The following is a 113,489-nucleotide window of genomic DNA, read 5'->3' on the forward strand; positions in this document are numbered from 1 at the left end:
CGCCGGTGGGCACGACGTAGTCCGTCATGCGCGGGAACTTGTCGATCGAGGTGACCTGGAGGTGCAGGCCCTCGGCGCGGGCGTTGAGGCGCACCTTCTCGATGTCGTCGACGGCGACCGGGCCGAGCGAGGTCCAGGCGACGTTGGCGAGGAGGCCGAAGACGCCGTCCAGGCTCTGGCCGTGCGGCTTGACGAGGCGGTGGCTCAGCAGGTGGAGGCGGAGGTACGCGTCGTGGGCGTCGAGCGGCTTCTCGTCGAGCGAGGCGATGACGGTGCGGACGGCGACGACCTCGACGCCGCGGCGGGCGTCCACGCCGAGGGCCTTGGCCGCGCCCTCGCCGAGGGCGTTCACCGCCTCCTCTGCGGAGAGCCGCTCGGTGCCGGCGGGGCCCGGGGCGTCGGTCAGCTCGGGGGCGGGGAACCAGGTGTCGAGGACGGTGCCGTCGCCGGCGAGGGTGGCGAGGCCGGCGGCGACGGCGCCGGTGGTGCGAGAAGCAGTGGTCATGACGGAAAACCTAACCGGCGGGCCCCCGCCCGGGCCAACCGGTCTCAGGTGTCGGTCGAGCGGCCCGGAGGTTCCGACGAGCCCCGGTCCGGGCGGTTCGGCGGTTCCGTCAGGAGCCGGGCGAGCATCTCGCGCGCGTGCTCCTCGTCGTACGAGCCGCCCGTGACGAGGACCCGGAGGCAGAGGCCGTCCACGAGGGCGACGAGCGCGCGGGCGGTGGCGGGGTCGGTGCGGACGCCGAGCGCGGCGACGAGGGCGCCGGTCCACTCGGCGGCGACGGGCCGCAGGGCGGGGCGGCGCAGGGCGGCCAGGTGGAGCTCGTACGCCGGCGCGATCCCGGTCCGGGAACCGTCGAGCCACTCCCCCATGAGCCGGGCGAGCGCGGCGGCGGGGTCGGCCGGCGCGGGAGTGGCGCGCAGCCGCCCGCGGAACTCCTCGCAGACCGTGCGGAAGGCGGCGGCGAGCAGGTCGTCGAGGGAGGCGAAGTGGTACGTGGTGGAGCCGAGCGGCACGTCCGCCTCGGCGGCGACGGTGCGGTGGCTGACCCCGCCGACGCCGGCGCGCCGGACGACCCGCACGGCGGCGTCGACGATCCGCTCGCGCCGCTCGGGGTCGTGGCGGCGGGCGCGGGCCATCAGTGGGCGCCGCCGAGGTTGAGGACGGCGACCCCGGCGATGATGAGGACGATCCCGGCGATCTTGGCGAGGCCGAGGGTCTCGCCGAGGAAGAGGACGCCGATGGCGGCGACGGCGGCGGTGCCGACCCCGGACCAGATGGCGTAGGCGGTGCCGACCTGGAGGGTCTTGAGCGCCTGCGCGAGGAGGGCGAAGGCGACGAGGTAGCCGACGGCGGTGACGAGGGAGGGCCAGAGCCGGGAGAAGCCGTCGCTGTACTTCATCGAGGTCGTGGCGAGGATCTCCGCCGCGATGGCGCCCGCCAGCAGTCCGTAACCCATGTGTACGACCGTACACAACGGTGCGCGCTACGGTGTCCGGCATGACGTTTCCCCCGGGGCCCCACGGCTATGCCTACGCTCCCCCGCCCCCGCCGCCGAAGCCCGGCGTGATACCCCTGGCACCGCTGGGTCTCGGCCAGATCCTCGGCGGTGCCTTCACCACCATCGGCAGGTACTGGAAACCGCTGCTCGGCGTGGCCGCCGTCGCCTTCGGCGCGGCCCTGCTGGCGCTCGCCGCGGCCGTCGGCGTCGCGTACGCCCTGGTGGCCGACCAGGTGTCCGCGGTCTTCGACCCGACGGACGGGCGGGCCCCCGGCTGGGAGGAGAGCCGGGCGCTGCTGATCGCCTTCGCCGGTGTGTGGCTGATCGCCACGGTCGGCATGGTGGCCGCGAGCGCGCTCGTGTACGCGGCCTGTCCTGCCGTGCTCCAGGACGCGGTCGTCGGCCGGCGCACGACCTTCGGGGTGGTCTGGCGCCGCGCCTTGTCGCGGACGCCCGCGGTGTTCGCGACCGTGTTCCTGACGCTGCTGCTGACCGTGCCGCTCCCGCTCCTCGTCTTCACGGGCACGTTCGTCGGTCTGCTGGTGGCGCTCTCGGGGTCGGGCCCCGTCGCGCTGGTGGTCCTGTCGTTCGGGGGAGCCGTGCTGGCCACCCTGCTGACGGCCCCGTTCTCCGCCTGGCTCTGGGTCAAGTTCAGCCTGGCGCCCTCGGCCGCCGTCATGGAGGGACAGGGCCCGCTGGCCGCGATGCGCCGCTCGTCCCGGCTGGTGAGCGGCTCGTGGTGGCGGATCTTCGGGTGCACGCTGGTGGCCGGTCTCATCGCCGCGGTCGCCAACTGGGTGCTCCAGCAGGTCCTGAACATGGTGGTGTCCACTCCGTTGTCCGTCGCGGACGGCCCGTCGGCCGACTCTCCCGGGGACGTCCTGCTCCTCCTCGCCCCGGTCCTGGTGATCGCGACCGTCGGCTCCCTGGTGGGCCAGTTCGTCACCTCGGTCCTGCCCCCGCTGGTGACCGGCCTGCTCTACGTCGACCAGCGCATCCGCAAGGAGAACCTGGCCCCGGAGCTGGCCCGGGCGGCGGGCCTGGGCTGACGCCCGCCCCGCTGACGCCCGGGGTCCGCGGTCTCCGGGGCCCCGGTCGTCCTCAGTCCGTGAGCGACCGCATCGGCCGCAGCACGCAGAACTCGTTGCCCTCGGGATCGGCGAGGGTCACCCAGGTCGCGCCCGGACCCTGCCCCAGGTCGATGCGCCGGGCGCCGAGCGCGAGGATCCTGGCGACCTCGGCCTCCTGGTCGTCCGGCGTGAGGTCGAGGTGGAGCCGGTTCTTGACGGTCTTGGACTCCGGGACGGGCACGAAGCACAGACCCGGCAGGGCGTGCTCGTGGGCTCCGACGACGATCTCGTCGTCCGCCTCGTAGAGGATCTTCCAGTCCAGGACCTCCGCCCAGAAGCGGGCCTGGGAGGGAAGGTCGTGACAATCGACGGTGACGTGGTACATGCGAACGGCCATGCCCCCCAGTGTGACGGGTGAGCATGGCCGTACTCAGGCGAAACGAGGTCGCCGATCGTTCGGGGAGCGTCAGACGTTGAAGCCGAGCGCGCGGAGCTGCTCCCGGCCGTCGTCCGTGATCTTGTCCGGGCCCCACGGCGGCATCCAGACCCAGTTGATCTTCAGCTCGTTGACGATGCCGTCGGTGGCGGCCTTCGCCTGGTCCTCGATCACGTCGGTCAGCGGACAGGCCGCCGACGTCAGCGTCATGTCCAGCGTCGCGATGTTCGCGTCGTCGATGTGGATGCCGTAGATCAGGCCCAGGTTGACGACGTCGATGCCCAGCTCGGGGTCGACGACGTCGTACAGCGCCTCGCGGACTTCTTCCTCGGAGGCCGGCTTCATCGTGGCCTCGGCGTTCTCGGTCATGCCGTCTTCCTCTCAGCGCCGTCGCCCAGGGCCTGGGCCGTCGCGTCCTTCCACGCCATCCAGCTGAGCAGCGCGCACTTCACCCGGGCCGGGTACTTGGAGACCCCGGCGAACGCGACGGCGTCCTCCAGGATCTCCTCCATCGCGTCGTCCGGCTCGATCTGGCCCTTGGACTGCATCAGCTCCAGGAAGGTGCCCTGGATCTTCTGCGCCTCGGCCAGGTCCTTGCCGACGAGCAGCTCGTTGAGCACGGACGCCGAGGCCTGGCTGATGGAGCAGCCCTGCCCCTCGTACGAGACGTCCGCGATCCGCTCGCCGTCGTACTTCACGCGGAGCGTGATCTCGTCGCCGCACGTCGGGTTGACGTGGTGCACCTCGGCGTCGCCGTCCCGAAGACCGCGCCCGTGCGGGTGCTTGTAGTGGTCCAGGATGACGTCCTGGTACATCGAATCCAGCTTCACGAGCCGTCTCCTAGCCGAAGAAGTTCCGTACGTGCTCCAGTCCCTCGACCAGGGCGTCGACCTCGGCCGGGGTGGAGTACAGATAGAACGACGCTCGCGTGGTCGCGGGAATTCCGTACCGCAGGCAGACCGGCCGCGCGCAGTGGTGGCCGACCCGGACCGCGATGCCCTGCTCGTCGAGCACCTGCCCCACGTCGTGGGGGTGGATGTCGCCGAGCGTGAAGGAGATCGCCGCGCCGCGGTCCTCGGCCGTGGTGGGGCCGATGATCCGCAGGTCCGGGACCTCCTGGAGGCGCCGGACGGCGTACTCGGTGATCGCGTGCTCGTGGCGCGCGATGTTCTCCATGCCGATCGCGGAGAGGTAGTCCACGGCCGCGCCGAGACCGACGGCCTGGGCGATCGGGGGCGTACCCGCCTCGAACTTGTGCGGGGCGGGGGCGTAGGTCGAGGAGTGCATCGAGACGGTCTCGATCATCTCGCCGCCGCCGAGGAAGGGCGGCAGGTCCTCCAGGAGCTCCTGCCGTCCCCACAGCACGCCGATGCCGGTCGGGCCGCACATCTTGTGGCCGGTGAAGGCCACGAAGTCGGCCTGGAGCGCCTGCACGTCCAGGACCATGTGCGGGGCCGCCTGCGAGGCGTCGATGCAGACGAGCGCACCGACCTCCTGGGCGCGGCGGATGATCGTCTCGACCGGGTTGACCGTGCCCAGCAGGTTCGAGACCAGCGTGAAGGAGACGATCTTGGTCTTCTCGGTGATGACCTCTTCGATGTTCGAGAGGTCGAGACGGCCGTCGTCGGTGAGGCCGAACCACTTCAGCTTCGCGCCGGTGCGCTGCGAGAGCAGCTGCCACGGGACGATGTTGGAGTGGTGCTCCATCTCCGTGATGGCGATCTCGGTCTCGTGGTCCACGCGGTAGGGCTCGTCGGCCCAGCCCAGCATGTTCGCGACGAGGTTGAGCGACTCCGAGGCGTTCTTGGTGAAGATCACCTCGTCGCGGCTCGGCGCGTTGACGAAGGCGGCGACCTTGTCGCGGGCGCCCTCGTACAGCGCGGTAGCCTCCTCGGCGACCGTGTAGACGCCACGGTGGACATTGGCGTTGTGCCGCTCGTAGTACGCGTTGAGCGCGTCGAGGACCTGGCGCGGCTTCTGCGAGGTCGCCGCGGAGTCCAGGTACACGATCTTCTTGCCGTCGTGGACCACGCGATCCAGGAGCGGGAAGTCCTTGCGGATCGCCTCGGTGTCGAGGAGGCCGGTCAGCCCCTGATGGGCGGAAGTCACGCGGATGCGCCACCCTTCACGTACTTGTCGTAGCCCTCGTTCTCCAGCTGGTCGGCGAGCTCGGCGCCGCCGGACTCGACGATGCGGCCGTTCGCGAAGACGTGCACGAAGTCGGGCTTGATGTAGCGCAGGATGCGCGTGTAGTGCGTGATCAGCAGGGTGCCGACCTCGCCGGTCTCGCGGACGCGGTTGACGCCCTCGGAGACGATGCGAAGGGCGTCGACGTCGAGGCCGGAGTCGGTCTCGTCGAGGATGGCGATCTTCGGCTTGAGCAGTTCGAGCTGGAGGATCTCGTGGCGCTTCTTCTCGCCGCCGGAGAAGCCCTCGTTGACGTTGCGCTCGGCGAAGGCGGGGTCCATGGAGAGCTTCTCCATGGCCTCCTTGACCTCCTTGACCCAGGTGCGCAGCTTGGGGGCCTCGCCGCGGACGGCGGTGGCGGAGGTGCGCAGGAAGTTGGAGACCGAGACGCCGGGGACCTCGACCGGGTACTGCATGGCGAGGAAGACGCCGGCGCGGGCGCGCTCGTCGACCGACATCTCCAGGACGTCCTCACCGTCGAGGGTGACGGTGCCGCCGGTGATCGTGTACTTCGGGTGTCCGGCCAGGGAGTACGCCAGGGTCGACTTGCCCGAGCCGTTGGGGCCCATGACCGCGTGGGTCTCGCCCTGCTTGATGGTCAGGTCGACGCCCTTGAGGATCTCGCGGGGGCCGTTCTCCGCCTCGACGGAGACGTGCAGGTCGTGGATTTCGAGCGTTGCCATGGGTGACTCAGGACTCCTGGGTGACGGAGACGAGCACATCGTCCCCTTCGATCTGTACGGGGTATACGGGGACGGGGCGCGTCGCGGGAAGGCCGGACGGCTTGCCGGTGCGGAGGTCGAAGCTGGAGCCGTGCAGCCAGCACTCGATGGCGCAGTCCTCGACCTCGCCCTCCGAGAGGGAGACGTTGGCGTGCGAGCAGATGTCGTTGATCGCGAACACCTCGCCCTCGGTGCGCACGACGGACACCGGGGTGCCGTCGATCTCGACCCGCTTCGGGGTGTCGTTCTCCAGCTCGCTCAGCGCGCAGACACGGACGAAGGCCATCAGACCGAGGCCTCCAGCTCCGCCTCGATCTTCGCGATGAGGCGCTCCTCGACGTCCGGCAGACCGATCTGCTGGACCAGCTCGGCGAAGAAGCCCCGTACGACGAGGCGGCGGGCCTCGGTCTCCGGGATGCCGCGGGACATCAGGTAGAAGAGCTGCTCGTCGTCGAAGCGGCCGGTGGCGGAGGCGTGGCCGGCGCCGGCGATCTCGCCGGTCTCGATCTCCAGGTTGGGGACGGAGTCGACCCGGGCGCCGTCGGTGAGGACCAGGTTCCGGTTGAGCTCGTAGGTGTCGGTGCCCTCGGCCGCGGCCTCGATGAGGACGTCGCCGATCCACACGGCGTGCGCGTCCTGGCCCTGCAGCGCGCCCTTGTAGGCCACGTTGGACGTGCAGTGCGGGACGTTGTGGGTGACCAGGAGGCGGTGCTCCTGGTGCTGCCCGGCGTCGGTGAAGTAGAGGCCGAAGAGCTCGGCCTCGCCGCCGGGGGCGGCGTAGGTGACGCGCGGGTGGATGCGGACGACGTCGCCGCCGAAGGTGACGACGACCGACTTGAAGGAGGCGTCGCGGCCGATCAGCGCGTTGTGCTGGGCGACGTGGACGGCCTTCTCGTCCCAGTCCTGGACGGAGACGACCGTGAGCTTGGCGCCGTCGCCGAGCACGTAGTCGACGTTGGCGGCGAGGACCGCGTCGCCGGTGTGGTCGATGACGACGACGGCCTCGGCGAAGGCGCCGAGTTCGATGACCTGGTGGCCGAAGGCGACCCCGCCCTCGCCGTGGACGGCGATGCGGATCGGCTCGGCGAGCACGGTCTCCTTGGCGACGGTGACGACCGAGGCCTTCTCGAAGGAGGAGTACGCCTGGGCGGCGACGCGGTCGACCGGCGTGCCGGCCCTGCCGAGGCGCGCGTCGTCCCGGCCGACCGTCTCCACGGTGACGCCCTCGGGGGCCTCGACCTCGAGGCGGACGCCCTCGCCGGTGGCGACGGCGGTGCCGTCGTGCAGGCCGCGGAGGCGCTCCAGCGGGGTGAACCGCCACTCCTCCTCACGGCCGTGCGGGACGGGGAAGTCCGCGACGTCGAAGGACGGGGGCGCGCTCATGCGCGTGGCGACGGTGGACTCGGCGGCCACCGCGATCGAGCCGGCGGTGGTGGAGCCCGCCGGTGGGGGTCCCCCCTGGACCTTTGCGGAGCGAAGGTCCTCGGGGGAGTTCTGAGCCTCAGCCATGGCTGTCGTCTTGCTCTCTTCCTGCGTACGTAGAAGTCGGTCGCTGCGGGTGCGGGGGCTCTTAGCCGACCGCGCCTTCCATCTGCAGCTCGATCAGCCGGTTGAGCTCCAGGGCGTACTCCATCGGGAGCTCCTTGGCGATGGGCTCGACGAAGCCTCGAACGATCATCGCCATGGCCTCGAACTCGGTGAGGCCGCGGCTCATCAGGTAGAAGAGCTGGTCCTCGGAGACCTTGGAGACGGTGGCCTCGTGGCCCATGGAGACGTCGTCCTCGCGCACGTCCACGTAGGGGTACGTGTCGGAGCGGGAGATCGTGTCGACGAGCAGCGCGTCGCACAGGACGTTGGACTTGGAGCCCGGGGCGCCCTCGCCGATCTCGATGAGACCGCGGTAGGAGGTGCGGCCGCCGCCTCGCGCCACCGACTTGGAGACGATGTTGGAGGAGGTGTTCGGGGCCAGGTGGACCATCTTGGCGCCGGCGTCCTGGTGCTGGCCCTCGCCCGCGAAGGCGATGGAGAGCGTCTCGCCCTTGGCGTGCTCGCCCATGAGGTAGACGGCCGGGTACTTCATGGTGACCTTGGAGCCGATGTTGCCGTCGACCCACTCCATGGTGGCGCCCTCGTAGGCGACGGCGCGCTTGGTCACGAGGTTGTAGACGTTGTTCGACCAGTTCTGGATGGTCGTGTAGCGGCAGCGGCCGCCCTTCTTCACGATGATCTCGACGACCGCGGAGTGCAGGGAGTCCGAGGAGTAGATCGGGGCGGTGCAGCCCTCGACGTAGTGGACGTAGGCGTCCTCGTCGACGATGATCAGCGTCCGCTCGAACTGGCCCATGTTCTCGGTGTTGATGCGGAAGTAGGCCTGGAGCGGGATCTCGACGTGCACGCCCTTGGGGACGTAGATGAACGATCCGCCGGACCACACGGCCGTGTTCAGCGAGGCGAACTTGTTGTCGCCGACCGGGATGACGGTGCCGAAGTACTCCTTGAAGAGCTCCTCGTGCTCCTTCAGCGCGGTGTCGGTGTCGACGAAGATGACGCCCTGCTCCTCCAGGTCCTCGCGGATCTGGTGGTAGACGACCTCGGACTCGTACTGGGCGGCGACACCGGCGACGAGGCGCTGCTTCTCCGCCTCCGGGATGCCGAGCTTGTCGTACGTGTTCTTGATGTCCTCCGGCAGGTCCTCCCAGGACTCGGCCTGCTTCTCGGTGGACCGCACGAAGTACTTGATGTTGTCGAAGTCGATGCCGGAGAGGTCGGAGCCCCAGGTCGGCATGGGCTTCTTGTCGAAGAGCCGCAGACCCTTGAGACGCAGCTTCAGCATCCACTCGGGCTCGTTCTTCTTCTCGGAGATGTCGCGGACGACAGCCTCGGAGAGACCGCGCTTGGCCGCGGCGCCGGCCGCGTCGGAGTCGGCCCAGCCGTACTCGTACCGACCCAGGCCCTCGAGCTCGGGGTGGCTGATCTCGGTGGTCATGCGGGGTTCCTCCCGGCCGTGCTTGCGGATGCTGATTCGGTGGTCTGCGGGGCGCCGTGCGGGATGAACGTGGTGCAGACGCCGTCACCATGCGCGATGGTGGCGAGACGCTGGACGTGCGTTCCCAGGAGGCGGGAGAAGAACTCCGTTTCCGCCTCGCACAGCTGGGGGTACTGCTCGGCGACGTGGGCGACCGGGCAGTGGTGCTGGCAGAGCTGCTCGCCGACCGGCGCGTTGCGCGCGGTGGCAGCGTACCCGTCGGCCGTCAGGGCCTTGGCCAGTGCCTCGGTCCGCCGCTCGGGGTCCGCCGATTCGACGGCCTCGCGGTAGGCCCGGGACTGGCTCTCGATCCGGTCGCGGGCGAAGGCGGCGACGGCCGCCTCTCCCCCGGCGTTGCGCTCGATCCAGCGGAGCGCCTCGACGGCGAGCGAGTCGTACGACTGGTCGAACGCGTCCCGGCCGCAGTCGGTGAGCGCGAAGACCTTGGCGGGGCGGCCGCGGGTGCGGGTGCCGTAGACGCGCTTCTCGCGGGCCTCGACGACGGAGTCGGCGACCAGCGAGTCGAGGTGGCGGCGGACGGCGGCCTGGGTCAGGCCGAGCCGCTCGGCGAGGTCGGCGACGGTCGACGGCCCGTGGTCCAGGATCGACCGCGCGACCCGGTTGCGCGTCGAACGCTCACGGGTCGCGAGTTCCTCCACGGGAGCCGCGCCAACGTTTTTCACAACGCCATTGTTGCGTAATTAATCGCGGAGTGACAAGCCGCGTCACGGACGCCGACGGTGCTCTGCATCACTCAGGTAAGGCTTACCTGACCTGCGGAAATGATCATTGGTGGGATGAATGCGGCCGCCCGGTGCGCCCCCGCTCCGGCACCCTCTCTAGACTTCCGTGCATGGCAAACGAGTCCGTCGTCCAGGTCCGCGGCCTGGTCAAGCGGTACGGGAAGAAGACCGCCGTCGACGGGCTCGACCTCGACGTGCGGGCCGGCACCGTCACCGCCGTCCTCGGCCCCAACGGGGCCGGCAAGACCACCACCGTCGAGACCTGCGAGGGTTACCGCACCCCCGACGCGGGCACCGTCCGCGTCCTCGGCCTCGACCCGGTCGCCGACGCCGCGGCCCTGCGCCCCCGCGTCGGCGTCATGCTCCAGTCCGGCGGCGTCTACTCCGGCGCCCGCGCCGACGAGATGCTCCGCCACATGGCGAAACTGCACGCCCACCCCCTCGACGTGGACGCCCTCGTCGAGCGCCTCGGCCTCGGCTCCTGCGGCCGTACGACCTACCGGCGCCTCTCCGGCGGCCAGCAGCAGCGCCTCGCGCTCGCGATGGCCGTGGTCGGCCGCCCCGAACTCGTCTTCCTCGACGAACCGACCGCCGGCCTCGACCCGCAGGCCCGCCGCGCCACCTGGGACCTCGTGCGCGAACTGCGCGCCGACGGCGTGAGCACCGTCCTCACCACCCACTTCATGCAGGAGGCCGAGGAGCTCGCCGACGACGTCGCCATCGTCGACGCCGGCCGGGTCGTCGCCCAGGGCAGCCCCGAGCAGCTGTGCCGCGGCGGCGCCGAGAACACCCTCCGCTTCACCGGCCGCCCCGGGCTCGACCTCGGCTCCCTCCTGAAGGCCCTGCCGGACGGCACCGCCGCCCTGGAGCCGCTCCCCGGCACGTACCGCATCACCGGCGGCGTCGACCCCCAGCTGCTCGCCACGGTCACCAGCTGGTGCGCCCAGCACGGCGTCATGCCGGACGGCATCGCGGTCGAGCGCCACACCCTCGAAGACGTCTTCCTGGAACTGACCGGCAAGGAGCTGCGCGGATGAGCACGGGTACGTACGCGCCGAAGCCGGGGGCCGCCCCCGTCGGGCGGATGATCGCGGCGCAGACCGCCCTGGAGACCCGGATGCTGCTCCGCAACGGCGAGCAGCTCCTCCTCACGGTGATCATCCCCTCCCTGCTGCTCGCGCTCTTCTCGACCGTCGACGTCGTCGACACCGGCGCGGGCGAGGCCGTCGACTTCCTCGCCCCCGGCGTCCTGGCGCTCGCCGTGATGTCCACCGCCTTCACCGGCCAGGCCATCGCCACCGGCTTCGAGCGCCGGTACGGGGTGCTCAAGCGGCTCGCCGCCTCACCGCTCCCCCGCTGGGCGCTCATGACCGCCAAGACGCTCTCCGTCCTGGTCACCGAGGTCCTCCAGGTCGCGCTCCTGACGGCGATCGCCCTGGCGCTCGGCTGGTCCCCGCAGGGCGACCCCTTCTCCGTCCTGCTGCTCCTGGTCCTCGGCACCGCCGCCTTCTCGGGGCTCGGCCTGCTCATGGCGGGCACCCTCAAGGCCGAGGCGACGCTCGCCGCGGCCAACCTCGTCTTCCTGCTGCTCCTGGTCGGCGGCGGGGTCGTCGTCCCGCTGGAGAAGTTCGGCGCGGCGGGCGACGTGCTCGCGCTGCTGCCGATCTCGGCCCTCTCGGACGGCCTGCGGGACGTCCTCCAGGGCGGGGCGCCGATGCCGTGGGGCGACGCGCTGATCCTGGCGGTCTGGGCGGTCCTGGGGCTCGGCGCGGCGGCGCGGTTCTTCCGCTGGGAGTAACCGCAACGTTCCGTTCCGCCACATACGCCCCCCTCGTGAAAGCGCGCACAAGCGCCGTCCTACGATAGGGCCCGTGTTGACCCCCCTCGCCCTCATCGCCAGGCGCTGGACCCCGTCCCCCCGGACCCTCCGGCGCGCCGCGCTCTCCGCCGTCGTGATGAGCGTGCTCATCATCGTCACCGGCGGCGCCGTGCGGCTGACCGGCTCCGGCCTCGGCTGCGACACCTGGCCCAAGTGCACCGACGAGAGCCTCATCGCCACGCCCGAGCAGGGCTACCGGGGCGCGATCGAGTTCGGCAACCGGATGCTGACGTACGTCCTGTCGGCCGCCGTCGGCTGGACGATCGTCGCCACCCGGTCCACCAAGCCCTGGCGCCGGACCCTGACGCGCTGGGGCTGGGCGCAGTTCTGGATCGTGATGAGCAACGCCGTGCTCGGCGGCATCACGGTCTGGATGGGCCTCAACCCGTGGACGGTGGCCGGCCACTTCCTCGCCGCGAACGCGCTCCTCACGGTGGCGGTCATCACCTGGCACCGGACCGGCGAGGGCGACACGGCCCCCCGTCCGCGCGTGCCGCGCCCGGTGCGGAAGCTCTCCTGGGCGCTCACGGGCACCGCGGCCGCGCTCATCGTGCTCGGTACGACGGTGACCGGAGCCGGCAAGCACGCCGGCGACAGCAGCGACGTCCCGCGCATGCCGTGGGACTGGACGGCCGCCGCGCACCTCCACGCCGTCGCCGCCTGGGTCGTCTGCGCCCTCGCCGTCGCGATGTGGCTGGTGCTGCGCGTGGTCGACGCCCCGGACGACACCCGCGCCCGCGCCCGCGACCTGCTGATCGTGCTGCTCGCCCAGGGTGCCGTGGGCTACGTCCAGTACTTCACGGGCGTCCCCGAGCTGCTGGTGGGCGTCCACATGCTCGGCTCCGCGCTGATGTGGATCGCGGTGGTGCGCCTCGCGCTGAGCCTGCGCGAGCGCCCGGTGACGGCACCGGAGATCCCGGCCCAGGCCGACCCGGTCCCGGCCGCCGCGGCCTGATCCCCGCTCCCCCGGAACACCGCGTCAGGGCAGCCGGTAGACGCGGCGGGCGTTGTCCGCCGCGATCATCCCCGCCACCCGCTGCGCGTCCGTACGGGACCAGGCGCCCTCGCCGACCCACTCCGCCAGCACCCGCCCCAGCGCCGCGCGGAACACGCTCGCGGCGACCACGTGCAGCTCGGGCAGCCCGTCGGCGCCGCTGGAGAACAGCAGCTTGCCGAACGGCGCCAGTTCCAGGACCTCCGCGAGGACGGCCGCGGCGCGGGCCCCGGTCGGGGCGAGGGCGGCGCCCAGGTCCGCGTACACGTGCGGGAACACGGCGGTGAGCCGGGCGGCCGCCCGGTGGTGCGGGGCACCGTGCAGCAGGACGAGGTCGGTGCCGAGACCGGCCGTCGCGGCGGCGAACCCCGCGAGGGCCCCCGGGTCCCGGTCCGCCGTGTGCAGCTGGAGCGGCCGCCCCGTGGAGACGGCGGCCCACAGCAGGTGGCGCAGCAGGACGGGGTCGGCGACCGGGGCCCCGGCTCGGCGCCCGGCGAGCCAGCGTCCTGCGGCGCGCCGCACCTCCCCCGGTTCCGGCGGCTCGGGCACGGCCGCGAGCCCGCTCCGTACGCCCGAGACGGAGGTGAAGGCGACGGCGTGGGCGGCGGCGCCGTGGACGGCCTCGGAGAGGTTGGCGAGAAGCGCGTCGACGGTTCCCGAGGTGTCGGCGACCTGCCGGGCGAGGAGTTCGAGGCGGACGATCTCGTGGGCCCGCGCGTCGGCGGCGGCGGCCAGCTCCGCCGGTCCCGTGAGGTCCCCGGGCGGCCCGGTGTCGACGAGGTACGTGGAGATCCCGGAGGAGCGCAGCAGGCGGCGGCCCGCCTCGGCGGCGCCGAGCTCCCGGCGGCGCGCCAGGTAGCGGGCGGGCGGGCAGTGCGGTTCGAGGCCGAGGAGCGGGGGGCACCAGCGGCGGACGGCGAAGCCGGTCTGGGTGTCGAAGAAGGTGGTGCCGGCGGCCGGCAGGGAGGCGGTCCCGCCGAGGCGGGCCTCGAAGGTGCCGAGGCCGAGCTCCGTGCGGAGCACGCCGTGGCAGTGCTGGTCCACCAGGCCGGGCAGGTCGATCATCTCGGGGGGCTCTCCCTGTGTGGACGCGTCTCCACACGTCCTAACGGGTGAGCCCCGTGCGAGGTTGTTGCCTCAGCCGTTGGAGGGGCCGCCGATCTGGATGCCGGCCATCCGGGTCCACTCGTACGGGCCGGTGACGACCTTCGCGGCGAACTCGCCGTCGAACTCCTCGTGCAGGGTCAGACCGGCCTGCTCGGCGGCCTGCTGCGCGATCGCGTACGTGGGGGCCACCAGGTCGCCCCAGCCGCCGTCCTCGCCGACGAGGACGATGCGGGTGCCTGCCTGGCCGATGTGGGCGAGCTGGCCCTCGGCGCCGCCGTGCTCCTTGGCGAAGGCCCGGATCTCCTTGGCCAGCTTGGCCGCCTTGCGCTCTTCCTGCTTCGTGTCTGCCATGCCAAGGATGCTACCGAGGGGTAGATCGACTGACGACGGCCGGACCACGTGGCGAACGCCACGCGACCCGGCCGCTGATCCGGCCTGACCGGAGAGAAACGGCCTAGCGCAGGAAGGGGTCCACCGCGACCGCCACGAACAGCAGCGAGACGTAGGTGATGGACCAGTGGAAGAGGCGCATCTCCTTGAGCTTCGCGCCGGTGGCCTCGGCCTTCGCGCGGTTGAGGAGCGCGTGCGCCTCCCACAGCCACCAGCCGCCGGTCAGCAGCGCCACGGCGGTGTAGAACCAGCCGGTGTAGCCCAGCGGGGTGAGGAGCAGGGAGACGGCGACCATGACCCAGCTGTAGGCCACGATCTGCTTGGCCACGACCTTGTTGGAGGCCAGGACCGGCAGCATGGGGACGCCGGCGCGCGCGTAGTCGTCCTTCACCTTCATGGAGAGCGGCCAGTAGTGCGGCGGCGTCCAGAAGAAGATGACCAGGAAGAGGATGACCGCGGCCCAGGACATCGAGTTGGTGACGGACGACCAGCCGATGAGGACCGGCAGACAGCCGGCGATGCCGCCCCAGACGATGTTCTGCGCGGTGCGCCGCTTCAGGATCATCGTGTAGACGACCACGTAGAAGAGGAGCGCGCCGAGCGAGAGCGCCGCCGACAGCCAGTTGACGAGCAGGCCGAACCAGAGCGTCGAGACGACGGCGAGGGTGAGGCCGAAGACCAGTCCCTCGCGCGGCGTGAGGACGCCGGTCACGAGCGGCCGCTGGGAGGTGCGGTCCATCAGCGCGTCGATGTCGCGGTCGATGTACATGTTCAGCGCGTTGGCGCCGCCCGCGGAGAGGTAGCCGCCGAAGCAGGTGACGAGCACCAGCCACAGGTCCGGCACGCCCTGCTCGGCGAGGAACATCACCGGAACGGTGGTGATGAGCAGCAGCTCGATGATCCGCGGCTTGGTCAGCGCCACGTATGCCTTGACGCGGGCCCCGAACGGCCGATGGCCCCCCGGGCTGGGAGTCAAGACGACCCCTGCGGGTCGGGACTCGACGGCCGTCACGCACACCCCTGACAGAGAAATTCCCAGCAAGCCCCCCGGATGAAGGCGGGGTGAAACTTGCGCGTACCACGCCACTGTAGACGTTGCCCAGACGCCGATCTTCGCGGGGGTGGGGTCGTGTTGGAGGGGTGCGTCCCACGGTGTGGACGCCGTTCCCGGCGCGCCTCGGGAGGCGAAGTCCCGCGCTCACCAGCACTCTGGCTGTGAGCGCTCATATGAGGGGCATGGACACGAAAAGAGAGGGGTTCGGCGGGGGTAGGCTCGACAACGCCGGTACACCCTCAGTCACCGGCTACAGACATGTGGAGAGGAGCCCTGACCCAGGGTGAGCACTAAGCCGACCACCACAGACCTCGAGTGGACCGAATTGGACCAGCGGGCCGTAGACACCGCCCGCATCCTGGCCGCGGACGCCGTACAGAAGGTCGGCAACGGCCATCCCGGTACGGCGATGAGCCTGGCGCCCGCCGCGTACACCCTCTTCCAGAAGGTGATGCGGCACGACCCGGCCGACCCCGAGTGGGTCGGGCGCGACCGGTTCGTCCTCTCCGCGGGCCACTCGTCCCTGACCCTCTACACCCAGCTGTACCTGGGTGGCTTCGGTCTCGAGCTGGACGACCTGAAGTCCTTCCGCACCTGGGGCTCGAAGACCCCGGGTCACCCGGAGTACGGGCACACCGCCGGCGTCGAGACCACCACGGGCCCGCTGGGCCAGGGTGTCGCCAACGCCGTGGGCATGGCGATGGCCGCCCGCTACGAGCGCGGTCTGTTCGACCCGGAGGCGGCCGCCGGCACCTCGCCGTTCGACCACCGGATCTACGTGATCGCCGGTGACGGCTGCCTCCAGGAGGGCATCTCCGCCGAGGCGTCCTCGCTCGCGGGCCACCAGAAGCTCGGCAACCTGATCCTGCTGTGGGACGACAACCACATCTCGATCGAGGGCGACACCGAGACGGCCGTGTCCGAGGACACGATGAAGCGGTACGAGGCGTACGGCTGGCACGTGCAGCGCGTCGAGCCGCAGGCCAACGGCGACCTCGACCCGGCCGCGCTCTACGCGGCGATCCGGGCCGCCGAGGCCGAGACCGAGCGCCCGTCGTTCATCGCGATGCGCTCGATCATCGCCTGGCCCGCCCCGAACGCGCAGAACACCGAGGCCGCGCACGGCTCGGCGCTCGGCGACGAGGAGATCGCGGCCACCAAGCGCGTCCTCGGCTTCGACCCGGAGCAGACCTTCGAGGTCTCCGACGAGGTCATCGCGCACACCCGCGCGCTCGGCGACCGGGCCCGCGACGCCCGCGCGGAGTGGGAGAAGTCCCTCGCCGAGTGGCGTACGGCCAACCCGGAGCGGGCGGCGGAGTTCGACCGCATCCAGGCGAACGAGCTGCCGGCCGGCTGGGCCGCGAAGCTCCCGGTCTTCGAGGCCGGAAAGAGCGTCGCGACCCGTGCCGCGTCGGGCAAGGTGCTCCAGGCGCTCGGCGCGGTCATCCCCGAGCTGTGGGGCGGCTCCGCCGACCTGGCCGGCTCGAACAACACGACGATCGACAAGACCTCCTCGTTCCTGCCCGAGGGCAACCCGCTGCCGGAGGCCGACAAGTACGGCCGCACGATCCACTTCGGCATCCGCGAGCACTCCATGGCCGCGGAGATGAACGGCATCGCGCTGCACGGCAACACGCGGATCTACGGCGGCACCTTCCTGGTGTTCTCCGACTACATGCGCAACGCGGTGCGCCTCTCCGCGCTGATGCACCTGCCGGTGACCTACGTGTGGACGCACGACTCGATCGGTCTCGGCGAGGACGGCCCGACCCACCAGCCGGTGGAGCACCTGGCCTCGCTGCGCGCGATCCCGGGCCTCTCGGTGGTCCGCCCGGCCGACGCCAACGAGACGGCGATCGCCTGGCGCGAGATCATGCAGCGCCACACCAAGGTCTTCGGCAAGGGCGCCCCGGTCGGCCTCGCGCTGACCCGTCAGGGCGTGCCGACGTACGCGCCGAACGAGGACGCGGCCAAGGGCGGCTACGTGCTGTTCGACGCCGAGGGCGGCGAGCCGCAGGTCGTGCTGATCGCGACCGGCTCCGAGGTGCACCTGGCCGTCGAGGCCCGTGAGCAGCTCCAGGCCGCGGGCGTCCCGACCCGGGTGGTCTCGATGCCGTCGGTGGAGTGGTTCGAGGAGCAGGGCCAGGCGTACAAGGACGCGGTGCTGCCCCCGTCGGTCAAGGCCCGTGTCGCGGTGGAGGCCGGCATCGGCCTCACCTGGCACCGGTACGTGGGTGACGCCGGCCGGATCGTGTCGCTGGAGCACTTCGGCGCCTCGGCCGACGCCAAGGTCCTCTTCCGTGAGTTCGGTTTCACGCCGGAGGCGATCGTCGCCGCCGCCCGGGAATCGATCGACGCCGCCGCGCGCTGACGCGGATACGTACGACTTTTTGGAGATGCAACTCTCATGACAGACGCTCTCAAGCGCCTCTCCGACGAAGGCGTCGCGATCTGGCTGGACGACCTCTCGCGTCAGCGGATCACGTCCGGCAACCTGGCCGAGCTCATCGACCAGAGCCACGTGGTCGGTGTGACCACCAACCCGTCGATCTTCCAGAAGGCGATCTCCGAGGGGCACGGCTACGACCAGCAGCTGGCCGACCTCGCCGCCCGCAGGGTCACGGTCGAGGAAGCCATCCGCATGATCACGACGGCGGACGTCCGGGATGCCGCCGACATCCTGCGGCCCGTCTTCGACGCGACCGACGGCCAGGACGGCCGGGTCTCCATCGAGGTCGACCCGCGGCTCGCCCACGAGACGGCCGCCACGATCGCCGAGGCCAAGCAGCTGGCCTGGCTGGTGGACCGTCCGAACACGCTCATCAAGATCCCGGCCACCGAGGCGGGTCTGCCGGCGATCACCGAGGTCATCGGCCTCGGCATCAGCGTCAACGTCACGCTGATCTTCTCGCTGGAGCGCTACCGCGCGGTCATGGACGCCTACCTGGCGGGCCTGGAGAAGGCCCGCGAGCGCGGCCTCGACCTCTCCACGATCCACTCGGTGGCGTCCTTCTTCGTCTCCCGCGTGGACACGGAGATCGACAAGCGCCTGGACGGCATCGGCACCGACGAGGCCAAGGCGCTCAAGGGCAAGTCCGCCCTGGCCAACGCCCGTCTCGCCTACGAGGCCTACGAGGAGGTCTTCGCGGACTCCTCGGAGCGCTGGGCCGCCCTCGACAGGGCGCACGCCAACAAGCAGCGTCCGCTGTGGGCCTCGACCGGCGTCAAGGACCCGGCGTACAAGGACACGCTGTACGTGGTGGACCTGGTCGCCCCGGGCACGGTCAACACCATGCCGGAGGCCACCCTGGAGGCCACCGCCGACCACGGCGAGGTCTCGGGTGACACCGTCCGCGGCACGTACGACGCGTCCCGCGAGGTCCTGGAGGGCGTCGCGAAGCTGGGCATCAGCTACGACGACGTGGTCCGGCTCCTCGAGGACGAGGGCGTCGAGAAGTTCGAGGCGTCCTGGAACGACCTGCTCAAGTCGACCGAGGCGGAGCTCGAGCGCCTCGCACCTTCGGAGGCGTAGGCACTTTGAGCGCAGTCCACGGAGCCAACCCGCTCCGTGACGCCGCAGACCGACGGCTCCCGCGCATCGCGGGGCCGTCGGGTCTGGTGATCTTCGGTGTCACGGGCGATCTGTCCCGCAAGAAGCTGATGCCCGCCGTCTACGACCTGGCCAACCGCGGCCTGCTGCCGCCGGGCTTCTCGCTCGTCGGCTTCGCCCGCCGCGAATGGGCGGACGAGGACTTCGCGCAGGAGGTCTACGAGGCCGTCAAGCAGCACGCGCGCACCCCCTTCCGCGAGGAGGTGTGGCAGCAGCTGATCCAGGGCATGCGGTTCGTCCAGGGCGACTTCGACGACGACACGGCCTTCGAGCAGCTGAAGTCCACCATCGAGGAGCTGGACAAGGCGCAGGGCACGGGCGGCAACTTCGCCTTCTACCTCTCCGTGCCGCCGAAGTTCTTCCCGCTGGTCGTCCAGCAGCTCAAGAAGCACGGGCTCGCCGACCAGAAGGACGGCTCCTGGCGCCGCGCGGTCATCGAGAAGCCCTTCGGCCACGACCTTGCCTCCGCCAAGGAGCTCAACGAGGTCGTCCACGAGGTCTTCCCGCCGGACGCGGTCTTCCGGATCGACCACTACCTCGGCAAGGAGACCGTCCAGAACATCCTGGCGCTCCGCTTCGCCAACACCCTCTTCGAGCCGATCTGGAACCGGTCGTACGTCGACCACGTGCAGATCACCATGGCCGAGGACATCGGCATCGGCGGCCGGGCCGGCTACTACGACGGCATCGGCGCCGCCCGTGACGTCATCCAGAACCACCTGCTCCAGCTGCTCGCGCTGACCGCGATGGAGGAGCCCGGCTCCTTCGACGCCGACGCGCTCGCCGCCGAGAAGACCAAGGTCCTCGGCGCGGTGAAGCTGCCGAAGGACCTGGGCGCGTCCACGGTCCGCGGCCAGTACGCGGCCGGGTGGCAGGGCGGCGAGAAGGCCGTCGGCTACCTTCAGGAAGACGGCATCGACCCGCAGTCGAAGACCGACACCTACGCGGCCGTCAAGCTGGAGATCGACAACCGCCGCTGGGCGGGCGTCCCCTTCTACCTGCGGACGGGCAAGCGCCTGGGCCGCCGGGTCACGGAGATCGCGGTCGTCTTCCAGCGCGCCCCGCACTCCCCCTTCGACCACACCGCGACCGAGGAGCTCGGCCGCAACGCCATCGTCATCCGGGTCCAGCCCGACGAGGGCGTCACGGTGCGGTTCGGCTCGAAGGTGCCGGGCACGCAGATGGAGATCCGGGACGTCTCGATGGACTTCGCCTACGGCGAGTCCTTCACCGAGTCGAGCCCGGAGGCGTACGAGCGGCTCATCCTCGACGTCCTGCTCGGCGACTCCAACCTCTTCCCGCGGGTCGAGGAGGTCGAGCTGTCCTGGAAGATCCTCGACCCGATCGAGCAGTTCTGGGACACGCACGGCAAGCCCGCGCAGTACCAGTCCGGGACCTGGGGTCCGGTCGAGGCGGACGAGATGCTCGCACGAGACGGACGGAGCTGGCGCCGGCCATGAAGACCGACCTGACGGACACCACGTCCTCCAAGATCAACAAGGCGCTGGTGCTCGGGCGGCGGGCGATCGGCACCCCGGCCGTCGGCATGGTGCTCACCCTCGTCATCGTCACCGACGAGGAGAACGCCTACGACGCGCTGAAGGCGGCGAACGAGGCGTCCCGCGAGCACCCCTCGCGGACCCTCGTCGTCATCAAGCGGGTCTCGCGCTCCCCGCGGGACCGCGCCAAGACGCGGCTCGACGCCGAGGTCCGCCTCGGCGCCGACGCCAGCACCGGCGAGACGGTCGTCCTCCGGCTGTACGGCGAGGTCGTCGACCACGCCCAGTCGGTGGTCCTGCCGCTGCTCCTGCCGGACGCGCCGGTCGTCGTCTGGTGGCCGGTCAACGCCCCGGCCGACCCGGCGAACGACCCGCTGGGCGCTCTCGCCCAGCGCCGGGTGACCGACACGTACGCCGCCGAGCAGCCCATCCAGGAGCTGACCGGGCGGGCGGAGACGTACACCCCCGGTGACACGGACCTGTCGTGGACCCGGATCACCCCGTGGCGGTCGATGCTGGCCGCCGCGCTCGACCAGGTCGCCTGCGAGGTCACCTCGGCCGAGGTCGAGGGCGAGGAGTTCAACCCGAGCGTCGAGCTGCTCGCCATGTGGCTGGCGGACCGGCTGAAGGTGCCGGTGCGGCGCTCGAAGTCGGACGGGCCGGGGCTCACCTCCGTACGGATGGAGTCCGACGCCGGACCGATCGTGCTCGACCGGCCGGACGGCTCGCTCGCCACGCTCTCCATACAGGGACAGCCGGACCGTGGTGTGGCGCTCAAGCGCCGCGACACCGCCGAGCTGATCGCGGAGGAACTGCGCCGGCTCGACCCGGACGACACCTACGCCTCGGCGCTCCGGTACGGCCTCGAGCGGCTCGACGAGCGGGCCGCGGTCGTCGCGCCCGAGCCCGCCGCTCCGGCCGTCGTTCCCGCTCCCGCTCCGGAGGAGCCGACCGAGCCGACCGAGCCGACGGACTCCGTCGGCGAGGAGCAGACGGCGACCGGCCCGGCCCCGGAGGCCAAGCCGGCCCCGAAGCGGGCCTCGGCCAAGAAGGCGGCGGCCAAGTGAGCGCCCCTCAGCTGGTGGTCCACCGCGACAAGGAGCTGATGGCCGAGGCGGCCGCGGCCCGGCTGATCACGCGCATCGTGGACGCCCAGGCGTCCCGCGGCGCGGCCTCGGTCGTGCTGACCGGCGGCCGCAACGGCAACGGCCTCCTCGCCGCCCTCGGCACGGCGCCGGCCCGGGACGCGATCGACTGGTCGCGGCTCGACCTCTGGTGGGGTGACGAGCGGTTCCTGCCCGAGGGCGACCCCGAGCGGAACGTCACCCAGGCCCGCGCGGCGCTGTTCGACCGGGTGCCGCTCGACCCGGCGCGGGTGCACGCGATGCCCGCGTCGGACGGCCCGTACGGGAACGACGCCGACGCGGCGGCCGCGGCCTACGCGGAGGAGCTTGCGGCGGCCGCGGGCCCCGGCGACCACGGCGGCGTGCCGACGTTCGACGTGCTGATGCTGGGCGTCGGCCCGGACACGCACGTGGCCTCGCTCTTCCCGGAGCTCCCGGCGGTCCGTGAGACCGAGCGGACGGTCGTCGGGGTGCACGGTGCCCCGAAGCCGCCGCCGACCCGGATCTCCCTGACCCTCCCGGCGATCCGGGCGGCGAAGGAGGTCTGGCTGCTCGCGGCCGGCGAGGACAAGGCGAAGGCGGCGGCGATCGCCCTGTCGGGCGCGGGCGAGGTGCAGGCCCCGGCGGCCGGTGCCCGCGGCCGTTCCCGCACGCTGTGGCTGCTCGACGCCGCGGCGGCCTCGGAGCTGCCGCGGAGCCTGTATCCGCCGGCGTCGGCCTGATCCGACCGTACGGAGGCCCGGTTCACCCGGGGGTGGGCCGGGCCTCCGTCGTGCGTACGGGTCCGGGCGCGGGCTCCAGGAAGGCCGCGAGGAGCCCGGGGACGGCCTCGGCGGCGAAGGTGAGCCCCTGGCTCTCGCCGGCGTCGAGGACGTCGTACGCCCCCGCTCCCGCGGCCGTCGTCGCGGTGACGGTCAGCAGTCCGGCGCGGCGCTGGAAGAACGACTGCTTCACGGTCCAGCCGATGACCCCGGACCGCTGGAGGGCGACCGTCGCCCGTCGTACCGTGCCCGAACGGGTCACCAGGTACGGGCCGCTGACGGCGTGTCCGAGGGTCCGGTGGGCGTCGAGGGCGAGCAGTACCGCGAGCGGGGCGAAGACGACCGCGCAGCCGGCCGCCACGTACAGCAGGACCGGGGTGACCAGCACGCCGAGGAGGGCGAGGACGGCGGCCGGGAGGAGGGCGGCGGTCAGCGCCCACCGCAGCCTGCGGGTGCGGGCGGCCCGGGGGTGGGCGGCGAGCGGCGCCCCGGTGGGCGGGGCGGTCTCGCGCAGGACCTCGGCGACGACCCGGTCGGCGACGGACCGCTCCACGGGCGGCAGCAGGTTCTTGAGGTCGGCGTGCCGGTCGTCGTCGTCCTTGACGAGGCCGGTGGCGACGGCGTCGACGCGGGCGGCGCCGCAGAGACGGATCCCGAGCGGTTCGACGAGTTCGACGCCGCGCAGCCGGGCCTCCTCCAGGGAGACGGAGCGGGCGGTGAACAGGCCCCGGCGGACCCGGAGGGTGCCGCCCGGCTCGCGTTCCAGGCGGTAGTTCCACCACATCTCGACCCAGAGGCCGAGGGCGCCGACGGCCCCGACGGCCGTGGCGAGGAGGACGAGGTCGACGATCACCCAGGCGAGGGAGACGTCCCGGAACCGCTCCCCTATCCAGTCGATGACCTCGGCCTGGGCGCCGAACCACTCGCTGACCTGCATGACCGCGCCGGCCGCCGCGCCGCCGAGGGCGGGGGCGAGGAAGGAGAGCGGGGCGTAGCGGATCCAGCGCGGGTCGAGGGCGGCGAGGGTGCCGTCGTGCCGGGGGTCCGCGACGGTGTCGGCGGGGCGGGCGAGGAGTTCGGCGCGGAGCCGTTCGCCCTCGGAGCGGGCGACGAGGTCGAGTTCGAGGGTGGACTCGCTGCCGCCGGTGCTCTCGCCGGTGCCGATGCGGACCTTGACGAGGCCGAGGACGCGCTGGAGGGGGTTGGCGGTGAGGTCGACGCTGCGGATGCGGTCGCGGGCGAGGGAACGCCGTTTCAGGAGCAGCAGTCCGGTGTGGAGTTCGGTCCGTTCGGGGCCGACGCGGTAGCGGGTGCGGCGCAGCCGGACGTGGTCGGCGGCGGTGCCGCCCAGGACGACGAGGACGGCGGCGGCGAGGACCCAGGCGACGGCCCGCGGGGCCGGGAGGGGGCCGGTGAGGGCGACCGCGGCGGGGACTCCGGCGCCCGCGGCGAAGCCGCAGAGGACGGCGGCGCGGGCGAGCACGGTCCGCCGGTCGAGCCGCCGCCAGCCGGGCCCGTCGAGCCCGTCGTGCCCGACGGGCCCGGGGGCGGGCCGCTGCCCGGAGGCCTCCGCGCCCGGGTCGCTCATGTGGCGTCCCCGGGCGTGGCCTGGGTGAGGGCCGTCAGCCGCTCGCCCAGTTCGGCGGCGAGCTCGTGGTCGAGGCCCTCGATCCGTACCGCCCCCTTGGAGGAGGCGGTGGTGACGGTGACCGTGCCGAGCCGGAAGAGCTGCTCCAGCGGGCCGCGTACGGTGTCCACGGTCTGGATCCGGGACATCGGCGCGATCCGCCACTCCTGCCACAGCGCCCCGGTGCGGACGTACACGGCCTCGTCGGTGACCTCCCAGCGGTGCACGCGGAACCACCAGGCGGGGAAGAACGCGGAGCAGCCGAGCCCGGTCAGGGCCACGGCTCCGGCGGCGAGGAGCAGCCAGGTCCTGGCCGGCCCGACGAGCGCGCCGAGGACGCCCAGGACGGCGACCGGGACGGCGGTGGCCACCAGGCACTGGGTCCGCCACCAGCCGACGGCGCGCCGGTCCACGGCGTGTCGCGGCGGGCGCAGCCGTACCGCGTTCTCCCCCCTCATGGGTCTACCGTCCGCGCAGCGAGCGGTAGGCGGCGACGAGCCCGGCGGTCGAGCTGTCGAGCTGCTCGCCGCCCTGGCCCTCGGTCAGGACGGGTTCGATGCGCTTGGCGAGGACCTTGCCCAGTTCGACGCCCCACTGGTCGAAGGAGTCGATGTTCCAGATCGCGCCCTGCACGAAGACCTTGTGCTCGTAGAGCGCCACGAGCTGGCCGAGCACGGACGGGGTGAGCGCGTCGGCGAGGATCGTGGTGGTGGGGTGGTCGCCCTTGAACGTCTTGTGCGGGACGAGCTCCTCCGGGACGCCCTCGGCGCGGACCTCGTCGGGGGTCTTGCCGAAGGCGAGGGCCTGGGTCTGGGCGAAGAAGTTCGCCATCAGCAGGTCGTGCTGGGCGACCAGGCCGGGCAGCAGGTCGTCGACGGGGCGGGCGAAGCCGATGAAGTCGGCCGGGATGAGCTTGGTGCCCTGGTGGATCAACTGGTAATAAGCGTGCTGGCCGTTGGTGCCGGGGGTGCCCCAGACGACCGGGCCGGTCTGCCAGTCGACGGGGTTGCCGTCGCGGTCCACCGACTTGCCGTTGGACTCCATGTCGAGCTGCTGGAGGTAGGCGGTGAACTTGGAGAGGTAGTGGGAGTAGGGCAGGACGGCGTGCGACTGGGCGTCGAAGAACGCGCCGTACCAGACGCCGAGGAGGCCGAGGAGCAGCGGCGCGTTCTCCTCGGGCGGGGCGGTGCGGAAGTGCTCGTCGACGAGGTGGAAGCCGTCGAGCATCTCGCGGAAGCGCTCGGGGCCGATGGCGATCATGAGGGAGAGGCCGATGGCGGAGTCGTAGGAGTAGCGGCCGCCCACCCAGTCCCAGAACTCGAACATGTTCGTGGTGTCGATGCCGAACTCCTCGACCTTCTCGGCGTTGGTCGAGAGGGCGACGAAGTGCTTGGCGACGGCGTCCTGGTCGGCGCGCAGCCCGGTGAGGAGCCAGTCGCGCGCGGAGGTGGCGTTGGTGATCGTCTCGATGGTGGTGAAGGTCTTCGAGGCGACGATGAACAGCGTCTCGGCCGGGTCGAGGTCGCGGACGGCCTCGTGGAGGTCGGCGCCGTCGACGTTGGAGACGAAACGGAACGTCAGGTCCCGCTGGGTGTAGGAGCGCAGGACCTCGTAGGCCATGGCGGGTCCGAGGTCGGAGCCGCCGATGCCGATGTTCACGACGTTCCTGATCGGCTTGCCGGTGTGGCCGGTCCATTCGCCGGCGCGGACCTTGTCCGCGAAGGCGGCCATCTTGTCGAGGACGGCGTGGACGGCGGGGACGACGTTCTCGCCGTCGACCTCGATCACGGCGTCGCGCGGGGCGCGCAGCGCGATGTGGAGGACGGCCCGGTCCTCGGTGGTGTTGATCTTCTCGCCGCGGAACATGGCGTCACGGAGTTCGGCGACGCCGGTGGCGGCGGCCAGTTCGCGCAGCAGGGTCAGCGTCTCGCCCGTGACGAGGTGCTTGGAGTGGTCCAGGTAGAGGTCGCCGACCCGCAGGGTGTGGTCGGTGCCGCGCGTCGGTTCGGCGGCGAACAGCTCCCGCAGCCCGGTGTCGCCCAGCTGCTCACGGTGCTTCACGAGTGCCGCCCACTCGGGCAGCCGGTTGAGCCTCGTACGGCCTTCGCTAGTCATCTCGGACATCGCCCACTTCTTCTCGTACTTTTCTGCCCCGCTGCCCTCCAACCTAATTGATCTGGGGACCTGAACGACGACATGACGAAGGGCCTTGTCCGCGAACCGTGTTCACGGGCAAGGCCCTTCGTCGTGTCGTCACACCACGCTCAGATCTCTCCGCGGAGCTTGGCGAGCGCCTCGGCGAGGATCGCCTCGCCGTCGGCGTCGCTGCGGCGCTCCCGCACGTAGGCGAGGTGCGTCTTGTACGGCTCCGTGCGCGGCGGGTCCGGCGGGTTGTCCCGGTCCTGGCCTGCCGGGAAGCCGCACCGCGGGCAGTCCCACGTCTCCGGGACCGCCGCGTCGCTGGCGAAGCTCGGCTGCGTCTCGTGCCCGTTCGAGCACCAGAAGGAGATGCGGAGGCGCGGTGCCGACTCGCCCCGCTCGGCCTCCCCCATCGGCCCCGCTCCGACCCGGCTTCCCCGGATCGCGTTGCCACTTGCCACGGTCGTAACTCCCTGCGTGATGGTGCTCGAAGATGCCCCAGTCTACGTAAGGCCCAACGCGCGTCCAGTGTTCGGAGTTACCCGTCCAACTTCATCAGCAGACCAAGTACGACAATGCAGGCGAACCACAGCAGGCCGACCACGATCGTGATGCGGTCGAGGTTGCGCTCGGCGACCGAGGAGCCGCCGACGGACGACTGCATGCCGCCACCGAACATGTCGGAGAGGCCGCCGCCCTTCCCCTTGTGCATCAGCACGAGCAGCATCAGCAGCGCGCTGAAGACGATCAGGGCGATCGAGAACCCCATAACCACGGCTGGACCAACTTCCTCGGACTTATACGGACGGGGGCCGGGCACCTGCCCGGCCCCCGCAAGGGTACGACGGATCGCCGCTACGGCATACTCACCGTTCGCGTCACTGGTCGCGGAAGCGCACGATCTTGACGAACTCGTCGGCGTCGAGCGCCGCGCCGCCCACCAGGGCGCCGTCGACGTCCGGCTGCGCCATGATCGCGGCGACGTTGCCGGCCTTCACCGAGCCGCCGTACTGGATGCGCACCTTGTCGGCGAGCTCCTGGGAGTACAGCTCCGCGAGGCGGCCGCGGATCGCCCCGCAGACCTCCTGCGCGTCCTCGGGGGTGGCGACCTCGCCGGTGCCGATGGCCCACACCGGCTCGTACGCGATCACGATGGACTCGGCCTGCTCGGCCGGGACGTCCTTGAGGCCGCCGTCGAGCTGGGCGAGGGTGTACTCGACCTGCCGGCCGGCCTTGCGGACGTCGAGGCCCTCGCCGACGCAGAGGATCGGGGTCAGGCCGTGCTGGTGGGCGGCCTTCACCTTGGCGTTGCAGACCTCGTCGGTCTCGGCGTGGTACTGGCGGCGCTCGGAGTGGCCGACGGCCACGTAGGCGCACTTCAGCTTGGCCAGCATGGCGCCGGAGATCTCGCCGGTGTACGCGCCGGAGTCGTGCGCCGACAGGTCCTGGGCGCCGTACTTGATCTTGAGCTTGTCGCCGTCGACCAGGGTCTGCACCGAGCGCAGGTCGGTGAAGGGAACCAGGACCGCGACCTCACAGGCGTCGTAGTCCTTGTCGGTCAGGGCGAAGGCGAGCTTCTGGACGTGGGCGATGGCCTCCAGGTGGTTGAGGTTCATCTTCCAGTTGCCCGCCATCAGCGGGGTGCGGGTGGTCATGCGGGTCAGTCCTCCAGTGCGGCGAGGCCGGGAAGCGTCTTGCCCTCGAGGTATTCGAGGGAGGCGCCGCCGCCGGTCGAGATGTGGCCGAATGCGTTCTCGTCGAAGCCCAGGGTGCGGACGGCCGCGGCGGAGTCGCCGCCGCCGACCACGGTGAAGGCCGGGGAGTCGACGAGCGCCTGGGCGACGGCCTTGGTGCCCTCGGCGTAGTCGGGGTGCTCGAAGACGCCCATGGGGCCGTTCCAGAAGACGGTGGCCGCGTCGGCGAGCTTCGAGGCGTACAGCTTGCGGGTCTCCGGACCGATGTCCAGGCCCTCCTCCGTCGCGGGGATGGCGTCCGCGGCGACGACGGTCGGGTTGGCCGGGGCCTTGGTCTTCAGGTCCGGGAACTCGGGCGAGACCAGGACGTCGACGGGGAGGACGAACTCCACGCCGCGCTGCTCGGCGCGGTCCAGGTACTCCCGGACGGCTGGGATCTGGTCCTCCTGGAGGAGGGAGATGCCGACCTCGTGGCCCTGGGCCTTGAGGAAGGTGTAGGCCATGCCGCCACCGATGAGGATGCGGTCGGCCTTCTCCAGGAGGTGGTCGATGACGCCGAGCTTGTCGGAGACCTTGGCGCCGCCGAGGACGACCACGTAGGGCCGCCGGACGTCCTCGGTGAGCTTCTTGAGGACGCCGACCTCGTTGGCGATGAGGTAGCCGGCCGCGTGCGGCAGCTTGCCCGGCAGGTCGTACACCGAGGCGTGCTTGCGGTGCACGGCGCCGAAGCCGTCGCCGACGTAGACGTCGGCGAGGGCGGCCAGCTGCTCCGCGAAGGCGGCGCGCTCGGCGTCGTCCTTCGAGGTCTCGCCGGCGTTGAAGCGGAGGTTCTCGATGACGGCCACCCGACCGTCGGTCAGGCCCGCGACGGTCGCCCGCGCGGACTCGCCGACCGTGTCGGTCGCGAAGGCCACGTCGGCGCCGAGCAGCTCGCCGAGCCGCGCGGCGGCCGGGGCGAGCGAGAACTGCGGGTCCGGGGCGCCCTTGGGGCGGCCCAGGTGCGAGGCGACCACGACGCGGGCGCCGGCGTCGGCCAGCGCCTTGACCGTGGGGACGACGGCACGGATGCGGCCGTCGTCGGTGATGGTGGTGCCGTCGAGCGGCACGTTGAGATCGGCGCGGACGAACACCCGCTTGCCGGAGACGCCTTCGGCGAGAAGCTCGTCGATCGTCTTCATCTGTCACAGACTCCTTGGTACGCGGTGGAGCACACGAGACAGGGCTCGCACAGCGCGGCGTTGCGCTGCCCGAGCCCTGCTCACATCGAAAGCCTGCCCTGAACCCTAGAGCTTAGAGCCGGCCGCCGACGAAGACGGTGAGGTCGACGAGACGGTTGGAGTAGCCCCACTCGTTGTCGTACCAGCCGAGGATCTTGACCGTGCTGCCTTCCTGGACCATCGTCAGGGAGGCGTCGAAGGTGCAGGACGCCGGGTCGCTGACGATGTCGGAGGAGACGATCGGGTCCTCGGTGTAGAAGAGGATGCCCTTCAGGTCGCCGTCGTCGGCGGCCTTCTTGAACGCGGCGTTCACCTCGTCCTTGGTGACCTCGCGGTCGAGGGTGACGACCAGGTCGGTGGCGGAGCCGGTCGGGACCGGGACACGCATGGCGATGCCGTCGAGCTTGCCCTTGAGCTGCGGGAGGACCAGGGCGGTGGCCTTGGCGGCACCGGTCGTGGTCGGGATGATGTTCTCCGCGGCGGCGCGGGCGCGACGCAGGTCCTTGTGCGGGAAGTCCAGGATGCGCTGGTCGTTCGTGTACGCGTGGACCGTGGTCATCAGGCCCTTGACGATGCCGAAGTTCTCGTCGAGGACCTTCGCCATGGGGGCGACGCAGTTGGTGGTGCAGGACGCGTTCGAGATGACGTGGTGCTGCGCGGGGTCGTACTTGTCCTGGTTGACGCCCATGACGATGGTGATGTCCTCGTCGCTGGCCGGGGCCGAGATCAGGACCTTCTTCGCGCCACCGGCGATGTGCTTCTCGGCGTCGGCCTTCTTCGTGAAGATGCCGGTCGACTCGATGACGATGTCGACGCCCAGCTCGCCCCACGGGATGTCGGCCGGGTTGCGCTCGGAGAGCACCTTGATGGTGTGGCCGTCCACGGTGATGGTGTCGGCGGTGTGGGTGACCTCGGCCTTGAGGCGACCCAGGATGGTGTCGTACTTCAGCAGGTGCGCCGTGGTCGCGGTGTCTCCCAGGTCGTTCACCGCCACGACTTCGATGTCGGCACCCTGCTCAAGGAGCGCGCGGAAATAGTTGCGACCGATACGGCCAAAGCCGTTGATGCCTACGCGGATCGTCACGAACCGATCTCCTCGTTAGGAACGCCGGTATATGTCACACCGGCGAGATCTTGATTTTTTTGGGATGTCCCCGACCGCTTACGACCCTACCTCTCCCCGCCCGCCGGAGTGACATCGGCCTCAGCCGCTTGGGACCGGAACGTGAGCGAAAACGGCCGACGGCCCGCACCTACCAACGGGTACGGGCCGTCGTGGGACCTTTGTCCCGATTACTCTCCGTCAGCGCCGGAGGACCCCCAGGGCGCGGCCGAGGAGCCTCGCCCGCTCCCCCGCGTCCGTCACGTGCTCCAGGCCGAAGCCCAGCAGGACGGTGTCGCGGGTGGTGACGGCGGCCTGGGAGTGGAAGAGCGCCGCGGACCGCGTCCAGTCCGAGCCGTTGCCGGGGCTGCCGACCGGGGCGCCGGGGACGGACCAGGCGCCGAGGGAGGTCTCGAAGCCCTCGGCCTCGGTGCCGGAGCCGGTGACCAGACGGGTGTCGTCGACGAAGGCGCCCGTCTCGCCCGTACCCGGGTCGGAGACGTACGCGATCGACAGCTCGACCTTCCTGCCGGCCCAGGCGCTCAGGTCGACGGAGGCCTGGCGCCAGCCGTTGGACGGGCCGGTGAACGCGTTCCAGGACCCGGTGGTGCCGGTGGACGCGCAGCCGTTCTCGCCGACCGTGAGGTAGTGGGCGAGGAAGGGGTGGTCCCGGACGTAGTAGCCCTCGCCGCAGTCGGCGGGGGGCTCGGCCGAGGTGCCGCCGTTGGCGTCCGGCAGGGTCGTCCAGTCCTCCTGGCCGACGGTGTGGGCCTCGACGACGAGGTTGTCGTAGCCGGGCTCGGTGTCGTAGCTGACCTGGAAGTCGAGGCGCGGCCGCTCGGCGGCGGCGACCCCGGTGAGGTCGACGGTCCTGGTCAGCCGGGCCCAGGTGCCGTCGGTGTGGCGGACCGCGGCGAAGGAGCTGCCCTCCGCGGGCTCGAAGGGGGTGCGGACGCCCGGGTAGTCGCCGCCCGAGGCGCTGCTCGCGAACTGCGGGAACTCCTCGGGGTCGAGCGTGTCGGAGGTGACCGTGTACGCCCCCGCGTTGTCGAGGGGGTTGCCCTCCGCCGCGCCGAGGGTGACGCCGAGGCCGCGGAGGCCACCCGCGCCGCTGTACCGCAGCGGGTTGTTCAGGCCGGCGCGGTGGTGGGCGCCGAGGTAGTACTGGGCGAAGTCGTTGGACTCGGCACGGCCGATCCGGGTGAGCCCACCGGTCTTCTCGCCGGCGTTGACGAGCGTGCCGCCCTCGTTGAGGTAGGAGCGGACGGCGAGCTGGACGGCACCGGAGGGGCGTTCCGCGCCGGTGTACCAGACGACGGTGCGGAAGTGGGAGAGGACGCCGAGGGCGTGCGGGGTCCCCTGGGTGGCGACGTCCCAGACGGCCGCCTTCCGGCCGTTGTCGGCGAGCGCCTTCACGTACGCGGCGGTGTGCCGGGCGGCGGCGGTGCCGCCCTCCTCGGCGAGGACGAGGACGTCACCGCGGGCCCGGTCGGCCACGGTGTACGTGAACGGGGCGGAGGCGGTGGCCCTGCCGTCGGCGGTGCGGGCGGTGAACCGGACCTCGACCGAGTCGCCGGGCCGGGCGCCCTCGACCTCGCCCCGGTACTGGTCGAAGTACAGGTTGTCCTCGCCGCCGTAGGTCTCGCCGCCCTTCCACGCCTGCAGCGGGACCCGGTGCGTACGGCCGCCGTTGATCCGGTACTGGAGGGTCTTGCCGCGCAGGGACTTCCGCGCGGTGACGGCGACCTCCTGTTCCTCGCCGCGGGCGTAGGAGGTGGTGAAGGCGTCGGGGGTGAAGTCGGGGGCCTCGACGCCGACCGGGGAGACCGGCCGGTCGGGGTGGGCGGCCGACTCGGCGACGGCGAGCGCGAAGGGGACGTTCTTGGCGAACTCCGCCTGGATCAGCTTCTCGTCGTCGGGGAAGGTGAAGACGGAGGCGCAGTCGGCCGGGTTCCACGCGTCGTTCGGGTCGGCCCGGGAGGCGGTGGCACAGGTCGACATCTCCGGGGTGAACATCTGCATGCCGTTGACGTTGGCGGCGTGTCCGTCCGCCTCGCCGTTGGTGATGTACAGCTCGGAGGAGACCTGCGGCCGGTAGCCCGGGACGGCCGGGTTCTGCGGGGTTCCGGCCAGGGCCTTGAGGGCGATGTCGTCGGGGGTGTCGGTGGCGACCTGCCAGCCCACGCCGTACAGGATCAGCTGGGCGGCGGAGTGGTAGTTGATGCCGTACGAGAAGCCGATGCGCTTCTGGAAGGCGTCCAGGGCCCGGGTCTCGGGCTCCGACATGGGGCCGCTGCCGCGGTAGGTCTCGTCGGCCGGGTCGGGGGACGAACCCTCGTTGTCGTAGCCCCACTTGTAGGCGAAGTTGCGGTTGAGGTCGACGCCGTCGCCGGGTGCGATGCGGCCGTCGCCGTCGTTGTCGCGGAGGTTCTTGCGCCACTGCCGGTTGGCGGGGTCGGCGTGGGTGAAGTCGTAGCCGTCCGGGTTGGCGGAGAGCACGAACCACAGCTCGCCGGAGTCGACGAGGTCGGTGATCCGACGGTCCTTGCCGTAGTTGTCGAGGTAGTGGTGGAGCAGCCGCCGGGTCATCTCGGGCGTGATCCACTCGCGGGCGTGCTGGTTCGACAGGTAGAGGGTGGCGGGCCGGGAGCCGTCCCTGACGCGCCGGGCGTCCTTCGTGACCTTGACGGCCAGGATGTCCTGGCCGCGCACGGTCTTGCCGATGGAGACGACCTTGGTGAGCCCGGGGTGGGCGCGGGCGGTGTCCAGGATCTCCTGCTTGAGGCCGCCGGCGCCGCCGTACGGGCGGAAGACGCCGTCACCGGCCGTGTCGACCCGCCGCTCGGCGGAGGCGGACAGGGTGTGCTCGGCGAGCGGGACGCCCTTGCCGCGGAGCTGTCCGGCCTGGGCGTCGGTGAGGTACAGCTCGATCGTGGCGGTGCCCTTCTCGGGCACCTGCTCGGTGAGTTCGTGGCCGTCGGCTCCGGCGTCGAGGAGCAGGGGCACCTGCTCCTTGGTGACCTCGGCGCGCCACACGGAGAGGTGGGCGTACTCCCCTTCCGTGGGCCGTGGTTGCGCTCCGGCGACGGGTGTCGTCGCCAGTCCCGCGATCAGCAGTGAAGTCGCGGCGAGGATCGATCTCGCTCTGCGTCCCATGAGCCCCCCTTGCTGTGGTCCGTCACGAAGGTGAACAGACGCCAGGCTCTTGGGCGCCCATGGACCTGTCAAGGGTGCCTCGCCGCCCCCGCGAAAAAGCTGCCGGTGCCTCAGAAAGGCACCGACAGCGCGGAGTTCGGGGCCGTGCGGCCCGGAGTTCTGGGTTCCGTGCGACGCCCGCGCCGCACGGTTCCGGTCAGCCGACGAGGCTGTCGTCGAGCTCCTCGGTGAGGTTGGACTCGGTCCCGGGGATGCCCAGGTCCTGCGCCCGCTTGTCGGCCATGGCGAGCAGCCGACGGATCCGGCCGGCCACCGCGTCCTTGGTCAGCGGCGGGTCGGCGAGCGCGCCCAGCTCCTCCAGGGAGGCCTGCTTGTGCTCCATGCGCAGGCGGCCCGCGGCGGCGAGGTGCTCGGGCACCTCCTCGCCGAGGATCTCCAGGGCGCGCTGCACCCGGGCGCCCGCGGCGACCGCGGCCCGCGCCGAACGGCGCAGGTTGGCGTCGTCGAAGTTGGCCAGCCGGTTGGCCGTGGCGCGGACCTCGCGCCGCATCCGCCGCTCCTCCCAGGCCAGCACCGACTCGTGCGCGCCGAGCCGGGTCAGCAGGGCGCCGATGGCGTCGCCGTCGCGGACGACGACGCGGTCCACGCCCCGTACCTCGCGCGCCTTGGCGGCGATGGAGAGCCTGCGGGCCGCGCCGACCAGCGCCAGGGCCGCCTCCGGTCCCGGGCAGGTGACCTCGAGGGAGGACGAGCGGCCGGGCTCCGTCAGCGAGCCGTGCGCCAGGAACGCCCCGCGCCAGGCCGCCTCGGCGTCACAGGTCGCGCCGGAGACCACCTGCGGGGGCAGGCCCCGGATGGGGCGGCCGCGGCCGTCGACGAGGCCGGTCTGCCGCGCCAGCTGGTCGCCGCCGGCCACCACGCGCACCACGAACCGCGAGCCGCGCCGCAGCCCGCCGGGCGCCATCACGATCAGCTCCGAGCTGTGCCCGAAGATCTCCAGGATGTCCCGCTTCAGCCGGCGGGCCGCCATGGCCGTGTCCAGCTCCGCCTCGATCACGATGCGGCCGCTCACCAGGTGCAGCCCGCCCGCGAACCGCAGGATCGACGAGACCTCTGCCTTCCTGCAGCAGGTCCGGGTGACGGGGAGCCGGGAGATCTCGTCCTTCACCGCTGCCGTCATCGCCATGGGCCGATCCTTCCATGCATCCGAAAAATACGGTCGTACGCGGCGGCCAACAGCTCCGGGTCGTGCTTCGGAGCACCGTCGGGCCCGGCCACCGGCGCCAGCTCGACCGCGGCGCCGAGCCGCTTGGCGGCATCGACGAGGGGCTCCCTCGCTGACACGTCGGGCACGGCGGCCTCGTCGGCCAGCACCACGTCCAGGGCGAGTTTAGGGGCGTGTCGTCCCAAAACCTCCAAATGACGCTGCGGGGAGAAGCCCTCGGTTTCTCCCGACTGCGGCGCGAGGTTCAGCGAGAGCACCTTCCGGGCCTTCGTCTCGACCAGGGCGTCGAGGAGCTCGGGCACCAGGAGGTGCGGGATCACCGAGGAGAACCAGGAGCCGGGACCGAGCACCACCCAGTCCGCGTCGAGGACGGCGGCGACCGCCTCGGGCACGGCGGGCGGGTCGTGCGGCACCAGGTGCACGGACTGCACCTCGCCGGGGGTCAGCGCCACCGTCGCCTGGCCGCGTACGGTGTCCACGTCGTCCGGGCGGGCCGGGTCGTGGCCCTTGACCAGGGCCTGGAGCTCCAGGGGCACGGCCGACATGGGCAGGACGCGGCCCTGGGCGCCGAGCAGCCGGCCCACCAGGTCGAGGGCCTGCACGGGGTCGCCGCCGAGCTGCTCCCAGAGGGCGACGATCAGCAGGTTGCCGACGGCGTGGCCGCCCATCTCGCCCTTGGACTGGAAGCGGTGCTGGATGACCCGCGCCCAGGTCTGGCCCCAGTCGTCGTCGCCGCAGAGCGCGGCGAGCGCCTTGCGCAGGTCGCCCGGGGGCAGCACGCCCAGCTCCTCGCGGAGCCGGCCGCTGGAGCCCCCGTCGTCGGCGACGGTGACGACGGCGGTGAGGTCGCCGGTGATACGGCGCAGGGCGGCCAGGGATGCCGAGAGGCCCATGCCGCCGCCCAGTGCGACGACCTTGGGCTGGGCGCCGCGCCTGCGGAGCGTGCGCCGCACCGTGAGGGTGGAGGCACGCCTGCGGTACGGCTTCACTCGCGCCCCATGTCCCGGTGCACGACGACGGTCTCGACCCCTTCGGCGGCGAGGCGGGCGGCGAGGCGCTCGGCGGTGGCCACCGAGCGGTGCTTGCCGCCCGTGCAGCCCACGGCGACGGTCACGTACCGCTTGCCCTCGCGGCGGTAGCCGGCGGCGATCAGCTGGAGCAGCTCGGTGTAGCGGTCCAGGAACTCCTTGGCGCCGGGCTGGTTGTAGACGTAGTTCGACACCTCCTCGTTGAGGCCGGTGAAGGGGCGCAGCTCGGGGACCCAGTGCGGGTTCGGCAGGAAGCGCATGTCCACGACGAGGTCGGCGTCGACCGGCAGGCCGTACTTGAAGCCGAAGGACATCACGGTGGCCCGCAGCTCGGGCTCCTCGTCGCCGGCGAACTGGGCGTCCATCTTGGCGCGCAGCTCGTGGACGTTGAGGCTGGAGGTGTCGATGACGAGGTCGGCGTCGCCGCGCAGCTCGCGCAGGAGGTCGCGCTCGGCGGCGATGCCGTCGGTGATGCGGCCGTCGCCCTGGAGGGGGTGGGGGCGGCGGACCGACTCGAAGCGCCGGACGAGGGCCTCGTCGGAGGACTCCAGGAAGACGATCCGACGCGTGACCTGCTTGGCGTCGAGGTCGGCCAGGGACTCCCGGAGGTTGTCGAAGAACTGCCGGCCGCGGACGTCGACGACGACGGCGATGCGGGCGACGTTGCCCTGAGAGCGGGCGCCCAGCTCCACCATGGTGGGGATGAGGGCGGGCGGCAGGTTGTCGACGACGAACCAGCCGAGGTCCTCCAGGCACTTCGCGGCCGTGGACCGGCCGGCTCCGGACATGCCGGAGATGATCACCAGCTCGGGGATGGCCGCCTCGGCGCCGTTGTCGGCGGGGGTCTCCTTCGTGCCCGTACTCACGTGTCCTGCTCCGTCTTCTCGGTCGCGCTCGTCGTGCCGGTCGTTCTGGTCGGTCGGGTCGGTCGGGTCGGTCGGGTCGGTCGGGTGGTGCTCGTCGGGCTGGGTCATGCGGTGGTGCCCCCGTCGTCTTCCATGATCTCTCCTGTCGCCGTGTTCACGGCGGGTGCCGCCGGGGCTGCCTGAGCGAGGGCCACGACGACCGCCTCCGCGGTCTTCCGGCCCATGCCGGGGACCTCGCAGATCTGGTCGATTGTCGCCTGCCGGAGCCGCTTCACCGAGCCGAAATGCTTGATCAACGCTTGTTTCCGGGTCTGGCCGAGACCCGGGACGTCGTCGAGGGGGCTGGTCCGGAGGCGTTTCGTCCGCTTGGAGCGCTGGTAGCGGATCGCGAAGTCGTGAGCGGTGTCACGGACCCGCTGCAGGAGGTAGAGCCCCTCGCTGGAGCGGGGCAGCACCACGGGGTCGTCGTCACCGGGCAGCCACACCTCCTCCAGGCGCTTGGCCAGGCCGCAGACCGCGACGTCGTCGATGCCCAGCTCGTCGAGCGCCCGCCGGGCGGCCGCCACCTGCGGCTGCCCGCCGTCGACCACGACCAGCTGCGGCGGGTACGCGAAGCGCTTCGGGCGTCCGTCGTCCTGCGGGTCCTCCGCCGGGACCTCGCCGTCGCCCCACTCGCCGGTCTTCTCCTTCTCGGCGAGGTAGCGCCTGAACCGCCGGGTGATCACCTCGTGCATGGACCGGACGTCGTCCTGGCCCTCGAAGCCCTTGATCTGGAAGCGGCGGTACTCGCCCTTGCGGGGCAGCCCGTCCTCGAAGACGACCATGGACGCGACGACGTCCTCGCCCTGGAGGTGCGAGATGTCGAAGCACTCGATCCGCAGCGGCGCCGAGTCCAGGTCCAGGGCCTCGGCGATCTCCTCCAGCGCCCGGGAGCGGGTCGTCAGGTCGCTGGCCCGCTTCGTCTTGTGCAGCACGAGGGCCTGCTGGGCGTTGCGCGCGACCGTCTCCATCAGGGCCTTCTTGTCGCCGCGCTGCGGCACCCGCAGGGAGACGGCGGAGCCCCGGCGGCCCGACAGCCAGGCCGTGACGGCCTCCGCGTCCTCCGGGACCGCCGGGACCAGGACCTCCTTGGGGACCGCGTCGCCCGTCTCCTCGCCGTACAGCTGCTGGAGCGCGTGCTCGACGAGCCCCGCCGTGTCGACGGCCTCCACCTTGTCGGTGACCCAGCCGCGCTGGCCGCGCACCCGGCCGCCGCGCACGTGGAAGATCTGGACGGCGGCCTCCAGCTCGTCCTCGGCGAGGGCGATCAGGTCGGCGTCGGTGGCGTCGGCGAGGACCACCGCGTTCTTCTCCATGGCCTTGCGCAGGGCCTCTATGTCGTCCCGCAGCCGGGCGGCCCGCTCGTACTCCATGTCCTCGGCCGCCAGCATCATCTGCTTCTCCAGCCGGCGGATGTACGTGCCGGTGCGGCCGGCCATGAAGTCGCAGAACTCGTCCGCCAGTTCGCGGTGCTCCTCGGGGGTCACCCGGCCCACGCAGGGCGCCGAGCACTTGCCGATGTAGCCGAGGAGGCACGGGCGCCCGGCCGAGGCGGCGTTCCGGAACACCCCGACGGAGCACGTCCGCACCGGGAAGACCCGCAGCATCAGGTCGACGGTCTCGCGGATCGCCCACGCGTGCGCGTACGGCCCGAAGTAACGCACGCCCTTCTTCTTGTGCCCGCGCATCACCTGGACGCGGGGGAACTCCTCGTTCAGCGTCACCGCGAGGTACGGATAGCTCTTGTCGTCCCGGTACTTGACGTTGAACCGGGGGTCGAACTCCTTGATCCAGGAGTACTCCAGCTGCAGCGCCTCGACCTCGGTCGAGACGACCGTCCACTCCACGGAGGCGGCCGTGGTCACCATGGTGGCCGTGCGGGGGTGCAGGCTCGCCAGCGGCTGGAAGTAGTTCGCCAGCCGCTGGCGGAGGGACTTCGCCTTGCCGACGTAGATCACCCGGCGGTGGTCGTCGCGGAACTTGTAGACGCCCGGGGAGTCGGGGATCTGCCCCGGCTTGGGACGGTAACTGGAGGGGTCGGCCATGCCCCCACCCTACTGTCGCCCCCCGACACCCCATGCGGCCTGCGCCCGCCCCGTGCGGGACCCGCCCGGGTGGCTAGGTGCGGCGGCGGGAGAGCAGGCGGAGGGCGGGGAGGAGCAGGGCGGCGGCGGACAGGGCCGCCAGGGCGGGCGCCGGCGAGGAGCCCTCGCGCGCCGCGGGCGCGCCGTAACCCCCCGCCGCCCCCCGCTCCGCATAGCGCGACCCGGGCAGCTTGTCCCCGTACGCCCGCGCGACCCGCTCCCGGTACCCGTCCAGGCTCGTGCCGCTCCGCCCCACGGCACGCGTCGCGTCCTCGTCGAGGGGCAGCACCCGGCCTCCCTTCACGACGTACCACGCGTCGATCTGCGGTTCCCGGAAGACGAGTCCGCCGCCGCCCGCCTCCTCGTACCGGATCTCGTCGTCACCGGCGGCGATGTTCACGACCTGCCAGCCGCCCGGCTGCCGCACCGTCCAGAGGGAGGCGGTGCGGCCGTCGGCGGCGACGGCCCGGGTGGCCCGGAACTCGACGCGGGCGACCGGCGCCCCCGGCCTTCCGGCGACGAAGTCCGGGGAGAGGATCCGTACGGGCACGGACGCCCCGTCCACCCGCGGCGCCGCAGCGGTGACGCGGGCCCCGTCGCGGCGGCCGTCGTCGCGGGCGAAGAAACGGGTCAGCGTGTGCAGGGTCTCCGGCGCGGAGGCGGCCTGCTCGGGGGTCGGCGCGGGCGGCGGGCCGCCGGCCGCCTCGGCCGAACCGGGCAGGGCGACCAGCGCGGCGGCGGCGAGGAGCCCGGCGGCGACGGCGCGTGCGTTCATGGCGGTCACGCCCCTATCCGGTAGAGCGAGTGGGTCCAGGAGAAGGAGCCGTTGTTCACGTACCAGGCGTGGGAGGCCCAGTTGTAGCGGTTGCTGGAGGGCCACGGGTCGCCCCAGTACACCCAGCCCTCGGCGTCGTCGTAGCCGTAGAGGACGTGCATGTGGCCGCCGCCGCTCGCCCACTGGATGCGGGTCTCGATCGGCCGGTCGGCGTTGATCTCGGCCTGCACGGTGGAGTAGCGCAGCCAGCCGTCGACGTACGAGCCGGGGCTGATGCCCGCCCACCGCAACCCGGTCTGGACGTTGCCGAGGGTGGCCTGCCAGTTGGGGCAGTCGTAGCCCTGCTGCCGGTTGAAGGCGGCGTTGCAGAACTGGTTCTGGCTGTGGCTGCGGCCGTACCAGGTGGCGATGGTGTTGCCGGAAGCGGCCCAGCACCAGTTGGTCTTCTGCTGGGCCTGCATGGTGATGTTCAGCCGCTTGTACGCCAGGGCGGACGTGGTCTCGTCCACGCCCGGGACGGCGGCACCCGGCTCGGCGGAGGCCGGGGCGGCCGCGGGGACGAGGAAGAGGGCGGCCGCGGCGAGCGTCGCCGCGAGGGACAGCTTTCTTCTGCGCATCGCGTTCCTCCCGAAGTGGGGGGTGGGGATGGGGTGTGGGGGGTGGAGGAGCGCGTCCGGACGCTGGTCGGAGCATCGGGCGTTGTCGGCGGCGGGTCAACACGCTTCAATGCGGGGTGACATCGGGCTGTGAACGGTGCGACCCGGGTGTGAACGGGCGCCCCTGCCCCACCTGCCCGCCCGTCCCCGGCGGCGCCCGCGCCCGCCGCCCCGTCGTGAATGTTCACCGAGGAGTCCTCGTGAGCCACACCGAGGCCGATCTGGCACAGCTGCTGCACACCGGCCCCTTCCATCTGGCGCTGCGCACCGCGCTGGCGGTGCGCGGGCTGCCGCTCCAGCGGGTCCAGCACCATCTCGCGCACCGGGGCGTCAAGGTCGGGGTGACGTCACTCAGCTACTGGCAGCAGGGGGCGCGGCGGCCGCAGCGTCCGGAGTCGTTGAAGGCCGTGCGGGCCCTCGAGGAGGTGCTCCAGCTGCCGGGGAACTCGCTGCTGCGGCTGCTCACGGAGGACACGGCCGCGCGGGCCGAGGTGGAGCGCCCGGCGGGCCGCTCGTACCGCTCGCTGGTGGAGGCGTCGGGGGCGGTCGAGGAACTGCTCGCCGGCCTGGAGAGCCCGGCCGACGGCGGGCTGCACACGGTGGGACACCACGAGCGGGTACGGATCGGGGCGGGCCGGGAGCTGGCGGCGCGGGACTCGCAGCAGCTGGTGCGGGCGCACCGGGACGGCGTGGACCGCTATGTGGCCGTCCATCACGGGGATCCGGGCTGTGATCCGTCACGGGTGGTGGTGCGGGCGGAGGAGAACTGCCGGACCGGGCGGGTGCGGTGGCACGCCGGGACGGGGGTGCTGGTGGTGGAGCTGCTGTTCGACGCGCGGCTGCGGGCCGGGGACACGCATCTGTTCTCGTACGGGTTCGACGACGGCACGGCCGGGGCGAGCAGGGAGTACGTGCGCGGCTTCAGCTTCGCGGGCGGGCAGTACGTGCTCCAGGTCCGGTTCGACGAGGCGGCCCTTCCGGTGCGGTGCCGGAGGTTCGCGCAGGCGTCGGCGGGTGCGCCGCGCGGGGGCCGTACGGACCTGACGCTGAGCGGCCGGCACCGTACGGTCCACCTCGTGGAGCAGGGGGTTCGTCCGGGGATCCTGGGGATCGACTGGGACTGGTCCTGACGCCGCGGAGCGGACGACGGGGGGCTCAGGCCTCGGGGCCCGCGACCAGTCGGCCGTTCTCGACGCGGACGGCGACCTCGGGGAGCGGGACCGTGGCGGGGCCCTTGAGCGCCTTTCCGGTGGTGGTGTCGAAGCGGCTGCCGTGGCAGGGGCAGTTGCCCTCGTTGTCCTCGATCTTGTCGAGGACGCAGCCCGCGTGGGTGCACTGGGCGCTGAACGCCTTGTACTGGCCCTTGGCCGGGCAGCTCACCAGGAGCCGCTGCTCGCGGTAGAGCTTGGAGCCGCCGACGGGGACCTCGTCCGGGGAGCCGAGGGTGACGGGCGCGGTCGGGGTCGGGACCTGGGCGTGGCCGAGGTTCGACTCGGTGGAGCAGGCGGCGACTCCCAGCCCGGCGGCACCGGCGAGGGCGGCGCCTTTCAGGACGGTGCGACGGGTGGACTGGCCGGACATTGAGCGCTCCACGGTGGGCTGGGGGTACGGGGTCTCCGCGTCGACGATACCGGCGGGGTTTCGTGTGCATTCGGGCGGGCCTGTCGCCGCCCGCCGCCGGAGGGACGCGAGGGGCGCCTCTGGTGGGGACGCCCCTCGTGCCGCGCCGCGCGGCCCGTCCGGACCGGTGGGAGCCGGTACGGGCCGGGGCCCGGGCGGCTTCGGGCCGATGCCGGCGGACCGGCTTCGGACCCGTGCCGACGGACCGGTCCGGAGTCGCCGCCGACGGGAGCCGGTCAGGCCTTGCGGGTCCGGCCGGTGGCCTTCTTGGCAGCCGTCTTGGACGCCGTCTTGGAGGCGGCGGTCTTGGAGGCCGCCGTCCTGCTCGCCGCGACGGCCTTGCTCCCGGCGGTCTTGCTCGCCGCGGCCTTCTTGGCCGGAGCCTTCTTCGCGACCGACTTCGCCGTCGTCGCCGTCTTCCTGGCGCCGCGCGCCGCCGGGACGGTCGCCGCCGCGTCGCTGATCCGGTCGGCCCCGAGGATCTCGCGGAGGAACTTGCCCGTGTGGCTCTGCGACACCGAGGCGACCTCCTCGGGGGTGCCCTCGGCGACGACCAGGCCGCCGCCGCTGCCGCCCTCGGGGCCCATGTCGATGACCCAGTCGGCGGTCTTGATGACGTCGAGGTTGTGCTCGATGACGATCACCGAGTTCCCCTTGTCGACGAGCCCGGACAGGACCTTGATCAGCTTCGAGATGTCCTCGAAGTGCAGACCGGTCGTCGGCTCGTCGAGCACGTAGACCGTGCGGCCGGTGGAGCGCTTCTGCAGCTCGGAGGCGAGCTTCACGCGCTGCGCCTCGCCGCCGGAGAGCGTCGGCGCCGACTGGCCGAGCCGGACGTACCCGAGGCCGACCTCGGTGAGCGTGCGCAGGTGGCGGGCGATGGTGGGGACGGCCTCGAAGAAGTCGAGGGCCTCCTCGATCGGCATGTCCAGGACCTCGGCGATGGACTTGCCCTTGTAGTGGACCTCCAGGGTCTCCCGGTTGTAGCGGGCGCCGTGGCAGACCTCGCACGGGACGTAGACGTCCGGGAGGAAGTTCATCTCGATCTTGATCGTGCCGTCGCCGGAACAGTTCTCGCAGCGGCCGCCCTTGACGTTGAAGGAGAACCGGCCGGGCAGGTAGCCGCGGACCTTGGCCTCCATCGTCTCGGCGAAGAGCCTCCTGACGTGGTCGAAGACGCCGGTGTACGTCGCCGGGTTCGACCGGGGGGTGCGGCCGATCGGGGACTGGTCGACGTGCACGACCTTGTCGACGAGGTCGTCGCCGTCCACGCGCGTGTGGCGGCCGGGCACGGACTTGGCGCCGTTCAGCTCGCGCGCCAGGTGCGTGTAGAGGATGTCGTTGACCAGGGTCGACTTGCCGGAGCCGGAGACGCCGGTGACGGCGGTGAGGACGCCCAGCGGGAAGGAGACGTCGATGTCCCGCAGGTTGTTCTCGCGGGCGCCGTGCACGGTGAGCCGGCGGCCGGGGTCCACGGGGCGCCGGGTCCCGGGGGTGACGATCGCCTTCCGGCCCGAGAGGTACTGGCCGGTCATGGACTCCTCGTTGGCGAGGAGCTCCTTCAGGGAACCGGAGTGGACGACCTTGCCGCCGTGCTCACCGGCACCGGGGCCGATGTCGACGACCCAGTCGGCGACCTTGATGGTGTCCTCGTCGTGCTCGACGACGATGAGCGTGTTGCCCATGTCCCGGAGGCGGACCAGGGTCTCGATGAGCCGGTGGTTGTCGCGCTGGTGGAGGCCGATGGACGGCTCGTCGAGCACGTACAGCACGCCGACCAGGCCGGAGCCGATCTGGGTGGCGAGCCGGATGCGCTGGGCCTCGCCGCCGGAGAGGGTGCCCGCGGCGCGGTTGAGCGAGAGGTAGTCGAGGCCGACGTCGACGAGGAAGCGGAGCCGCTCGTTGACCTCCTTCAGGACCCGCTCGGCGATCTTCTTGTCCCGGTCGTTGAGGGTCAGCCGGGAGAGGAACTCGGCGCAGTCGCTGATCGACATGGCCGAGACCTCGGCGATGGACTTCTCCATGACCGTGACGGCGAGGACGATCGGCTTCAGGCGGCTGCCCTCACAGGTGGGGCAGGGCACCTCGCGCATGTAGCCCTCGAAGCGCTCGCGGCTGGAGTCGCTCTCGGCCTCGCCGTGGCGGCGCTTCACGAAGGAGACGGCGCCCTCGAAGGCGGGGCTCGTCCAGGCCCGCTCGCGGCCGTACCGGTTCCGGTAGCGGACCTCGATCTGGGTCTTGTGGCCGTACATCAGGGCCTTCTTGGCGCGCTGCGGCAGCCCGGCGTACGGGATGTCGGTGCGGAAGCCGAGGGCCTGGGCGAGGCCGTCGATCATCCGGCCGAAGTACTCCTTGGTGTGCCCGTGCGACCAGGGGTGGATCGCGCCCTCGTCGAGCGACTTCTCCTCGTCGGGGACGATCAGCTCGGGGTCGACCTCCATGCGGGTGCCGATGCCGGTGCAGTCGGGGCAGGCGCCGAAGGGCGAGTTGAAGGAGAAGGAGCGCGGCTCCAGCTCCTCGAAGGAGAGGTCGTCGTACGGGCAGTACAGGTGCTCCGAGTACATCCGCTCGCGCTCGGGGTCGTCCTCGGGGAGGTCGACGAAGTCGAGCACGACCATGCCGCCGGAGAGCCCGAGGGCGGTCTCGACGGAGTCGGTGAGGCGGCGCTTGGCGCTGTCCTTGACGGTGAGGCGGTCGACGACCACCTCGATCGTGTGCTTCTCCTGCTTCTTCAGCGTCGGCGGCTCGCTGAGCTGGACGGTGACGCCGTCGACCCGGGCGCGGCTGTAGCCCTTGGTCTGGAGGTCGGCGAAGAGGTCCACGAACTCGCCCTTGCGCTCGCGCACGAGCGGCGAGAGGACCTGGAAGCGGCTGCCCTCGGGGAGCTCCAGGACCTTGTCGACGATCGCCTGCGGCGACTGGCGCGAGATGGGGCGGTGGCACTCGGGACAGTGCGGCTTGCCGATGCGGGCGAAGAGGAGCCGGAGGTAGTCGTAGACCTCCGTGATGGTGCCGACCGTCGAGCGCGGGTTGCGCGAGGTCGACTTCTGGTCGATGGAGACGGCGGGCGAGAGACCCTCGATGAAGTCCACGTCCGGCTTGTCCATCTGACCGAGGAACTGCCGTGCGTACGAGGAGAGCGACTCGACGTACCGGCGCTGCCCCTCGGCGAAGATCGTGTCGAACGCGAGGGAGGACTTGCCCGACCCCGAGAGCCCGGTGAAGACGATGAGGGAGTCACGCGGGAGGTCGAGCGAGACGTTCTTGAGGTTGTGCTCGCGAGCGCCACGAACGATGAGACGGTCGGCCACGCCGGTCCGCACCTTTCTTGAGAGAGCGGATGTGCCTGACACACCCAACAACCAAGGATGCCGGATGCTTCCGCCGAGCCTATAGCACGTACATTCGATTTCCGGCACTCCGCCGACTGCTTCACCCGAACGAGTGGTCGGCGCTAGGGTCGGCGCCATGATCGACCACGAGAGCGACCTGTCTTCCGTACGCGAGGCGACCGAGCGGCTGCTGGGCGACGCCGCCTCCTGGGACAACGCGGCCGTCGCCGAGCCGTCACGGCTTCCCGGCTGGTCCAGGGGCCACGTCCTCGCCCACCTCGCGCGCAACGCCGACGCCCTGGTGAACGTCCTGGAGGGCCGGCCCATGTACCCGAGCGCGGAGGCCCGTGACGCCGACATCGAGCGCGACGCCGGACGGCCGCTCGACGCGCACCTCGCCGACCTGCGCGCCACGGCCGACCGCTTCCAGGCCGTGGGCGCGGCGCCCGCCGACTGGAGCCGGACCGTCGAGCTGCGCAACGGCGTCACAGACAGCGCCTCCCGGATCCCCTTCCGCCGCTGGGTCGAGGTCGCCCTGCACCACGTCGACCTGGGCGTCGGTTACGAGCTGGAGGACCTTCCCGGGGAGTTCGTGCAGCGGGAGATCGACTTCCTCACCGAGCGCTTCACCGGCCTGACGGGCCTGCCGCCGATCGCGCTGTGGGCGGACGACGGCCGCGCCTGGACGACCGGCGACCCGGACGGGGAGGGCGGCGTCGCCGTCACGGGACCCGCCGTCGAGATGCTCGGCTGGCTCGCCGGCCGCCGCGACGGCTCGGCCCTGACCACCAAGGGCGGCCCGCTCCCCCAGCTCCCGGCGCTGTAGCGCCGGTTGTCGGTGGGCGGAGCTAGTCTGAGGCCATGACGTACAGCGGAGCGGTGAGGGTCGGCGGGCCTGCGGACGTGCACGAGCTGTCGGAGCTGATGATCTCGAAGGTCGCGGTCGGCCCGATGGACAACAACGCGTACCTGCTGCGCTGCCGGGCGACCGGCGAACAGCTCCTGATCGACGCGGCCAACGACGCGGAGACGCTCCTCACGCTGATCGGTGACGACGGCATCACGGCCGTCGTCACCACCCACCGGCACGGCGACCACTGGCAGGCGCTGGACCGGGTGGTCGCCGCCACCGGCGCGCGGACGTACGCGGGGGCGTACGACGCGGAGGGCATCCCCGTGGGGACGGACGTGCTCGTCGAGGACGGCGACACCCTCCGGGTGGGCCGGGTCGAGCTCACCGCCCGCCGGCTCGTCGGGCACACCCCGGGCTCGATCGCGCTGATCTACGACGACCCGCACGGCCACCCGCACGTCTTCACCGGGGACTGCCTCTTCCCCGGCGGCGTGGGCAACACCTGGAAGGACCCGGAGGCCTTCGCGAGCCTGCTCCACGACGTGGAGACCAAGCTCTTCGACGCGCTGCCCGACGAGTCCTGGGTCTACCCCGGGCACGGCAAGGACACCACGCTCGGTGACGAGCGTCCGCACCTCCCGGAGTGGCGCGAGCGGGGCTGGTGAGGCGTACGGGACCGGGCGCACGGCATCCGAGCCCGTGCTTCCGCACGCCCCCGTAACCGGGACGGCGGCCGGGTAGTTGGCGCGACATGCGCCACAGTCACCCTCCGTCGCCGCCCCGGGCCCCCTCCATGACCCGGCTCGCCACCGCCTCGCTCGTCGGCACGGCCATCGAGTTCTACGACTTCTTCGTCTACGGGACGGCCGCCGCCCTCGTCCTCGGACCGCTCTTCTTCCCGACGTTCTCGCCCCTCGCAGGGACCCTCGCCGCCTTCGGCACCTTCGCCGTCGGCTTCCTCGCCCGCCCCATGGGCTCCGTCCTCTTCGGCCACGTCGGCGACCGGTACGGGCGGCGGCCCGTGCTGTTCGCCTCGCTGCTGCTGACGGGCTGCGCCACGGTCGCGGTCGGCTGCGTCCCCACGTACGACACGCTCGGCATCGCCGCGCCGTTCCTGCTGCTCGCGCTGCGCTTCCTCCAGGGGCTCGGCCTGGGCGGCGAGTGGGGCGGCGCGGTGCTGCTCACCGCCGAGCACGCACCCGCGCACCGGCGGGCCCTGTGGTCGAGCTTCCCGCAGGTCGGCCCCGCCGTCGGCTTCCTCCTCGCCAACGGGGTGATGCTGGCGCTCTCGGCCGGGCTGAGCGACGCGGAGTTCCGCTCGTGGGGCTGGCGGGTGCCGTTCTGGTGCGCCGGGGTCCTCGCGGCGGGCGGGCTGCTGCTGCGGTCCTCGCTCGCGGAGACCCCGCAGTTCGAGGAGCTGTCCGCGTCCGGGCGGCGGGCGAGCGCGCCCCTCGCCGAGGTGGCGCGCGGCCACTGGCGGCTGGTGCTGCTCACCGCCGGAGCCCTCGCGGTCGGCTACGCGGTCTTCTACACGGTCTCCACCTGGGCCCTGGCCTACGGCACCGAGCGGCTCGGGGTGAGCAGCACGGTGATGCTGACCTGCGTGATGGCGGCGGTGGCGATCAAGGGCGCGGCCACGCCGTTCTTCGCGATGCTGGCCGACCGGTGGGGCCGCCGCCCTCTCTGCCTGGCGGGGTGCGCGGCCTCGGCGCTGTGGATGTTCCCGCTGGTGGCGCTGTTGCACACCGGGCAGCCGCTGCTGATGTTCCTCGGGTTCCTGGGGTCGCTGCTGGCCTTCAGCACGATGTTCGCCGTGGTGGCCGCGTACCTTCCGGAGCTGTACGAGCCCCGGGTGCGCTGTACGGGCGCGGCGGTCGGCTACAACCTCGCGGGGGTCCTGGGCGGCGCGCTGACGCCGATCGTCGCCACCGCCCTGTCGGACGGCGGGTCGGGGCCGCCCTGGGGCGTGGCGGCCTATCTGACGGTGGTGGCCCTGGTGAGCCTGGGCTGCTTCGCGCTGCTGCCGGAGACGGCACCGCACCGCACGGAGGCGGTGGAGGGCGCGGCCGCCTGACCGGCGGCGGGCACGCACACGGCGACGGCCGGCCGAGGGGGTTCCCCGGCCGGCCGTCGCCGTGCGAGCGGACGCGTCAGGCGTCGACGCTGTCCTTCTCGGCGGTTCCGGCGGCCGGCGTGGCCGCGTCCCGCTGCGCCTGCCGCTTGGAGGCGATGAGGCTGGTGATCGTGGTGACGATCAGGACGCCGCAGATGACGGTGAGCGAGAACGGGATGGAGATCTCGGGGACGTGCACCCCGGACTCGTGGAGGGCGTGCAGCACCAGCTTGACGCCGATGAAGCCGAGGATCACCGACAGGCCGTAGCTGAGGTGGACCAGCTTCTTGAGCAGGCCGCCGATCAGGAAGTACAGCTGGCGCAGACCCATGAGGGCGAAGGCGTTGGCGGTGAAGACGATGTACGGGTCCTGGGTCAGGCCGAAGATCGCCGGGATGGAGTCGAGGGCGAAGAGGACGTCGGTGGTGCCGATGGCGAGCATGACGACCATCAGCGGCGTCAGCACCCGCTTGCCGTTGACCCGGATGAACAGCTTGGTGCCGTGGTAGCGGTCGGCGACGCCGAACTTCTTCTCGACGGACTTGAGGAGACGGTTCTCCTCGAAGTCGTCCTCCTCCTCGTCGGAGCGCGCCTCCTGGATGAGCTTCCAGGCGGTGTAGATCAGGAACGCGCCGAAGATGTAGAAGACCCAGGAGAAGCTGGCGATGATCGCGGCGCCGGCGGCGATGAAGATCGCGCGGAGCACCAGGGCGATCAGGACGCCGATGAGCAGGACGCGCTGCTGGAGGTGGGTCGGCACCGCGAACTTCGCCATGATCAGGACGAAGACGAAGAGGTTGTCGACGCTGAGCGACTTCTCCGTGATGTATCCGGCGAAGAACTCGCCCGCGGCCTGGCTGGTGCCGAAGAACATCAGCCCGACGCCGAAGAGCACGGCGAGGACGATCCAGACGACGGTCCAGATTCCGGCTTCCTTGACCGACACGTCATGGGGTTTGCGCCCGATGAAGAAGTCGGCACCGATCAGGGCACACAGACCGAGAATGGTCAGCACCCACATGGTCATTGAAACGTCCACTGCGCCTCCGGCGTCGTACGGCTACTGATCAGCGTCGTCGCTGCCGGAGGTCTCTTCCACCCGGTCGGGGACGAGCCGCCGCCGGGCCGACGCCCCGGGATCGGATCACCTGATCCGTCCGTATTGACGGGAACGCCGCGCAATGGGGAGTACTCCCCTCCGCACTCAGAAGACTACCCGAAGAACCAAGAGAAGGTAAAGAGCAGGGTAAAGGGCCCCCAAAAGCCCAGGTCAGACCCCGTTCTGGCGACGGGCGTCGGCCACCTGTGCGAGGACCCGGCGGAGGACCGCGCTGCCCGGCGGAAGCACCGGCGGCTCGTACGTCCACGCGTGGCCCACCCAGGGATCGGCGAGGTGGTCGTCGGCGACCGGGGTGAGCCGCAGCAGCGACCGCCACAGCGGGTCGAGCACCGGACCGTACGCGGCCGCGTCCTCCCGGTCCGCCACCATCAGCAGGTGGACGCCGACGGAGGGGCCCTCGTCGGCGAGGTAGCGGAGCCGGGTGACCGCCCGGTCGTCGAAGCCGTGCGGGAAGTCGTGCACGATCAGCAACTGGCGGGCGGTGTCCAGGCCGGGCGGCAGGGCGTCGGACGCCCCGCCCCGCACCGCCATCTGGAGGAGGTCGACCCGCTCCGTCAGCTGGGCCAGGACCGCCGACACCCCGGCGGCACCCCGGGCCGGGGGCGCGGCGAGCACCCCGGTCTCCACGAGCGGCGCCAGGGCGGCGGCGCCGGAGCCCGCCGCGTCGATCACATGGACGGCGAAGTCACCCGCCGGGTGGGCGGCGAGGAGCCGGGCCGTGTGCGACACGGCCGCGTCCAGGGCGAGCCGCCGCAGCTCGGCCTCGTCGAGGAGAGCGGCCGCCGCGGAGTGTCCGCGGCCGCTGTCCACCCAGATGCCGCGCTCCAGCGGGAGCCTGACCAGCAGCGGGATCCGCAGCTCGGTGCGCTCGGGGAGGTGCAGGTCGCCGAGGCGGACGGCCATCGGCTGCTCGGTCGGTGCGCGGTAGGCGTGCCAGACGGGGTTGTCCCAGCGGGCGTACGCGGCCGGCAGGGCCGGTTCGACGACCTCGGACTCGGCGGCGAGCTGGCCGAGGTCCCGGTCCAGGACTTCCTGGGCGCGGGCCACCAGCTCGTCGTGCCGGGCGCGGGCGGCGGCCCGCGCGGCGTCGTTCGCGCCGTCGACCCGGCCCCGGTAGTCGGAGAGCGTCTCGTCGAGTTCGCGGTCGAGCCGGTTCTCCGCGAAGTCGCAGGCGCTGCGGTAGGCGGCGGCCGCGCGGGAGAGGTCCTCGAACATCCCCCACACCTGGTTGTAGAGCCGCTCGTCCATGGACCAGCCCGCCGCGTCCCCTGCGACGGGGGTCGGGAAGGACGACGGGCCGGGCGCGGCGGCGGCGGCGGTGGTGGTGGCCGCGGGCTCGGGCTCGGGGGCCTTCGGGCGGCGGCGCGGATGTGTGTAGCTGATGGGGCCGCCCGTCGTCCCGCTGTCGGCGCCGCTGCCGGTGCCGGAGCCGCTGCCGGTTCCGCTCGGGCTCGGGGCCGCCGTGCCCGTGCCGGGGGCGGCGACCGTGTTCGCGGTGGCGTCCTGCGGGGCGGGGAGGTCCGGGGCGACGGGCTCCGGACCCGCGGTCTCCGGCGTCGTCCGCAGGGCGTGCTCCGGCTCGGGGAGCCGCGACGGCGGCGCGGTGACCGCGGGGATCGGGGGCACGGTGGAGACGGCGGGCGCCGTGGCGCGGGCGGCGGCGTCGAGGGCCTCGCCCGCGAGCTCGGCGGACCGCTCCAGGCCCTGGTCGGCGAGGAGGGCGGCGAGCCCGCCCTCGTACCCCTGGCCTATCGCGCGGACCTTCCAGGCGCCCTGGCGCCGGTACAGCTCCAGGGCGACGACCGCGGACTCGCGGTCCAGGTCCGTGACGGTGTACTCGGCGACCGGCGTGCCCTGCGGGCCGACGACGGAGACGTGCGGCGCGGCGGCGGCGCCGAACCGGGTCGGGCCGCCCGTGCCGGCCGGCAGCACCAGGAGGAGCGAGAGCCGGTGGACGGTGTCGGGGAGGGCGTCCAGGTCGACGGCGACGCGGTGCTCGGCGGCGGCCCGGGACGGGACCTCGACGCCCGGCAGGACGGGCGCGCCGGGGTGGGCGACGCGGGCGGCGTCCGTGACCCTGCCCCGCTCGTCGCCGAGGGTGGCTCCGGCGACCACCGGATGTCCGGCCGACACCCGGATCTCCAGTCGGGTGTCGGGCAGGGGGTGGTTCTGCCCCCGGACCAGCTCGGCCGTCATCGACTCGTTCCCCTCGGCGTGTCCCCGCGTGGATCGGGGTTGATCATGTGGGACAGCTCCCGGTGGCCTCTCGCCGCCGGGAGCTGTGGGTGCGTCCGTGCCGCCGGTCTACAGGTGCGGCAGGATCGCGGGCATCAGGTCCTGGAACGTGCGGCCGTTGGCCGGGTTGCCCAGGGCGGTCATCTGCCAGCCGGAACCGGCCCGGTGCACCTTCGCCATGATCTGCGCGGTGTACTGGCCGCCGCCGTCGAGGGTGTAGCGCGCGAGCTCCTGGCCGTTCGTCTCGTCGACGAGACGGCAGAACGCGTTCTGCACCTCCTGGAACGTCTGGCCGGTGAAGGAGTTCACCGTGAAGACGATCGTGTCGATGTGGACCGGGACCCGCTGGAGGTCGACGAGGATCGCCTCGTCGTCGCCGCCCTGGCCGACACCGCCGACGAGGTTGTCGCCGGTGTGCCGCACGGAGCCGTCGTCGCTGACCAGGTGACGGAAGAAGACCACGTCCACCGGCTGCTTGTCGGCGAAGAGGACGGCCGAGGCGTCCAGGTCGATCTCGCGCGTGCGCGACCCGAAGAGGCCGCGGCGCGGTGCCGCCTGCCAGCCGAGCCCCATCCGCACCTGGCTGAGGCTGCCCCCGCCCTGCTTCTCCAGGCTGATGGCCTGACCCTTGGTCATGTTGACCGTCACGCGCTTGCCCCTCTCGTTGCGTTCCCCGCGCCCGCTGTCGTGTGCGTGCGGCTGTGCAGCACCCTACGCAGAGGCACTGACAACGCGGTGGCGCGGTCCGGATTTGTGTCGGTCTTGCAACACACCGGACCGCCCGGCGTCAGGCGAGGCCCGCCTCCTTCATCTGGCGCAACTCCTTCTTCAGCTCTCCCACTTCGTCGCGGAGCCGGGCCGCCACCTCGAACTGCAGCTCCGCGGCGGCCGCGCGCATCCGGTCGGTCATCTCCTCGATCAGGGCGGCCAGTTGGGTGGCGGGACGGTCGCCGAGCTCGACCGTGGAGCCGGACCCGGTCCGCTTGCCCGCCTTGCCGGCCGGGGCGTGCGCGGCGAGCGAGGGGACGGGTGCCTTCGCGCCCTTGCCGTCCTTCGCCTGGCGGTAGCCGGTGCCGAGCAGCTCCTCGGTGTCGATCTCCTCACGGGCGATGGTGGCGACGATGTCGTTGATCTTCTTGCGGAGCGGCTGCGGGTCGATGCCGTTCGCCGTGTTGTACGCGACCTGCTTCTCTCGGCGCCGGTTGGTCTCGTCGATGGCCTGCGCCATCGCCGGCGTGATGGTGTCCGCGTACATGTGGACCTGGCCGGAGACGTTTCGGGCGGCGCGGCCGATCGTCTGGATGAGCGAGGTCCCGGAGCGCAGGAAGCCCTGCTTGTCGGCGTCGAGGATGGCGACGAGCGACACCTCGGGCAGGTCGAGGCCCTCCCGGAGGAGGTTGATGCCGACGAGGACGTCGTACTCGCCGGAGCGCAGCTCGCGCAGCAGCTCGATGCGGCGCAGGGTGTCGACGTCGCTGTGCAGGTAGCGGACCTGGATGCCGAGCTCCAGGAAGTAGTCGGTGAGGTCCTCGGCCATCTTCTTGGTGAGGGTGGTGACGAGGACGCGCTCGTCCCGCTCGGTGCGCAGCCGGATCTCGTGGACGAGGTCGTCGATCTGGCCCTCGGTCGGCTTGACGACGACCTCGGGGTCGACGAGGCCGGTCGGGCGGATGATCTGCTCGACGAAGCCGTCGCCGCGGGAGAGCTCGTAGGTGCCGGGGGTGGCGGAGAGGTAGACGGTCTGGCCGATGCGCTCCTGGAACTCCTCCCACTTCAGCGGACGGTTGTCGAGGGCGGAGGGGAGCCGGAAGCCGTGGTCGACGAGGGTGCGCTTGCGGGAGGCGTCGCCCTCGTACATGGCGCCGATCTGCGGCACGGTGACGTGCGACTCGTCGATGACGAGCAGGAAGTCCTCGGGGAAGTAGTCGAGGAGGGTGTTGGGCGCGGAGCCGGGCTCGCGGCCGTCGAAGTGCATCGAGTAGTTCTCGATGCCGGAGCAGGAGCCGATCTGGCGCATCATCTCGATGTCGTACGTCGTCCGCATGCGCAGCCGCTGGGACTCCAGGTGCTTGCCCTGCTTGTCCAGCTCGGCGAGGCGGCTCTCCAGCTCCCGCTCGATGTCGTTGACGGCCCGCTCCATGCGCTCGGGGCCGGCGACGTAGTGGCTGGCGGGGAAGACGTACAGCTCGGTGTCGTCGCTGATGACCTCGCCGGTGAGCGGGTGCAGCGTGGAGAGGGCCTCGATCTCGTCGCCGAACATCTCGATGCGGACGGCGAGCTCCTCGTAGACCGGGAAGATCTCGATGGTGTCGCCGCGGACCCGGAAGGTGCCCCGGGTGAAGGCCAGGTCGTTGCGGGTGTACTGGATGTCGACGAAGCGGCGGAGCAGCTGGTCGCGGTCGATCTCCTCGCCGACCTTGAGCGGGACCATCCGGTCCACGTACTCCTGGGGCGTGCCGAGGCCGTAGATGCAGGAGACGGAGGCGACCACGACGACGTCCCTGCGGGTGAGCAGCGAGTTCGTGGCGGAGTGGCGCAGCCGCTCGACCTCCTCGTTGATCGAGGAGTCCTTCTCGATGTAGGTGTCCGACTGGGGGACGTACGCCTCGGGCTGGTAGTAGTCGTAGTACGAGACGAAGTACTCGACCGCGTTGTTCGGCAGGAGCTCGCGGAACTCGTTCGCCAGCTGGGCGGCCAGCGTCTTGTTCGGCGCCATCACCAGGGTGGGGCGCTGGAGCTTCTCGATCATCCACGCGGTGGTGGCCGACTTGCCGGTGCCCGTGGCGCCGAGGAGGACGACGTCCTTCTCGCCCGCGCGGATGCGCCGCTCGAGGTCGGCGATGGCCGCGGGCTGGTCGCCGCTGGGCTGGAAGGGGCTGACGACCTCGAAGGGCGCCACCGAACGTTCGATCTTGGAAACGGGCCGCATGCAACCACCGTACGACCCCGCACCGACAGTCGGGCGCCGATCGGTCCGGAGCCCGGAGCGGCGGCCGTCGCGGGGCGGGCTCCGGAGGGCCAGCTACCAGTCCTGGGAGCGGTGGCCGCCCCGGGGAACGCTCCGCCGCGCGGCGCGCCCTGCGGGCCGGGCGGTCCAGTTCGCGGGCTCGCCGTAGCTGGGGACGTGGCGCGGGGCGGGGACGCCGGGGCGGTGCACGGGCCGCGGGGAGGGGCGCTGCCAGTCGGGGTCGCCCATGACGAGCAGCGGGTCGAACATGACGACGACGGCGGCGAGGATGAGGAAGACGGCGGGGCCGATCAGCATCGGCAGGAGCAGCGAGGTGGCGGTGTCCCCGGTGCCGGGGGCCTCGGCATGGTGGATCCGGACGTGGACGGCGGCCATGGCCGTGTAGTGCATACCACTGACGGCGACGCCCATGACGAGGCTGGCGCCGAGGCTGGCCAGAAATCCATGGACGGAGACGGCGGCCCACAGGGCCGCGGTGGCCGAGACGACGGCGATGACCACGGAGAGGGCGACGGTGAGGGTGTCGTACTCGATCCGGCCGGGGAGGCGCATCCCGGCCATGCCGAGGTAGTGCATGGTGGCGATGCCGAGCCCGGTGATGGTGCCGCCGGTGACGAGGGTGAGGGCGGTCGCTCCCCGGTATCCCACGATGAAGATGCCGATGCCGACCATGACGACGGCGACGCCGAGGCTGGCGAAGGTGAGGGGGCGGTCGTAGCTGATGGGCGCCTGCTGGACCGAGAAGCCCATCATGGCGATGAAGTGCATGGTCCAGATGCCGGTGCCGATGGAGGTGGCCCCGAGGGCGAGCCAGCCGGCCTTGAAGGTCTCGTCGTGGCGCAGCGACCGGGTGGTGCACCGCAGGCCGAGAGCTCCGCCGAGGCAGGCCATGAGAAAGGCGGCCACCGGCGTGACGAGCCCGTAGCTGAATCCGTCGACCGTGCCCTGCATGAGCGCGTGCCCTCCCACCCCTGGTGCAACGTCGTCCGAAAACAGTCGGTACCGCTGGGTAGTACTACCGGGCGAGATTATGGCGCGCGCACCCCCCGGCGAGCACGTGACCGGGGAATTTCCGGGGGTGAGACCGGAGCGAGACCGGTCCGTGACCCGGGTGGCGGCGGGCGACCCGGGTGGCGGCGGGCGGGGGCGATCGGCCGAGGGCGATCCGCCGGGGCGGAACTGTCGGTGGCGGGTCGTACGGTGAGCGCATGGACATCGAAACGGTGGAGTGGACCGTCGTGGAGAGCGGCATCGGGCCGCTGTTCCTCGCCGCGACCGCGCGCGGGCTGGTGCGGGTCGAGTTCCACGCCGACGCGGCGCGGCGGGTCCGGCTGCCCGGCCGGCTGGCGGAGCGGCTCGGCGCGGAGCCGGTGGAGAGCGCCACCGGCCGCCTCGCCGAGCCGATACGCCGGCTCGCCCGCTACTTCGCGGGCGAGCCGCGCGACGTCGACGTGCCGCTGGACTGGTCCCTCACGACCGGCTTCAACCGGCAGGTGCTGCGCGAGCTGGCGACGGGTGTCCCGTACGGCACGGTGGTGGGGTACGGGGACCTGGCGCGGCGCGTGGGACAGCCGGGGGCCTCCCAGGCGGTCGGCGCGGCGATGGGCGCCAATCCGCTGCCCGTGGTCGTGCCCTGCCACCGGGTGGTGGAGAGCGACGGCGGGCTCGGGGGGTTCGGGGGCGGTCTGGAGACGAAGCGCAAGCTGCTCGCCCTGGAGGGCGTGCTGCCCGAGCCGCTGTTCTGAGCGGTCCATGACGGCCCGGGCTCCGGGGGGGGTCGGTGGGCGCGGGTTCCGGGGGACGGTGAGCCGGTCCGTCGAAGGTGCGTTCGCGGCGTCGAGAAGCCGTTCCCAGATCTGGGGGCGGCTGGCACACTCACGTAAGTGACCAAGACGCCCGATGCCCCTGACGCCACTCTCTCCGTCGCGATGCCCGCCCCGGTCGGGCCCGCCGAACTGCCCGGACTGCGGCGGCGCGTGCAGGCCGTGCTGATCGCCACCCAGATCCTCGGGGGCCTCGGCATCGCCACCGGCGTGGCGCTCGCCGCCGTCCTCGCCACGGACGTCAGCGGCACGGAGGCCCTCTCCGGGCTCGCGTCCACGGCGACGGTCGCGGGGCCCGCGCTGCTCGCGATGCCGCTGGCCGCCCTGATGGCCCGCCGGGGGCGCCGGGCGGGACTGGTCCTGGCCTATCTCATCGGCGCGCTCGGCGCCGGGGTGGCGGTGCTCGGCGCGGTCCTCGGGAGCTTCCCCCTGCTGCTCGTCGGACTCGTCGGCTTCGGCGCCGGGTCCTCGGCCAATCTCGCGGCCCGCTTCGCCGCCGCCGACCTGGCCGAACCGGACCGCAGGGCGCGGGCCATCTCCACCGTGGTGTGGGCGACCACCATCGGGGCCGTCCTGGGGCCGAACATCGCCGCGCCCGCGGGGCGGTCCGTCGCGGGTCTCGGCATCCCCGTCACGGCCGGCCCCTTCGTCTGGGCCGCCGGAGTCTTCCTGCTCTCCGCCGCCGTGGTGGCGGTGCTGCTGCGGCCGGACCCGCTGCTCACCGCCCGCGCCCTCGCGGACGCGGAGACGCCCGGCGCGGAGCCGGAGAGCCGCTCGCTTCGGGCGGGCCTGCGGGCCGTGCGGGAGTCGTCGCAGGCCCGGCTCGCGCTCGTCACGATCGCGGGCTCGCACACGGCCATGGTGTCGATCATGTCGATGACCCCCGTGTCGCTCACCCATCACGGCGCGGACATCCAGCTGATCGGGCTCGTGATCAGCGGCCACATCGCCGGCATGTACGCCTTCTCGCCGGTGATGGGCTGGCTCACCGACCGGCTCGGCCGGCCGGCGGTGATCGGTCTGGCGGTCGGGCTCATCGCCGTCGCGGCGCTGCTCGCGGGCACGGCCGGGGCCAGCCACAGCCGGACGGCGCTCGGCCTCTTCGTCCTCGGCCTCGGCTGGTCGGCGGGGCTCGTCTCCGGCTCCGCGCTGCTCACGGACTCGGTGCCGCAGGCCGCGCGGGCCGCGGTCCAGGGCCTCTCCGACTTCATCATGAACACCGCGGCGGGACTCGGCGGCCTGGCGGCCGGTCTGATCGTCTCCGAGGCCGGGTACGGGCCGCTCAACGCGATCGCCGCGTGCCTGCTCCTGCCGATGGCGGCCCTCGTGCTCCGGCACACCTTCCGCGGGTCCGCCCCGAAGGACACGGCCTGACACACGGGCCGGCGCGCTCGGCCGGTCAGAACGGGCCCGGGAGGGCGGTCAGGACGGGTCCGGAAGGCGGTCAGGACGGGTCCGGCAGTGCCGGGGAGCTCGCGCCGGCGGCCAGGAGCCGCGGGGTTCCGCTGCCGTCGGCGGGGACCGACCACACCCCGCCCCCGAGCCCGTAGGCGAGCGTGTCCCGGTCCGTCCAGAGCGCCTGGTCGTCGAAGCCGCGCCGCTCCGCGACGGGGTGCTCGCGGCCGGTCCGCAGGTCGTACACGTACAGCCGCCAGGGGTCGCGCGGTCCGTCGGTCACGCGCTTCTTGAAGGCGATCCGGGTGCCGTCCGGGGAGAGCGAGGGGCATTCGACGTTCTCCCGGAGGGCCCGCGCCGACCAGTTCCGCAGGTCGCCCTCGACGAGGTGGGTGCGGCCCTCGGTGGAGACCGTGGCGTGGAAGCGGTTGTCGTCGGCCGCGAAGCCGAGGCCCCAGTAGTTGACGTCGGGGGCGTGGTGGCGCCGGCCGCCGAGGGTGAGCGGGATCAGCTCGATGTTCTTCACCAGGTAGCCGGTCCGCAGGTCGAGGAGGCCCGTGCGGGTGGAGAAGGACGAGCGGGCGTAGGAGTCCCCGGTGGCGAACATCGTCCACGCCAGCATCCGGCCGGACGCGGAGACCCGGGCGCGGCTGGGGATGCCGGGCAGGGCGATCCTGCGGACCTCCCGCAGGTTCCGGTCGAGGACGATCGCGTACGACCGGGCCGGCAGCCCCGGCCTGCGCAGCAGGCAGAGAGCGGTGCCCCCGGCGGCGTGGAACCGGTCGCAGGAGGGGCCGCCGACGGTCCTGCCGCCCGGTACGTCCGCGTCCACGCGCGCGACGCGCCCGGTCGCGGAGTCACGGACGTGGAGGGCACCGGCTCCGGCGTCGAGGGTGAAGGCGGCGTCGGCGGTCCCGGTGACGGCGGACTCCCGGCCGGCGGCCGCGCGCAGGGTGTAGGCGGTGGCCCCGCCGCCGAGGAGGAGCAGGGCGAGGACGATGATCCACGCGCGCGTGCGCGCGGAGAGCGGGCGCGGCCCGCCGGATGCGTCGGTGGACGGGGTCACGACTCGGTCCTCTGCACGGTTCGGTCCTCTCGGTGCGGAGCTTGCGGGGCGGTCGGGGCATGCGGGGCGGTCGGGGCATGCGGGCCTGTCGGGGCATGCGGGTCTGTCGGGGCATGCGGGCCTGTCGGGGCATGCGGGTCTGTCGGGGCTTGCGGGCCGACCGGAAGCCCCGGCTCGTGCGGGTCGCCCGGGGCCTTGGGTTCGTTCGGGTCGGCGGGCAGCAGGCGGGCGGCGGCGCACAGGGCGGCGGTGAGGGTGAGGAGCGCGGCGACGAGCGCGGTCCCGGGCCCGTACGCGCTCCACGCCGCGCCGAACGCGACGGCCGCGCCGACCCGCGCGAGGGCCTGCGCGGTCTGGACGAGCGCGAGCCCGCCCGCTCGCCGCCCCTCGGGCAGCAGGGGCGCGGCCAGGGCCATCAGGACGCCGTCGGTGGCGGCGTAGAAGACCCCGAGCAGGGCGAGGACGCCGAGGAGCACGGGCACTCCGGGGGCGGGCACGAGGAGCAGCGCGTAGGCGAGGACCAGGGCCCCGTGCCCGTACAGGAAGGGCACCCGCCGCCCGAAGCGGTCGGCGAGGCGCCCGGCCGGCACGGCGAGCAGCAGGTAGACGCAGGCGGCGCCGAGCGGCAGGAAGGGGAACCAGGTGGCGGCGAAGTCGAGCCGCTGCTGGAGCAGCAGGTAGAGGAAGGAGTCGCCGACGGTCGCGGCGCCGAGGAGGGCGGCGCCGAGGACGGTCCTGCGGTACGCGGGTGAGCGGAGCACCGCGAAGAACCCGCCACGCGCGCGTGGCTGCGGTTCAGGGACCCGCGTGTCACGGCGCCCGGGGACGAGGAGCACCCACAGCAGGACGCCGAAGGCGCCGACGCAGAGGCTGACCGCGAAGACCGCCTCGTACGCCTCGGCCGTCGCCCACAGGAGGGCGAAGGCGGCGAGGGGGCCGAGGAGGGCGCCGGTGGTGTCCATGGCGCGGTGCGTGCCGAAGGCCCTGCCCAGTTGGTCCGGAGGGCTGTGCAGGGTGATCAGGGCGTCGCGCGGGGCGGTGCGGACGCCCTTGCCGAGCCGGTCGGCGGCGAGCGCGGCCGCGATCCAGCCGGCGGCGCCGCCCGCGAGCAGGAGGCCGAGGCGGGAGCAGGCGGAGAGGGCGTAACCGAGGCCGGCCACCGCCTTGTGGCGGCCGCCGCGGTCGGCGGTGTGGCCGCCGAGGAGCCGGACGAGCGCGGTGGCGCCGGTGGACAGGCCGTCGAGGAGCCCGAACTGGAGCGGGGACAGGCCGAGTCCGAGGACGAGGTAGAGGGGCAGCACGGCGGTGACCATCTCGGAGGAGACGTCGGTGACGAGGCTGACCGTGCCCAGCACGAGGACGGTGCCGGGGACGCGCCGCCGCACCCCGGAGGGGGTGGGCGGCGCGTCGCGGCGACCGGTGGTCGCGAGGTACATCAGTGGCAGGTGTAGGTCGGGCCGGTGTCCTTCACCTGGTCGTCGGTGCCGACGTACTGCCAGTTGAAGGTGGTGTCGGTGAGGTTCAGCTTGAGCACGCCGTACGGTCCGCTGATCCGCTTCTGGCTGTTGGGCTGGACCGTCTCGATGGCGTACGGTTCGGCGCCGCCCATGCCGCCGACGATCTCGACGATGCCGTCGGAGGTGGCGCGCCCGTCCGGGTCCTGCGGGGCGAACCGCTCGTAGTGGTGGTCGTGGCCGTTCAGGACGAGGTCGGCCTTGGCGCCGTAGAGGATGCGCCAGACGGGCCGGGAGACGGGGTCGTTGCCGTGGCCGCCGGAGGAGTACAGCGGGTGGTGGAAGTAGGCGGCGATGCAGCCCTTGGTGTTCCGGGCGAGGTCGTCCTTGAGCCACTGGATCTGGGCGGGGTCGTCGAAGGAGTTGGAGTCGAGGGCGACGAAGTGCCAGTTGCCGTGGTCGTAGCTGTAGTACGGCTTGCCCTGCGGGTAGGCGAGGGCGCCGAAGTACGCCTTGTACCCGGCGAGCGGTCCGGCCGGGTCGTACGTCTCGTGGTTGCCGGGGACGGGCCGGGTCTTCGCCTTGAAGGCGCCCCAGGTCTTGTCGTAGTAGGCGCGGAAGTCGGAGAGCAGGGCGTCGTCGTACTGGTTGTCGCCCATCGTCAGGTAGAAGGCGGGGGCGAGCCGCTGGGCGAGGGCGGCTGTCTTCGGGTGGGCGCAGGAACTGCTGGAGGCGGTGCACTGCGCGGCGATGTCACCGGCGGCGACGACGCTGAAGGCGCCGGTGGGCGGGGTGGTGGTGCCCGGGGTGCCGTAGACCTCCAGTTCCCAGAGGGAGTAGCCGTACGGCGTGCCGCGCGTGGTCCCGTACACGCGCAGGTAACGGCCCTGGCCGGTGAGGCCGGTCCAGTCGTCGGTGCCGCCGTTGCCCGCGGTCTCGGTCACGAGGCGGGTCCAGGCGACGCCGTCGGCGGAGATCTCGACGCGGTAGGCCTTGGCGTAGGCGACCTCCCAGACGAGGCGGACGCGGGAGACGCTCGCCGACGGGCCGAGGTCGACGCGGATCCACTGGGGGTCGATGCCCTCGGCGCTGGCCCACCGGGTGGCGGGATCGCCGTCGACGGCCTTCTCGGGGACGAAGGTCGCGTCCTCGATCGAGGAGGAGGTGACGGGCCTGCCGCCGGAGATCAGCGGGTCGACGGCGGCCCCGGCCCGGTCCGGCCGGGCGAGGAGGAGGCCGCCGACGAGCGCGAGGAGGGCGGCGAGGAGGAGGGACAGGCGGACGGTGGTGCGGCGGGGTGGGGCGGAGGCGTACGGACGCATACCCGGGCTCCCTGGCCTGAGGGGTCGGCGAGAGCTGGACACCGGTGCGGAGCACGGCCGGTGGCGGCCGCGTGCGCGGCCGTGACCGCCCGGCCCGCGCGGCACGGGGGACGCCACGGGGCCGGACGGAGCCGGGTGGTGCTCGGCGGCCGGGTCAGAGCTCTCGCTGAGCGCGTCACGTCCGGTCCGGGGGGGGACGGGACGCCGCGCCAAGCCGCTGGGCGTGATGCTAGCGGACGGGGCGGTTGACAGGAAGGTTTCCTACCAGATGTTCAACCGGCTCCCCAGGGAGCGGAGTTGACCGTGATCGCAGAGACGTCCGCGAGACCTCAGAGGCTGATGTGGTAGGCCTTGCGCAGGGTCTCGTGGACGGTCCAGGTGGTCCGGTCGCCCTCGCGCAGCACGCAGGCGTCGCCGGGCCCGATCTCCAGCGTGTCCCCGCCCTCGACGGCGACGGTCGCCCGCCCGCTGACCACCACGAAGAGCTCGTTGGCCTCGGTGTCGGTGACGACGCCGGGCGTGATCTGCCAGATGCCGCGCAGCTGCTTCCCGTCGGCCGACTCCCACAGGACCTTGCCCGTCACCTCGGGAGTGCCCGAGACGATCTGGCCGGGGTCGAGCGGCTCGGCTTCGAGCTCCGCGTCGGGGATGTGCACGCTGAAGGAGGGCAGGTCTTGAGTCGTCATGGGCGGTGACTGTAGCGGGGCGCTCCGGCGGCGCGGCGGCCGGGCGGCCCGACGACGGGACCGGGGTGGGACGGGTGGACGTGGCGGGTGGGGTGGGCGTGGCAGATGCACGCCGTCGAGGTTTGCGGGGCACGGGGACGCGCCAGTGATGAACCATGTCCACACAGGTGTCCGAAGAGGTACGGGAAGCGCTCCACGCGGGCCGTCCCGTCGTCGCGCTCGAATCGACGATCATCGCCCACGGCCTGCCCCGCCCCCGCAACCTCGCCGTGGCGCTCGAACTGGAGCAGGCGGTACGGGAAGGGGGCGCCGTCCCCGCCACCGTGGCCGTGATCGACGGCACGGCCAGGGTCGGCCTTGAGCGGGCCGAGCTGACCCGGATCGCCGAGGACCCGGCGGTGCGGAAGCTGGGACACCGGGACCTCGCGCCCGCCGCGGCGACGGGCGCGACCGGGGCGACGACGGTTTCGGCGACGGCCTGGCTCGCGGACGCGGCCGGGATACGCGTCTTCGCCACCGGCGGGCTCGGCGGGGTGCACCGGGAGTGGCACGAGACGCAGGACGAGTCGGCGGACCTGCGGCTGCTGTCCCGCGTGGGGATCACGGTGGTGTGCGCCGGGGTCAAGTCGATCCTGGACGTGCCGGCGACGCTCCAGCGCCTGGAGACGCTGGGCGTGACGGTCGTCGGGTACGGCACGGAGACCTTCCCCGGGTTCTATCTGGCCTCCTCCGGGGAGCCCGTCGACTGGACGCTGCGCGGACCGGAGGAGGTGGCGGCGGTGATGCGGGCCCAGGACGAACTGGGCGGACCGAAAGCGGCGCTCGTGGTGGCCAACCCGGTCCCGGTGGCGGAGCAGTTGGACCCGGCCCTGCACGACCGGGTGCTCGCCGCCGGCCTCGCGGCGGCAAAGGAGAAGGGGGTCACGGGACAGGCCGTGACACCGTTCCTCCTGGAGTACCTGACGGTGCACACGGAGGGCGCCTCGCTCGAGGCCAACCTGGCTGCGGTACGGGGCAACGTGCGGCTCGCGGCGACCGTCGCGGGGGCGTACGCCACGGGCCCGCGGTGAGGAGCGGGGGCGACGGGGGCCGGGGCGGGGAGGACCGGAGCCGGGGCGGGGGCAACCGGGCGGGGGACGTGAGTCGGGGCGCGGGCGCGGACGACCGGGCGGGGGACGCGGATCGATCCCCGGACGGGGCGCTGCTGGTCGTCGGGGACGTCGTCACGGACGTCGTCGCCCGGCACCGGACCCCGCTCGCCCCGGCGACGGACACGGCGGCGGAGATCCGGACCCTGCCCGGCGGCGCCGGGGCCAACGCCGCCTGCTGGGCGGCCCGTGCCGGGGACGTCGAGGTGCGGCTGCTCGGCCGGGTCGGCACCGACGCGGCCGACTGGCACGAGCGGGCCCTGCTCCGCGCGGGCGTGCGTCCGCTGCTCGTCAGGGACGCGGAGGCGGCGACAGCGACCGTCATCGCGCTCGTGGACGCCACCGCCGAGCGCACGTTCCTCACCGACAGCGGCGCCGCGCTGCGCCTCTCCCCCGACGACTGGTCGCCCGGGCTGCTGGACGGCGTGACCCGGCTGCACCTCTCCGGCTACCTGTTCTTCTCCGCACCGAGCCGCGCCGCGGCCCGCCGGGCGCTGCGGGACGCCCGCGCGGCGGGGGTGCCGGTGAGCGTGGACCCGGCGTCGGCGGGCTTCCTCGCCGCCCTGGGCGCGGAGCGGTTCCTCGCGGAAGCGGCGGGCGCCGAGGTGCTGCTGCCCAACGCCGACGAGGCCCGGCTGCTCACCGGACGCGCCGGGGCGGAGGCGGCGGCCGCGGAGTTGAGCCGCCGCGTCCCGCTGGCCGTGGTGACGCTCGGAGCGGCCGGGGCGCTGGTGGCCGAGGGCGGGGCGGTCACGGCGCGGGTGGCCGCGTCGCCGTCGGGCCCGGCGCGGGCGGTGGACTCGACGGGCGCGGGCGACGCGTTCACGGGCGCGTTCCTCGCGGCCCGGCTGGCGGGCGCGGATCCCGTGCAGGCGGCGGAGGCGGGCTGCCGGGCGGGCGCCGAGGCGGTCACGCGGCTGGGCGGCCGACCGCCGACGCCGCCGTGAGGTGCGCGAAGTGACGCGCGCCGCCCCCCGCCCCGTACCCCTGGCTCACCCCTCACTCACCCCTGACGCACCCCTGGCTCACCCCGGTGGTCCGGACGTTCGGGGAACGGACCCCGCCGCGCGACCAAGATCATCCCGGGTGCAGAATCACCGTTATGCCTCAATCGAACACACCGAAAACGGCAACGATCGACGACGCCCCGGCCATCAGCCGCATCCTGGCGAGCGCGTTCGACAACGACCCGATGATGCGCTGGTTCTTCCCCGACGACACCTCGCGCGGGGCGGGCCTCGGCCGCTACTTCACGACGCTCTTCACCCGCCAGTACCTCCGCCACGGGGTCTGCGAGCGCACCGGCGCGGCGGCCGCCTTCTGGGTGGCCCCGGAGGGCCAGGAGAAGGCCGTCCCCGACGCGGAGACCATCCAGGAGCTCCAGGAGATCCTCGGCGACCGCGCCCCCGTGTTCCGCGACGCCGTCCAGGCGGCCGCCGAACACGCCACCACGGAACCCCACTGGTACCTCGCGGTCATCGGCGCCGACCCCGCGGCCCGGGGCCAGGGGCACGGGGCCGCCCTGCTCCGCTCGGGCCTGGCCCGGGCCGACGCGGCGGGCATGCCGGTCTGCCTGGAGTCCTCCAAGCCCGACAACCTCCCCGTCTACGAGCACTTCGGCTTCACGGTGCGCGGGGAGTTCCGGCTGCCGGGCGGCGGCCCGACCCTCTGGGCCATGCGCCGGGACCCGCGTCCCACCGCCTGAACCCCGCGCGGCTGGACCCGTGCGTCAGCCCCCGGACGGGCCCCGGTCCCCGAGGCCCGTCCACGCGGGGTGCCGGGGGTCGTCCGCGCGCACGACCACGTCGGCCGTACCGGCGGGGTCGACCTCGTCCGCGTACCGGGCGAAGGCGGGCAGCGTCCACGACTCCTCCGTGCGCCGGGCGAGCGCGGCAGGCGACATGCGCAGGTGGACGGTCAGGTCGAAGGGGAACCAGTGGCCGAGCAGGAACGGCCCGTGGACCACGAGGACCGCACCGGGCGGCAGCGTGACGTACGGGCTGCGGGTCGCACGGTCCCTGGCCGGGTCCCACAGGTCCGGCAGCACCCGGCCGCTGCCGCCGGGCTCCAGCGGCCCGAAGACCTCGCGCCACAGGGCCCCGGTGTCGGTCCACCCGCCGTAGTACGCGTCGGGGTCCTGCTTCCCGTACTCGTACCGCAGCGAGGCGGGCCGCAGGAACCCGTCCGTACCGACGAGGTGGACGGCACGCCCGCGGGCCCGCAGCGCCTCGGTCAGCCGGGCGGCGAACTCCGCGCCGGGCGCGGCGGGCGGCCCGTCGACGCCGACCTTCGGCCAGTCGCTCCCGTCGCCGGGGGTCACGGTGTCGAGGTGCGCGGCGAGCGCGCCGGCCAGCCGGTCCCAGGTGATCGCCTCGTATCGCATCCGTCCCATCCTGCCCGCTCGCCGGCCCGCCCGGGCCGCAGGGTCGTCCCCGGTGTCGCGGATCGGGGGCTACCGGGTCGGGGCGCCGATCGCCGCGCGGTCGTCCGGGGCGGGCCCGTCGAGCGTCAGCGGCGCGCCGGCCGGCAGCAGGGCCGTCACGTACAGGACGACGGGTTCGGTGCCGAGGTTGTGGCCGAGGTGGACGTGGTCCCGGCCCGGTTGCTCGACGAACGCCTCGCCCGCGGAGACCACGTGGACGGAGCCGTCGCCGAAGAGGCGGGTGAGCCTGCCGGACTGGATGACCGCGATGAGCGGGCCGGGGTGGTGGTGCCAGGGAGTCGCCGCGCCGGGCGGGATGGTGATGGTCCGGACGACGACGTCGGTGTCGCCCGCCGGAGGCTCGATCCGCAGACCACCGACCGAGGTCCCCTCGGCGAGCACCGCGCCACCGATCCCGTCCTCGGACGCGACCGCGGCGCGCCCCGCACGCGGTCCGACCGTCGGCGCCCCGCCCGCGCCCCGGCCCGTCGTCGGAGCCGGGACGCCTGAGGCCCCGGTGCCGCCCCCGGTGGCCGGAGGTGTCCTGCGCGTGCACCACGTCCCGCGGCCCGTGCCGCGCTCGGCCCCTCGGGCGTCCTCGCGTGTCCCCGGCCCCATGGCAACCCCCTCCAACTCCACGGAACGGCCGCCGCTCGGTCCACGACCGCCCGCTCGGCGCCACGCTACCCGCGCGCCGAACATGCCGGACGGATATTCGATCAAGCGGTGCGCACCGGATCACGCGGGTCCGGTGGGGGCCCGCGTCTCAGCCGGGGACCGCCGTCGGCACCGGTCGCTCCACGACGGCCCGGCCCGCCGCGACCGCCTCGGCGAGCGTCGACGCGCCGCCCGCCAGCGCCCGGCAGGTCGCCGCGTCGGTCCGCAGCCGGACGTCGGGCGCGTCGGCCCGCCCGTCGCCGTACGCCGACGGCTCGCCGTCCGCCCCGATCCGTACGTGGAACTCCCCCTCGTCCAGGGCCACCTGGACGACTCCGGGGCCGAGCTCCGCCAGCGCTCCGAGCAGCGGGATCGCGAACCAGTGGGCACGGACGGCGTCGGTCGGGCGGGGCTCGTCAAGGCCGGGCGCGCCCCACTCGGCGAGGGCGCGCAGCACGGGCAGCAAGGCGCGTCCGCGCTCGGTGAGTTCGTACACGGAGGCCGAGGCGGGGGGCGGCAGACGGCGCCGGGTGACGAGCGCGGCGCCCTCCATGTCCTTGAGGCGGCCGGCCAGCATGTCGGTGCTGACGCCGGGGAGATCGGCGTGGAGGTCGGTGTAGCGGCGCGGTCCGGCGAGGAGTTCGCGGACGACGAGCAGCGTCCAGCGGTCGCCGACGAGGTCGAGGGCGTGCGCGGCGGCGCAGTGCTGGTCGTAGCTGCGGCGGCGTGGCTGACGTGGCATGCGACGCAGTCTAGACAAGTTGTTGGACTTTCCAAGCTCGAACTTGGTAAAACCAAGCAACACTGATTCCGGGGATCTGGGGAGGTCGGACATGGAGTTCCGGCAGTCGAGCAAGCTGAGCGAGGTCTGCTACGAGATCCGCGGCCCGGTCATCGAACAGGCCAACGCGCTGGAGGAGGCGGGCCACAGCGTCCTGCGCCTCAACACCGGCAACCCGGCCCTCTTCGGCTTCGAGGCCCCCGAGGAGATCGTCCAGGACATGATCCGGATGCTCCCCAAGGCCCACGGCTACACGGACTCGCGCGGCATCCTCTCCGCCCGCCGCGCCGTGGCCCAGCGCTACCAGTCCATGGGCCTGCCGGACGTGGACGTCGACGACATCTACCTCGGCAACGGCGTCTCCGAGCTGATCTCGATGGCCGTCCAGGCCCTCCTGGAGGACGGTGACGAGGTCCTCGTACCGGCCCCCGACTACCCGCTGTGGACGGCCGTGGTCACGCTCGCCGGCGGCAAGCCCGTGCACTACCTGTGCGACGAGTCCGCCGACTGGTACCCGGACCTCGACGACATGGCCTCGAAGATCACCGACCGCACCAAGGCCGTCGTCGTCATCAACCCCAACAACCCCACGGGAGCGGTCTACCCGAAGGAGATCCTGGACGGGATCTTCGAACTCGCCCGGCGCCACGACCTGATGGTGCTCGCCGACGAGATCTACGACCAGATCGTCTATGACGACGCCGTCCACCACCCGGCCGCCGCCCTCGCTCCCGACCTGGTCGTCCTCACCTTCGGCGGCCTCTCCAAGACCTACCGGGTCGCGGGCTTCCGCTCCGGCTGGCTCGTCGTCACCGGCCCGAAGCAGCACGCCAGGAACTACCTGGAGGGCCTCACCATGCTGGCCTCCATGCGGCTCTGTCCCAACGCCCCCGCGCAGTACGCCATCCAGGCCGCGCTCGGCGGCCGCCAGTCGATCGACGAACTGACCGCCCCGGGCGGCAGGCTGCGCGAGCAACGCGACCGGGCCTGGGAGAAGCTCAACGAGATCCCGGGCGTCTCCTGCGTGAAGCCGAAGGGCGCGCTGTACGCCTTCCCGCGCCTCGACCCGGCCGTGCACCAGATCCACGACGACGAGCGGTTCGTCCTCGACCTGCTGCTCCGCGAGAAGATCCAGGTCGTCCAGGGCACGGGCTTCAACTGGCCGCGCCCCGACCACTTCCGCATCCTCACCCTGCCGTACGCCGACGACCTCGACGCCGCCATCAGCCGCATCGGCCGCTTCCTCAGCAGCTACCGGCAGTAGGACCGGCAGCGGCCACGGGAAGGGGGAACGGCGACGGGCACCGGCTACCGCCCGTGACGTGCCACCCCTCCTGCTGTCATGATCTGACGGTCCGAAGGATCTTCGGGCGGACCGGGTCGGTCGGCACACGGGAGGGACGACCTGTCATGGATGCGGCGCTGATAGCCGTGCTGGGAACGCTGCTGGGTGTCGTCGCCACCCACTGGTTCCAGGGGCGGGCCACCGAGCGCTCGGCAGCGCTCGCCCGGACCGAGCAGCTCCGCCAGGAGCGCATCGAGACGTACAGCGCATTCGGAAGCGCGGTCGTCGACTACCGGAACAGCCAGAACGACCGCTGGTTCCGGGCGGCGCAGAACCCGGGCTCGGAGGAGGCGGAGGAGTCGCGCCACGCCTCCTACCGGCAGCGGACCATCGCCCGCCAGGCCCTCTTCCGCGTGCAGTTGATCTGCGACGACCAGGAGGTCCGGCGCCTGGCCGAGGCCGCCTTCGCGGAGACGCACTGCCTGCACGAGGCGCCGGGCCTGAAGGAGCGCGCCGAGCGTTCCGAGCAGGCGAAGGCGACACTCGCCCGGTTCATCTCTGCCGCCGCTCCCGGCGTCCGCTGAGGGGCGGGCGCCGATGGAGCTCGTCGCGCCGGTCGTCGTCGAGCCGCTGCGGCGGCGCCGCTGCTCGGAGTGCCGGCAGGGGCCGCTGGAGCGGATGATCGTCGAGTACAACGCCCCGGTCTGCCTGGACTGCGCCGACCTCGGGCACCTGGTCTTCCTGCCCCGCGGCTCCACGGCGCTGACCCGACGCGCCCGCGAGGGCAGCACCCTGTGGGCGGTGGTCGTCCGGCACAACCGTCGGCGTACGCGGTACGAGCGTCAGGGACTGCTCGTCGAGGAGGCCGCGCTCGTACGGGCGGAGGCGGCCTGCCTGGCGGACGCGGAGGCGCGGGCCAGGCGGCGGGCCCGGGACGCGGTCCGGCGTGCGGCGCGGGACGCGGAGATCACCGCGGCCCTGGAGGCGGAGATCCTGCGGCTCTTTCCCGCCATCCCGCCGGACCGGGCAACGGAGGTCGCCGTCCACGCGTCGGCGAAGGGCAGCGGACGGGTGGGGCGCACGGCGGCGGGCCGGGCGCTCGACCGGGGCGCCGTCACCGCCGCCGTGCGCGCCTCGATCCGGCACGTCGACACCCCGTACGACACCCTGCTGATGCAGGGGGTTCCACGGCACCAGGCCCGGACGAGGGTCGCACCCGCCATCGAGGCGGTGCTCCGGGCCTGGCATCACGCGGGGGAGGAACCGCGCGACCGGGGCCACGGCTGACTGCTCGGGGGTCAGCGCGGCGGTTCCGGTGCGCGCGGCCGGGGCCGTCAGCCCCGGTCCGCTCCGGCGCGGCGGGCACGACGGTAGAGCAGGGCGCCGCCGAGGAGCAGCGCGGCGCTCGCCGGGGCGGCGTAGCCGATGGTGTCGGAGCCGGTCTCGGCGAGGGCGACCGGGCGCGTCGTCTCACCCTGCGGCGCGGGGGCCGGCGGCACCGTCTCGCTGCGCGGCACCGGCACGTTGCGCACGGGGGTCTGCGGGCGCGGCGTCGGGTTCTCGACCGGCTCCTCGGGCCGCTCGGGCTTCGGCGGCGTGCCGGGGCCGTTGACCGAGGTGTTGCCGAAGACGGGGTTGAGGACGCCGACGACGTTCACCGAGTTGCCGCTGACGTTCACGGGGAGGTCGACGGGCAGCTGGAGGCCGTTGCCGGAGATGACGCCCGGGGAGCCGGAGACGTGGGTCTCGGCCGTGGAGCCGCCGCCGTTGCTCGAACCGCCGCCGTGACCGCCCTCGGCACCGCTCTGGTCGCCGCCGCGCGGCGTGCCGGGGAGGTCCTTGTGCGAGCCGCCGCCCTCGTCGCCGTAGCCGCCGTCCTCGGACGGGCTCGACTGGTTCGCGCAGCCGTTGCCGAACGACGGGTTGAGGAGTCCGACGACGTTGACGGTGTTGCCGCAGGCGTTCACCGGGACGTGCACCGGGAGCTGCACCGCGTTGCCGGAGACCACGCCCGGCGAACCGACCGCGGCACCCTGGGCGCCGGAGTCGGCGTGCGCGGCGCCCGCCGAGAGCGCGAGCGCTCCACCCGTGACCATCAGTGTGGCCAGACCACTTCGGCGAATCTGCCTCATGGCTTCCTGCCTTCCGGAGGTGTGCACGGGCAAGTGCCCGTACCGGAATCAACGCGCCAAACACGCGTGCCGGATCCGCCCGTTGCCGGGATTCACCCCATCGGGTGGAGTGCCGTTCGGGTGTCGGTCACCTTCCGAGGAGGTCCGTGAGGGCGCCCACCGGGTCCGCGTCGGGCGTCCCGCGCGGCCACCAGTCCTCGCGGCCCGCGTCCGACTCGTAGCCGTACCAGAGGCCGTCCCGGCCCAGCCGCAGCTGGAGGGAGTCGGTGGCGAGGCGGTTGCGCCAGGGGCGGAAGGACGGGAAGTCTGCGGCGAGCAGCGCGGGTCGGGCGCGGTCGAACGGGCCGGCCGGCGGGTCCCACGGCTCTTCGAGGACCGCGAGCCCCGCGGCGCCGCCCTGCCGCCAGGCCGCGACGGCGCGCGCGAGGTCCGTGGGGGTGCGGTCGAGCGCGTACGCGAGGTCGCGGTAGAGGGCGCGGGTCGAGGCGGTGAGTCCGGAGCCGGGGTGGGCGGCGGCCAGCCGGACCGCGTCCTGCCAGGGGGTGAGCGTGGCGACGGGGTCGAGTCCGGTGGTGAGGAGGGCGTGGGCGCGGGCCGCGGCCTCCGTGGCCAGGAGGTCGAGGGCGAGGGGGTCGGGGGCCTCCGGGTCGGGCGGGAAGACGGCCGGGCGGCCCGGCCGGTCCGGCGGGGGCAGCGGTGCGGGCAGTGGCAGGAGCCCCCGCGCGCCCGCGGCCGTCGCGTCGAGCGCGTCGCGTGCGGCGATCGTGGGCATCGCCGGGGCGGCCGCGGTGGTCTCGACGGCGGACAGGGCGGCGTTGCGCCGGGTGAACTCGGCGAGGAGTTCCTGTTCGCCGCGGCCGCGCATCAGGAAGAGGACGAAGGGGTCCTCGTCGAGCAGCCGCGCGGCCTGGTAGCAGAGCGCGGCGGCGTGCTTGCAGGGATAGCCGTCGTCGGGGCAGGAACAGTCGGGGACGAGGTCCCCGGGCGCGGGCAGCAGTCCGGAGACGGCTTCGAGCGCGTGCGGCACGTCCTTGTCGAGGAGGGCCGCGATGTGCTCGGGGCGGGCGGCGACCTCGTCGAGGAACCGCTCCCAGCCGTCGTCGCCGAGCGTCCGCATGCGGATCTCGGTGCGGTACGGACGGGGCCTGCTGCCGTGGACGTAGGCGACGACCCGGCCCGGGGTGACGGTGATCGCGTCGACGTGACCGCGCCCGGCGTAGGCCTTGCCCCGTGCGAGACGGGCGGGGTCGAGCGCCGTGTTCTCCAGGGCGTCGACCCAGGCGTTGCCCCACCAGGTCCCGGCGAACCGGCCGTCGTCGGCGGCGCGGGGCGCGAGCTGCGGGAAGCTGCGGCGCCGGTCGTCGTGGCGGGGGACGGCGCCGCGGGCGGCCCGGCCGCCGCGGGCTCCCGGCCGGTTCACGAGGGCCTCCTCAGGGACACCAGGTCGGCCAGCTCCCGGTCGGTGAGTTCGGTGAGGGCCGCCTCGCCGGAGCCGAGGACCGCGTCGGCGAGGGCCCGTTTGGCGCGGAGCATCTCGGCGATGCGGTCCTCGACCGTGCCCTCGGCGACCAGCCGGTGGACCTGGACCGGCTGGGTCTGGCCGATCCGGTAGGCGCGGTCGGTGGCCTGCTCCTCGACGGCCGGGTTCCACCAGCGGTCGAAGTGGACCACGTGTCCGGCGCGGGTGAGGTTGAGGCCGGTGCCCGCGGCCTTGAGCGAGAGCAGGAAGACGGGCACCTCGCCGGACTGGAAGCGGTCGACCATCCGCTCGCGCTCGGCCACGGGCGTGCCGCCGTGCAGCAGTTGGCAGGGGATGCCGCGGGCGGCCAGGTGGTCGGCGAGGAGCCTCGCCATGGACACGTACTGGGTGAAGACGAGCACGGCCCCGTCCTCGGCGAGGATCGTGTCGAGGAGTTCGTCGAGGAGGGCGAGCTTGCCGGAGCGGCCGGCGAGCCGGGCGGTGCCGCTGCCGCGCGGGGCCTGCTCCTTGAGGTACTGGGCGGGGTGGTTGCAGATCTGCTTGAGGGAGGTCAGCAGTTTCATGACGAGGCCGCGCCGGGCCATGCCCTCGGCGTCCTCGATCTGCGCCATGGTCTCGCGGACCACCGCCTCGTAGAGCGAGGCCTGTTCGCGGGTGAGCGGCACCGGGTGATCGGACTCGGTCTTCGGGGGCAGCTCGGGGACGATGCCGGGGTCCGACTTGCGGCGGCGCAGCAGGAACGGCCGGACGAGCCGGGCGAGGCGCTCCACCGCCTCGTCGTTCTCGATCTCCTCGCTGTTCTCCACGGCGCGGGCGTGCCGGGAGCGGAAGGCCTTGAGCGGGCCGAGGAGGCCGGGGGTGGTCCAGTCGAGGAGCGCCCAGAGCTCGGAGAGGTTGTTCTCCACGGGTGTGCCGGTGAGGGCGACCCGCGCGGGTGCGGGAATCGTGCGGAGCGCCTTGGCGGTCGCGGAGAAGGGGTTCTTGATGTGCTGTGCCTCGTCGGCGACGACCATGCCCCACTGCCGCTCGGCGAGCCGGTCGGCGCTGGTGCGCATGGTGCCGTAGGTGGTGAGGACGAACCCGCCGTCGAGGTCGTCGAGGCTGCGGTCCGCGCCGTGGAAGCGCCGGACCGGCACGTCGGGGGCGAACTTCCGGATCTCCCGCTGCCAGTTGCCGAGCAGGGACGCCGGGCAGACGACGAGGGTGGGGGCGCGGTGGGCGCGGCGCAGGTGCAGGGCGATGAGGGTGACGGTCTTGCCGAGGCCCATGTCGTCGGCGAGGCAGCCGCCGAGGCCGAGCGAGGTCATCAGCTCCAGCCAGGCGAGGCCGCGCAGCTGGTAGTCGCGGAGGGTGGCGGTCAGACCGGGCGGGGCCTGGACGGCCCCGGGTCCGGCCAGGAGCCGGTCCCGGAGGGTGGCGAGCGCCCCGACGGGGACGGCGGGGACGGTCTCGCCGTCCACCTCGGCGCTGCCGGTGAGGGCGACGGCGAGGGCGTCGACCGGCTCCAGGAGGCCCAGCTCGCGCTTGCGCGCCTTGCGGACGAGCGCGGGGTCGACGACGACCCACTGGTCGCGGAGCCGTACGACGGGCCGGTGGGCCTCGGCGAGGAGGTCCATCTCGCGCTCGGTGAGCGGATCGCCGTCGAGGGCCAGCTGCCAGTTGAAGCGGAGCAGCTCCTCGCTGTCGAAGAACGAGGTGCCGTCGGTGGCGGAGCCGGGGGCCGCGTGGGCGGGGCGGACGACGGCGGAGGCGCTCAGGGAGCGGGCGAGCTCGCGGGGCCAGTGGACGGCGACCCCGGCGTCGGCGAGCCGGGCGGCGGCGGGGCCGAGCAGCTCGTACAGCTCGTTCTCGGTGACGGCGAGGACGTCGGGCACGTCCCGTTCGAGGAGGCGCCCGAGCGGTGGCCAGACCCGGGCGGCGCGGCGCAGCGCGAGGAGGGCGTCGATCCGGGCGCGCGGCCCGAAGTGCTCGCCCTCCCCCGCCCACAGGTCCGCGGCGTCGATGACGAGGGTCGGGTCGGCGAGGCTGTGGATCTGGAGCAGCGCGGCGGCCGCCTGGCGCTCCGCGCCGTCCCCCCGTGCGTCCTCGCCGTCGGAGACGTCGAACAGCTCGTATCCCGACAGGTCGAGGCGGAGCGAGACGCGCACGCCGGCGTCCATGCCGGCCGCGGCCTCGGCGGCCCAGGCCCGCGCCCGCGGGAGGTGCTGGGGCTCGCGCGCCGCGAACGGGGCGCCCACCGCGTGCGCGGCGGCCGGGGTGCGGGGCAGGGTGTCGGCGACCGCGTCGAGGAAGGCGCGCACGAGCGCCTCGGGCTCGGGCAGCCTGAGCGGCCCCCGTCCGGTCCCGGGGACGGGCACGGGGTGTGCCTCGTACGGCATGGCGGCGGCGACGGCCCGGAGGTGGGCGATGTCGTCGGCGTCGAGCGGTCCGGCCCGCCAGGCGTCGAGGTCGTCGGCGGTGAGCCCCGGCAGCATCCGGCCCCGGGCGGCCAGGTGCAGGGCGTGCAGGGCGGCGGCGCCCCAGCAGGCGGTGGCGGGGTGGGCGGCCGGGTGGTGGCGGGCGGCGACCAGGTGGGGCAGGGCGGTGGCGACGGGCAGCGTCAGGGCGGGGACGGCCCGGCCGCGGACGCCGGTGCCGTGCCGCCGGGCGACGGTGAGCTCGGCCCGCTCGGCGCCCTGGAAGGAGGCGGGGTCGGGCAGGGCGCCGCCGTCGGGCGCCCAGTAGGCGATCCGGCCGGCCCGGGGCAGCGCGGCGGGCAGGAACACGGCCGCGCTCGTGGTCAGGCTGTGGGTCACGGACCGCCTCCTTCCGTCCCGGGTTCGTGTCGGACTTCGACCTTACGGGTGGGGTCTGACAACGGCCCTCGGGGCGGGTTCGCCCATGCGGCCCAACCGGGCGTGACAGGGGGTCCGGCGGGCGGCAGGGTGGCCTGGACCAGGGGCCGTCGCCGCCTGCCCGCTCCGCACGACAGATCGTCGCCCGACAGAAGAGGTTCCGCCATGTCCGTTCGCCGGCGTCTCACGACCGCCACCGGGGCCGTGCTGCTCACCCTCGCGGTCGCGGGCTGCTCGGGCCTCGGCCGCAGCGCCGTGGGCACCCTCTCGTACGAGACGGAGCGCGAGGTCGGGGTGAGGGTGACGAGTCCGTCGGTGAAGGGCTGCCACCGCCTCGCCCCGTCCGGTGCGACGAGGGTCGACAACGAGACGCTGGTCGACATCCGGCTGTACCGGACGCGCGACTGCAAGGGCAAGGAGAACACCTACCTGCCGAGCAACAGCGGCGACTCCATCGTGCCGGGCACGCTCCCCTGGCGCAGCTACAGCGTCGTCCACTGACGACGGCGGCCCCGGGCCGTTCCCCGACGCGCTCCGCGGGTGGATGCTGGAAGGAGGCAGGGGGCGAGGGGAGCGACCGTCATGCGTACGGGCAGTGAGCCGACGACCGCGCGCAGTGCGCTGCGGCTGCGGTTCTGGCTGAGCGCCTGGGGGCTGCTCTGGGCCGTCTTCGGGACGGTCGCGTTCTCCCTGCTCGGCCGCCCCGGCTGGGCCGCCGCCTGCGGAGTGCTGCTCGTCGTGGTCGCGGCCGACATGACGATGGTGCTGCGCCACCTCCGCCAGGGGCCGCACTGGCAACCGGGCCGGGACGTCCCGCCGTACGAACCGGATCACGGGGGCGGACGACGGCGCTGAGGGAGCCGGCCGCCCCCGGTCACTCCTCCGTCGGGCCGAAGTCGGCGGCCCTGAGGTACTCGGGTCTCGGGTCGAGCGCCGCGGCGAGGCGGAAGTGCCGGGTGGCCTGCGCGGTCTGCCCGGAGCGTTCGTAGGTGCGGGCCAGCGCGAAGTGCGCGAACGCGTTGTCCGGCTCGCGCTCCAGGACCAGTTCGAACTCGAGCTGGGCGGGGCGGAGCTGGGCGGCGGCGAAGAAGGCCCGGGCGCGCAGGAGCCGAGCGGCCGTGTTCTCGGGGTGGGCGGCTATCACGGAGTCGAGGAGCTTCACGGCGCCACGCGGGTCCCGGGCCGCGAGCAGCTGCTCGGCGGCGCGGAAGTCGATGACATGGGTTTCCGGATTCCTGTCGGCCACGGTGGCATCCTTCCCCTTCGATCCGGTGGTTGAACACCGGCCTCCGTGGCGGCATTCCGCCGGGCACCGGCCCCGGGCTCCGCGGTTCCTCAGCCGTTGGCCTCGGCGGCCCGTCGCTCCAGCTCCTCCCACACCTTCCGCACCTGCGGTTCCAGCGCGTCGAGGGGCCCGTCGTTGTCGATGACGAGGTCGGCGACGGCCAGCCGCTGGGCGCGGGTGGCCTGGGCCGCCATCCGGGCCTCGGCCTCGGCCTCGGCCATACCCCGGAACCGTACGAGCCGGTCCAGCTGGGTTTCCGGGGAGGCGTCCACGACGACGACGAGGTCGTACAGCGGCGCGAGCCCGTTCTCGGTGAGGAGGGGTACGTCGTGGACGACGACGTCTCCCGCGATCGCGGCGCTCTCCAGCTCGGCCGACCGGTCCCTGACGAGGGGGTGGACGATCGAGTTCAGGGTGGCGAGCCGGTCGGGGTCGGCGAACACGATGGCGCCCAGTGCGGGCCGGTCGAGCGCCCCGTCCTCGGTGAGGATGCCCTCGCCGAAGGCCGCCACGACGGCCGCGAGTCCCGGTGTCCCGGGCTCGACGACCTCGCGGGCGATCCGGTCCGCGTCGATCAGGACGGCTCCGTACGAGACGAGCAGCCGCGACACTTCGCTCTTGCCGGCGCCGATCCCGCCGGTCAGGCCCACCTTCAGCATGAGCGGCAGCTTAGGGGGTGGCGTCCCGGCGCTACGCGTCGCCCTCCCGCTCGGCGAGGAAGCGCTCAAACTCGCGGCCCAGTTCGTCGGCGGACGGCAGGTCGACGGGCTCCGCGACGAGGCTGCCGCGGGTCTCGGCGCCGGCCATCGCGTCGTACTGGTGCTCGAGGCCCTGGACGAGCGAGACCAGCTCCTCGTCGCCCTCGCCGATCTGGCGGTCGATCTCGGTCTGGGTGCGCCGCGCCTCGTTCCGCAGGGCGTGGGCGACGCCCGGGAGGACGAGGCCGGTGGCGGCCGTGATGGCCTCCAGGGCGGTGAGGGCCGCGTCCGGGTAGGGCGAGCGGGCCACGTAGTGCGGGACGTGGGCAGCGACGCCGAGGGTGTCGTGGCCGGACTCCATCAGCCGGTACTCGACGAGGGCCTCGGCGCTGCCGGGAACCTGGGCCTCGTCGAAGGGGCTGCGGTGGCCGGGCATGAGGTCGGTGCGGTTCCCGTGCGGGGTGAGCCCCACGGGCCGGGTGTGCGGCACGCCCATGGGGATGCCGTGGAAGTTGACGGAGAGGCGCACGCCGAGTCGCTCGACGATCTGGCGGACCGCGGCGGCGAAGCGCTCCCACTCCACGTCCGGCTCGGGGCCGGTGAGGACGAGGAAGGGCGCGCCGGTGGCGTCCTGGACGAGGTGGACCTCGATGGTCGGCGTCTCGTAGGCCGTCCAGCGGTCGCGTCGGAAGGTGAGCAGGGGCCGCCGGGCGCGGTAGTCCACGAGCCGGTCGTGGTCGAAGCGGGCCACCCGCTGGTGCGGGAGGGTGTCGAGCAGTCTCTCGATGATCTGCTCGCCGGTCTCACCGGCGTCGATGTAGCCGTCGAAGTGGTACAGCATGACCAGCCCGGCCGACTCCTGCGCCAGGGCCATGTCCACGACGGCGAGGCCCTTCGGGTCCCATTCGTACAAATCCTGGGGATCAAGCACGATTACCGCTCCTCCTCGTGTTCTCTCAGTGAACGCGCGGCGCGGCAGGGTCATTCCCGGGGCGGGGTGATCTTCGGAGAAACGACCGAGGCCCGCTCCCCCGGAGGGAAGCGGGCCTCGATTCGCTAGCGGCTAGCGCTCAGCGGAGAGCCTGTTCAGCTCTGGCCGCCGGCCAGCTTCTCGCGCAGGGCGGCGAGGGCCTCGTCCGACGCCAGGGCGCCGGAGGTGTCGTCCGACTCCGAGGAGTAGGAGCCACCGGTCGGCGCGGCGGCCGGAGCGGCGGCGCCACCCTCGGCAGCGGCGGCCTCGTCGGCCTCGCGGGACTTGATGACCTGAGCCTGGTGCTGCTCGAAGCGGGACTGCGCCTCGGCGTACTGGGTCTCCCAGGCCTCGCGCTGAGCCTCGTAGCCCTCGAGCCAGTCGTTGGTCTCGGGGTCGAAGCCCTCGGGGTAGATGTAGTTGCCCTGGTCGTCGTAGGACGCGGCCATGCCGTACAGGGTCGGGTCGAACTCGACCGAGGCCGGGTCGGCACCGAAGGACTCGTTGGCCTGCTTCAGCGAGAGGCTGATGCGACGGCGCTCGAGGTCGATGTCGATGACCTTGACGAAGATCTCGTCGTTGACCTGGACGACCTGCTCCGGGATCTCCACGTGGCGCTCGGCCAGCTCGGAGATGTGGACCAGACCCTCGATGCCCTCGTCCACGCGGACGAACGCACCGAACGGAACCAGCTTGGTGACCTTACCCGGAACGACCTGGCCGATCTGGTGGGTACGGGCGAACTGCTGCCACGGGTCCTCCTGCGTCGCCTTCAGCGACAGGGAGACGCGCTCGCGGTCCATGTCCACGTCGAGAACCTCGACGGTGACCTCCTGGCCGACCTCGACAACCTCGGACGGGTGGTCGATGTGCTTCCAGGACAGCTCGGAGACGTGGACGAGACCGTCGACGCCACCCAGGTCCACGAAGGCACCGAAGTTGACGATCGAGGACACGACGCCGGAGCGGACCTGACCCTTCTGGAGGGTCGTGAGGAAGGTCTGGCGAACCTCGGACTGGGTCTGCTCCAGCCAGGCGCGGCGGGACAGGACCACGTTGTTGCGGTTCTTGTCCAGCTCGATGATCTTCGCCTCGAGCTCCTTGCCCACGTAGGGCTGGAGGTCGCGGACGCGGCGCATCTCGACCAGGGAGGCCGGGAGGAAGCCGCGGAGGCCGATGTCGAGGATGAGACCACCCTTGACGACCTCGATGACGGTACCGGTGACGATGCCGTCCTCTTCCTTGATCTTCTCGATGGTGCCCCAGGCACGCTCGTACTGGGCGCGCTTCTTCGAGAGGATCAGGCGGCCTTCCTTGTCCTCCTTCTGAAGGACGAGGGCCTCGATCTCGTCGCCGACCTTGACGACCTCGTTCGGGTCGACGTCGTGCTTGATCGAGAGCTCGCGGCTCGGGATGACACCTTCGGTCTTGTAACCGATGTCGAGCAGGACCTCGTCCCGGTCGACCTTCACGATGACGCCGTCGACGATGTCGCCGTCGTTGAAGTACTTGATCGTCTCGTCGATCGCGGCGAGGAAGGCTTCCTCGTTACCGATGTCGTTGACCGCAACCTGCGGGGTGGTGGCGGTGGTCTCGGTGCTGCTCGTCATGTGGGAAAGGGCTCCGGTTACGGACAGAAAGTCGTAGGTACTGCTACGCCGAGAGCCCGTATCGCACTGAAGAAGCCAGACAGCTGATGAAGCGCCTCCCGAAGACCGGGGGCGCCTCGTAAACCGAGGGGACCGCAACAGGTGCGAGCGCGGCCTGCTCCGTCTGAGGCGCGCAGGCCCGCAGCGCAACCTTTAGCATACGGGGACGGCCGGACAGGGTCAATGCGCGAAGCGCGCACCCGGGACAGAACTGAGCAAACCTGGCACGACTCGTGTCCAACGGCACCGCATGGGCGGGTCCGCCGTACGGCGGCACTGAGCGCAAACTACATCGGCGGGCGAGATGAACCAAGAGTACGAGCACGACGATCCCCTCGACCCGGACGAGGAGGGGGCCGAGGCGACCCGGCGTGACGCGGGGGACGCGGAAAGCAGCCGGGCCAGCCGGGGCTGGTGGGACCGGAACGCCGACGAGTACCAGACCGAGCACGGCGCCTTCCTCGGCGACGACCGGTTCGTATGGGGTCCCGAGGGGCTCGACGAGGCCGAGGCGGGGCTGCTCGGGCCGGCCGCCTCGCTCAAGGGCCTCGACGTGCTGGAGATCGGGGCGGGCGCGGCGCAGTGCTCGCGCTGGCTGGCGGCCCGGGGCGCGCGGCCGGTGGCACTGGACCTCTCGCACCGGCAGCTCCAGCACGCGCTGCGGATCGGCGGGGACGTGCCGCTCGTCGAGGCGGACGCGGGGGCGCTGCCGTTCCGGGACGGCTCCTTCGACCTGGCGTGCTCGGCGTACGGCGCGGTGCCGTTCGTCGCCGATCCCGTACGAGTCTTCCGCGAGGTGCGCCGGGTGCTGCGGCCCGGGGGCCGCTGGGTTTTCTCGGTGACGCATCCGATCCGCTGGGCGTTCCCGGACGAGCCGGGGCCCGAGGGCCTGTCGGTGGCGGCCTCCTACTTCGACCGGACGCCGTACGTCGAGCAGGACGAGCAGGGCCGGGCCGTGTACGTGGAGCACCACAGGACGCTCGGGGACCGGGTGCGGGACGTGGTGGCCGGCGGGTTCCGGCTCGTCGACCTGGTCGAGCCGGAGTGGCCGGCCTGGAACAGCCAGGAGTGGGGCGGCTGGTCCCCGCTGCGGGGCCATCTGATCCCGGGCACGGCGATCTTCGTCTGTGAGAGGGCCGACTAGCTCCGAGCATTCAGTCCTATTAATAGGGGGGCCTGTGGACAGCGGGCCCTCCTTTTCTTTGGGCGCGTACGAGACTGAGTGCGTGATCCGAAACGACGCACTCGACCTGCTTCCCGTCCGCCATGCCGTCCCCGAGCTGCTCGCCGCACTCGAGGAGCGCGGCACGGCCGTCCTGCACGCGCCTCCCGGCACCGGCAAGACGACCCTGGTGCCGCTGGCACTCGCGGGGCTCATAGGGGACGGACCGGTGCGCCGGGTGCTGGTGGCGGAGCCGCGCCGCATGGCGGTGCGGGCGGCGGCCCGCCGGATGGCCTGGCTGCTCGGCGAGGAGGTCGGCGGGGCCGTCGGCTTCGCCGTGCGCGGCGAGCGGAGGGCCGGGCCGGCGACCCGGGTCGAGGTGGTGACCACGGGCATTCTCCTCCAGCGGCTGCAGCGCGATCCCGAGCTGGCCGGGGTGGACGTGGTGCTGCTGGACGAATGTCACGAGCGCCATCTGGACGCCGACACGGCGATGGCCTTCCTCGTCGACGTGCGGGCGACCTTGCGGCCGGAGCTGAAGCTGATCGCGGCCTCGGCGACGAGCGACGCGGAGTCCTGGGCGGAGCTGCTCACGGTCCTGGACGGGTCGGGGCCCGCGCCGATCGTGTGGAGCGAGGGAGAGGGACACGGTTACACGGTCCGGTTCGCCGCCCCGCCGGCCGGGGTGCGGCCCGCGCACGGCACGTGGGTGGATCCCGCGCTGCTGCGGCACGTGGCGGCGACGGTCCGGCTCGCGCTCGGACGGCACGAGGGCGACGTCCTCTGCTTCCTGCCCGGCACGGGGGAGATCTCCCGGACGGCGGGGCTGCTCGCGGACGTCGACGCCGAGGTGCTCCAGCTGCACGGGCGGGCCCCGGCGGCGGTGCAGGACGCGGTGCTGCGGGGAGCGGAGCCGGGCGGGCGGCGCCGGGTGGTCCTCTCGACGTCGGTGGCCGAGTCGAGCCTGACCGTGCCGGGGGTCAGGATCGTGGTGGACGCGGGGCTCGCCCGGGAGCCGCGCACGGACCACGCGCGGGGGCTCGGCTCGCTGGCCACGGTGCCGGTGTCGACCGCGGCGGCGACCCAGCGCGCCGGGCGGTCGATGCGCGAGGGCCCCGGTGTGGTCTACCGCTGCTGGGCCGAGACCGAGGACGGGAGCAGGGCCCGCTTCCCCTCCCCCGAGATCCGGATCGCCGACCTGGCCGACTTCGCGCTGCGGGCGGCGTGCTGGGGCGACCCCTCGGCGGCGGGGCTCGCCCTGCTCGACGCGCCGCCGCCGGGGGCGATGGAGGCGGCCCGCGGGGTCCTCACCGCGATCGGGGCCGTGGACGGGAACGGCCGGGCCACGGAGCGGGGAGTGCGGATGTCCCGGCTGGGGCTGCACCCGCGCCTGGGGCGCGCCCTGCTGGACGGGGCGGAGGCGGTCGGCGTCCGGCGGGCGGCCGAGGTGGTGGCGCTGCTCGGGGAGGAACCCCCGCGGGAGTACGGGGACGATCTGGCGGTGGCCTGGCGGGAGGCGCGACGGGGCGGTGACGGGTACGGGGCGCGGTGGAAGGCGGAGGTCCGACGGCTGGAGCGGGCCGCTGGTGAGGGGGTGCGGGCCGCTGGTGACGCGGTGCGGGGCGCCGGTGACGCGGTGCGGGGCGCTCCGGGTGGAGTCGGGGCGGGTGGCGAGGACGCCGTGGCGGGTCTGGTGGCGGCGCTGGCCTTTCCCGAGCGGGTGGCGCGGCGGCGGGAGCAGGGCGGCTTCCTGATGGTGTCGGGGAGCGGTGCCCGGGTCGCCGAGGGGTCGGGGCTGCGCTCGGCTCCGTGGCTGGCCGTGGCGGTGGCGGACCGGACGGCCAGGGACGCCACGGCCCGGGTGCGGCTGGCGGCGGTGGTGGACGAGGAGACGGCGCGCCGGGCCGCCGGCCACCTGCTGACGGCCGGCGAGGAGGTTCGCTGGGAGGACGGGGACGTGGTGGCCCGGTCGGTGGAGCGGCTCGGCGCGGTCGAGCTGACCGTCCGGCCGCTGGGCCCGGACGCCGACCCCGTGCTCGTGCGGGGGGCGCTGCTCGACGGGTTGCGGCGGGAGGGGCCGGGGCTGCTGCGGTGGGGCCGGGAGGCGACGGAGCTGAGGGAACGGCTGGCGTTCCTGCACGCGGTGGTGGGCGAGCCGTGGCCGGACGTCTCCGACGGGGCGCTGGTGGAGCGGGCCGAGGAGTGGCTTGAGCCCGAGCTGTCGCGGGCCTCGCGCCGGGCCGACCTGGGGAGGATCGGGGCGGGGGACGCGCTGCGGAGACTGCTTCCGTGGGCGACGGGCGAGGCGGGGCGGCTCGACGAGCTGGCGCCGGAGCGGATCGAGGTGCCGAGCGGGTCGCGGATACGGGTCGACTACGGCGGGGATCGGCCGGTGCTCGCGGTGAAGCTCCAGGAACTGTTCGGTCTCACGGAGACGCCTCGGGTGGCGGGGGTTCCCGTCCTGGTCCATCTGCTGTCACCGGCCGGGCGGCCTGCGGCGGTGACCGCCGACCTGGCGTCGTTCTGGCGGGACGGCTACCGCGCGGTGCGGTCGGAGCTGCGCGGGCGCTATCCGAAGCACCCGTGGCCGGAGGACCCGTCGGCGGCGGAACCGACCCGGTACACGAGCGCGCGGCTCAGACGGGAGGGGTGACGGCCGCGCACCCGGGACAACCCGGGGAAAGCGGAGCGCCGCCCCTCCGAGGTGGCGGAGGGGCGGCGCGGGTGGTGCGCGGCGCCCGGCGCGGGCGCGAGGGGGTCAGGCCGTGGGCGAGGCCGTGGCCTCGGGCGTGCCGCTCGTCGAGGGCGTCGGTCCCGTGGACGGGTCCGTCGACGGCTCCGTGGTGGGCGGCGGGGTCGTCGGCGTGGTCGGGGGCGTCGTCGGCGGAGTCGTCGGCTCGGGGGCCTTGACCGTGAGGGTGATCCGCTCGGTGCCGCCGCCGGGGGCGGTGAGCAGCAGCACGTACTCGCCGGCCTTCTCGCCCGCGAACAGCGACGCGACGGAGACGAGCCCGTTCTCGTCGGTCTTGAGGACGACCGTCCGCACCGGGTTGCCCGCCGCGTCCTTGGAGAAGTACGGGCCGTCGACGCTCTCCGCCGTGGTGGTGGTGGAGTCGGTGATCACGGCGGTGACGGACACGCCGGGGGCGACCGCGCCGCCTTCGGTCGCCCTGACCTTCACCCGCTGGGTGTAGGCGGTGCCGGTGGTGGCCGACAGCGGGTCGCCTGCGACGCGGGCGAGGGCGTCGGCCTTGCGGACGGTGACCGTCGCGGTGAAGTCGGCGGCCAGGGCGGTCCGGCCGACGACGGTGGCGCGGACGGTGAAGGTGCCGGTCTTCGTCCCGGCGCGCAGGGCGGGGGCGACCGCGAGGCCGTTCGTGCCGGTGGTGACCGTGGCCTCGGCGGCGCCGCCGGGGAAGCGGCTGTCCGTGGTGCCGACGATCTGGAAGCGGACGCGGAGTCCGGCGACGGGCTTGCCCGCCGCGTCGACGGCCGCCGCGGTGACGGCCGTGGCGAACGTGGCCTCGGTGGGTGCCGTGAGCGGCGCGGCGGCGGCGTTGCGCAGGCGGGTGACCTTCTGCGTCGGCGGCACGGCCGGGTCGATCGCCGGCGGCTTGCTCGGCGTCGTGGGGGAGGTCGGGGTGGTCGGCTTCGTCGGCGTGGTCGGGGGCGTCGTCGGGGGCGTGGTCGGCGACGGGCCGGTCGACGAGGGCGTGGTCGTGCCGGGCGACGGGTGGTTCGGGAAGGGGGTGAACGGCAGCGTCGGAAGGGGCCGGTTGCCGCGGCCGGTACGGTCGCTGCGGTCGATGGGCAGCACGCCCGCGCCGTCGGGGACCTGGTGGGTGCCCCGGTTGTAGTACTCGAACCAGGAGAGGACGGTGTTCAGGTACTCCGTCGAGCGGTTGTAGCTGAGGATCGCCCGGTCGAGGTCGGCCTTGAGCGCGAGGTTGCGGTCGTTCGCGCAGAGGTAGAGCCCCGCTGCCTGCGCCGCGTCGTAGATGTTGTTGGGGTCCCTCTTCCCGTCGCCGTTGGCGTCCTGGCCCCAGGTGGCCCAGGTGGACGGGATGAACTGCATCGGGCCGACGGCCCGGTCGTGGACGCGGTCGCCGTCGAAGGCGCCGTCGTCGGTGTCCGAGATGTTGGCGAAGCCGACGCCGTTGAGAACGGGGCCGAGGATCGGCGAGAACGTGGTGCCGTTGGCGTCGACGCGGCCGCCGCGGGCCTGCCCGGACTCGACCTTGCCGATGCCGGCGAGCAGCTGCCAGGGGAGGTTGCAGCCGGGGTTCGTCGAGCGGATCGACTGCTCGGCGCGCTGATAGGCGGCGAGGACGGTCGCGGGTATGCCGGCCTCGGCGGGGCCGGTGACGACCGGCAGGTTGGGCGTGGGGGCACCGGGCTTGTTCGGGGTGTTCAGCGGCGGCAGGTCGGTGTAGTACGGCGAGTCGCCGGTGGCCGAGCCGTCGCCCGAGGGCGAGGTGGTCTCTCCGGCGCCGACGGCGCGGTCGCCTCCGGCGTTGTCCGTGCCGGCCGGGACGGTGTCCGGTGCCTGCGAGGCCGCGAGCGCCGCGACGGCCGCGGCGACCACCGCTCCGCTGGTGGCCCCCCTGCGCAGTCGGCGGCCGAATTGCGCTGCCATACCTCTGGTCCCCTCCCCATCGACTGCCCCGCACGCTCCCCGCGTGCGGCCTCCGGCGACCTTATGTCAACTCCGTACCGGCGGGTACCGGGCCCTGACCGTGTTTCACGGTTTCGTCACCTCTTGGTCGCCTCCGGATCGGCGGGTTCCGCGGCGGCCGGAACCGGCGGCGCGCTCCGCGCCCTCTTGCACACTGATCGTCGTCGCCACCGGACCGAGGGAGAGCTCCCGTTGCCGTTCACGTTGAGTCATGCCGCCGCCGTGCTGCCCGCGCTGCGCCGGAACGGGACGGGGCGGGGGCCGCTGCTCGCCTGCGCGCTGGTCACGGGCTCCTTCGCTCCCGACATGACCTACTTCGCGGCCACCGCGGTGCCGGGGGCGATGGCCTTCGGTGACGTCACGCACTCCCCCGTCGGGATCGTCACGGTCGACGTGCTCCTCGCGGCGGCCCTGGTGGGGTTGTGGCTGGTGGTGCGCGAGCCGCTCGTGGCGCTGCTGCCCTCACGGTGGCGGGGGCGGGTGTACGGGCTGGTGCGCGGGGAGGCCTGGCGGGAGCGCCGTCCGGCCGCGCTCGTGGGGTGGTTCGCGCTCTGCGCGGCGCTCGGGGCGACGACGCACGTCGTCTGGGACACCTTCACGCACATCGACCGGTGGGGGACGCGGACCATCCCGTTCCTCGGCGAGGTGGTGGCGGGGTTCCCGGTCTACCAGTACGCGCAGTACGGGGGTTCGGCGCTGGCGCTCGGGCTGATGGGCTGGTTCGCGGTGCGGGCCCTGCGGTCGGCTCCCGAGCTCGCGCTGCCGGAGCGGGTGCCGGTGCCGGAGCGGCGCGGCCGGTTCGTCGCGTACGGCCTGCTCGGCGGATGCGTCCTGGCCGGGATCGCCCACCGGGTGCTGCGCTGGGCCGCGTACTGGGGCTGGGGCCGGATCGAGGACCCGCTCGACATCGTTCCGACGGCCTGCTTCGGGGCGGGCGCGGGGCTCGCCGTCGGGCTCGTGCTGTACGGGACGGGTGCGCGGCTGTGGGCCGCGCGCGCCCGCGGCGGCGACCGGACCGGAGGCGCGAGCCGGACCGATGACGGGACCGACGGCACGGACCGGACCGGCGACCGGACCGGCGACCGGACCGGCGGCGCGGGCCGGGGCCCGGCGGCGGAGACGACGGCGCCCTCCCGGAGGGGTCCGGGAGGGCGCCGTACCGGCAGCAGGGTCTGAGCGCGGCCGGCCGAGTGTGAGCAACAGGCGGTGGTGGGTCAGTGCGCCGCCGAGTCCCAGTCGGGGCCGACGCCCACGGAGACGTCGAGCGGGGCACGCAGGTCGGCCGCGGCGGACATCTGCTCGCGGACCAGGGCCTCCACCTGCTCGCGCTCGCCGGGGGCGAGTTCGAGCACGATTTCGTCGTGGACCTGGAGGAGCATCCGGGAGGCGAGGCCCGCCTCGGTCAGCGCCCGGTCGACGCCCAGCATGGCGACCTTGACGATGTCGGCGGCGGTGCCCTGGATCGGGGCGTTGAGCGCCATCCGCTCGGCCGCCTCCCGGCGCTGGCGGTTGTCGCTGTTGAGGTCCGGCAGGTAGCGGCGGCGGCCCAGCATCGTCTCGGTGTACCCGGTGGCGCGGGCCTCGTCGACGACCCGGCGGAGGTAGTCGCGCACCCCGCCGAAGCGCTCGAAGTAGGTGTCCATCAGGCCGCGGGCCTCGGCCGGTTCGATGTTCAGCTGCTGCGAGAGGCCGAACGCGGAGAGGCCGTACGCCAGGCCGTACGACATGGCCTTGATCTTGCGGCGCATCTCGGCGTCGACGGCGGACCGCTCGACCCCGAAGACCTGGGAGGCGACGGTGGTGTGGAGGTCCTCGCCGGAGGTGAAGGCCTCGATGAGGCCCTCGTCCTCGGAGAGGTGGGCCATGACGCGCAGTTCGATCTGGCTGTAGTCGGCGGTCATGAGGGCTTCGAAGCCCTCCCCCACGACGAAGCCGTGCCGGATGGCGCGGCCCTCGTCCGTCCGCACCGGCACGTTCTGCAGGTTGGGGTCGGTGGAGGAGAGCCGGCCGGTGGCGGCGACGGTCTGGCTGAAGGTGGTGTGGATGCGGCCGTCGGCGGCGATCGTCTTGATCAGACCCTCGACGGTGGAGCGGAGCCGGGCCTGCTCGCGGTGGCGGAGCATGATCACGGGCAGCTCGTGCTCGGTCTGCTGGGCGAGCCAGGCGAGCGCGTCGGCGTCCGTCGTGTAGCCGGTCTTGGTCTTCTTGGTCTTCGGCAGGTTCAGCTCGCCGAAGAAGACCTCCTGGAGCTGCTTGGGCGAGCCGAGGTTGAACTCGTGGCCGACGGAGGCGTGCGCCTCCTTCACCGCCTGCTGCACGGCGCCCGCGAACTGCTGCTCCATGGCCTCCAGGTGGTCGCGGTCGGCGGCGATGCCGTGCCGCTCCAGTCGGGCGAGGAGGGCTGAGGTGGGCAGCTCCACGTCGTGGAGGAGGTCGCGGGCGCCGACCTCGCCGAGCCGCTCGTGGAACGCGTCGCCCAGGTCGAGGACGGCCCGCGCCTGGCTCATGAGGGCCTCGGCCTCGGCGGTGTCGTCGGCGCCGAAGGCGAGCTGTCCGTCGGCGGCGGCCGCCGGGGCGAGCTCGCGGCCGAGGTACTCGACGGAGAGCGCGTCGAGCGCGAAGGAGCGCCGGCCGGGCTTGACGAGGTAGGCGGCGAGGGCGGTGTCCATGGTGACGCCCGCGACGCTCCAGCCGTGCTCGGGGAAGACCCGCATGGCGGCCTTGGCGTTGTGCATGACCTTGGGGCGGTCCGGGTCGGCGATCCACGCGGCCCAGGCCCGCTCGTCGGCCTCGTCGATCGCGCTGGGGTCGAACCAGGCGGCTGCTCCCCCGGCGGCGGCGAGGGCGATCTCGGAGACGTTCCCCGTGCCGAGCGCCCAGGTGTCGACGGTGGCGACGCCGAGGGGCTGCTCGCCGTGGGCGGCGAGCCAGGGGGCGAGCTCGCCCGCGCCGAGGACGGTGAAGTCGAGGGCGAGGCCCGCGGCCGGGGCGGGGGCGGTCTCCTCGGCGGTGCCGGGGTCGACAGCGAGGAGCCGCTCGCGCAGCGAGGGGTTGCGGATCTCCAGGGTGTCGAGGACGAGCGCGACGGCCGTGCGGTCGTACGGCTCGCGGGCGAGGTCGGCGACGGTCTTCGGCAGCTCGACGTCCCGGACCATCTCGGTGAGGCGGCGGTTGAGCCGGACCGACTCCAGGTGGTCGCGGAAGTTCTGGCCGGCCTTGCCCTTGACCTCGTCGGCGCGCTCGACCAGCTCGGCGAAGGAGCCGAACTGGTTGATCCACTTGGCGGCGGTCTTCTCGCCGACGCCGGGGATGCCCGGGAGGTTGTCGGACGGGTCGCCCCGCAGGGCGGCGAAGTCGGGGTACTGCGAGGGGCTCAGGCCGTACTTCTCCTGGACCTTCTCCGGGGTGAACCGGGTCAGCTCGGAGACGCCCTTGGTGGGATAGAGCACGGTGGTGTGGTCGCTGACCAGCTGGAAGGAGTCGCGGTCACCGGTGACGATCAGGACCTCGAAGCCCTCGGCCTCGGCCTGGGTGGCGAGCGTGGCGATGACGTCGTCCGCCTCGTACCCGTCGACGGCGAAGCGCGGCGCGTGCATGGCGTCGAGGAGCTCGCCGATCAGCTCGACCTGCCCCTTGAACTCGTCGGGGGTCTTCGAGCGGTTCGCCTTGTACTCGGGGAACTCCTCCGACCGCCAGGTCTTGCGCGACACGTCGAACGCCACGGCGAAGTGCGTGGGCGCCTCGTCGCGGAGCGTGTTCGCCAGCATCGAGGCGAATCCGTAGATCGCGTTCGTCGGCTGCCCGGTCGCGGTGGTGAAGTTCTCCGCGGGCAGCGCGAAGAACGCGCGGTACGCCAGGGAGTGCCCGTCCATGAGCATGAGGCGCGGGCGGTTCGCTTCGGTCTTCTCGGTCTTCTTCGATGCTGTCTCGGCCACGGAACGATCCTCCCACGCCCCACTGACATTCCCGGTCGCACCGGTCGGGGTGGGGGGCTGTCGGCGGCACGTGACAGGATCGGAGACGTACGCCACAGGTTCACCGCTCAAGGGAGAGCGCGATGGTCAGCAAGCCGCCCGCCGGCGACCCGGTCCAGGACGCACCGACGGTCACGCCGCCGCAGCACGCCGCCGCCGGCCTCCCCGCGATCGGGCACACCCTGCGGATCGCCCAGGAGCAGATGGGCGTGCGGCGCACGGCCCGGACGCTCCTCAAGGTCAACCAGAAGGACGGCTTCGACTGTCCGGGCTGCGCCTGGCCCGAGGCCGACAAGCGGCACGTGGCGGAGTTCTGCGAGAACGGGGCGAAGGCGGTCGCCGAGGAGGCGACGCTGCGCCGGGTGACGCCCGCGTTCTTCGCCGCGCACCCGGTGGCCGATCTGGCGACCCGCAGCGGGTACTGGCTGGGGCAGCAGGGCCGGATCACCGAGCCGATGCTGCTGCCCGAGGGCGGCGACCGCTACGAGCCGGTGACCTGGGAGCGGGCGTTCGAGATCGTCGCCGAGGAGCTGCGGGCCCTGGACTCCCCGGACGAGGCGCTCTTCTACACCTCGGGGCGCACCAGCAACGAGGCCGCGTTCCTGCTCCAGCTCTTCGCCCGCGAGTTCGGCACCAACAACCTGCCCGACTGCTCCAACATGTGCCACGAGTCGTCCGGCTCGGCGCTCGTCGAGACGATCGGCATCGGCAAGGGCAGCGTCTCCCTGGAGGACCTGCACCGGGCGGACCTGATCATCGTGGCCGGGCAGAACCCGGGGACGAACCACCCGCGGATGCTCTCCGCCCTGGAGAAGGCGAAGGCCGGCGGTGCGCGGATCATCTCCGTGAACCCGCTGCCCGAGGCCGGCCTGGAGCGGTTCAAGAACCCGCAGACACCGCAGGGCATGCTCAGGGGCGCGGCGCTCACCGACCTCTTCCTGCAGATCCGCATCGGCGGCGACCAGGCCCTCTTCCGGCTGCTCAATCGGCTGGTCCTGGGGACGCCAGGGGCGGTCGACGAGGAGTTCGTACGGGAGCACACGCACGGGTACGAGGAGTTCGCGGCGGCCGCGGGGAAGGCGGACTGGGACGAGACGCTCGCCGCGACCGGGCTCTCGCGCGCCGAGATCGAGCGGGCCCTGGAGATGGTGCTGGCCTCCGAGCGGACGATCGTCTGCTGGGCGATGGGACTGACCCAGCACAAGCACGCGGTGGCGACCATCCGGGAGGTGGTCAACCTGCTGCTGCTCCGCGGGGCGATCGGGCGCCCCGGCGCCGGGGTGTGCCCGGTGCGCGGCCACTCGAACGTGCAGGGCGACCGCACGATGGGGATCTTCGAGCGTCCCGCGCCCGCGTTCCTCGACGCCCTCGACAAGGAGTTCGGGATCGTCTCGCCGCGTCACCACGGGTTCGACGTGGTGCGTTCCATCCAGGCGCTGCGCGACGGCGAGGCGAAGGTGTTCTTCGCGATGGGCGGCAACTTCGTCGGCGCGACCCCGGACACGGAGGTGACGGAGGCGGCGATGCGGAACGCGCGGCTGACGGTCCACGTGTCGACGAAGCTGAACCGTTCGCACGCGGTCACGGGCCGGCGGGCGCTGATCCTTCCGACGCTCGGCCGCACCGACAAGGACGTGCAGCGGAGCGGCCGGCAGTTCGTGACGGTCGAGGACTCGATGGGCCTGGTGCACGCCTCGCGCGGCAACCTGCCGCCGGCGAGCCCGCACCTGCTGTCCGAGCCGGCGATCGTCGCCCGGCTCGCGCGGGCGGTGCTCGGGGCCGGGTCGGCGACGCCGTGGGAGGAATTCGAGGCGGACTACGCGTCGATCCGGGACCGGATCGCGCGGGTGATCCCCGGCTTCGAGGACTTCAACGCGCGGCTCGCGGCGGACGCGGGCGGTTTCGCGCTGCCGCACGCCCCCCGGGACGAGCGCCGCTTCCCGACGAAGACCGGCAGGGCGAACTTCACGGCCGCGCCCGTGGAGTACCCGCGGGTGCCGGAGGGCCGGCTGCTGCTCCAGACCTTGCGGTCTCACGACCAGTACAACACCACGATCTACGGCCTCGACGACCGCTACCGGGGCATCCGGGGCGGGCGGCGGGTGGTGCTCGTGCACCCCGAGGACGCGGCGGCGCTGGGCTTCGCCGACGGGGCGTACGCGGACCTGGTGAGCGAGTGGACGGACGGCGTCGAGCGGCGGGCGCCCGGCTTCCGGGTGGTGCACTATCCGACGGCCCGGGGCTGCGCGGCGGCCTACTACCCGGAGACGAACGTGCTGGTGCCGCTGGAGTCGACGGCCGACGTCAGCAACACCCCCGCCAGCAAGTCCGTGATCGTGCGTCTGGAAGAATCCCCTTCCGCCTAAGCGTTTGCTCAGGCAGGATCAGGCAGGATCAGTACGCGGTGGAGCAGCCGTACGAAGACGAACGGAGCCCGGCCATGGGTGAGCAGCAGCACGTGACGTTCCCGCAGGAGGTCATCGACGAGTACGCCTCGCTCGGCGTCGACCTGCCGGCCCTCTTCTCGGCCGGGCACCTGGGGAACCGGATGGGCGTGCAGATCCTGGAGGCCTCGGCCGACCGCGTCGTCGGCACGATGCCGGTGGAGGGCAACACCCAGCCGTACGGTCTGCTGCACGGCGGCGCCTCCGCGGTGCTCGCCGAGACGCTGGGGTCGGTCGGCTCCATGCTGCACGGCGGGGTGTCGAAGATCGCCGTCGGCGTGGACCTGAACTGCACCCACCACCGGGGCGTACGCAGCGGCCTGGTCACGGGCGTGGCGACGCCCGTCCACCGGGGCCGGTCCACCGCCACGTACGAGATCGTCATCACGGACGAGCAGGACAAGCGGGTCTGCTCGGCCCGGCTGACCTGCCTGCTGCGCGAGGTCACCCCGCGGGACGCGGGCGTCCTGCCGGAGGCGGGCCGCGCGGAGGGCTGACGGTCTCTGCCCGGCGGGCACACGGCGACGGGGGCGGTGCGCTGACGCACCGCCCCCGTCGCCGTGCGCCCGCCGCCAACTCCCTTGTGGTGCGGCCCTCTTGCCCCGCGTCGGCTCAGCCGCTTCACTGGCGAACCTCCCCCACAGGAGAACACCCGTTCCACTCACACACCGAGGGGTTCTTCGTGACCGCCGTTCGCACCACCTCCGCGCTGACCGCCGTCACCGCCGCCGCCTGCGCCGCCGTGATCGCCACCGCGGTCCCGTCCGCAGCGATCAACTCGTACAACGCCAGCCCCGCCCCGGAGCGCACCGAGGTCGGCGCACTCGTGGCGACCTGGGACAACGACGACGACCCCGCGACGCCGGACCGGGTCGACTGGGTCTGCTCGGGCACCATGATCGACGCGGACACCTTCCTGACGGCCGCCCACTGCACCACGGACTGGCCGGAGAACGTCCGCTTCTACGTCTCGCTCGACCAGGACGTGCAGACGGGCCTCGACCGGGGGGCCGCCGAGCACCCCGGGGACCCGGCGGCGGTCGCACGGAGCGTGGCCGTCGAGGGCACGGCCCACAACCACCCCGCCTATCCGGGCCCGGCGTCCGACACCCACGACATCTCGGTGATCGAACTGCCCGCGAAGGCCGTCGCGGCCCGCTGGTCCTTCACCCCGGCGACGCTGCCGAAGGCCGGGGCGCTCGACGCGCTCGGCCCCCGGGGCCTGAACGACACGTCCTTCCTGGTCGCGGGGTACGGCACCCAGGAGGCGCGGCGCGGGCCGGGCGGGCACACGCACCCCGGCGGCGGCGTCCGCATGAAGGCGCCCGTCACCTTCGAGGCGCTCAACGAGGCCTGGGTCCGGCTGGGCATGACGGCCCCGCAGGGCAACGGCGGCGCCTGCTACGGCGATTCGGGCGGCCCCAACTTCGCCGTGCTGGGCGGACGGCTGACCCTGGTGGCCACCACGATCACGGGCGACACGCCCTGTTACGCCACCAACGTCACCTACCGGCTGGACTCGGCCGGTGCCCGCTCCTTCCTGAAGCCGTTCGTCCGACTCCCTTGATCCGTCGGGGAGTTGGCCCGGCCGGGGCCGCGCTCGTCGCGGTCCTCGCCGGGCTGGCCCCGGCCGTGGCGACGGGCTGCGACGCGCCGCCGGAGCAGCCCGCGCCCCGGGTCGCCACGCCCGCGGACATCTGCGCGCGCCTGGTGTCGTACTGGGTGCGGGAAGCCCTGGAGGGCAGCCCCTGGGCAGGGCTCGACTGGGAACAGAAGGGGCTCTCCAACGAGCAGTACGCGATCCACGACGAGGTCCTCCTCGCGGCGCGGGCGGAGGAGCGGCGCGCGGGGCGGACGGCCGCGGCGGAGCTCGCCGACCGGGAGTCGCGGCGACGCTGCGAGGCGGCGAAGGGGGCGACGGGAAGCTCGGAGAACTGGCGCCCGCCCGACGCCTGGACCACCCCGCCGGGCTCCCCCGGGGAGCCCTCGCGGCCGGGTGCGAGCGACGGTTCCCGGCCACCTGCTTCGTAACGCTGCGTAACACTCCTGCAATGTGGGACACCGGGGCACGGATCATGTCGTCCGTCCGCTGACACAAAGCGCAGTGTCCGATATCCGGAGAGTCCCCGGAGGGGCCCGTCAGGAGCATGATCCGCTCAAGCCCCTTAGCGGAACTGCGGGTTCTCACGATGTGAACACCGCGGTACCGACCGCTTCGCCCCGTTTTGCCCACCCGACGCACACGGGTTCCGCCCGTCGGCATAACAAGACAGTCACATCATGTCCCCGGCGCTCCCCGACCCTCCCCACCTGCGCTTAGAGTCACCGCCAGTCACCGCGCCGCCGGGCGCCTCCACTGCACGGCCCGCTTCACCCCGTACGGCCCGGCATCGAAAACGGCACCTCTAGCTTCACAGCTTCACGGCACCGCCTCAGCTCGAGGGGGCCGCGCCAGGGAAAGGATTCTTCGTGCGACACCGTTCACTCCTCATCCTCACCAGCGTGCTCACGACGGGTGCGCTCACCCTCACCGCCTGCGGTTCGCGCGACGACAAGGGCTCCGGCGACGGGAACGGCAACGGTGGCGGCACCACGACCGTCGTCATCGGCGTCGACGCGCCGCTGACCGGTTCCCTCTCCGCCCTCGGCCAGGGCATCAAGAACTCGGTGGACCTGGCGGTCAAGACCGCCAACAAGAACAACGAGGTCCCCGGCGTCACGTTCAAGATCGAGGCCCTGGACGACCAGGCCGTCCCCGCCTCCGGCCAGGCCAACGCCACCAAGCTGGTCGGCAACAAGGACGTCCTCGGCGTCGTCGGCCCGCTGAACTCCGGCGTCTCCCAGCAGATGCAGGGCGTCTTCGCGGCCGCCAACCTGGCCCAGGTCTCCCCGGCCAACACCAACCCGGCGCTGAGCCAGGGCGACAACTGGGGCAAGGGCGAGTACAAGCGTCCGTTCGCGACCTACTTCCGCACCGCCGCCACCGACGTGGTCCAGGGCAAGTTCGCCGCCCAGTACCTCTTCAAGGACGCCGGCAAGAAGAAGGTCTTCGTCGTCGACGACAAGCAGACCTACGGCGCCGGCCTCGCCGCGATCTTCTCCGCGGAGTTCGAGCGCCTCGGCGGCAAGGTCGTCGCGACCGACCACGTCACCGTGAAGGAGACCGACTTCTCCTCCACCGCCGACAAGGTCAAGTCCTCCGGCGCCGACTCCGTCTACTTCGGCGGCCAGTACCCCGAGGGCGGCCTGCTCTCCGACCAGATCAAGAAGACCGGCGCCAAGGTCCCGGTCATGGGCGGCGACGGCATCTACGACCCGGCCTTCATCACGGCCTCGGCCGAGGCCAACGACGGTGACCTCGCCACCTCGATCGGTTACCCGGTCGAGAAGCTCGACACCGCCAAGAAGTTCATCGCGGACTACAACGCGGGCGGCTACAAGGACCCGTACGCGGCCTACGGCGGCTACTCCTACGACGCCGGCTGGGCGATCATCCAGGCCGTCAAGGCCGTCGTCCAGGCCAACGGCGGCAAGGTCCCGACCGACGCCCGCGCCAAGGTGACCGAGGCCCTCGGCAAGGTCTCCTTCGACGGCGTCACCGGCAAGGTCTCCTTCGACGAGTACGGCGACACCACCAACAAGCAGCTCACGGTCTACAAGGTCGAGGGCGGCAAGTGGGTCGACGTCAAGAGCGACACGTTCAACCAGTAATCCCCGGCACCCCTGACGGGGCCCGCTTCATCTGAACCACACCGCGCGAGGGCGCAAACAGCGCCCTCGCGCGGAGTCTTATCCGACAAGCTCATCGGAGGCCTGCGGTGAACGAACTGCCGCAACAGCTGGTCAACGGCCTTTCCATGGGAGCCCTCTATGGCCTCGTCGCCATCGGCTACACCATGGTCTACGGCATCGTCCAGCTCATCAACTTCGCCCACGGCGAGATCTTCATGATCGGCGGCTTCGGCGCCCTCACCACCTATCTGTGGCTCCCCGGCGGAACCCCTCTCCTGGTGGCGATACCGCTCATGATCATCGGTGGCGCGATCGCCTCCGTGGCCGTCGCGACCGCCGCCGAACGGTTCGCGTACCGACCGCTGCGCACTGCCCCCAAACTCGCTCCGCTGATCACGGCCATCGGCCTCTCGATCGCGCTCCAGCAGCTGGTCTGGGGCTTCTACCCGAACGCGAAGGACAAGCGCAGCTTCCCCGAGTTCACCGGTGAGGCCTTCAAGATCACCGAGAACCTGCAGATCCAGCGCGCCGACCTCTTCGTCCTCGTCCTCGCCCCGCTCTGCATGCTGGCCCTCGGCGTCTTCGTCTCCAAGAGCCGCAGCGGCCGCGCCATGCAGGCCACCGCGCAGGACCCGGACACCGCGAAGCTGATGGGCATCAACACCGACCGCATCATCGTGATGGCCTTCGCCATCGGTGCCGCGTTCGCCGCCGTCGCCGCCGTCGCGTACGGCCTGGAGCGCGGTCAGATCGGCTTCGAGATGGGCTTCATCCTCGGCCTCAAGGCGTTCACCGCGGCCGTCCTCGGCGGCATCGGGAACATCTACGGCGCCATGGTCGGCGGTGTGGTCCTCGGCCTCGCCGAGTCCCTGTCCATCGCCTACATCGAGGACATCCCCGGCATGCAGCAGCTCGGCGGCGGTGCCTGGTCCAACGTGTGGGCCTTCGTCCTCCTCATCCTCGTGCTCCTCGTGCGGCCCCAGGGCCTGCTGGGCGAGCGCGTCGCGGACAGGGCGTGAGCACCATGACCGAGAACCTCACCAAGACCCCGGCCGCCCCGAAGGCCGCCGGACCGCTCTGGGCCGTCGTCGGCGGCAGCCTCGCCACCGTCGCCAGCGCCTTCCTCGCCTGGACGTGGACCACCGCCTTCCCGGGCAACCTCACGCTGTACGGCTACCCCGCGCCGCTCCAGATGCTCACCCTGGTCGGGGCCGCCCTCACCGCCCTGCACGCGCTCTCCGCGCTGGGCGTCAAGGGCCTCGGCTGGCTGACCCCGGCCGGTGCCCGCAAGGCCGTGTGGATCCTGGCCCTCGGCACCTTCGCCACCACCCTCTTCACCGCGCTCGCCATCATCTGGGAGCTCGGCGCCCTGGTGGACCTGGAGCCCGGTGCCGGCGTGGCCGTCCTGGCCTCCGGCGCGACCGCCTTCCTCGCGTACAAGCTGCCCGACGACAGCCGCAAGGCCGCCCCTGCCAAGCAGCTGCCCTCCTGGGTCGAGATCCTGATCATCGTCGGGGTCTTCGCCCTCGGGCTCTTCGTCGTCACCTTCGGCATCGACACCGACGACTCGGAGCCGCAGCTCTTCATCGCGTACCTGATCCTCGTCGGCTTCGCCGCCGTCGCGCTGATCAAGTCCGGTCTCACCCAGCGGCTCTCCGCGATCACCGCGCGGAACCGCCAGGTGGCCGTGACCGCGTCGCTGGTCGCCGCGATCGCCTTCCCGTTCATCCAGCAGAGCGGCGACACGTACACGCTGATCGCGGTCAACATCCTGATCTTCGCGACCGTCGCGCTCGGCCTGAACATCGTCGTCGGTCTCGCCGGTCTGCTCGACCTCGGTTACGTCGCCTTCCTCGGCGTCGGCGCGTACACCGCGGCCCTGGTCTCCGGCGCCACCTCCTCCGCGTTCGGCGTGCAGTTCCCCTTCTGGGCGGCGGCGCTGACCGGCATGGCGGCCTCGCTGGTCTTCGGCGTGGTCATCGGCGCCCCGACCCTGCGGCTGCGCGGCGACTACCTCGCCATCGTGACCCTCGGCTTCGGTGAGATCTTCCGCATCGCGATGGGCAACCTCGACGGCACCTCGGGCCCGAAGATTACCAACGGCCCGAACGGCATCCCGAACATCCCGCACCTGGAGTTCTTCGGGTACAACTTCGGCAAGCCGCACACCGTCCTCGGCGTGGAGCTGGGCGCGTACGCCAACTACTACCTGCTCATGATCCTGATCATGGCGCTGGTCGTGCTGGTCTTCGCCCGTGCGAGCAACAGCCGCATCGGCCGCGCCTGGGTCGCGATCCGCGAGGACGAGACCGCCGCCACGGCCATGGGCATCAACGGCTTCCGGGTCAAGCTCATCGCCTTCGCCCTCGGCGCGGCCCTGGCCGGCCTCGCGGGCACGGTGCAGGCGCACGTCAATACCACGGTGGTCCCGGAGAACTACGTGTTCGCCGGCCCCGTCCCGCCGAACTCCGCCTTCCTGCTCGCGGCCGTCATCCTCGGCGGCATGGGCACGATCAGCGGCCCGATCGTCGGCTCCGCGCTGCTCTTCCTGATCCCGGCCAAGCTCCAGTTCATGCAGGACTACCAGCTGCTCTGCTTCGGCGTCGCACTGATCCTGCTGATGCGCTTCCGCCCCGAGGGCCTCATCGCCAACAAGCGGGCGCAGCTGGAATTCCACGAGAACGACGACCAGGTCGGCGTACCGGAACAGCGACGGTCCGATGACACGGGCGTCGGTACGGCGAAGGCAGGGGCGTGAAAGCCATGACGACCACCACCACGGAAAGCGCCAAGGGCACCGCCACGGCCGCCACCGTCCTGGACGCGAGCGGGGTCACGATGCGCTTCGGCGGTCTGACCGCCGTCCGCGGCGTCGACCTGACCGTCCGCGAGGGCGAGATCGTCGGCCTGATCGGCCCCAACGGCGCCGGGAAGACGACCTTCTTCAACTGCCTGACCGGTCTGTACGTGCCCACCGAGGGCCAGGTCAGCTACAAGGGGACGGTCCTGCCGCCGAAGCCGCACCTGGTCACCCAGGCCGGCATCGCCCGTACCTTCCAGAACATCCGCCTCTTCTCCAACATGACCGTCCTGGAGAACGTCCTCGTCGGACGGCACACCCGGACCAAGGAGGGCCTGTGGTCCGCGCTCCTGCGCGGTCCCGGCTTCAGGAAGGCGGAGGCCGCCTCGCACGAACGGGCCATGGAACTCCTGGAGTTCGTCGGCCTGGCGAGCAAGGCGGAGCACCTGGCGCGCAACCTGCCGTACGGCGAGCAGCGCAAGCTGGAGATCGCCCGCGCCCTCGCCAGCGACCCCGGTCTGCTGCTGCTCGACGAGCCGACGGCCGGCATGAACCAGAGCGAGACCCGCACCACCGAGGAGCTGGTCTTCGCGATCCGCGACCGCGGCATCGCGGTCCTGGTCATCGAGCACGACATGAAGTTCATCTTCAAGCTGTGCGACCGGGTCGCCGTGCTCGTCCAGGGCGAGAAGCTCGTCGAGGGCACGTCCGAGGTCGTCCAGGGCGACGAGCGCGTCGTCGCCGCGTACCTCGGTACGCCGTACGAGGGTGCCCCGGGCGCGGAGGAGGCCGCCGAGGTCGAGGCCGCCGAGGCCCACGCGGCCGAGGCAGCGGCGCCCGCGGCGCCCAAGGCCGGAAAGGCCGAGGAGCCCGAGGCCGCAGAGGCCGAGGACGCCGAGGAGCCCGAGGCCGCAGAGGCCGAGGAGTCCGACGCCTCCGACGACACCCCCGCCGACGCGGTCCCGGCCGCCGACGCGGACAGCACCACCGAAGGAGACTCCAAGTGACCGCGCTTCTGGAGGTCCAGGACCTCAGGGTCGCCTACGGCAAGATCGAGGCCGTCAAGGGCATCTCCTTCTCCGTCGAGAAGGGCCAGGTCGTCGCCCTGATCGGCACCAACGGCGCCGGCAAGACCACGACGCTGCGCACCCTCTCGGGTCTGCTCAAGCCCACCGGGGGCACCATCACCTTCGACGGCCAGGTGCTCAACGGCATCCCGGCCCACAAGGTGGTCTCCCTGGGCCTCGCGCACTCCCCCGAGGGCCGGCACATCTTCCCGCGGCTCTCCATCGAGGAGAACCTCCAGCTCGGCGCCTTCCTGCGGAGCGACAAGGACGGCATCGCGCGGGACATCCAGAAGGCCTACGACCTCTTCCCGATCCTGGGCGAGCGTCGCAAGCAGGCCGCGGGCACCCTGTCCGGCGGTGAGCAGCAGATGCTGGCGATGGGCCGTGCCCTGATGTCCCAGCCCAAGCTGCTGATGCTGGACGAGCCCTCGATGGGTCTCTCGCCGATCATGATGCAGAAGATCATGGAGACCATCGCGGCGCTGAAGGCCGAGGGCATGACGATCCTGCTCATCGAGCAGAACGCGCAGGCCGCGCTCTCGCTCGCGGACCAGGCGTACGTGCTGGAGGTCGGCACGATCAAGCTGTCCGGCACCGGGCAGGACCTCCTCGTCAACGACGACGTCCGCAAGACGTACCTCGGCGAGGAGTAACGGCCCGCACGGAGACGAGAAGGCCCGCCCCGCAGCGTCGCGGGGCGGGCCTTCTTCCGTGCGGATGCTCCGTGCGGATGTCCGTGCGTACGTCGGTGCGTACGGAGGGACGTGGGGGCTACTGCCCCTTGGCGGCCTTCTTCTCCTCGGCGTCCTCGATGACGGCCTCGGCGACCTGCTGCATCGACATGCGGCGGTCCATCGAGGTCTTCTGGATCCAGCGGAAGGCGGCCGGCTCGGTCAGGCCGTACTGGGTCTGGAGGATCGACTTGGCGCGGTCGACCAGCTTGCGGGTCTCCAGGCGCTGGGAGAGGTCGGCGACCTCCTTCTCCAGGGCGCGCAGTTCGGCGAAGCGGGAGACGGCCATCTCGATGGCCGGGACCACGTCGCTCTTGCTGAAGGGCTTCACCAGGTACGCCATGGCGCCGGCGTCCCGCGCGCGCTCGACGAGTTCGCGCTGGGAGAAGGCGGTCAGCATGAGGACCGGGGCGATGGACTCGCCGGCGATCTTCTCGGCCGCCGAGATGCCGTCGAGGACGGGCATCTTGACGTCGAGGATGACCAGGTCGGGGCGGTGCTCTCGGGCGAGCTCGACGGCGGTGGCACCGTCGCCCGCCTCGCCGACGACCGTGTAGCCCTCTTCCTCGAGCATCTCTTTCAGGTCGAGGCGGATGAGCGCCTCGTCCTCGGCGATGACGACACGGGTCGTCAGCGGCGGGACGTGCGACGCTTCGGCGTCGTCGGCGGGCTGGGGCGACTCGGGGGCGGTCACGCGGGCTCCTCGTTCGATGGCCTCGTCCGGAGGCGGATACAGCTCCCCATGAGCCTACCTACCTCCTGTAAGGTAGGGGCACAACGGGTGATCACCGACCTTCATTTCGAAGGATGCCCCGGTAGCCCAGCGGAAGAGGCAGTGGTCTCAAACACCATACAGCGTGGGTTCGAATCCCACCCGGGGCACTTTACCTTTGATTCCAAGGAATGAGACCTTGGCGCCCGAGGTGAGCGCCGTGACGGTCCGTCCCCGTGTCCTAGCCGAGCGCGTCGCCGATGTGGTGGACGCGCACGAGGTTGGTCGAGCCCGCGACACCGGGCGGAGAGCCGGCCGTGATGACGACGACGTCCCCCTTCCGGCAGCGGCCGATCCGCAGCAGTTCCTCGTCCACCTGCGCGACCATGGCGTCCGTCGAGTCGACGTGCGGGCCGAGGAAGGTCTCCACGCCCCACGTCACGTTCAGCTGGCTGCGGGTCGCCGGGTCCGGTGTGAAGGCCAGCAGCGGGATCGGCGAGCGGTAGCGGGAGAGCCGCCGGACCGTGTCGCCGGACTGCGTGAAGGCGACCAGGAACTTCGCCTCCAGGAAGTCGCCCATCTCGGCGGCAGCGCGCGCGACGGCACCGCCCTGGGTTCGGGGCTTGTTCCGCTCCGTCAGCGGCGGCAGGCCCTTGGCGAGGACGTCCTCCTCCGCCGCCGCGACGATCCGGCTCATCGTGCGGACGGTCTCGACCGGGTAGCGGCCGACACTGGTCTCGCCGGAGAGCATCACCGCGTCGGTGCCGTCGATGACGGCGTTGGCGACGTCGGAGGCCTCGGCGCGGGTGGGCCGGGAGTTCTCGATCATCGAGTCGAGCATCTGGGTGGCGACGATGACCGGCTTGGCGTTCCGCTTGGCGAGCTTGACCGCGCGCTTCTGGACGATCGGCACCTGCTCCAGGGGCATCTCGACGCCCAGGTCGCCGCGGGCGACCATGATGCCGTCGAAGGCGGCGACGATCTCCTCGATGTTCTCGACGGCCTGCGGCTTCTCGATCTTGGCGATGACGGGGAGCCTGCGGCCCTCCTCGTCCATGATCCGGTGGACGTCCTCGATGTCCCGGGCGCTGCGGACGAAGGAGAGGGCGATGACGTCCGCGCCGGTGCGCAGGGCCCAGCGGAGGTCCTCGACGTCCTTCTCCGAGAGGGCCGGCACGGAGACGGCGACGCCCGGCAGGTTGAGGCCCTTGTGGTCGGAGACCATGCCGCCCTCGACGACCAGGGTGTGGACGTGGGGCCCGTCGACCGAGGTGACCTCCAGGGTGACGCGGCCGTCGTCGACGAGGATGCGCTCGCCGGCGGTGACGTCCTGGGCGAGCCCGGGGTAGGTCGTCCCGCAGCGGTGGCGGTCGCCCTCCGTCGGCTCGACGGTGATGGTGAACTCGTCGCCGCGTTCAAGGAGTACGGGCCCCTCGCGGAAACGGCCGAGGCGAATCTTCGGGCCTTGAAGGTCCGCGAGGACTCCGACGCTGCGGCCGGTCTCGTCGGAGGCCTTGCGGACGCGCTGGTAGCGCTCCTCGTGCTCCGCGTACGTGCCGTGGCTGAGATTGAGGCGTGCCACGTCCATTCCGGCCTCGATCAACGCCTTGATCTGGTCGTACGTTTCGGTGGCGGGCCCAAGGGTACAAACGATTTTCGCTCGGCGCATGGGTCGAGCCTAGGGCTTACCCATCAGTAGCGAAGCGGTCGGACATGACCACCCAACAACCTTTCCGTGAAAGGCTGTTGACAAGACTTGAATCTGTGCACCGGAGTGCTCCGATGAGCGTTTTTCGCGCCCCGGGACCGCCCGTCTCAGAGTGCGGGCGGCAGCATCGTGAACCGCGCCACGACCTCGGCGGTCACCGTCTGCCGCTGCGGTTCGAGGTCCAGCGGCGGGGTCTCCGCCACTCCCTCCGCCGCGTAGGCCACGGCCGCCGCGCCGAAGGCCGCGCGCCTCGGCATCGGCGGCTCCGCGAGCCCCGCGTCCGACAGTTCGAGGAGTGAGGCGAGCGAGGTGCCGAGCGCCTCCGCGTAGGCGCGGGCCCGCTGGACCGCCTCCGTCACCGCGAGCCTGCGCGCCTCCGCGTACGCCGGGGAGTCGGGCCGCAGGCACCACCAGGGCCCCTCCACGCTCGTCAGCTCCAGGTCCGCGAGGCGGGGCACCAGCTCGCCGAGCACGGTGAAGTCGGCCACCTCGGCCGTGACCCGCACCCGGCCCACGTACGCCTGCACCCGCTCGCCCCGGCCCTTGCGGGTCAGCTCGGGGGAGATCGAGAAGCTGCCGGTCTCCAGCTTCTCGACGGCGGGGCCCTGGGCCTTGAGGAGGTCGAGGACGCGGGCGTTGCGCCGGGTCAGGTCCGCGAGCGCGGTCGACCGGTCGGTGCCCCGCGCGGTCACCGCCACCCAGACGCGGGCCAGCTCGGGGTCCACCTCCAGGCGGCCCTCCCCACGGACCGTCACCTGCGGGGCGTCCGAGTGCGGCTGCGGAATCGTCACGGTGGTTCCTCCGGGGGGGCTCGGCGGGCACGTGTGTCACCGAACACTTTCCCACTCCGTAACCGCAAGGGGCTGTTGCGACCGTGATGCCTGGGCCAGAATCTACGCGCGTTGTGCGCCACCCACCGGCGACGACGCCGATCGAACAAGGAGAGCACATGCCGTTGAACCGCCGGACGTTCCTGGAGAGCTCCGTCGCCGTCGGAGCCGGAGCCGCCCTGACGGCCGGGGTCGCCGCCCCCGCCGAGGCCCACGGACACCGCCCCAAGCCGGCCAAGCGGTACTCCTTCACCGTCATGGGCACCACCGACCTGCACGGCAACGTCTTCAACTGGGACTACTTCACGGACAAGGAGTTCGACGACAAGGCGCACAACGACGTCGGCCTCGCCAAGATCTCCACCCTCGTCGACCGGGTCCGCGCGGCCAAGGGCCGCCGCAACACCCTCCTCATCGACGCCGGCGACACCATCCAGGGCACCCAGCTGTCCTACTACTACGCCAAGGTCGACCCCATCACGAAGACCGGCGGCCCGGTCCACCCGATGGCCCAGGCCATGAACGCCATCGGCTACGACGCCGCCGCGCTCGGCAACCACGAGTTCAACTACGGCATACCGGTCCTGCGCAAGTTCGAGGAGCAGTGCGACTTCCCGCTGCTCGGCGCCAACGCGCTCGACGCCAAGACCCTTCGCCCGGCCTTCCCGCCGTACAGCATGCACCGCCTGCGCACCCCCCACGGCAAGGACGTCCGGGTCGCCGTGCTCGGCCTGACCAACCCCGGCATCGCCATCTGGGACAAGGCGAACGTCAGCGGCAGGATGGTCTTCCCCGGCCTGGAGGAGCAGGCCGCGACGTGGGTGCCCAAGCTGCGCTCCATGGGCGCCGACGTCGTGATCGTCTCCGCGCACTCCGGCTCCAGCGGCACCTCCTCGTACGGTGACCAGCTCCCGCACATCGAGAACGCCGCCGGGCTCGTCGCCGAGCAGGTGCCGGGCATCGACGCCATCCTCGTCGGCCACGCCCACACCGAGATCCCCGAGTACCGGGTGAAGAACAAGGAGACCGGCCGCGACGTCGCGCTCTCCGAGCCGCTCAAGTGGGGCCAGCGGCTCACCCTCTTCGACTTCGACCTGGTGTGGGAGAAGGGCCGCTGGACCGTCGAGAAGGTCGGCGCGCAGGTCCTCAACTCCAACACGGTCGAGGAGGACCCGAAGATCACCGGGCTCCTCGCGGACGAGCACGAGAAGGTCGTCGCCTACGTCAACCAGGTCATCGGCACCTCCACCGCCGCCATGGCCACGGCCGACGCGCCGTGGAAGGACGAGCCGATCATCGACCTGATCAACACCGTCCAGGCGGAGACCGTGAAGGCCGCCCTCGCCGGCGGCGCGTACGCGGACCTCCCGGTGCTCTCGCAGGCCTCCTGCTTCTCCCGCACCGCCCGCATCCCGGCCGGCCGGGTCACCATCAAGGACGCCGCGGGCCTCTACCCCTTCGAGAACACCCTGGAAGCCCGGCTGATGACCGGCGCCCAGCTGAAGGAGTACCTGGAGTACTCGGCGAAGTACTACGTGCGGACTCCGGCGGGCGCGCCCGTGGACCCGGCGAAGCTGACCAACGCGGACGGCACCCCGGACTACAACTACGACGCCGTCTCCGGCCTGACCTACGACATCGACATCGCCCAGCCGGTCGGCTCGCGGATCGTGAACCTGTCCTTCGCGGGCGCGCCCCTCGACCCGGCGGCGCGGTTCGTGCTCGCCGTCAACAACTACCGGGCGAGCGGCGGCGGCGCGTTCCCGCACGTCGCCGGCGCCCCGCAGCTGTGGGCCGACTCGGACGAGATCCGCAACACCATCATCCAGTGGGTCCGGGCCAAGGGCACCGTGGACCCGGGGCAGTTCGCGTCCGTGGACTGGAAGCTGACCCGGGACGGCGTGCCGGTCTTCTAGAGGGCGGCGCCCTACTGCTGGACGAGAGGCGTCAGCTTCTGGCCCTGGGCCGGGATCGCCGGCGCCTCTCGGGCGTCCAGACCGAAGCTGGTGAAGGCCGTGCGACGGGGCAGCGGGTAGGGCTCCTTGCCGGTGATCGCGTTGAGGATCGTCGCGCTGCGCCAGGCGGCGAGCCCCAGGTCGGGGGCGCCGACGCCGTGGGTGTGCCTCTCGGCGTTCTGGACGTAGACGGCGCCCGTGACCGACGGGTCGAGGACCATCCGGTACCGCTCGTCGATCCGGGCCCGGCCGGCCGCGTCGTGCCGCAGGTACGGGTCGAGGCCGGCCAGCATCCGGTCCACCGGGCGCTCGCGGTAGCCGGTGGCGAGGACCACGGCGTCGGTGGTGAGCCGGGAGCGGCTGCCCTGCTGGAGGTGCTCCAGGTGCAGCTCCACCTGGGTGGTGGCGACCCGGCCGGCCGTGCGGACCCGGACGCCGGGGGTGAGGACGGCGTCCGGCCAGCCGCCGTGGAGGGTCCTGCGGTAGAGCTCGTCGTGGATGGCGGCGATCGTGTCGGCGTCGATGCCCTTGTGCAACTGCCACTGGCGGGGCACCAGTTCGCCCCGTACGGGCTCGGGCAGGGCGTGGAAGTAGCGGGTGTAGTCCGGCGTGAAGTGCTCCAGGCCGAGCTTCGAGTACTCCATCGGGGCGAAGGCCTCGGTCCTGGCCAGCCAGTGGATGCGCTCCCGGCCGGCCGGTCGGGACCGCAGCAGGTCGAGGAAGACCTCCGCGCCGGACTGGCCCGAGCCGATCACGGTGACGTGTCCGGCGGCGAGCAGCGTCTCGCGGTGCGTGAGGTAGTCGGCGGAGTGGATCACGGGTACGCCGGGGGCGTCGGCGAGCGGGCGGAGCGGCTCGGGGACGTAAGGCTCGGTGCCGACGCCCAGGACCACGTTCCGCGTGTAGGCGCGGCCCAGGGCCTCCGCCTCGCCCGCCGGGTCGAGCTGCGTGAAGTCGACCTCGAAGAGGCGCCGTTCGGGGTTCCAGCGGACCGAGTCGACCTGGTGGCCGAAGCGGAGGCCGGGCAGCCGCTCGCTGACCCAGCGGCAGTAGGCGTCGTACTCGGCGCGCTGGATGTGGAACTTCTCCGCGAAGTAGAAGGGGAAGAGGCGCTCCCTGCTCTTGAGGTAGTTGAGGAAGGTCCACGGGCTCGCCGGGTCGGCGAGGGTGACGAGGTCGGCGAGGAACGGGACCTGGAGGGTGGCGCCGTCCAGGAGCAGGCCGGGGTGCCAGTGGAAGGCCGGGCGCTGCTCGTAGAAGGTGGCGGCGAGCCCTCCGGGGACGCCGTGCGCGAGCGCGGCGAGGGAGAGGTTGAAGGGGCCGATGCCGACGCCCACGAGGTCGTGGGGCTGGTCGAGGTCCTGCTGAGGGGTGCTGCCGGTCATCGGTGCGTGCTGCCTTCCACGAGGGTGAGGATCCGGGCCAGGTCGCCGGAGGTGGCGTGCGGGTTGAGCAGGGTGGCCTTCAGCCAGAGACGGCCGTCGGCCCGGGCGCGGCCGAGGACGCAGCGGCCCTCGGCGAGCAGGGTGCGGCGGATCGCCGCGACGGCGGCGTCGTCCGCGTCGCCGGGGCGGAAGAGGACGGTGGTGAGGGTGGGGCGGTCGCGGAGGTCCAGGCCGGGGGCCTTCTCGACCAGGTCGGCGAGCTCCTGGGCGAGGTCCATGCACCGGTCGACGAGGGCGCCGAGGCCGGTGCGGCCGAACGCGCGGAGGGTGACGGCGACCTTCAGCACGTCCGGGCGGCGGGTGGTGCGCAGCGAGCGGCCGAGGAGGTCGGGCAGGCCCGCCTCGGTGTCGTCGTCGGCGTTGAGGTACTCCGCGGTGTGGCCGAGTGCGGCGAGGTCGGCGGCGTCCCGGACGGCGAGGAGGCCCGCGGCGGCGGGCTGCCAGCCGAGCTTGTGCAGGTCGACCGTGACGGTGCGGGCCCGGTCGAGGCCGTCGAGGAGCCGCCGGTGGGTGCGGCTGAGGAGGAGCGGGCCGCCGTAGGCGGCGTCCACGTGGAGGTCGGCGCCGTGGGCCGCGCAGACGTCGGCGAGTTCGGGCAGCGGGTCGATCAGGCCCGCGTCGGTGGTGCCCGCGGTGGCGGCGACGACGGCGGGGCCCTCGATGCCCGTGAGGGCGTCGGCGAGCGCGGCCGGGTCCATCGTGCCGCGCGGGGCGGGGACGGTGACCGGCTCCGGCAGGCCGAGGAGCCAGGCGGCGCGGTGGAAGGAGTGGTGGGCGTCGGCGCCGACGACCGTGCGGACGGCGCGGCCGTGCCGCTCCCGCGCCAGGAGCAGGGCGAGCTGGTTGGACTCGGTGCCGCCGGTGGTGACGAGGGCGTCGGGGTGGTCGGCCGCCGGGAAGACCTCCGCCGCGAGGGCGGCCGTGACGCGGGCCTCCAGCTCGGAGGCGGCGGGCGCCTGGTCCCAGGAGTCCATCGAGGGGTTGAGGGCGGAGGCGGCGAGGTCGGCGGCGGCCGCGAGCGCGAGGGGCGGGGTGTGGAGGTGGGCGGCGCAGAGCGGGTGGGCGGGGTCGGCGGCGCCTTCCGCGAGGGCCCCGACGAGGGTGCGGAGCGCCTCGTCGGGGCCGGTGCCCGTCTCGGGCAGCGCCTCCCCGAGGGCCTGGCGCACCCGTGCGGCCACGGCTTCGGGGCCCCCGGCGGGGAGGGGGCCGCCCCGGGCCCGGGCTCCTTCGCGGAGGGCGTCGAGGGCGGTGCCGAGGAGTCGGCTCAGGGCGGCGGGGCGGGCGGGGTCGGTGGCGAGGGGCGGGGGTGCGGCACGCATGGACGACAGCGTGCCGGGGGCGCGGCCGGTACGTCCGGGGAGTGGCCCGGCGTGACCCGAACGGGGGACACGGGCGTGACAGCCGCCCGCGCCCGTGCTCCCCTTCTTGCCTCCCCCGCCCCCCCGGGGGGTCAGGCCGTGCGGGCCTTCAGGGCGCGGCGGAGGTCGTCGAGCTGGTCGACCAGTTTGCGGCGGAGGGCCGGGATCATCGGGGAGTCCGCGAGGTGGGACTCCCCGAGGGCGAGGGCGTCCTCCGTCGTCTCGTAGGCCGGGAAGGCGTAGCGTCCCGCCGCCTCGGCCATCGCGGGCCCGCGCCGGTCGCCGAGCGCGATGGCCGCCTCGTAGTAGCGGGGCACGTACTCCCGTACCAGATCGGCCTGTTCGGGCTGCCAGAAGCCCTGGGCGACGGCGGTGAAGAGGTAGTTGGACAGGTCGTCCGACGCGAAGAGGGAGGCCCAGGCGGCGGCCTTCGCCTCCGGGGTCGGCAGGGCGGCCCGGCAGCGGGCGGCGCCCTCCTGGCCGGTGGCGCTCGGGTCCTGCTCCAGTTCGGCGGCGATCACGGTCTCGTCGGTGGCGCCGAGGACGGCGAGCCGGGCGAGGATGCGCCAGCGCAGCTCGGGGTCGAGTTCGGGGCCGCCGTGGACGGTTCCCTCGTCGAGCCAGGAGGCGATCTTGTCGGGCGTGGTGGCGCTGTCGATGCAGGCGCGGACGGCGGTGAGGCGAAGACCGGGCGCCTCCCCGTCCTCGGTGCGGCGCAGCAGGGCGCGGGCGATCCCGCCGATCCCGGCGAGGGCGGCGGGGCGCTCGGCCTCGGGGACGTAGTGGTCGGCGATCTGGGTGCGGGCGAAGCCGAGCACGCCCTGGACGACGGCGAGTTCGTCCTCCTCGGGGAGGTGGGCGAGGGCCGTCTCCAGATAGGCGGCGGGCTCCAGTTCGCCGTCGCGGACCATGTCGCGCAGGCTGTTCCAGACGACGGCGCGGGTGACCGGGTCGGGGAGGGCGGAGAGGCCCCGGAGGACGGTCTCCTCGGAGACGTCGTCGAAGCGCACCTTGGCGTAGGTGAGGTCCTCCTCGTTGAGGACGACGAGGGCGGGGCGGGGGCCGGTCAGCTCCAGCGGCGCCTCCTGCGGGACGTCGATCTCGTGGCGCTCGCGCAGGACGGGGGCGCCGAGGGCGTCCCGGTCGTAGACGCCGGCCCTGATCCGGTGCGGGCGGCTGCCCTCGCGGTCGACCGTGAGGGTCCAGTGCTGGCCCTCGCCGTCGAGGCGCGGCCTGAGGACGTCGACGCCGGTCGTGCGCAGCCACTGCTCGGCCCAGCCGTGGACGTCGCGGTCGGTGGCGGCGGCGAGGTTGTCGATGAAGTCGGCGAGGGTGGCGTTGCCGAACTTGTGGCGCTTGAAGTGGATGTTGATGCCCGCGAGGAAGTCCTCCTCGCCGAGCCAGGCGACGAGCTGGCGCAGGGCGGAGGCGCCCTTGGCGTAGGAGATGCCGTCGAAGTTGAGGAGCGCGGAGGCGGTGTCGGGGACGGCCTCCGGGTCGGGGGCGACGGGGTGGGTGGAGGGCCGCTGGTCGGCCTCGTAACCCCAGGCCTTGCGGGTGACGCCGAAGTCGATCCAGGTGTCGGGGAAGAGGTCGGAGCAGGCTTCGTTGACGGTCTGGAAGCCCATGTACTCGGCGAAGGACTCGTTCAGCCAGATGTCGTCCCACCAGCGGAGGGTGACGAGGTCGCCGAACCACATGTGGGCCATCTCGTGGGCGATGACCATGGCGCGGGTCTGCCGCTCGGTGACGGTGACGGCGGAGCGGAAGACGAACTCGTCGCGGAAGGTGACGAGTCCGGGGTTCTCCATGGCGCCGGCGTTGAACTCGGGCACGAAGGCCTGGTCGTACGAGTCGAAGGGGTACGGCTCGTCGAACTTCTCGTGGTAGCGGTCGTAGCAGGCCTTGGTGACGGCGAGGATCTCGTCGGCGTCGGCGTCGAGGTGCGCGGCGAGGGAGCGGCGGCAGTGGATGCCGAAGGGCAGGCCGGCGTGCTCGGTGCGGACGGAGTGCCAGGGGCCCGCGGCGACGCAGACGAAGTAGGTGGAGAGCAGCGGCGTGGGGGCGGCCTGCCAGCTGCCGTCGGGCTGCTGTTCGGTGATGCCGTTGGAGAGGACGGTCCAGCCCTCGGGGGCCGTGACGTTCAGCTGGAAGACGGCCTTCAGGTCGGGCTGGTCGAAGGCGGCGAAGACGCGCTGGACGTCCTCCATGAACAGCTGGGTGTAGACGTACGCCTCGCCGTCGGTGGGGTCCGTGAAGCGGTGCATGCCCTCGCCGGTGCGGGAGTAGCGCATGGTGGCGGTGAGGCGCAGCTCGTGCTCGCCCTCGGTGAGGCTCAGCGGGAGGCGGTTGCCTTCGAGGCCCGCGACGTCGAGGGCCTTTCCGTCGAGGGTGGCCGAGTGGAGGGTGACGGGCTTGAGCTCGACGAAGGTGTCCCCGGCGGCGCGGGCGGTGAACGTGATGAGGCTGGTGGACTCGAAGGTCTCGTCACCGGTCGTGAGGTCGAGGTCCACGGTGTAGTGGTGGACGTCGAGGAGCTGGGCACGGGTCTGCGCTTCGTCGCGCGTCAGTACGGACATGGCCCTATGCTGCCCGATCGCCGGGGCGGCTGGCAGGGGTGGTGGCGGATCGGGCGTCCACCCCGCTGTCCGGGGCGAGGCGGTGCCAGCGGGGGGGGCGGACTCCGTGGGCCTCGGGCCAGGCGGTGCCGTCCAGGCGGGCTCCGTGGGCCTCAGGCGAGGCCGGTGCCGTCCAGGTGGGCGAAGGCGGCGGTGATGCGGGGGCGGTCGTAGCCGGCCGGGGTGGCCGCGCCGCTGGAGATCAGGGCGTGGAGCAGCAGGCGTGCCTTGGGCGCGTCGAGGGGGCCGGCCGGGACGAGGCCGTGGTGGAGGAGGTCGTACTCGGAGCCGGGGCCGCGGTAGGTGTGCGCCAGGGTGGTGCCCGCGCCGGTGCGGGAGGCGAGGACGACCGGGATGCGGCGGGCGAGCGCGGCGAGCGGCTCGACGAGCCGGGCGGGGGCGTGGCCGGCGCCGAACGCGGCGACGACGAGGCCCTGGAAGCGGTCGTCGACGGCGTCGAGGAGTTCGCCGCGGTCGCCCAGGGAGAGGGTGACGAGGGCGACCCTGACGGCGGGGTCGAAGGTCAGCGGGCAGAGCGCGGCGGGCACGGCGGGCCGGAGCAGGACGCGGGGCCTGCCCTCGACGACGCTGCCGAGGGGGCCGACGCCGGGTGAGGCGAAGGTGGCGGTCGAGGTGGTGTGGGTCTTGCGGGCGTGCCGGGCGGCGTGGATCTCGTCGGCGGCGACGACGAGGACGCCGAGGTTCCGGCAGGCGGGGTCGGCGGCGACGGCCAGGGCGGCGGCGAGGTTGGCGGGGCCGTCGGCGCCGGGCAGATCGGGGCGGCGCATGGCGCCGGTGACGACGACGGGCCGTTCGGTGGTGCAGAGCAGGTCGAGGAGGAAGGCGGTCTCCTCCAGGGTGTCGGTGCCCTGGACGACGACCACGCCGGAGCCGTCGGCGACGGCCGCCCGCACCTCCCGGGCGAGCTCCGCGAGGTCCTCATGGGTGAGGGAGGAGCTGGGCACCCGGCGGAAGTCCCGGAGGACGACGTCGAGGCCGCCGCCGAGGTCGGCGAGGACCTCCTGGCCGGTCATCCGGCCGGCCGCGTCACCGCCGCGCGCGGAGATGGTCCCCCCGAGGGTGAAGACGGTGACGCGGGTCATCAGCGGGCTCCGTCCGCGATCGTCTCGTGGTGGCGGATGACCTCGGCGATGATGAAGTTGAGGAGCTTCTCCGCGAAGGCCGGGTCCAGTTTCGCGCTTTCGGCGAGTTCGCGCAGCCGGGCGATCTGGCGGGCCTCACGGGCCGGGTCGGCGGGCGGCAGCTGGTGCTTCGCCTTGAGGACGCCGACCTGCTGGGTGCACTTGAAGCGCTCCGCGAGCATGTGGACGACCGCCGCGTCGATGTTGTCGATGCTCTCGCGCAGGCGGGTCAGCTCGGCGGTGACGTTCGGGTCGATGTCGCTGGTGTCGCTCATGGTCAGCGAGCTTAGACGGATCTTCCGGCGATGGTGGGCGGGTATTCGGGATCCGGAACGCGGTCGCTCCAGCCGCCGTGCACCGTACGCCCCTGTTGTTCGCGGAAGCGGACGGGTGCGGTGCCGACGCGCCGGGTGAAGAGGCGCGAGAAGTAGGCGGGGTCGTCGTAGCCGACGCGTCGGGCGACGGCGGCGACGGGCAGCTCGGTGGCGGCGAGGAGTTCCTTGGCGCGGCCGAGGCGGACCGTGAGCAGGTAGTCCTTGGGGCTGCACCCGGCGGCGCGGCGGACGGCGGTGCGCAGTTCGGCGGGGGTCATGCCGTGCCGGGCGGCGTGTTCGGCGACGGAGAGCGGCTGGAAGGCGTCGCGGGCGAGGGCGGCGAGGACGGGGTCGCCGTCGGCGTTGGTGTCGGCGCGGGCGCGGCGCAGCGCGACGAGGAGTTCGTGGACGGCGGCGCCGGTCTCGACCTCCAGGAGGGGGTTGCCGGGGCGGGCGGCGCGGGCGATGCGGCCGATGGCGGCGCGGGCCGGGGTGGCGTCGGAGAGGGGGACGACGGGCCGGTCGGGTTCGATGTAGCCGAGTTCGGTGTAGGTGGCGGTGGCGGGTCCGGAGAAGTCGACGAAGGCCTCGTCCCAGCCGGTGCCGGGGTCGGCGGCGTAGTGGTGGGGGACGCCGGGGGTGAGCCAGATGAGGGCGGGGGCGGTGACGGTGGTGCGCCGCCCGTCGACGCCCCGGTACCAGCCGCCGCCGGCGGAGACGACGACGGCCACGTGGTGGTCGAGGGTGCGGGGCCCGACGGTGGGCAGGGTGCCGTGCTGGAGTCCGACCCCGAGGCAGACGAGGCCGAGGCGGTGGTGGACGGGGCTGGGCGTGAAGTAGCGCATCCAGGTGTGGTACATGCCGTGGCCGCCCTTTCCGGCGTCGCGCCTCCCGCGGCCCGTCCGGCGGCTCGGGGTGGGTCCGCCGGACGTGCCCTAACGTCCAAACTGCGACGATCTTTGTCCATGGACCGGCCGTCCGCCAGAGGGCGAGAGTGAGGCCATGAGCACGTTCGCTGTGGGTGACGAGGACTTTCTGCTCGACGGGCGGCCGGTACGGCTGCTGTCGGGGGCGCTGCACTACTTCCGGGTGCACGAGGGGCAGTGGGAGCACCGGCTCGGGATGCTGCGCGCGATGGGGCTCGACTGTGTGGAGACGTACGTCCCCTGGAACCTGCACGAGCCGGAGCCGGGCCGTCACGCGGACGTGGGGGCGCTCGGCCGGTTCCTGGACGCGGTGGCGGCGGCCGGGATGCGGGCGATCGTGCGCCCGGGGCCGTACATCTGCGCCGAGTGGGAGAACGGCGGGCTTCCGCACTGGGTGACGGGGCCGCTCGGGCGGCGGGTGCGGACCCGGGACCCGGAGTTCCTCGCGCCGGTGGAGTCCTGGTTCCGGCGGCTGCTTCCGCAGGTGGTGGAGCGGCAGGTGGACCGGGGCGGGCCGGTGGTCCTGGTGCAGGTGGAGAACGAGTACGGGAGTTACGGCAGCGACCCGGTGTATCTGGAGTGGCTGGCGGGGCTGCTGCGGGAGTGCGGGGTGAGCGTACCGCTGTTCACCTCGGACGGCCCCGAGGACCACATGCTGACGGGCGGTTCGGTGCCCGGGGTGCTCGCGACGGCGAACTTCGGCTCGGGCGCGCGGGAGGGTTTCGCGACGCTGCGGCGGCACCAGCCGTCGGGTCCGCTGATGTGCATGGAGTTCTGGTGCGGCTGGTTCGACCACTGGGGCACGGAGCACGCGGTGCGGGACGCGGCGGACGCGGCGGCGGCGCTGCGGGAGGTCC

At 72.7% G+C, this 113,489-nt stretch carries 99 protein-coding genes and 1 tRNA gene (2 of these 100 cut by a window edge); 38 read left to right on the plus strand and 62 right to left on the minus strand.

The features are described 5' to 3' along the window. The 3 genes in view from dapD to ACWDVG_RS01900 are tightly spaced (at most 44 nt apart) and all read right to left on the minus strand, a layout consistent with a single transcriptional unit that may run on beyond the window. Nucleotides 1-505: the 5' portion of a 2,3,4,5-tetrahydropyridine-2,6-dicarboxylate N-succinyltransferase gene (gene dapD / locus ACWDVG_RS01890; protein WP_451695195.1), read on the minus strand. The gene continues 479 nt to the left of window position 1, outside the view; only the first 505 of its 984 coding nucleotides appear in the window; it begins with the start codon at nucleotides 503-505; the stop codon falls past the left edge of the window. A 44-nt stretch (nucleotides 506-549) separates the two neighbouring features. Next, nucleotides 550-1,140, minus strand: a complete 591-nt coding sequence (locus tag ACWDVG_RS01895; protein WP_451695197.1) for a TetR/AcrR family transcriptional regulator — start codon at nucleotides 1,138-1,140, stop codon at nucleotides 550-552. Next, nucleotides 1,140-1,460 carry a DMT family transporter gene (locus ACWDVG_RS01900; RefSeq protein ID WP_451695199.1) on the minus strand — a complete coding sequence of 107 codons (321 nt, stop codon included), beginning with the start codon at nucleotides 1,458-1,460 and terminating at the stop codon, nucleotides 1,140-1,142. Before ACWDVG_RS01900 ends, ACWDVG_RS01895 begins: the two co-directional genes overlap by 1 nt. A gap of 41 nt (nucleotides 1,461-1,501) precedes the next feature. On the opposite strand from ACWDVG_RS01900, the gene ACWDVG_RS01905 reads away from it, so the two are divergent. Beyond that, the gene (locus tag ACWDVG_RS01905) at nucleotides 1,502-2,551 is read left to right on the plus strand and encodes an oxidoreductase (protein WP_451695201.1); all 1,050 of its coding nucleotides are present in this window, start codon (nucleotides 1,502-1,504) and stop codon (nucleotides 2,549-2,551) included. 52 nt (nucleotides 2,552-2,603) lie between these two features. Here the strand turns inward: ACWDVG_RS01905 and ACWDVG_RS01910 are convergent, their stop codons facing one another. From ACWDVG_RS01910 to ACWDVG_RS01950, 9 genes are all read right to left on the minus strand, one after another. Then, nucleotides 2,604-2,969, minus strand: coding sequence for a VOC family protein (locus ACWDVG_RS01910; RefSeq protein WP_451695202.1), 366 nt, complete (start codon nucleotides 2,967-2,969; stop codon nucleotides 2,604-2,606). Nucleotides 2,970-3,038: 69 nt separating this feature from the next. Beyond that, a complete protein-coding gene (locus tag ACWDVG_RS01915; protein ID WP_451695204.1) occupies nucleotides 3,039-3,377 on the minus strand; it encodes a metal-sulfur cluster assembly factor in 339 nt (112 codons plus the stop codon). After that, nucleotides 3,374-3,838, minus strand: a complete 465-nt coding sequence (gene sufU / locus ACWDVG_RS01920) for a Fe-S cluster assembly sulfur transfer protein SufU (protein WP_451695206.1) — start codon at nucleotides 3,836-3,838, stop codon at nucleotides 3,374-3,376. Before sufU ends, ACWDVG_RS01915 begins: the two co-directional genes overlap by 4 nt. 10 nt (nucleotides 3,839-3,848) lie before the next feature. After that, a complete protein-coding gene (locus tag ACWDVG_RS01925) occupies nucleotides 3,849-5,117 on the minus strand; it encodes a cysteine desulfurase (protein ID WP_451695208.1) in 1,269 nt (422 codons plus the stop codon). Beyond that, the gene (sufC, locus tag ACWDVG_RS01930; protein WP_451695210.1) at nucleotides 5,114-5,878 is read right to left on the minus strand and encodes a Fe-S cluster assembly ATPase SufC; all 765 of its coding nucleotides are present in this window, start codon (nucleotides 5,876-5,878) and stop codon (nucleotides 5,114-5,116) included. Before sufC ends, ACWDVG_RS01925 begins: the two co-directional genes overlap by 4 nt. Nucleotides 5,879-5,885: 7 nt before the next feature. Continuing rightward, on the minus strand, nucleotides 5,886-6,203 hold the full coding sequence (locus tag ACWDVG_RS01935) for a bifunctional 3-phenylpropionate/cinnamic acid dioxygenase ferredoxin subunit (RefSeq protein ID WP_451695211.1): 318 nt from the start codon (nucleotides 6,201-6,203) through the stop codon (nucleotides 5,886-5,888). Continuing rightward, complete coding sequence (gene sufD / locus ACWDVG_RS01940; RefSeq protein ID WP_451695213.1) at nucleotides 6,203-7,426, minus strand: Fe-S cluster assembly protein SufD; 1,224 nt, start codon at nucleotides 7,424-7,426, stop codon at nucleotides 6,203-6,205. The genes ACWDVG_RS01935 and sufD overlap by 1 nt, the downstream gene beginning before the upstream one ends. 61 nt (nucleotides 7,427-7,487) lie before the next feature. Further along, nucleotides 7,488-8,903: a Fe-S cluster assembly protein SufB gene (gene sufB / locus ACWDVG_RS01945; RefSeq protein WP_451695214.1), complete on the minus strand. Its 1,416-nt coding sequence runs from the start codon at nucleotides 8,901-8,903 to the stop codon at nucleotides 7,488-7,490. Then, nucleotides 8,900-9,625 carry a helix-turn-helix transcriptional regulator gene (locus ACWDVG_RS01950; protein ID WP_451695216.1) on the minus strand — a complete coding sequence of 242 codons (726 nt, stop codon included), beginning with the start codon at nucleotides 9,623-9,625 and terminating at the stop codon, nucleotides 8,900-8,902. The genes sufB and ACWDVG_RS01950 overlap by 4 nt, the downstream gene beginning before the upstream one ends. Nucleotides 9,626-9,795: 170 nt before the next feature. Between ACWDVG_RS01950 and ACWDVG_RS01955 the strand changes: the two genes are divergently transcribed. From ACWDVG_RS01955 to ACWDVG_RS01965, 3 genes are all read left to right on the plus strand, one after another. Then, the gene (locus tag ACWDVG_RS01955; protein WP_451695218.1) at nucleotides 9,796-10,722 is read left to right on the plus strand and encodes an ABC transporter ATP-binding protein; all 927 of its coding nucleotides are present in this window, start codon (nucleotides 9,796-9,798) and stop codon (nucleotides 10,720-10,722) included. Next, nucleotides 10,719-11,483, plus strand: a complete 765-nt coding sequence (locus ACWDVG_RS01960; RefSeq protein WP_451695219.1) for an ABC transporter permease — start codon at nucleotides 10,719-10,721, stop codon at nucleotides 11,481-11,483. Before ACWDVG_RS01955 ends, ACWDVG_RS01960 begins: the two co-directional genes overlap by 4 nt. Nucleotides 11,484-11,547: 64 nt before the next feature. Continuing rightward, a complete protein-coding gene (locus tag ACWDVG_RS01965) occupies nucleotides 11,548-12,519 on the plus strand; it encodes a COX15/CtaA family protein (protein WP_451695631.1) in 972 nt (323 codons plus the stop codon). 24 nt (nucleotides 12,520-12,543) lie between these two features. On the opposite strand, the gene ACWDVG_RS01970 is transcribed toward ACWDVG_RS01965, so the two are convergent. From ACWDVG_RS01970 to ACWDVG_RS01980, 3 genes are all read right to left on the minus strand, one after another. Beyond that, complete coding sequence (locus ACWDVG_RS01970) at nucleotides 12,544-13,623, minus strand: amidohydrolase (RefSeq protein ID WP_451695221.1); 1,080 nt, start codon at nucleotides 13,621-13,623, stop codon at nucleotides 12,544-12,546. Between the two features lie 72 nt (nucleotides 13,624-13,695). Beyond that, complete coding sequence (locus ACWDVG_RS01975; protein WP_451695223.1) at nucleotides 13,696-14,016, minus strand: hypothetical protein; 321 nt, start codon at nucleotides 14,014-14,016, stop codon at nucleotides 13,696-13,698. 103 nt (nucleotides 14,017-14,119) lie between these two features. Next, entirely contained in the window at nucleotides 14,120-15,073 is a 954-nt protein-coding gene (locus ACWDVG_RS01980; protein ID WP_451695224.1) for a heme o synthase, read from the minus strand. A 319-nt stretch (nucleotides 15,074-15,392) separates the two neighbouring features. Here ACWDVG_RS01980 and tkt point away from each other — a divergent pair, with 319 nt between their 5' ends. From tkt to pgl, 5 genes are read left to right on the plus strand one after another with little or no spacing between them, the layout of a single operon-like run. Then, the gene (gene tkt, locus ACWDVG_RS01985; protein ID WP_451695226.1) at nucleotides 15,393-17,480 is read left to right on the plus strand and encodes a transketolase; all 2,088 of its coding nucleotides are present in this window, start codon (nucleotides 15,393-15,395) and stop codon (nucleotides 17,478-17,480) included. Between the two features lie 36 nt (nucleotides 17,481-17,516). Then, the gene (gene tal, locus ACWDVG_RS01990; protein ID WP_451695228.1) at nucleotides 17,517-18,641 is read left to right on the plus strand and encodes a transaldolase; all 1,125 of its coding nucleotides are present in this window, start codon (nucleotides 17,517-17,519) and stop codon (nucleotides 18,639-18,641) included. 5 nt (nucleotides 18,642-18,646) lie between these two features. Next, the gene (zwf, locus tag ACWDVG_RS01995) at nucleotides 18,647-20,179 is read left to right on the plus strand and encodes a glucose-6-phosphate dehydrogenase (RefSeq protein WP_451695229.1); all 1,533 of its coding nucleotides are present in this window, start codon (nucleotides 18,647-18,649) and stop codon (nucleotides 20,177-20,179) included. Next, nucleotides 20,176-21,285: a glucose-6-phosphate dehydrogenase assembly protein OpcA gene (gene opcA, locus ACWDVG_RS02000; protein ID WP_451695231.1), complete on the plus strand. Its 1,110-nt coding sequence runs from the start codon at nucleotides 20,176-20,178 to the stop codon at nucleotides 21,283-21,285. The genes zwf and opcA overlap by 4 nt, the downstream gene beginning before the upstream one ends. Further along, a complete protein-coding gene (gene pgl, locus ACWDVG_RS02005; RefSeq protein ID WP_451695233.1) occupies nucleotides 21,282-22,064 on the plus strand; it encodes a 6-phosphogluconolactonase in 783 nt (260 codons plus the stop codon). The genes opcA and pgl overlap by 4 nt, the downstream gene beginning before the upstream one ends. Nucleotides 22,065-22,086: 22 nt before the next feature. Here the strand turns inward: pgl and ACWDVG_RS02010 are convergent, their stop codons facing one another. From ACWDVG_RS02010 to ACWDVG_RS02080, 15 genes are all read right to left on the minus strand, one after another. After that, nucleotides 22,087-23,691, minus strand: coding sequence for a PH domain-containing protein (locus ACWDVG_RS02010; protein WP_451695235.1), 1,605 nt, complete (start codon nucleotides 23,689-23,691; stop codon nucleotides 22,087-22,089). Continuing rightward, nucleotides 23,688-24,188, minus strand: coding sequence for a PH domain-containing protein (locus tag ACWDVG_RS02015; protein WP_451695237.1), 501 nt, complete (start codon nucleotides 24,186-24,188; stop codon nucleotides 23,688-23,690). The genes ACWDVG_RS02010 and ACWDVG_RS02015 overlap by 4 nt, the downstream gene beginning before the upstream one ends. 4 nt (nucleotides 24,189-24,192) lie before the next feature. Next, nucleotides 24,193-25,854 (minus strand): glucose-6-phosphate isomerase, encoded by a 1,662-nt coding sequence (pgi, locus tag ACWDVG_RS02020; protein ID WP_451695238.1) that lies wholly within the window; start codon nucleotides 25,852-25,854, stop codon nucleotides 24,193-24,195. 140 nt (nucleotides 25,855-25,994) lie between these two features. Beyond that, on the minus strand, nucleotides 25,995-26,330 hold the full coding sequence (locus ACWDVG_RS02025) for an RNA polymerase-binding protein RbpA (protein WP_309055485.1): 336 nt from the start codon (nucleotides 26,328-26,330) through the stop codon (nucleotides 25,995-25,997). Between the two features lie 77 nt (nucleotides 26,331-26,407). Next, complete coding sequence (gene secG, locus ACWDVG_RS02030; RefSeq protein WP_309055488.1) at nucleotides 26,408-26,638, minus strand: preprotein translocase subunit SecG; 231 nt, start codon at nucleotides 26,636-26,638, stop codon at nucleotides 26,408-26,410. A gap of 109 nt (nucleotides 26,639-26,747) precedes the next feature. Further along, entirely contained in the window at nucleotides 26,748-27,524 is a 777-nt protein-coding gene (tpiA, locus tag ACWDVG_RS02035) for a triose-phosphate isomerase (RefSeq protein WP_451695240.1), read from the minus strand. Nucleotides 27,525-27,529: 5 nt separating this feature from the next. Then, entirely contained in the window at nucleotides 27,530-28,741 is a 1,212-nt protein-coding gene (locus tag ACWDVG_RS02040; RefSeq protein ID WP_451695242.1) for a phosphoglycerate kinase, read from the minus strand. Between the two features lie 112 nt (nucleotides 28,742-28,853). Then, nucleotides 28,854-29,864 (minus strand): type I glyceraldehyde-3-phosphate dehydrogenase, encoded by a 1,011-nt coding sequence (gap, locus tag ACWDVG_RS02045; protein WP_451695244.1) that lies wholly within the window; start codon nucleotides 29,862-29,864, stop codon nucleotides 28,854-28,856. A 219-nt stretch (nucleotides 29,865-30,083) separates the two neighbouring features. Further along, nucleotides 30,084-33,038, minus strand: coding sequence for a M14 family zinc carboxypeptidase (locus ACWDVG_RS02050; RefSeq protein WP_451695246.1), 2,955 nt, complete (start codon nucleotides 33,036-33,038; stop codon nucleotides 30,084-30,086). 196 nt (nucleotides 33,039-33,234) lie between these two features. Beyond that, on the minus strand, nucleotides 33,235-34,224 hold the full coding sequence (gene whiA / locus ACWDVG_RS02055) for a DNA-binding protein WhiA (protein WP_030205188.1): 990 nt from the start codon (nucleotides 34,222-34,224) through the stop codon (nucleotides 33,235-33,237). Next, nucleotides 34,215-35,252, minus strand: a complete 1,038-nt coding sequence (locus ACWDVG_RS02060; RefSeq protein WP_451695247.1) for a gluconeogenesis factor YvcK family protein — start codon at nucleotides 35,250-35,252, stop codon at nucleotides 34,215-34,217. Before ACWDVG_RS02060 ends, whiA begins: the two co-directional genes overlap by 10 nt. Next, nucleotides 35,249-36,265 (minus strand): RNase adapter RapZ, encoded by a 1,017-nt coding sequence (rapZ, locus tag ACWDVG_RS02065; protein ID WP_451695249.1) that lies wholly within the window; start codon nucleotides 36,263-36,265, stop codon nucleotides 35,249-35,251. The genes ACWDVG_RS02060 and rapZ overlap by 4 nt, the downstream gene beginning before the upstream one ends. Next, complete coding sequence (uvrC, locus tag ACWDVG_RS02070) at nucleotides 36,262-38,241, minus strand: excinuclease ABC subunit UvrC (protein ID WP_451695251.1); 1,980 nt, start codon at nucleotides 38,239-38,241, stop codon at nucleotides 36,262-36,264. The genes rapZ and uvrC overlap by 4 nt, the downstream gene beginning before the upstream one ends. Before the next feature lie 73 nt (nucleotides 38,242-38,314). Next, nucleotides 38,315-39,055 carry a hypothetical protein gene (locus ACWDVG_RS02075; protein ID WP_451695252.1) on the minus strand — a complete coding sequence of 247 codons (741 nt, stop codon included), beginning with the start codon at nucleotides 39,053-39,055 and terminating at the stop codon, nucleotides 38,315-38,317. A gap of 5 nt (nucleotides 39,056-39,060) precedes the next feature. Next, a complete protein-coding gene (locus ACWDVG_RS02080) occupies nucleotides 39,061-39,672 on the minus strand; it encodes a papain-like cysteine protease family protein (protein ID WP_451695254.1) in 612 nt (203 codons plus the stop codon). Nucleotides 39,673-39,911: 239 nt separating this feature from the next. Between ACWDVG_RS02080 and ACWDVG_RS02085 the strand changes: the two genes are divergently transcribed. After that, nucleotides 39,912-40,841: a hypothetical protein gene (locus ACWDVG_RS02085; RefSeq protein WP_451695256.1), complete on the plus strand. Its 930-nt coding sequence runs from the start codon at nucleotides 39,912-39,914 to the stop codon at nucleotides 40,839-40,841. Nucleotides 40,842-40,866: 25 nt separating this feature from the next. Here the strand turns inward: ACWDVG_RS02085 and ACWDVG_RS02090 are convergent, their stop codons facing one another. Continuing rightward, the gene (locus ACWDVG_RS02090; protein WP_451695257.1) at nucleotides 40,867-41,292 is read right to left on the minus strand and encodes a Rieske (2Fe-2S) protein; all 426 of its coding nucleotides are present in this window, start codon (nucleotides 41,290-41,292) and stop codon (nucleotides 40,867-40,869) included. Between the two features lie 275 nt (nucleotides 41,293-41,567). Next, nucleotides 41,568-44,642, minus strand: a complete 3,075-nt coding sequence (gene uvrA, locus ACWDVG_RS02095) for an excinuclease ABC subunit UvrA (protein WP_451695259.1) — start codon at nucleotides 44,640-44,642, stop codon at nucleotides 41,568-41,570. A gap of 157 nt (nucleotides 44,643-44,799) precedes the next feature. Between uvrA and ACWDVG_RS02100 the strand changes: the two genes are divergently transcribed. The 3 genes from ACWDVG_RS02100 (at nucleotide 44,800) to ACWDVG_RS02110 (ending at nucleotide 47,590) form a co-directional block, all read left to right on the plus strand. Next, a complete protein-coding gene (locus tag ACWDVG_RS02100) occupies nucleotides 44,800-45,489 on the plus strand; it encodes a maleylpyruvate isomerase family mycothiol-dependent enzyme (RefSeq protein WP_451695261.1) in 690 nt (229 codons plus the stop codon). 35 nt (nucleotides 45,490-45,524) lie between these two features. Beyond that, the gene (locus ACWDVG_RS02105; protein WP_451695263.1) at nucleotides 45,525-46,181 is read left to right on the plus strand and encodes an MBL fold metallo-hydrolase; all 657 of its coding nucleotides are present in this window, start codon (nucleotides 45,525-45,527) and stop codon (nucleotides 46,179-46,181) included. 128 nt (nucleotides 46,182-46,309) lie between these two features. Next, a complete protein-coding gene (locus tag ACWDVG_RS02110) occupies nucleotides 46,310-47,590 on the plus strand; it encodes an MFS transporter (protein ID WP_451695265.1) in 1,281 nt (426 codons plus the stop codon). A 76-nt stretch (nucleotides 47,591-47,666) separates the two neighbouring features. Here ACWDVG_RS02110 and ACWDVG_RS02115 read toward each other — a convergent pair whose 3' ends face one another. The 5 genes from ACWDVG_RS02115 to ACWDVG_RS02135 all read right to left on the minus strand — a co-directional run bounded on the left by ACWDVG_RS02115 (nucleotide 47,667) and on the right by ACWDVG_RS02135 (nucleotide 54,903). Further along, complete coding sequence (locus tag ACWDVG_RS02115) at nucleotides 47,667-48,668, minus strand: TerC family protein (RefSeq protein ID WP_451695267.1); 1,002 nt, start codon at nucleotides 48,666-48,668, stop codon at nucleotides 47,667-47,669. Between the two features lie 231 nt (nucleotides 48,669-48,899). Continuing rightward, nucleotides 48,900-50,945 (minus strand): TerD family protein, encoded by a 2,046-nt coding sequence (locus ACWDVG_RS02120; protein ID WP_451695269.1) that lies wholly within the window; start codon nucleotides 50,943-50,945, stop codon nucleotides 48,900-48,902. 108 nt (nucleotides 50,946-51,053) lie between these two features. Then, nucleotides 51,054-51,632 carry a TerD family protein gene (locus ACWDVG_RS02125; RefSeq protein WP_451695271.1) on the minus strand — a complete coding sequence of 193 codons (579 nt, stop codon included), beginning with the start codon at nucleotides 51,630-51,632 and terminating at the stop codon, nucleotides 51,054-51,056. A gap of 139 nt (nucleotides 51,633-51,771) precedes the next feature. Beyond that, entirely contained in the window at nucleotides 51,772-53,913 is a 2,142-nt protein-coding gene (gene uvrB / locus ACWDVG_RS02130) for an excinuclease ABC subunit UvrB (RefSeq protein WP_451695273.1), read from the minus strand. 93 nt (nucleotides 53,914-54,006) lie between these two features. Further along, the gene (locus ACWDVG_RS02135) at nucleotides 54,007-54,903 is read right to left on the minus strand and encodes an MHYT domain-containing protein (protein ID WP_451695275.1); all 897 of its coding nucleotides are present in this window, start codon (nucleotides 54,901-54,903) and stop codon (nucleotides 54,007-54,009) included. A 257-nt stretch (nucleotides 54,904-55,160) separates the two neighbouring features. Here ACWDVG_RS02135 and ACWDVG_RS02140 point away from each other — a divergent pair, with 257 nt between their 5' ends. Further along, nucleotides 55,161-55,697, plus strand: coding sequence for a methylated-DNA--[protein]-cysteine S-methyltransferase (locus ACWDVG_RS02140; RefSeq protein WP_451695277.1), 537 nt, complete (start codon nucleotides 55,161-55,163; stop codon nucleotides 55,695-55,697). Nucleotides 55,698-55,880: 183 nt separating this feature from the next. Then, on the plus strand, nucleotides 55,881-57,149 hold the full coding sequence (locus ACWDVG_RS02145) for an MFS transporter (RefSeq protein ID WP_451695633.1): 1,269 nt from the start codon (nucleotides 55,881-55,883) through the stop codon (nucleotides 57,147-57,149). Between the two features lie 70 nt (nucleotides 57,150-57,219). On the opposite strand, the gene ACWDVG_RS02150 is transcribed toward ACWDVG_RS02145, so the two are convergent. The 4 genes from ACWDVG_RS02150 to ACWDVG_RS02165 all read right to left on the minus strand — a co-directional run bounded on the left by ACWDVG_RS02150 (nucleotide 57,220) and on the right by ACWDVG_RS02165 (nucleotide 61,698). Next, nucleotides 57,220-58,236 (minus strand): TolB family protein, encoded by a 1,017-nt coding sequence (locus ACWDVG_RS02150; RefSeq protein WP_451695278.1) that lies wholly within the window; start codon nucleotides 58,234-58,236, stop codon nucleotides 57,220-57,222. Next, the gene (locus tag ACWDVG_RS02155; RefSeq protein WP_451695280.1) at nucleotides 58,233-59,672 is read right to left on the minus strand and encodes an MFS transporter; all 1,440 of its coding nucleotides are present in this window, start codon (nucleotides 59,670-59,672) and stop codon (nucleotides 58,233-58,235) included. Before ACWDVG_RS02155 ends, ACWDVG_RS02150 begins: the two co-directional genes overlap by 4 nt. Further along, nucleotides 59,672-61,012 (minus strand): discoidin domain-containing protein, encoded by a 1,341-nt coding sequence (locus ACWDVG_RS02160; RefSeq protein ID WP_451695282.1) that lies wholly within the window; start codon nucleotides 61,010-61,012, stop codon nucleotides 59,672-59,674. Before ACWDVG_RS02160 ends, ACWDVG_RS02155 begins: the two co-directional genes overlap by 1 nt. Nucleotides 61,013-61,341: 329 nt before the next feature. Then, nucleotides 61,342-61,698, minus strand: coding sequence for a cupin domain-containing protein (locus ACWDVG_RS02165; protein ID WP_451695284.1), 357 nt, complete (start codon nucleotides 61,696-61,698; stop codon nucleotides 61,342-61,344). A gap of 155 nt (nucleotides 61,699-61,853) precedes the next feature. Between ACWDVG_RS02165 and ACWDVG_RS02170 the strand changes: the two genes are divergently transcribed. The 3 genes from ACWDVG_RS02170 (at nucleotide 61,854) to ACWDVG_RS02180 (ending at nucleotide 64,551) form a co-directional block, all read left to right on the plus strand. Continuing rightward, nucleotides 61,854-62,768 carry a pseudouridine-5'-phosphate glycosidase gene (locus tag ACWDVG_RS02170; RefSeq protein ID WP_451695286.1) on the plus strand — a complete coding sequence of 305 codons (915 nt, stop codon included), beginning with the start codon at nucleotides 61,854-61,856 and terminating at the stop codon, nucleotides 62,766-62,768. A gap of 68 nt (nucleotides 62,769-62,836) precedes the next feature. Beyond that, nucleotides 62,837-63,793 (plus strand): carbohydrate kinase family protein, encoded by a 957-nt coding sequence (locus ACWDVG_RS02175; RefSeq protein ID WP_451695288.1) that lies wholly within the window; start codon nucleotides 62,837-62,839, stop codon nucleotides 63,791-63,793. 155 nt (nucleotides 63,794-63,948) lie between these two features. Further along, nucleotides 63,949-64,551: a GNAT family N-acetyltransferase gene (locus ACWDVG_RS02180; RefSeq protein WP_451695290.1), complete on the plus strand. Its 603-nt coding sequence runs from the start codon at nucleotides 63,949-63,951 to the stop codon at nucleotides 64,549-64,551. Nucleotides 64,552-64,575: 24 nt separating this feature from the next. Here ACWDVG_RS02180 and ACWDVG_RS02185 read toward each other — a convergent pair whose 3' ends face one another. The 3 genes from ACWDVG_RS02185 to ACWDVG_RS02195 form a co-directional block, all read right to left on the minus strand. Continuing rightward, nucleotides 64,576-65,229 (minus strand): uridine kinase, encoded by a 654-nt coding sequence (locus tag ACWDVG_RS02185; RefSeq protein WP_451695292.1) that lies wholly within the window; start codon nucleotides 65,227-65,229, stop codon nucleotides 64,576-64,578. Nucleotides 65,230-65,298: 69 nt separating this feature from the next. Next, a complete protein-coding gene (locus tag ACWDVG_RS02190) occupies nucleotides 65,299-65,886 on the minus strand; it encodes a cupin domain-containing protein (RefSeq protein ID WP_451695294.1) in 588 nt (195 codons plus the stop codon). A gap of 148 nt (nucleotides 65,887-66,034) precedes the next feature. Beyond that, nucleotides 66,035-66,667: a winged helix-turn-helix transcriptional regulator gene (locus ACWDVG_RS02195; protein WP_451695296.1), complete on the minus strand. Its 633-nt coding sequence runs from the start codon at nucleotides 66,665-66,667 to the stop codon at nucleotides 66,035-66,037. 91 nt (nucleotides 66,668-66,758) lie between these two features. Here ACWDVG_RS02195 and ACWDVG_RS02200 point away from each other — a divergent pair, with 91 nt between their 5' ends. From ACWDVG_RS02200 to ACWDVG_RS02210, 3 genes are all read left to right on the plus strand, one after another. Next, entirely contained in the window at nucleotides 66,759-67,970 is a 1,212-nt protein-coding gene (locus ACWDVG_RS02200) for a pyridoxal phosphate-dependent aminotransferase (protein WP_451695297.1), read from the plus strand. Between the two features lie 146 nt (nucleotides 67,971-68,116). Further along, complete coding sequence (locus ACWDVG_RS02205; protein ID WP_451695299.1) at nucleotides 68,117-68,575, plus strand: hypothetical protein; 459 nt, start codon at nucleotides 68,117-68,119, stop codon at nucleotides 68,573-68,575. A 13-nt stretch (nucleotides 68,576-68,588) separates the two neighbouring features. Further along, nucleotides 68,589-69,278, plus strand: coding sequence for a DUF2293 domain-containing protein (locus ACWDVG_RS02210; RefSeq protein WP_451695300.1), 690 nt, complete (start codon nucleotides 68,589-68,591; stop codon nucleotides 69,276-69,278). Nucleotides 69,279-69,325: 47 nt separating this feature from the next. On the opposite strand, the gene ACWDVG_RS02215 is transcribed toward ACWDVG_RS02210, so the two are convergent. From ACWDVG_RS02215 to ACWDVG_RS02225, 3 genes are all read right to left on the minus strand, one after another. After that, nucleotides 69,326-70,123: a chaplin gene (locus tag ACWDVG_RS02215; RefSeq protein WP_451695302.1), complete on the minus strand. Its 798-nt coding sequence runs from the start codon at nucleotides 70,121-70,123 to the stop codon at nucleotides 69,326-69,328. A gap of 127 nt (nucleotides 70,124-70,250) precedes the next feature. Further along, on the minus strand, nucleotides 70,251-71,543 hold the full coding sequence (locus ACWDVG_RS02220) for an SWIM zinc finger family protein (RefSeq protein ID WP_451695304.1): 1,293 nt from the start codon (nucleotides 71,541-71,543) through the stop codon (nucleotides 70,251-70,253). Beyond that, nucleotides 71,540-74,398, minus strand: a complete 2,859-nt coding sequence (locus tag ACWDVG_RS02225) for a DEAD/DEAH box helicase (RefSeq protein ID WP_451695305.1) — start codon at nucleotides 74,396-74,398, stop codon at nucleotides 71,540-71,542. Before ACWDVG_RS02225 ends, ACWDVG_RS02220 begins: the two co-directional genes overlap by 4 nt. Nucleotides 74,399-74,602: 204 nt before the next feature. Here ACWDVG_RS02225 and ACWDVG_RS02230 point away from each other — a divergent pair, with 204 nt between their 5' ends. After that, nucleotides 74,603-74,938, plus strand: a complete 336-nt coding sequence (locus ACWDVG_RS02230) for a hypothetical protein (RefSeq protein WP_451695307.1) — start codon at nucleotides 74,603-74,605, stop codon at nucleotides 74,936-74,938. An 81-nt stretch (nucleotides 74,939-75,019) separates the two neighbouring features. Further along, the gene (locus tag ACWDVG_RS02235) at nucleotides 75,020-75,292 is read left to right on the plus strand and encodes a DUF6343 family protein (protein WP_451695309.1); all 273 of its coding nucleotides are present in this window, start codon (nucleotides 75,020-75,022) and stop codon (nucleotides 75,290-75,292) included. Nucleotides 75,293-75,311: 19 nt separating this feature from the next. On the opposite strand, the gene ACWDVG_RS02240 is transcribed toward ACWDVG_RS02235, so the two are convergent. From ACWDVG_RS02240 to rpsA, 4 genes are all read right to left on the minus strand, one after another. Beyond that, the gene (locus ACWDVG_RS02240; protein ID WP_451695311.1) at nucleotides 75,312-75,683 is read right to left on the minus strand and encodes a tetratricopeptide repeat protein; all 372 of its coding nucleotides are present in this window, start codon (nucleotides 75,681-75,683) and stop codon (nucleotides 75,312-75,314) included. A gap of 89 nt (nucleotides 75,684-75,772) precedes the next feature. Beyond that, the gene (gene coaE / locus ACWDVG_RS02245; RefSeq protein ID WP_451695313.1) at nucleotides 75,773-76,381 is read right to left on the minus strand and encodes a dephospho-CoA kinase; all 609 of its coding nucleotides are present in this window, start codon (nucleotides 76,379-76,381) and stop codon (nucleotides 75,773-75,775) included. A 31-nt stretch (nucleotides 76,382-76,412) separates the two neighbouring features. Beyond that, complete coding sequence (locus ACWDVG_RS02250; protein ID WP_451695314.1) at nucleotides 76,413-77,351, minus strand: PAC2 family protein; 939 nt, start codon at nucleotides 77,349-77,351, stop codon at nucleotides 76,413-76,415. A gap of 155 nt (nucleotides 77,352-77,506) precedes the next feature. Next, nucleotides 77,507-79,000 (minus strand): 30S ribosomal protein S1, encoded by a 1,494-nt coding sequence (gene rpsA / locus ACWDVG_RS02255; protein WP_451695316.1) that lies wholly within the window; start codon nucleotides 78,998-79,000, stop codon nucleotides 77,507-77,509. Between the two features lie 343 nt (nucleotides 79,001-79,343). Between rpsA and ACWDVG_RS02260 the strand changes: the two genes are divergently transcribed. Then, nucleotides 79,344-80,183: a class I SAM-dependent methyltransferase gene (locus ACWDVG_RS02260; protein WP_451695318.1), complete on the plus strand. Its 840-nt coding sequence runs from the start codon at nucleotides 79,344-79,346 to the stop codon at nucleotides 80,181-80,183. 82 nt (nucleotides 80,184-80,265) lie between these two features. Beyond that, the gene (hrpB, locus tag ACWDVG_RS02265; RefSeq protein WP_451695320.1) at nucleotides 80,266-82,854 is read left to right on the plus strand and encodes an ATP-dependent helicase HrpB; all 2,589 of its coding nucleotides are present in this window, start codon (nucleotides 80,266-80,268) and stop codon (nucleotides 82,852-82,854) included. Between the two features lie 105 nt (nucleotides 82,855-82,959). Here hrpB and ACWDVG_RS02270 read toward each other — a convergent pair whose 3' ends face one another. Beyond that, complete coding sequence (locus tag ACWDVG_RS02270) at nucleotides 82,960-84,837, minus strand: lytic transglycosylase domain-containing protein (protein WP_451695321.1); 1,878 nt, start codon at nucleotides 84,835-84,837, stop codon at nucleotides 82,960-82,962. 231 nt (nucleotides 84,838-85,068) lie between these two features. On the opposite strand from ACWDVG_RS02270, the gene ACWDVG_RS02275 reads away from it, so the two are divergent. Then, complete coding sequence (locus ACWDVG_RS02275) at nucleotides 85,069-86,052, plus strand: DUF4184 family protein (protein ID WP_451695323.1); 984 nt, start codon at nucleotides 85,069-85,071, stop codon at nucleotides 86,050-86,052. 38 nt (nucleotides 86,053-86,090) lie between these two features. Here the strand turns inward: ACWDVG_RS02275 and polA are convergent, their stop codons facing one another. Continuing rightward, on the minus strand, nucleotides 86,091-88,811 hold the full coding sequence (gene polA / locus ACWDVG_RS02280) for a DNA polymerase I (RefSeq protein ID WP_451695325.1): 2,721 nt from the start codon (nucleotides 88,809-88,811) through the stop codon (nucleotides 86,091-86,093). Between the two features lie 122 nt (nucleotides 88,812-88,933). On the opposite strand from polA, the gene ACWDVG_RS02285 reads away from it, so the two are divergent. From ACWDVG_RS02285 to ACWDVG_RS02325, 9 genes are all read left to right on the plus strand, one after another. Then, a complete protein-coding gene (locus tag ACWDVG_RS02285; protein ID WP_451695327.1) occupies nucleotides 88,934-91,216 on the plus strand; it encodes an FdhF/YdeP family oxidoreductase in 2,283 nt (760 codons plus the stop codon). 74 nt (nucleotides 91,217-91,290) lie between these two features. Further along, the gene (locus ACWDVG_RS02290; protein ID WP_451695328.1) at nucleotides 91,291-91,791 is read left to right on the plus strand and encodes a PaaI family thioesterase; all 501 of its coding nucleotides are present in this window, start codon (nucleotides 91,291-91,293) and stop codon (nucleotides 91,789-91,791) included. 185 nt (nucleotides 91,792-91,976) lie between these two features. After that, nucleotides 91,977-92,861, plus strand: coding sequence for a trypsin-like serine protease (locus ACWDVG_RS02295; RefSeq protein WP_451695330.1), 885 nt, complete (start codon nucleotides 91,977-91,979; stop codon nucleotides 92,859-92,861). After that, nucleotides 92,858-93,325, plus strand: coding sequence for a hypothetical protein (locus tag ACWDVG_RS02300; protein ID WP_451695332.1), 468 nt, complete (start codon nucleotides 92,858-92,860; stop codon nucleotides 93,323-93,325). The genes ACWDVG_RS02295 and ACWDVG_RS02300 overlap by 4 nt, the downstream gene beginning before the upstream one ends. A gap of 438 nt (nucleotides 93,326-93,763) precedes the next feature. Then, complete coding sequence (locus ACWDVG_RS02305) at nucleotides 93,764-95,005, plus strand: branched-chain amino acid ABC transporter substrate-binding protein (RefSeq protein WP_451695334.1); 1,242 nt, start codon at nucleotides 93,764-93,766, stop codon at nucleotides 95,003-95,005. Between the two features lie 107 nt (nucleotides 95,006-95,112). Beyond that, nucleotides 95,113-96,045: a branched-chain amino acid ABC transporter permease gene (locus ACWDVG_RS02310; RefSeq protein ID WP_451695336.1), complete on the plus strand. Its 933-nt coding sequence runs from the start codon at nucleotides 95,113-95,115 to the stop codon at nucleotides 96,043-96,045. Continuing rightward, on the plus strand, nucleotides 96,042-97,784 hold the full coding sequence (locus ACWDVG_RS02315; protein WP_451695338.1) for a branched-chain amino acid ABC transporter permease: 1,743 nt from the start codon (nucleotides 96,042-96,044) through the stop codon (nucleotides 97,782-97,784). The genes ACWDVG_RS02310 and ACWDVG_RS02315 overlap by 4 nt, the downstream gene beginning before the upstream one ends. A gap of 5 nt (nucleotides 97,785-97,789) precedes the next feature. Further along, nucleotides 97,790-98,833, plus strand: a complete 1,044-nt coding sequence (locus ACWDVG_RS02320) for an ABC transporter ATP-binding protein (RefSeq protein ID WP_451695341.1) — start codon at nucleotides 97,790-97,792, stop codon at nucleotides 98,831-98,833. Continuing rightward, nucleotides 98,830-99,546, plus strand: a complete 717-nt coding sequence (locus ACWDVG_RS02325; RefSeq protein ID WP_451695343.1) for an ABC transporter ATP-binding protein — start codon at nucleotides 98,830-98,832, stop codon at nucleotides 99,544-99,546. The genes ACWDVG_RS02320 and ACWDVG_RS02325 overlap by 4 nt, the downstream gene beginning before the upstream one ends. A 118-nt stretch (nucleotides 99,547-99,664) precedes the next feature. Here ACWDVG_RS02325 and ACWDVG_RS02330 read toward each other — a convergent pair whose 3' ends face one another. Continuing rightward, a complete protein-coding gene (locus tag ACWDVG_RS02330; protein ID WP_309052391.1) occupies nucleotides 99,665-100,318 on the minus strand; it encodes an ANTAR domain-containing response regulator in 654 nt (217 codons plus the stop codon). A gap of 115 nt (nucleotides 100,319-100,433) precedes the next feature. Between ACWDVG_RS02330 and ACWDVG_RS02335 the strand changes: the two genes are divergently transcribed. Continuing rightward, a tRNA-Leu gene (locus tag ACWDVG_RS02335) sits at nucleotides 100,434-100,506 on the plus strand. 71 nt (nucleotides 100,507-100,577) lie between these two features. Here the strand turns inward: ACWDVG_RS02335 and pyk are convergent. Beyond that, nucleotides 100,578-102,005 carry a pyruvate kinase gene (pyk, locus tag ACWDVG_RS02340; RefSeq protein ID WP_451695345.1) on the minus strand — a complete coding sequence of 476 codons (1,428 nt, stop codon included), beginning with the start codon at nucleotides 102,003-102,005 and terminating at the stop codon, nucleotides 100,578-100,580. Nucleotides 102,006-102,151: 146 nt separating this feature from the next. Further along, a complete protein-coding gene (locus ACWDVG_RS02345; RefSeq protein ID WP_451695347.1) occupies nucleotides 102,152-102,835 on the minus strand; it encodes an SIMPL domain-containing protein in 684 nt (227 codons plus the stop codon). A gap of 158 nt (nucleotides 102,836-102,993) precedes the next feature. On the opposite strand from ACWDVG_RS02345, the gene ACWDVG_RS02350 reads away from it, so the two are divergent. Further along, complete coding sequence (locus tag ACWDVG_RS02350; protein ID WP_451695349.1) at nucleotides 102,994-104,790, plus strand: bifunctional metallophosphatase/5'-nucleotidase; 1,797 nt, start codon at nucleotides 102,994-102,996, stop codon at nucleotides 104,788-104,790. An 11-nt stretch (nucleotides 104,791-104,801) separates the two neighbouring features. Here ACWDVG_RS02350 and ACWDVG_RS02355 read toward each other — a convergent pair whose 3' ends face one another. The 6 genes from ACWDVG_RS02355 to ACWDVG_RS02380 all read right to left on the minus strand — a co-directional run bounded on the left by ACWDVG_RS02355 (nucleotide 104,802) and on the right by ACWDVG_RS02380 (nucleotide 112,566). Continuing rightward, a complete protein-coding gene (locus ACWDVG_RS02355; protein WP_451695351.1) occupies nucleotides 104,802-106,214 on the minus strand; it encodes a lysine N(6)-hydroxylase/L-ornithine N(5)-oxygenase family protein in 1,413 nt (470 codons plus the stop codon). Continuing rightward, entirely contained in the window at nucleotides 106,211-107,593 is a 1,383-nt protein-coding gene (locus ACWDVG_RS02360; RefSeq protein ID WP_451695353.1) for a pyridoxal phosphate-dependent decarboxylase family protein, read from the minus strand. The genes ACWDVG_RS02355 and ACWDVG_RS02360 overlap by 4 nt, the downstream gene beginning before the upstream one ends. Nucleotides 107,594-107,724: 131 nt before the next feature. Beyond that, a complete protein-coding gene (pepN, locus tag ACWDVG_RS02365; protein WP_451695355.1) occupies nucleotides 107,725-110,211 on the minus strand; it encodes an aminopeptidase N in 2,487 nt (828 codons plus the stop codon). Between the two features lie 152 nt (nucleotides 110,212-110,363). Beyond that, entirely contained in the window at nucleotides 110,364-111,353 is a 990-nt protein-coding gene (locus tag ACWDVG_RS02370) for an asparaginase (RefSeq protein WP_451695356.1), read from the minus strand. Then, a complete protein-coding gene (locus ACWDVG_RS02375) occupies nucleotides 111,353-111,667 on the minus strand; it encodes a chorismate mutase (protein ID WP_451695358.1) in 315 nt (104 codons plus the stop codon). The genes ACWDVG_RS02370 and ACWDVG_RS02375 overlap by 1 nt, the downstream gene beginning before the upstream one ends. An 11-nt stretch (nucleotides 111,668-111,678) precedes the next feature. Further along, entirely contained in the window at nucleotides 111,679-112,566 is an 888-nt protein-coding gene (locus ACWDVG_RS02380; protein ID WP_451695360.1) for a helix-turn-helix domain-containing protein, read from the minus strand. 142 nt (nucleotides 112,567-112,708) lie between these two features. Between ACWDVG_RS02380 and ACWDVG_RS02385 the strand changes: the two genes are divergently transcribed. Further along, on the plus strand, nucleotides 112,709-113,489 hold the start of the coding sequence (locus ACWDVG_RS02385; RefSeq protein ID WP_451695362.1) for a glycoside hydrolase family 35 protein. Its footprint extends 968 nt past the window's final position; only the first 781 of its 1,749 coding nucleotides appear in the window; its start codon is at nucleotides 112,709-112,711; its stop codon lies beyond the right edge, outside the window.

This window comes from Streptomyces sp. NPDC003327, assembly GCF_053589515.1.

Coding starts and splice junctions, on each gene's coding strand:
- pepN (WP_451695355.1), bottom strand. CDS start 110,211: ATGTCCGTACTGACGCGCGACGAAGCGCAGACCCGTGCCCAGCTCCTC.
- ACWDVG_RS02360 (WP_451695353.1), bottom strand. CDS start 107,593: ATGCGTGCCGCACCCCCGCCCCTCGCCACCGACCCCGCCCGCCCCGCC.
- ACWDVG_RS02155 (WP_451695280.1), bottom strand. CDS start 59,672: ATGTACCTCGCGACCACCGGTCGCCGCGACGCGCCGCCCACCCCCTCC.
- ACWDVG_RS02375 (WP_451695358.1), bottom strand. CDS start 111,667: ATGAGCGACACCAGCGACATCGACCCGAACGTCACCGCCGAGCTGACC.
- ACWDVG_RS02350 (WP_451695349.1), top strand. CDS start 102,994: ATGCCGTTGAACCGCCGGACGTTCCTGGAGAGCTCCGTCGCCGTCGGA.
- ACWDVG_RS01900 (WP_451695199.1), bottom strand. CDS start 1,460: ATGGGTTACGGACTGCTGGCGGGCGCCATCGCGGCGGAGATCCTCGCC.
- uvrB (WP_451695273.1), bottom strand. CDS start 53,913: ATGCGGCCCGTTTCCAAGATCGAACGTTCGGTGGCGCCCTTCGAGGTC.
- ACWDVG_RS01955 (WP_451695218.1), top strand. CDS start 9,796: ATGGCAAACGAGTCCGTCGTCCAGGTCCGCGGCCTGGTCAAGCGGTAC.
- ACWDVG_RS02145 (WP_451695633.1), top strand. CDS start 55,881: ATGCCCGCCCCGGTCGGGCCCGCCGAACTGCCCGGACTGCGGCGGCGC.
- ACWDVG_RS02180 (WP_451695290.1), top strand. CDS start 63,949: ATGCCTCAATCGAACACACCGAAAACGGCAACGATCGACGACGCCCCG.
- ACWDVG_RS02140 (WP_451695277.1), top strand. CDS start 55,161: ATGGACATCGAAACGGTGGAGTGGACCGTCGTGGAGAGCGGCATCGGG.
- ACWDVG_RS02200 (WP_451695297.1), top strand. CDS start 66,759: ATGGAGTTCCGGCAGTCGAGCAAGCTGAGCGAGGTCTGCTACGAGATC.
- ACWDVG_RS01975 (WP_451695223.1), bottom strand. CDS start 14,016: ATGGCAGACACGAAGCAGGAAGAGCGCAAGGCGGCCAAGCTGGCCAAG.
- ACWDVG_RS02215 (WP_451695302.1), bottom strand. CDS start 70,123: ATGAGGCAGATTCGCCGAAGTGGTCTGGCCACACTGATGGTCACGGGT.
- ACWDVG_RS02075 (WP_451695252.1), bottom strand. CDS start 39,055: ATGAACGCACGCGCCGTCGCCGCCGGGCTCCTCGCCGCCGCCGCGCTG.
- rapZ (WP_451695249.1), bottom strand. CDS start 36,265: ATGACCCAGCCCGACGAGCACCACCCGACCGACCCGACCGACCCGACC.
- secG (WP_309055488.1), bottom strand. CDS start 26,638: ATGGGGTTCTCGATCGCCCTGATCGTCTTCAGCGCGCTGCTGATGCTG.
- sufD (WP_451695213.1), bottom strand. CDS start 7,426: ATGGCTGAGGCTCAGAACTCCCCCGAGGACCTTCGCTCCGCAAAGGTC.
- uvrC (WP_451695251.1), bottom strand. CDS start 38,241: ATGGCCGACCCCTCCAGTTACCGTCCCAAGCCGGGGCAGATCCCCGAC.
- ACWDVG_RS02050 (WP_451695246.1), bottom strand. CDS start 33,038: ATGGGACGCAGAGCGAGATCGATCCTCGCCGCGACTTCACTGCTGATC.
- ACWDVG_RS02205 (WP_451695299.1), top strand. CDS start 68,117: ATGGATGCGGCGCTGATAGCCGTGCTGGGAACGCTGCTGGGTGTCGTC.
- ACWDVG_RS02270 (WP_451695321.1), bottom strand. CDS start 84,837: ATGGCAGCGCAATTCGGCCGCCGACTGCGCAGGGGGGCCACCAGCGGA.
- tal (WP_451695228.1), top strand. CDS start 17,517: ATGACAGACGCTCTCAAGCGCCTCTCCGACGAAGGCGTCGCGATCTGG.
- ACWDVG_RS02320 (WP_451695341.1), top strand. CDS start 97,790: ATGACGACCACCACCACGGAAAGCGCCAAGGGCACCGCCACGGCCGCC.
- ACWDVG_RS02010 (WP_451695235.1), bottom strand. CDS start 23,691: ATGAGCGACCCGGGCGCGGAGGCCTCCGGGCAGCGGCCCGCCCCCGGG.
- ACWDVG_RS02195 (WP_451695296.1), bottom strand. CDS start 66,667: ATGCCACGTCAGCCACGCCGCCGCAGCTACGACCAGCACTGCGCCGCC.
- ACWDVG_RS02090 (WP_451695257.1), bottom strand. CDS start 41,292: ATGTCCGGCCAGTCCACCCGTCGCACCGTCCTGAAAGGCGCCGCCCTC.
- pgi (WP_451695238.1), bottom strand. CDS start 25,854: ATGTCCGAGATGACTAGCGAAGGCCGTACGAGGCTCAACCGGCTGCCC.
- ACWDVG_RS02100 (WP_451695261.1), top strand. CDS start 44,800: ATGATCGACCACGAGAGCGACCTGTCTTCCGTACGCGAGGCGACCGAG.
- ACWDVG_RS02370 (WP_451695356.1), bottom strand. CDS start 111,353: ATGACCCGCGTCACCGTCTTCACCCTCGGGGGGACCATCTCCGCGCGC.
- ACWDVG_RS02380 (WP_451695360.1), bottom strand. CDS start 112,566: ATGTACCACACCTGGATGCGCTACTTCACGCCCAGCCCCGTCCACCAC.
- ACWDVG_RS02160 (WP_451695282.1), bottom strand. CDS start 61,012: ATGCGTCCGTACGCCTCCGCCCCACCCCGCCGCACCACCGTCCGCCTG.
- ACWDVG_RS02210 (WP_451695300.1), top strand. CDS start 68,589: ATGGAGCTCGTCGCGCCGGTCGTCGTCGAGCCGCTGCGGCGGCGCCGC.
- ACWDVG_RS01915 (WP_451695204.1), bottom strand. CDS start 3,377: ATGACCGAGAACGCCGAGGCCACGATGAAGCCGGCCTCCGAGGAAGAA.
- ACWDVG_RS02110 (WP_451695265.1), top strand. CDS start 46,310: ATGACCCGGCTCGCCACCGCCTCGCTCGTCGGCACGGCCATCGAGTTC.
- ACWDVG_RS02080 (WP_451695254.1), bottom strand. CDS start 39,672: ATGCGCAGAAGAAAGCTGTCCCTCGCGGCGACGCTCGCCGCGGCCGCC.
- sufB (WP_451695214.1), bottom strand. CDS start 8,903: ATGACCACCGAGATCAGCCACCCCGAGCTCGAGGGCCTGGGTCGGTAC.
- ACWDVG_RS01935 (WP_451695211.1), bottom strand. CDS start 6,203: ATGGCCTTCGTCCGTGTCTGCGCGCTGAGCGAGCTGGAGAACGACACC.
- ACWDVG_RS02290 (WP_451695328.1), top strand. CDS start 91,291: ATGGGTGAGCAGCAGCACGTGACGTTCCCGCAGGAGGTCATCGACGAG.
- ACWDVG_RS01970 (WP_451695221.1), bottom strand. CDS start 13,623: ATGATCGACCTGCCCGGCCTGGTGGACCAGCACTGCCACGGCGTGCTC.
- ACWDVG_RS02185 (WP_451695292.1), bottom strand. CDS start 65,229: ATGCGATACGAGGCGATCACCTGGGACCGGCTGGCCGGCGCGCTCGCC.
- ACWDVG_RS02105 (WP_451695263.1), top strand. CDS start 45,525: ATGACGTACAGCGGAGCGGTGAGGGTCGGCGGGCCTGCGGACGTGCAC.
- ACWDVG_RS02165 (WP_451695284.1), bottom strand. CDS start 61,698: ATGACGACTCAAGACCTGCCCTCCTTCAGCGTGCACATCCCCGACGCG.
- ACWDVG_RS02230 (WP_451695307.1), top strand. CDS start 74,603: ATGTCCGTTCGCCGGCGTCTCACGACCGCCACCGGGGCCGTGCTGCTC.
- ACWDVG_RS02355 (WP_451695351.1), bottom strand. CDS start 106,214: ATGACCGGCAGCACCCCTCAGCAGGACCTCGACCAGCCCCACGACCTC.
- ACWDVG_RS02015 (WP_451695237.1), bottom strand. CDS start 24,188: ATGAGGGGGGAGAACGCGGTACGGCTGCGCCCGCCGCGACACGCCGTG.
- ACWDVG_RS01895 (WP_451695197.1), bottom strand. CDS start 1,140: ATGGCCCGCGCCCGCCGCCACGACCCCGAGCGGCGCGAGCGGATCGTC.
- sufC (WP_451695210.1), bottom strand. CDS start 5,878: ATGGCAACGCTCGAAATCCACGACCTGCACGTCTCCGTCGAGGCGGAG.
- ACWDVG_RS02040 (WP_451695242.1), bottom strand. CDS start 28,741: ATGAAGACGATCGACGAGCTTCTCGCCGAAGGCGTCTCCGGCAAGCGG.
- ACWDVG_RS02190 (WP_451695294.1), bottom strand. CDS start 65,886: ATGGGGCCGGGGACACGCGAGGACGCCCGAGGGGCCGAGCGCGGCACG.
- rpsA (WP_451695316.1), bottom strand. CDS start 79,000: ATGACGAGCAGCACCGAGACCACCGCCACCACCCCGCAGGTTGCGGTC.
- whiA (WP_030205188.1), bottom strand. CDS start 34,224: ATGGCGATGACGGCAGCGGTGAAGGACGAGATCTCCCGGCTCCCCGTC.
- pyk (WP_451695345.1), bottom strand. CDS start 102,005: ATGCGCCGAGCGAAAATCGTTTGTACCCTTGGGCCCGCCACCGAAACG.
- ACWDVG_RS02235 (WP_451695309.1), top strand. CDS start 75,020: ATGCGTACGGGCAGTGAGCCGACGACCGCGCGCAGTGCGCTGCGGCTG.
- ACWDVG_RS02170 (WP_451695286.1), top strand. CDS start 61,854: ATGTCCACACAGGTGTCCGAAGAGGTACGGGAAGCGCTCCACGCGGGC.
- ACWDVG_RS02120 (WP_451695269.1), bottom strand. CDS start 50,945: ATGACGGCCGAGCTGGTCCGGGGGCAGAACCACCCCCTGCCCGACACC.
- coaE (WP_451695313.1), bottom strand. CDS start 76,381: ATGCTGAAGGTGGGCCTGACCGGCGGGATCGGCGCCGGCAAGAGCGAA.
- ACWDVG_RS01960 (WP_451695219.1), top strand. CDS start 10,719: ATGAGCACGGGTACGTACGCGCCGAAGCCGGGGGCCGCCCCCGTCGGG.
- ACWDVG_RS01905 (WP_451695201.1), top strand. CDS start 1,502: ATGACGTTTCCCCCGGGGCCCCACGGCTATGCCTACGCTCCCCCGCCC.
- ACWDVG_RS02260 (WP_451695318.1), top strand. CDS start 79,344: ATGAACCAAGAGTACGAGCACGACGATCCCCTCGACCCGGACGAGGAG.
- ACWDVG_RS02285 (WP_451695327.1), top strand. CDS start 88,934: ATGGTCAGCAAGCCGCCCGCCGGCGACCCGGTCCAGGACGCACCGACG.
- tpiA (WP_451695240.1), bottom strand. CDS start 27,524: ATGACCACCCGCACCCCGCTGATGGCGGGCAACTGGAAGATGAACCTC.
- ACWDVG_RS01910 (WP_451695202.1), bottom strand. CDS start 2,969: ATGGCCGTTCGCATGTACCACGTCACCGTCGATTGTCACGACCTTCCC.
- ACWDVG_RS02135 (WP_451695275.1), bottom strand. CDS start 54,903: ATGCAGGGCACGGTCGACGGATTCAGCTACGGGCTCGTCACGCCGGTG.
- opcA (WP_451695231.1), top strand. CDS start 20,176: ATGAAGACCGACCTGACGGACACCACGTCCTCCAAGATCAACAAGGCG.